Below are 115,343 nucleotides of genomic sequence, written 5' to 3'. Positions count from 1 at the left end.
GATGGGAGTCTGGCAGACGGACATGGCGGGTTCTCTGAGGCAGGTCGAAATCGGCGCGCATTGTAGCGGATTTTGCCAAGGCGCGGGCGTCACCCACAGCCACCCGCCCTGACAAAAGCGGCAGGCCGGCTCGATCGCAGAGGGCTATGATGGAACCACTGCGACACCCTGTCGCTCCAATCCTCACAAGCGCCGTGCATTCTCGGCGCACCTTTCAAGGAGTGTCCCATGCCCTGGTATGCCTGGTTGATATTGTTGGTGGCCATCGGCTCGATCGTCGGTGGCTTGATGGTGCTCAAGCAAAGTGCCCAGAAGCTGCCATTGACCGATGAGCAGCTCAAGAAGGTGCACGAACGCAATGCCGAAATGGATGCAAAGGACGCCCGCAACCGCTGACAGACGTGCAACGTCCTGAGTGCGCCTGCACTTGGGACGCTTTGGATGCAGCACGATGCTTATCCCCTGAAAACATGCATGAGCCTGTGCATAACCTGGGTGCAATGCCCTGCAGGCCACGGCCAGCAAGCGTCTTCATGGTCTGCTCAAAAAACGAGCTGTTTCAAGGGTTTATACACATTCAGCGTGCACCTGCCTGTGGATAAGCTTGGGAGAACAGGCCGCAGGCCAAGCAGCGCAAGGCTTTGCCGGCCTTGATCAATTTATGATCAGTGACTATCGCCACCCCAGCCGGTGCGCGCCGCACCTCTGATTGCCTCGAGCAGCATCGCGAATGCCGGATTGTCGTTGTTCTCGCGCCAGATCAGGTGCAATTCGCTCTGCACGCCCTCGCCCAGATCGATATCGCGAAATACCACATTCTTGAATACCACGCTGGTGGCGCAACGCGGCACCAGGGCAACGCCCATGCCGGCATTGACCAGCGCCAGGATGGTCAGCGACGAACCCAGCCACTGCACGTATTGCGGGGTCACCTGTGCTGAACGCAACATTCCGGTGAGCAATTCATTGAATGGCGGGTAGGCCGAGTGCGAGTACATCAGGAACGGCTGGCCATCCAGATCCTGCACGCGCACCACGCCTGCGTCGGCCAGCGGGTGCCCGGCCGGGGTGGCCAGGACGAAGGGTTCACGCACCAGGCATTCGGTCAGGTAGCCGCTGTCGAGCAACGGTGCGCGCGCGATGCCCAGGTCGATACGCCGAGCCCGCAAGGCCTCGTGTTGCTGGTAGGTGTTCATTTCCGAGAGGTCGATCTTCACCTGCGGCTGCTTGAGCCGCGCCTCGGCGATGACCTTGGGCAGGAATTCGTACACTGCGCTGCCGACGAAGGCGATGTTCACCGAGCCGATATCGCCTTCGGCAAAACGCCGGGCCGACACCGCCGCTTGCTGCGCCCGCTCCAGCAGATTCTGCGCCTCGACGAAAAACGCCCGCCCGGCTGCGGTGAGCGCCACGCTGCGGGTGCTGCGGGTGAACAGTTCCACGCCCAGGTGATGCTCCAGCAATTGGATCTGCCGACTCAAGGGCGGCTGGGTCATGTTGAGACGTTCGGCGGCGCGGCGGAAATTGAGTTCCGTGGCCACCGTGGTAAAGCAGCGGAGCTGACTGAGCTCGAACATTGATTCAACCTCGGTATCAATCAAGTGCCAACTTGAATTGGACTGAAACAATACCCCAAGTTCATGATCGAGCCCTCCAAAAAAAATAACCATCGGAGTCGCCCTTGAACGTTCAATCCGGTGCCATCGACCCCAGCGTGCTCGCCAGCGCGGTGGCCAAGGTCAAACGGCATGTGCTGCCACTGTTCGTCGTGATGTTCATCGTCAATTACATCGACCGAGTGAACATCGGTTTCGTCCGCACTCACATGGAAACCGATCTGGGTATCGGCGCCGCCGCCTACGGCTTGGGTGCGGGGCTGTTCTTCGTTGGCTACGCGCTGTTCGAAGTGCCCTCCAACATGCTCCTGCAACGCTTCGGTGCCCGCGCCTGGCTCACGCGGATCATGTTCACTTGGGGCCTGGTGGCCATGGGCATGGCCTTCGTCCAGGGTGAAACCAGCTTCTACGTCATGCGCTTTCTGCTCGGCGTCACCGAAGCGGGCTTCTATCCCGGCGTGCTCTACTACTTCACCCAGTGGCTGCCGGCCAGCGAGCGCGGCAAAGCCATGGCGATCTTCCTCAGTGGTTCGGCCATCGCCTCGATCATCTCCGGACCCATCACCGGCGCCCTGTTGAGTGTGACCGGGCTGGGCCTGCATGGCTGGCAGTGGATGTTTCTGATCGAGGGCGGCGCTTCGGTGGCGCTGTGCGGGTTCGTCTACTACTGGTTGCAGTCGCACATCCACGAAGCCAAGTGGCTCACCGCCACCGAGCAGACGACCCTGAGCCGCGTCATTGGCGACGAGCAACGTGCCCGTGAAGCCGAGCACGTGGTCAAGCCGTCGATCTTCAAGTTGCTCGCCGACACGCAGATCCTGGTGTTCTGCTTCATCTTCTTTTCGGTGGCCCTGACCATCTACGGCGCCACGTTCTGGCTGCCCAGCATGATCAAGAAGATGGGTAACGTGTCCGACTTCGAAGTGGGCCTGTTCAACTCCATTCCCTGGATCATTTCGATTGCCGCCATGTACGGCTTCGCCGCCCTGGCCGCACGTTTCAAGCATCAGCAGGCGTGGGTGGCGACGACCTTGCTGATCGCGGCCGCAGGCATGTTCATGTCGACCTACGGCGGCCCGGTGTTCGCCTTCGTTGCCATCTGTTTTGCCGCCGTGGGTTTCAAGGCCGCCTCGGCGCTGTTCTGGCCCATCCCGCAAGCCTATCTGGACGCACGCATCGCTGCTGCCGTACTGGCCCTGATCAACTCGGTGGGCAACCTGGGCGGCTTCGTCGCCCCGACCGTGTTCGGTTTTCTGGAAGAGAAGACCGGCTCGATCCAAGGCGGCCTGTATGGCCTGGCCGCCACCTCCGTGCTGGCCGCGATCGTGGTGTTTTTCGCCCGCACCCGACCCCGTGGGCAGAAGCCCGATGACAAGCCGCTGCAACCTGCCGCTGCGCACTGACAAGGAACGCCCCGCCAGGCGGGGCCTGCATCCCGAGGAGAATCCCTGTGAAGATCAAACGCGTAACCGTGACGCCTATCGCTTTCCGCGACCCGCCATTGCTCAATGCCAGCGGTATTCACGAACCCTATGCCTTGCGCTCGATCATCGAGGTGGAGAGTGACAACGGCTATGTCGGGCTGGGCGAAAGCTACGGCGACGCACCGGCGCTGGCCATTCAGATGGCCATCAAGGATCAACTGCCGGGCCTGGACCCGTTCAATCTCAACGGTCTGCGCCAGATCGTCGCCAGCACCGTCGCCCGACACAAGCCCGCCAGCGTGAGCGGCGCAGAGCTGGCCCCTGGCTCCCATGCCAGCAAGGCGGTGACCAACGCCTATTCGGCATTCGAGGTAGCGTTGCTCGACCTTCAGGCGCGTTCGCTGAACCGGCCGCTGGTGGATCTGCTCGGTGGCGCGGTGCGTGACGAAGTGCCGTTCAGTGCCTACCTGTTTTTCAAGTATGCCGAGCACGTCGACTCGCCCTACCCTGCGGACAACTGGGGCGAGGCCTTGAACGAGGAGCAGATCGTCGCCCAGGCCAGGCGCATGATCGAGCAATACGGTTTCAAGAGCATCAAGCTCAAGGCCGGCACCCTTGAACCCGAGCGCGAGGTGGCGTGCATTCTGGCGCTGAAGAAAGCCTTCCCCGACCACCCGCTGCGCATCGACCCCAACGGCAACTGGTCGCTGGAAACGTCGATCCGCATGGCCGAACTGCTCGGCGACAGCCTGCAATACTATGAGGACCCCTGCCCCGGGCTGGACGACATGGCCGAATTGCACAAGCGCACAGGGCTGCCGTTGGCGACCAACATGGTGGTAACCGATTTCGCCGAGTTCCGCCGCAGTGTAGAGCGCAACAGTGTGCAGATCGTGCTCGCCGACCATCATTACTGGGGCGGCCTGCGCGATACCCAGGTATTGGCCAGCATGTGTCACACCTGGGGCCTGGGTGTGTCCATGCACTCGAACTCGCACCTGGGCATCAGCCTGATGGCCATGGCCCATGTGGCGGCGTCGGTGCCGAACCTGGATTACGCCTGTGACACCCACTATCCGTGGCAGGAGCCGGACGAAGAAGTGATCAAGGGCGGCAAGCTGCCGATCGTCGACGGCTGCGTGAAGATCAACAAGACACCGGGGCTGGGGCTGGAACTGGATCGCGACCAGCTGGGCATGCTGCATGAACAGTTCCTGCGCTGCGGGATTCGTTCTCGCGACGATGTGCGGCAGATGACCAGGTACAAGCCAGACTGGAAAGCGGTGAAGCCACGATTTTGAAACCAACCCTGAAGCGGTCATCGGCCACGAACGCACCGCCATAACCCTGACACACCGCGCCGTCTACTTCGCGGCCACTGACCGCTCCCACGGTTTGTCCCGACCCCTGTGGGAGCGGTCATCGGCCGCGAACGGCGCACGCGGAAGGAAGAGACAGCCGGAAATCCGTTTTCCCAGTCCACCCGTATTCGGTTTTCCGAACGACCTACTACTCATCCGCCCTACGCAAACACCAGAATTTCCATGCCCACCAATGACTTGCTCGCAAACCCCGCCCTTGGCACGACTCATGCTCTACACTCTTCAACGAAGCCGGCACCTACCCAGCCGCCGGATTTCGCTGTACCCCGAGGGCCTGCGGGCTCGATAAAAAAAACAAAGTCGAGGATTCATTGATGCGTATCGTTCCAAAACTCCTGAGCGCCGCCATTGCCGCCGCGCTGATCAGTACTCCAGCATTGGCTGCCGAACTCACCGGCACTCTGAAGAAAATCAAGGATTCGGGCACCATCACCCTCGGTCACCGCGACGCATCCATCCCCTTCTCGTACATCGCCGATGCGTCCGGCAAGCCGGTCGGCTACTCGCACGACATCCAGCTCAAGGTGGTCGAGGCCCTGAAAAAGGACCTCGACATGCCCGACCTGAAGGTCAAGTACAACCTGGTTACCTCGCAGACCCGTATTCCTCTGGTGCAGAACGGCACCATCGACCTGGAATGCGGTTCCACCACCAACAACGCCGAACGCGCCCAGCAGGTCGATTTCTCCGTGGGCATCTTCGAGATCGGCACCCGTCTGCTGAGCAAGAAAGATTCGTCCTACAAGGACTTCGACGACCTGAAAGGCAAGAACGTCGTCACCACCGCCGGCACCACCTCCGAGCGCATCCTCAAGTCCATGAACGCCGACAAGCAGATGGGCATGAACATCGTCTCGGCAAAAGACCACGGCGAGTCCTTCCAGATGCTCGAATCGGGCCGCGCCGTCGCCTTCATGATGGACGACGCCCTGCTCGCCGGCGAAATGGCCAAGGCCAAGAAGCCTACCGACTGGGAAGTGACCGGCACGCCGCAGTCCTATGAAATCTACGGCTGCATGGTGCGCAAGGGTGACGAGCCGTTCAAGAAAGCGGTCGACGATGCGATCAAGGCCACCTTCGCCTCTGGCGACATCAACGGCATCTACGACAAGTGGTTCAGTCAGCCGATCCCGCCAAAGGGCCTGAATCTGGGCTTCCCCATGAGCGACGAGCTCAAGGCGCTGATCGCCAACCCCAACGACAAGCCGGCTCCCGACAAGAAGTCGTAAGCACCACCCTGCCTTCACTCGAGCGCCGCCCGGCGTTCGAGTGAAAGCCTGTGCCCGTGAATCAATTTCCGAGGGGTATTCCCCATGAATTACAACTGGGACTGGAGCGTCTTCTTCAAGTCCACTGGCGTCGGCAGCGAGATCTACCTGGATTGGTACATCTCCGGCCTGGGCTGGACCATCGCCATTGCCGTGGTCGCCTGGATCATCGCCCTGCTGCTGGGCTCCGTGCTGGGCGTCATGCGCACCGTACCGAGCCGCTGGGTCTCGGGCATCGCGACCTGCTACGTCGAACTGTTCCGCAACGTGCCGTTGCTGGTGCAGCTGTTCATCTGGTATTTCCTGGTCCCCGACCTGCTGCCCGAAGGCATGCAGGAGTGGTACAAGCAGGACCTCAACCCGACCACCTCGGCATTCCTCAGCGTAGTGGTGTGCCTGGGCCTGTTCACCGCGGCGCGTGTCTGCGAGCAGGTGCGTACCGGTATTCAGGCGCTGCCCCACGGTCAGGAATCGGCCGCCAGGGCAATGGGCTTCCGCCTCCCGCAGATCTACTGGAACGTGCTGTTGCCGCAGGCCTACCGCATCATCATTCCACCGCTTACCTCCGAATTCCTCAACGTGTTCAAGAACTCGTCGGTGGCATCGTTGATCGGCCTGATGGAATTGCTGGCGCAAACCAAGCAGACCGCGGAGTTCTCGGCCAACCTGTTCGAGGCCTTCACCCTGGCCACGCTGATCTACTTCACCCTGAACATGAGCCTGATGTTGTTGATGCGCGTGTTCGAGCGCAGACTCGCCGTGCCTGGGCTGATCTCCCTGGGAGGTAAATGATGGACTTCAGTGGAATCATTCCGGCGTTGCCGGGCATGTGGAACGGCATGGTCATGACCTTGCAGCTGATGGTGCTGGGCGTCATCGGCGGCATTGCCCTGGGCACGGTGCTGGCCTTGATGCGCCTGTCTTCGAACAAGCTGCTGTCGCGCTTCGCCGGTGCCTACGTCAACTACTTCCGCTCCATTCCGTTGCTGCTGGTCATCACCTGGTTCTACCTGGCGGTGCCTTTCGTGCTGCGCTGGATCACCGGCGAAGACACTCCGGTCGGTGCCTTCACCTCGTGCCTCGTGGCGTTCATGATGTTCGAGGCCGCGTACTTCTGTGAAATCGTGCGGGCCGGCGTGCAGTCCATCTCCAAGGGCCAGATGGGTGCCGCGCAAGCGCTGGGCATGAACTACGGTCAGACCATGCGCCTGATCATCCTGCCCCAGGCGTTCCGCAAGATGACCCCGCTGCTGCTGCAGCAGAGCATCATCCTGTTCCAGGACACTTCGTTGGTCTACACCGTGGGCCTGGTGGACTTTCTCAACTCGGCGCGCGCCAGCGGCGACATCATTGGCCGGGCCAACGAATTCCTGATCTTCGCCGGCGTGGTGTACTTCCTCATCAGCTTCAGCGCCTCCCTTCTGGTCAAGCGTCTGCAAAAAAGGTTAGCCGTATGATCTCCATCAAGAATATCAACAAGTGGTATGGCGACTTCCAGGTGCTCACCGATTGCAGCACCGACGTCAAGAAAGGTGAAGTGGTCGTGGTGTGCGGGCCCTCGGGTTCGGGCAAGTCGACCCTGATCAAGTGCGTGAATGCATTGGAGCCTTTCCAGAAAGGCGACATCGTGGTCGACGGCACGTCCATTGCCGATCCCAAGACCAACCTGCCCAAGCTGCGCTCGCGCGTAGGCATGGTGTTCCAGCATTTCGAGCTGTTTCCGCACCTGACCATCACCGAAAACCTGACCATCGCGCAGATCAAGGTGCTGGGGCGCAGCAAGGAAGAAGCCACCAAAAAGGGCCTGCAGTTGCTCGAACGCGTCGGCCTCTCCGCCCACGCCCACAAGCATCCCGGCCAGCTGTCCGGCGGCCAGCAGCAGCGCGTGGCGATTGCCCGCGCCCTGGCCATGGACCCTGTGGTCATGCTGTTCGACGAGCCGACTTCGGCGCTCGACCCGGAAATGGTCAACGAAGTGCTCGACGTGATGGTGCAGCTGGCCCACGAAGGCATGACCATGATGTGCGTGACCCACGAAATGGGCTTTGCCCGCAAGGTGGCCAACCGGGTGATCTTCATGGACCAGGGACAGATCGTCGAAGACTGCCCCAAGGAAGAATTCTTCGGCGATGTCAGCGCGCGGTCCGATCGCGCCCAGCAGTTCCTCGCCAAGATCTTGCAGCACTGATGACCGGCCGTCCTGCGCCCGCCCTGCCGGGCGCAGGACGCTGGCTGCTTGAAGGCGACTGTGATGAAATGCCTGCCCGCCACAAAGCCTGACCTGATCGTGAAGCCCCGCCTGATTCGCCAATTGTTCCTGCCGCCGCTGATCCTGCTGTTGACGCTGGGCCTGGGCTACGTGGGTTTTCTGGTCAGCGAGCACAACAGCATTCGCGCCCTGAGCGAGAACGGCGAACGGCAGCTTGAACTGCACGCGCGCGCCGTCGAAAGCGAGATCACCAAGTACACCTACTTGCCCAGCCTGCTGGAACTCGAAGACAGCGTCTCGACCCTGCTCAACGAGCCCGACGGCGAGCACCGCCAGGCCGTCAACGATTACCTGGAAGGCCTCAATCGTCGCAGCCGCAGCCGCGCCATCTACGTGCTCGACACCACCGGCCGTGTACAGGCCACCAGCAACTGGCGCGATGCCGACAGTTTTCTCGGTGAGGACCTGTCATTCCGCGGTTATTTCCAGGCCGCCATTCGCGGCCAGCCCGGGCGTTTCTACGGCATCGGCAGCACCACCGGCGAGCCCGGCTATTTCCTCGCCCACGGCCTGGAGGAGCACGGCAAGCTGATCGGCGTGGCCGTGATCAAGGTGCGCCTGGAAGCACTGGAAGAGCGCTGGCAGAAGGCTCGCCTGGAGGCCTTCGTCAGCGACGAGAACGGCATCATCATTCTTTCCAGCGATCCGGCGCGGCGCTTGAAGTCGGTGCGCCCGCTGACCCCGGAAATCAAGGAGCGCCTGGCGCGCAGCCTGCAGTACTACTGGTGGCCGCTCAACGAGCTCGAACCGCTCGCCCGCCAGCGCCTGGCCGATGGGGTGGAGTTGCTCACCTTCACCACCCACACCGACAAGCCAGGCAAAGACATCGACGTCACCTACCTGTCGCAGTCGCGGCGCCTGGCCGACACGCCCTGGCGCTTTACCCTGCTGACTTCCATGCAGGATCTGCGGCACGAAGCCATCGTGCAGGGCGTGCTGGTGGCCGTGGCCTTCGCCTTGCTGGCCTTCCTGCTGATTGCCTGGAACGAGCGACGCAAGGTGCTGGCTACCCGCCTTGCCGCGCGTGAAGCGCTGGAACAGGCCAACAGTCATCTGGAGCGGCGCATCGCCGAGCGCACTCAGGACCTGCGCGCCAGCAACGAACGCCTCAAGGGTCAGATCCGCGAACGCCGCCAGGCCGAGGAAACATTGCGCAAGGCCCAGGACGAATTGGTCCAGGCAGGCAAGCTGGCCGCCATCGGCCAGATGTCGACCAGTATCGCCCACGAACTCAATCAACCGCTGGCGGCCTTGCGCACCTTGTCGGGCAATACCGTGCGCTTTCTGGAACGCGGCGCGCTGGACACGGCCAGCACCAACCTGAGCACCATGAACGAGCTGATCGACCGCATGGGGCGCATCACCGCCAGCCTGCGCTCTTTCGCCCGGCGCGGCGACGACAAGGGCCAGGCCAGCCTGAGCAAAGCGCTGGACGGTGCGCTGCAGGTGCTCGCCAGCCGCATCGAGGCCAGTGGCCTGAGCGTGCAGCGCAACTGTAGCGAGATGCAGCTGGCGATCGACCAGACCCGCCTGGAACAGATTCTGGTCAACCTGATCGGCAACGCCCTGGATGCCACCGCCGGCGAACCGCAGCCGACACTCTGGCTGGAGGGGCGCATGGAGGGTGAGCGCTACGCCGTGCAGGTGCGCGACAACGGCCACGGCATCGACGTCGAGACACGCAAGCATCTGTTCGAGCCCTTTTTCACCACCAAGCCCGGCGACCACGGCCTGGGGCTGGGGCTGACCCTGTCCGCCAGCCTGGCGGCGGCCGCCGGTGGCAACCTGGCCGTCGAGCACCCCGCCGACGGTGGCACCACTTTCATTCTCAGCCTGCCGCTCGCGGCAGCGTCGCCCAGCGAGTCGCCATGAACGCCTTGACCGTCCTGATCGTCGAAGACGACCCCCACGTACTGCTCGGCTGCCAGCAGGCGCTGGCGCTGGAAGACATTCCCAGCCAGGGCGTGGCCAGCGCCGAGGCCGCGCTGGCCTGCATCGGCGACGACTTTGCCGGTATCGTGGTCAGCGACATCCGCCTGCCCGGCATGGATGGCCTGGAACTGCTGAGCCAGCTGAAAGCGCGTGACCCCAGCCTGCCCGTGGTGCTGATCACCGGCCACGGCGACATTTCCATGGCCGTGGGGGCCATGCGCAGCGGCGCCTATGACTTCATGGAGAAGCCCTTCTCGCCCGAGCGTCTGGTGGACGTGGTGCGCCGCGCGCTGGAGCGACGCGGCCTGGCGCGCGAGGTCAGTTCGCTGCGCCGGCAATTGGCCGAACGCAGTTCGCTGGAAGGCCGCATCATTGGCCGCTCGCCCGCCATGCACAACCTGCGCGAGCTGATCGCCAACGTCGCCGACACCTCGGCCAACGTGTTGATCGAGGGTGAAACCGGGACCGGCAAGGAACTGGTCGCCCGCTGCCTGCACGATTTCAGCCGGCGCCAACCGCAGCCATTCGTGGCACTCAATTGCGGCGGCCTGCCGGAGCAGCTGTTCGAAAGCGAAATATTCGGCCATGAAGCCAATGCCTTCACCGGCGCCGGCAAGCGCCGCATCGGCAAGATCGAGCATGCCGACCAGGGCACGCTGTTTCTCGACGAAGTGGAAAGCATGCCGATTGCGTTGCAGATCAAGCTGCTGCGGGTATTGCAGGAGCGCACCCTGGAACGCCTGGGGTCGAACCAGAGCATTGCCGTCGACTGTCGCCTGATCGCAGCCACCAAGGCCGATCTGGACGCGTTGAGCCGACAGAACCAGTTTCGCAGCGACCTGTATTACCGCCTCAACGTGGTGACGCTGGAACTGCCGCCGCTGCGCGAGCGCCGTGAAGACATTCTCGAGCTGTTTCAGCATTTCCTGCAGATGGCCGCCCTGCGCTTCGACCGCGAGCCGCCCGAGCTCGATGCACAAACCTTGTCGCGCCTGATGAGCCATGACTGGCCCGGCAACGTCCGCGAGCTGCGCAACGTGGCCGAGCGCTACGCGCTGGGTTTGCCGGCGTTCAAGAAAAACGGTGCAGCGACCGTGGTCAGCCTGGGCTTTTCCGAAGCGGTGGAAGCGTTCGAGCGCAACCTGCTGACCGAAGCCCTGCAGCGCACGGCAGGCAATCTCAGCCAGGCCAGCCTGGAGCTGGGCATGGCCAAGACCACCCTGTTCGACAAGGTCAAGAAATACGGGCTGAACTGAGAGGCCCTCCCCGACACCCAGTCGGCTACAACCCCGCCAACACCCCCTCGCGCTGGCGCTGCTGCGCCAGATACGGCAGGACCGCACCCAGCAGCGGCGCCTTGAACGCTTCCTGGAAACGATGCGCCAACCCCGGTATCAGCCGCAACTGACTGCCTTGGATATGCGCCGCCAGATGCACCCCATGCATCACCGGCAACAGCGGATCGGCCGTGCCATGCACCACCAGAGTCGGCACCCGCAGCCGATTGAGCAACGCCACTCGGCTGGGCTCTGCCAGGATCGCCAGGATCTGCCGCTGCCCCCCTTGCGGATTGAACGCCCGGTCGTATGACATCTGCGCCTGATGCAGCAGTTCGGCACGGTCATCAGCGACGTGCGGGTTGCCCAGCGCCGCCAGCAAATCGGCCTGCTGCTCCAGCGCCACTTCACGGTTCGGTGCACTGCGCTTGGCCAGCAACTGCAGCAACGCCGGGCGCGGCTCGGGCAGGCCCGGCGCACCCGAGCTCGACATGATCAAGGTCAGGCTCTGCACCCGCTGCGGCGCACGATCGGCCAGGTGCTGGGCGATCATTCCGCCCATGCTGGCGCCCAGCACATGGAAACGCTGCACCTGCAGGAAGTCCATCAGCCCCAGTGCGTCGTCGGCCATGTCGGTCAAGCTGTACGGGGCCGACACCGCGAAGCCCAGCTTGTAGCGCAGCACCTCGAATGTCAGGTTGGCCGACGGCGGCGCCTGTGACCAGGTGGACAGGCCCACGTCGCGATTATCGAAGCGAATCACCCGAAAACCCTGCTCACAGAGGGCACTGACCACCTCGTCGGGCCAATCGATCAACTGTCCACCCAGCCCCATCACCAGCAACAGCGCCGGGTCCTGCGGACGTCCGATACTTTGATAGGCCAGGCTGACCTGAGCCAGTGGAGCGTGTTGAAGCGGAACATCGACATCGCAGCGCGCAGCTGCAAAAACCCACTGCCCGCACAGCAGCGCGGCCAGGAACACCCATAGACGCATGACTTACACCAGAACGCAGAACCCCATTGAGGCGCAAGTCTGATGACTTTTCGTACGGCGCGCTGCCACACTTCCATGACCGTTTGATGAACTCCGCCATACGGTATGTCGTTCGATGTCAGGCCAGCCGCTGACGGGCCTGGCGCGCCGCCGCCACCATGTTGACCAATGCCGCTTCGGTTTCGGGCCAGGCACGGGTCTTGAGCCCGCAATCGGGGTTGACCCACAGCCGTTCGGCCGGGATGCGCGCCGCGGCCAAGGTCAACAGGCGCAGCATCTGCTCGGTGTCAGGCACTTGCGGTGAATGGATGTCGTATACCCCCGGACCGATGTCGTTGGGGTAGTCGAAGGCCTCGAACGCCTCCAGCAACTCCATGTCCGAGCGCGAGGTTTCGATAGTGATCACATCGGCATCCATGGCAGCGATGGCCTGGATCACGTCGTTGAACTCGCTGTAGCACATGTGCGTATGAATCTGCGTGGTATCGGCTACGCCACTGGAGCACAGGCGGAACGCCTGCACGGCCCACTCCAGGTAGGCTGGCCATTGCGCTCGGCGCAGTGGCAGCCCCTCGCGAAACGCAGCTTCGTCGATCTGGATGATGCGCACCCCAGCGCGCTCCAGATCCTGCACTTCGTCGCGAACCGCCAGGGCCAACTGCCGGGCCTGGGCTTCGCGAGGCAGGTCTTCGCGGGCGAACGACCACGCCAGCAAGGTCACCGGGCCGGTCAGCATGCCCTTGACCCACTTGGCCGTCTGCCGCTGGGCGTAAGCGATCCAGTCCACGGTCATGGCCTGGTTGCGGCTGATGTCGCCGTAGATGACCGCAGGCTTGACGCAGCGCGAGCCATAGCTCTGCACCCAGCCGAACCGCGTCAGCAGATAGCCGTCCAGTTGCTCGGCGAAGTATTCCACCATGTCGTTGCGCTCGGCCTCGCCGTGCACCAGCACATCCAGGCCCAGGCGCTCCTGGACCTGGATCGCATGGCGAATCTCGCAGTGCATGGCATCGGTGTAGTCGTTGGCCGAGAGCTTGCCGGCCTTGTAGGCCTGGCGGGCCAGACGAATCGACGCGGTTTGCGGGAAGGAACCGATGGTGGTGGTGGGAAACGCCGGCAAGCGCAATTGCGCGCGCTGGACTTCGATGCGCGTGGCGAAGGCCGAAGCGCGCCGGCTGTCGGCAGCCGTGACCGCAGCCAGACGCGCTTGCACGGCAGGCTTGTGAATGCGCGGCGACTGCATCCGGCTGGCCTGCACCGCCTGGCTCTGCGCCAGGGCCTGGCGTACCTGCGCAGCGTCGGGCGTATTCAGCGCCTGGCCAAGTACGGCGATCTCCTCGCACTTCTGCACGGCGAAGGCCAGCCAGCCTTTGATTTCGGCATCGAGCCGGTCCTCGCGGCGCACATCGACCGGGCTGTGCAGCAGCGAGCACGAGCTTGCGACCCACAGGTTGGCACCGAAGCGCTCGCGGGCCTGGTGGAGCGACACCAGCGCCTGCGCCAGATCGCAGCGCCAGACGTTGCGACCGTTGACCACCCCGACCGACAGCACCTTGTAGGTCGGCAGGCGGTCGAGCACCGCAGGCAACTGTTCGGGTGCGCGCACCAGGTCGACGTGCAGGCCGTCCACCGGCAGGCCCACAGCCAGGCCAAGGTTGTCGTCCAGGCCGCCAAAGTAGGTCGCCAGCAGCTTCTTGAGCGGCGAATACTGAAGGATGTGATAAGCGCGCTCGAAGGCGTTCTTCCATTCCTGGGGCAGATCCAGACACAGGATCGGTTCGTCGATCTGCACCCACTCGACGCCCTGCCTGGCCAGGCGCGAGAGGATTTCACCGTACACCGGCAGCAGTCGTTCGAGCAGATCGAGTTTGTCGAAGGGCTGCCCCTTGGTCTTGCCCAGCCACAGGTAGGTGAGCGGCCCGATCAGCACCGGCTTGACCTTGTGCCCCAGGGCAATGGCTTCGTCGACTTCCTCGAACAGTTGTTCCCAGCTGAGCAGGAAGCGCTGGTCGACGCTGAACTCGGGCACCAGATAGTGATAGTTGGTATCGAACCACTTGGTCAGTTCCAGTGCGTGCTGCGTCTGGCCTGCTTCAGCGTTGCAGCAGGTGTTGGCACCGCGGGCCATGGCGAACAGCGTATCGAGCGTGGGCCGGCCGTCGCTGCCCAGGGCCTTGGCGAATCGACCGGGCACCGCGCCGAAGGCCAGCGAATGGGCGAGCATCTGGTCATACCAGGCAAAGTCGCCTACCGGCAGCAGCTCGAGACCGGCCTGCGCCTGCAACTGCCAGTGACGGGCACGCAGCTCGCGTCCTGCAAGGCGCAGCCCCGCTTGGTCGATGTCGCCTTTCCAATACGCTTCGAGCGCCTTCTTGAGTTCGCGGTCGGCGCCGATGCGAGGAAAGCCGAGGGTGTGGGCCAGTGCCATGGGTGAAGCTCCTTGTAAATGATGGCGCCATTGTCGACAACCTGAGCAACATGAGGCAAACTCAATCTTTTCGTGTTGATCACAAGTTCTGCTCATGGAGACCCCGGTGCTCGAAATCCGTCACCTGAAAACCCTGCACGCCCTGCGCGAGGCCGATAGCCTGGTGGAAGCCGCCGAGCGCCTGCACCTGACCCAATCGGCGCTTTCTCATCAGTTCAAGGAGCTGGAAGAGCGCCTGGGCCTGCAGTTGTTCGTGCGCAAGACCAAGCCGATCCGCTTCACCAGTGCCGGACTGCGCCTTCTGCAATTGGCAGATGCCACCCTGCCGCTGCTGCGCGGTGCCGAGCGTGACATCGCCCGGCTGGCCGGCGGCACGGCGGGTCGGTTGCACATGGCCATCGAATGCCACAGCTGCTTCCAATGGCTGATGCCGACCATCGACCAGTTCCGCGATGCCTGGCCGGAAGTGGAACTGGACCTGGCTTCCGGCTTTGCATTCGCACCACTGCCAGCCCTGGCACGTGGCGACCTCGACCTGGTGGTCACCTCGGACCCGCTGGAGCTGCCCGGTATTACCTATGTGCCGCTGTTCACCTACGAAGCCATGCTGGCGGTGGCCAACCAGCACGCGCTGGCAGGCAAGCCTTTCATCGTGCCGGAAGACCTGGCCAGTGAAACACTTATCACCTACCCGGTGGAGCGCGATCGGCTGGACATCTTCACGCGCTTCCTGGAGCCGGCCGATATCGAGCCGGCGCAAGTGCGCACCTCGGAACTGACGGTGATGATGATGCAGTTGGTGGCCAGTGGCCGAGGCGTGTGTGGCATGCCCCACTGGGCGTTGCACGAATACAGTTCACGGGGCTATGTGAAGGCCAAGCGCCTGGGCGACAAAGGCCTGTTCGCAACGCTGTACGCCGCGGTACGCACCGACATGCTCGACGCTCCGTACATGCGTGACTTTCTGCTGACCGCCAAGGACACCTCGTTCTCGACGCTGGACGGTGTCAGCGCGGTCCGCTGAGCGCCTGTTGCAGAAACGCTGCGCAGGACTATTCAGTCCGGCCTATCTAAGTAGCGCCCTGTCCTCCCGTGCAAGGTTCGTAATGTCGAGCGCGATGACTCTACCGGTCATCACCTCGACATCAGGAAACCCGGTCCATGAGCGATGCCAGCAACGCCTTTACCACTCGCCCCCCTGCACAACGCCTCTATTCGCTGCGCCACGATCATCTGCTCCAGGAAGGCTCCCAGCTCTGGGAGCGCGCCCGCATGCGCCTGCAGGCGCTGCTGCAGAACGCCCCACGCGCGACCGATGTCCTTCAGCCTGCGGAGGTCACGGCGCAGACGCGGGAGCAGGCGCTCAAGCAGCGCTGGCTCGACTACTGGAACGGACGGGCAGCGCACACCGCCCTTTCCCGCCGCGCCGTGGCCGAGCAGGCGTTCCTCGACCACATGCAAGCGGCCGCGCGCCTGGCCTACTACCATGCACAACTGACCCACGCGCAACTGCTGCCGCTGCTGACCCTGCTCGAAGGCGGCAGCGAAAGCGAATCGCCGTCGATCTATCTGGAAACCATTGCGCTGCGCACCCGAGAAGGGGTCAAGCACAAAGCAGCAGGCGCACTGGTAGTGACCCCGGACAGCGATGCGCCAGTGATGCAGTTGCTCTACCTGCCATCCTGCGATCCTGCATTGAAGGCTTTTGCCGATCGCCAGGCATTACAGACCTACCTGCTGCAGAACCGCACTCAGGTGTGGCCGCACGCGACGCTGCAAGCCGATGCTGCGGTCAAACTCAGCTATCAACCGGCGCAACTGGCCAGCGCCTGCAAGGAATGGTTGAGCCATTGCCGCACTCGCTACATGCAAGCATCGCTTGCCTTTCTGGCTTGCAGTGGCGAAAACGACACCGCTGCCCAGGGCAAAGCTGCAATCGCGCCGACAAGCGAACCGCCGTTCGCCCGCCTGCCCGCCTTCGACGCGCCCGAACCAACGCCTTCGGCGGACAACTTCGCAGCCTTCGGCAGCCTCGCTGCGGACATTCCCCAAAGCCAGCGTTGGGCCGAGGTCAAGCGCCAGCATCTGGCACTGCTGCAGCTGCTCGGCGATGACCTTCGAGCGGGCAGCGCCAGCCCTGGCTGGGCGCGCTTGAAAACCTTGCTCGCCACCCTCACCGCCACCCAGGAACGCGCAGCCCAGGCCGCAGCGGGGTTGCTGAACGCGGCCAGGCTGGAAGATCTCTACCGTCTGCGCTACCTGCCCAACACCCATTACGCGGCCCTCTATCAGGCCCGTCTGGACGGTCTGCGCGCCGAAGTGGCCGTGCAACAGGCGCTGGGCCTGTTGACCACGGCCCAGGTACAGCTGATGCACGCCGTGTTGTCGCACCCGCAGGCGAGCAAGCGTGATGCCCAGGCCGGTATCGCCTGCGCGATGTCCGTGTCCATGTCGAGCGTGAACGGCACTGGCACCACGACTCATGTACAGGAACTGCATGGGGCGGTGGCGTTCATGCACACTCAGGCCCTGGCAGGCACAGGCTTCGTGCTGGTCTACTGGCCTGGCCTGGGTGGCGGGCTGGAGGCATTCGACTCGCTGGCGCAGCTCAAGCAGTCGCTGTTGCGCCTGAACGATCCTGCAGACACTGTCCGCTTGAATCTGTCGCCGGTTGCCGGCGACATCTTCGACTACGGCCTGCAAGGTCAATTGCATGCGTGCGAGCAGGAGGCCGGCGAGTTCATCGAAAAGCTGCCAGCGGCGACCCATCAGCGGCAACGCCTGGAAGCCTTGCAGCGACTCACCCGCAACACCTCCGAGCGATTGCTGGTTCCCGCTCACGCAGCACGCGACCAAGCCTACGTGCAATTGACCCAGGAAGGGTTCAGTGAAAGCCTGGAAAATGGCCTGCCCGACTGGCTCAAAACGCTGACGACGAATGACCGCCTGCGTCTCAAATCGCTGATCAGCGACTATGTACGTGCAGCACGCGCTTCGAATGCACAACTGGAACGTGACCTGCCTGACCTGGACCATTACGCCGACACGCTGCTGCAGCAGCGGCTGCGTGCCGACTTCAACCTGACCGAAGACGTGGAGGTGGTGGTCGACATTCCCGACCGCCTGGTCCATCGCAAAGTCCCGGTGGCCGGCTCCGGCGCTCCCGGCACCCCTCAGCAAACCGTGGCCACCCCCGGCCCGAAGCGCACGCCATGGCCGCTCGCCAGGCTGGCACAGCACAACATCGATGCCGACATGCTGCAGCGCCTGGGTTTCATGCGCGTGCAAGTGGCCAGTGGCGATACCGAAACAGATCGCGAGGAATGCGCCCGCGTGTCGGCAGGTATCGACCTGAACTATCTGCGGCGAACGATCCGCGAGCTGAATCTGGCGCAGGCATGCGAAGACAAGATTCGCCAGGCGTTCCTCGGCCACGCGGAGCACTCCGCGCATGCCCTCGCCCACCAACGTGAATGCCTGCTCGAACCCATACGGCTGATGCTGCACATGCACAGCGAGTATGCTCGCCACCAAGGCAGTATCAGCCTCTCCGGCCATGCCCTGGCACTGCTCGCCACCGATGCCAGCGACGCCGCGGCGTTCCGCGCGAGCGGGCGTGACGTGCAGTTGCTGCCGGCACGGCTGACGGTCGGCGGCAGCGACACCCACGGCTTGCCCACCACGTTGTCTGGAGTGACCTTCATTCATGATCGCAATGGCGGCCAGACCCTGCTGTATTTGCCCGATGCCCCCGACCATCGCTGCCTGCGCGAATACCCGAGCCTGGAAGAAGCACGCCTGCGGCTGTTCGATCTGACGTTCGACAGCAAGATGGCCGACTATCTCGCCGACCGGGCAATCACTGGCAGCGTTGCCAGCCACAGGGCGCGGATCGAACAGGCCGGCCTGCGCCGGTTCGACAAGTTGATCGGTGTCGGCCGCTCCTGGCCGGCGACGACTTCGCTCGCCAGCCATCTGCTCGACGCCCATATGGGCCGGCTGGTCGAAGCCCAGCGCCGACGAGGTCGCAGCAACGACGCCCTGTACCTGGAACAGGCGGCGCTGGCCCATGGCAACGTGTTCAACTACATCAAGATGGCCATCGGCGTGTTGCCGTTCGTGGGTACCGCAGTGGCCCTGTTCGATGCCTGGACAGCGGCCAATGCGGCGGTCGATGCGCTACGTATCGGTGAACTCGGCGAGTCGCTCAACCAACTCGAAGCGCTGCTCGGCGCGCTGATCGATGCGGCCATCGACATCCTGCCGGGCGCTGTTACCGCGCCCTCCAGCGGCCGCTTGCTCGCCCGCAACCGCCAATGGTCGATGCTGGCGCGGCGTGCAGGCGCACCCGGTCCGACGAAGCCTGCCCCGGCCGGCCTGAGCAACCCGTTCGCCGGCTACCATTACCGCCTACCGCTTGACCTCAGTGGCGTGCAACCCGGCAGCCATGGCCTGTACCAAGGCATCTATCGCCACGCCAAAGGCGATTTCATCCTGCGCGACGGCCTGCCCTACCAGGTCACACGGCACGCCAGCCCGCAGACCTGGCGGCTGCATGGCACCACCAGCAAGACCTACCGGCAGCCCATTGCACTGGACCCGAACGGGCACTGGCAAACCCACGGCGCGCTCTATGGCACGCTGATCAACGATGGCCTGGCGGGCGGCGGTAACGTGCTCGGCTATCTCGGACATCGCGCCGCCGATGGCCTGCAACCGCTCTGGCCCGCAGCGATCCGTGAGCGGCTGCCGCGCTGGCTGGTGGATCGCCAGTATCGCCGCCATTTCGAACTCGCCAGCAGCATCGATCACAAGAGCACGGCATTGCGCGAGCAGATGAATCAGCATGAGGCCCTGATCAGACAGCTAGCCGCCGACCCACGGCAACGAACCCGCGCCGAAGCCGCCTGTGCCAGTGACATCGCAGGGGCCGAGGCGCTGTACCGGCTGTTGCAGGAACACGAGGGCTACGTGTCCCGCGACTTCCTCAAGCGCAATCGCCAGTTCCAGAGCGAAGTGGCCTACATCGTTGCAGGCCGCAGAATCAACCATGCCAATCTGGCCAAGCGTTCGATCACCGAACTCACCGAGACACTCAACCAAACCCGGCCCGCTGGCGAATTGTTCGATCTTCCCATCAGGCAGATGCTTGAACAGCGGCGCACCCGCCTGACTCTGGATCAACAGTTCAACCTCATGGAGCAGCGCCTGCAGCAGGCGCAGGCCTGGGCAGAGAAAGTCACCCTGCGCAGCGACCGTGCGCACCTGCGCGAGGCTTTGGAGGGCATGGCAGAGGTCGACCTGGAGATTGCTCGCGCGTCCAACCTCACTCAACTGGCCCACAAGACCGCAGACACCTCCAACGTGGCGGACATGTTTCATCTGCTCGACACCCAGGCCATGAGAAACCGTTTCCATCATGGCCTGGAAAGTCATTTTCAGTTGCTGGAAACCACATCCGGGCTGCGCGAACGGCAGAATGTGCTGCACAGCTCGCGCCAGATCTACGTCGATTACCGTAATCAGATGAACACTTGGGTGCGCAACCGTCCCGATCGCTTCGAGCCCGATCAGTTCGAACGCATGATCCAGTCGCTGAATCGCTTGATCGAACATGCCGACCGGACGATCCCGCAACTGAGCAACCTGGCGCGGCGCGCAAGACCCGCGGGGCATGCCACGCGTCGGGTGTTCGAGACCCATGAGCATGATTTCTTCATCGGTGACGAAGGCCGGGCAGCGGACGGCGAGCAGATCTTTACCTTGACCGGTTCCGGCGGCAGGCTTGAAACCTATCGCCGTGTCGCGGGCCAGTGGCGCTTGCAGGATGCGCCGTCGGCAAGTTCGCTGCATACACCGTCACGGCCCTTGGCCGAATTGATCACCGAGGGCCAAACCTGGCTGGATGCCACCCCCGCCCACGAGCAGCGGGTGCAGGGCTATGCCATACCCGGCGAGGCGCCTGCCAACCTGGAAGACCTGATGGTCAATCAAGGCCGGCAACTGGAACTGCGCGCCCAACTCATCGAACAACAGGCGCCGACGCACGAACTGGCCCACCGCCTGCGCGCGCGCGCCCAAGAGCTGCGGGCCAAGGGCCGGACGCTGCGGATCAAGCAGGCGATGGGTAGCCAGACCCCGACCGAGGGCTATCTGGACTACCTGGTCGAGCAGCGCCAGGTCGACATCGTCAAAGTAGGGACGCGTACCAACATCGCCACCGCACAGGGTGAGACTGATTTCCTGCAGGAGTACGTCATCCGCGACATCAGTGTCCAGCCAGCCGTGACCCTGTGGTACGCGCACTTTCACTATCGGCGGGAGCGGGCTGCCTTCGAACAGTTCGACAAGGCGCACATCAAGCGCGCCGAGCAACGCACGCTCGGCCTGCGCTGGCAACAGGCCCACGGCAGCGATGCACAGCGCATCTGGCGCGGACCCATCGGCAAGCCGCTGGCGGTAAAGCTCTTCGGGGGATTGCAGGCGTGAACCGCCCGGCATGAACCACGGCGCGACGCCCTCGCTGACGAATGCAATCCGCTGTCGAGGCGCGTCGCTGCAGCTCGCTACATCAGGAACAGCGTGGCCAGACCAAGGAAGATGAAGAACCCGCCGCTGTCGGTGACAGCGGTGATCATCACGCTGGCGCCCATCGCCGGATCGCGTCCGAACCTGGCCAAGGCCATCGGAATCGACACACCCATGAGCGCCGCGAGCAGCAGGTTCAGGGTCATCGCCGCGGTCATCACCACGCCCAGTGACCAGCTGCCATACAGCAGATACGCCACCACCCCGATCACACCGCCCCAGACCAGGCCGTTGACCAGCGCGACGCCCAGCTCCTTGCGCATCAGCCGCTTGGTATTGCCGTTGCCATGGCTGACCTGATCGAGGGCCATGGCCCGCACGATCATAGTGATGGTCTGGTTGCCGGAGTTGCCGCCGATACCGGCCACGATCGGCATCAACGCCGCCAGGGCCACCAGCTTCTCGATCGAGCCTTCGAACAGGCCGATCACCCGCGACGCCATGAATGCGGTGATCAGGTTGATCGCCAGCCACGACCAGCGGTTGCGCAGCGAACGCCATACCGAGGCGAAAATGTCCTCTTCCTCGCGCAGACCGGCGGTGCGCAGCGCTTCGCTTTCGCTTTCTTCACGAATCAGGTCGACCATCACGTCGATGGTCAGGCGGCCGATGAGCTTGCCGTGCTTGTCGACCACCGGCGCGGAAATCAGGTCGTAACGTTCGAACGCCTGCGCCGCTTCGTAGCCGTCTTCATCGGGATGGAAGCTCACGGTGTCGCTGGCCATGATATCGGCCACCTGTTTATCCGGGTCGTTGACCAGCAGGCGCTTGATCGGCAGTACGCCCTTGAGAATGCCGTCGGAGTCGACCACGAACAGTTTGTCGGTGTGGCCCGGCAGCTCCTTGAGACGGCGCAGGTAGCGCAGCACCACTTCCAGGCTGACGTCTTCGCGGATGGTGACCATCTCGAAGTCCATCAGCGCACCGACCTGCTCGTCCTCGTAGCTGAGGGCCGAACGCACGCGCTCGCGCTGCTGGGCGTCGAGGGTTTCCATGAGCTCGTGAACCACGTCGCGCGGCAGCTCGGAAGCCAGGTCGGCGAGCTCGTCGGCGTCCATTTCCTTGGCCGCAGCGAGGATTTCATGGTCATCCATGTCCGCGAGCAGCGTCTCGCGCACCGAGTCGGACACTTCCAGAAGGATATCGCCATCACGCTCGGCCTTGACCAACTGCCAGACCGTCAGACGTTCTTCCAGGGGCAAGGCTTCGAGTATGTAGGCGACGTCGGCGGAGTGAAGATCATCGAGCTTGCGTTGCAACTCGACCAGGTTCTGCCGGTGAACCAGATTCTCGACCAGCTCGTTGTGCTGGCCTTCCTGGCGGTGAGCCAGACTTTCGACGATACGCTGGCGCTGCAACAGGTCGACGACCTGGGCCAGGCGATCCTGCAGGCTTTCTTGCGTTTTTTTTGCTTCTACTTCAGACATAGGCGAACTCCACTCCCAGCAGTGGGCACGCCGGGAGAATCAATCAGTCGATTCTTGATTGGTATACAGCTTCAGTGAGTAACTACTGGGTAAGTCCATGGAAATTTTCCAGAGCCCCGGCGGGGCTGACGGGCGCAATCATACACAACTTGTACGGATTCATAGCGAAAAAAACTGGGTGAAACAACTGCTTGCGTGCGGCGCTGGGCATTTGCGCAGTACGGGGGGTGGGACGACGCATTCGGTAAACAAAGCACAATGCGTGAGAGGACAGTCGTGGCTAGGCTGCAGGTCGACATGAACCGCAACCAAGGACGAACACCGGTGCGCACACCCTCCTTCACGCTTCTGCTGCTGGCTTTGGCAGCCCCTCATTCAGTTAACGCGGCGGTGGTGCAACGCTGCCACGGCCCTCAGGGCCACATCACGTTCACCCACTCGAACTGCCCCGAAACCCAACCCTGGGTCTATCAGCGGGCGCTGAACCCCTCATCCGGTAGAAAACCCATGGCGCGCAAGGCCGCGCCGCGCCCGCTGCCGGTGACCATTGTCGAAGATGGAACGCGCGAGCCCCTGGCAGCGCCATCGAAGTCGCAGCGGTCGGCCACGAAAAAAACCAGCCGCTCGAAGAGCAAGCGAAAACCCAGGTATCTGACCGGGGAGCAGACGCCTCCGCCGAAAAAACTCAAAACGCGGAAAGCAAAAAGCCCGCAATAAATGCGGGCTTTTCACTTGTATGGTGCACTCGACAGGATTCGAACCTGTGACCGCTCGGTTCGTAGCCGAGTACTCTATCCAGCTGAGCTACGAGTGCAGGTGGTATTTGTTGGACCAGGCTACCACTGGTTGAAACAGAAGCTGCAGACATTGCTGAAAACAACTTCTTGATTGGTGCACTCGACAGGATTCGAACCTGTGACCGCTCGGTTCGTAGCCGAGTACTCTATCCAGCTGAGCTACGAGTGCATTTGTTGCCGCGCATTATAGGCCGTCGAATTCTTTTGTAAAGCACTTTTTTTCAGTAATTTCAACAACTTACGAAAAAAGCCAAACTCAACGTACTACGCAAATAATGGCGGAGAACGGGGGATTCGAACCCCCGACACCCTTTTGAGGTGTACTCCCTTAGCAGGGGAGCGCCTTCGGCCACTCGGCCAGCTCTCCGCAACACGGGGCGTATATTAACCAGCTTCTTCCCCGTTTGCAAACATAAAAAACGATAAAAATTAATGGCTTGGTTCGTCGTCCTTCTCTTTCTTGATCCGCAGGTAGATTTCCTCGCGGTGCACGGCCACTTCCTTGGGTGCATTCACCCCGATTCGCACCTGGCCACCTTTCACTCCAAGCACCGTGATGGTGATTTCGCCGTCGCCAATGATCAGGCTTTCCGCGCACCGGCGAGTCAGAATCAGCATACCTTTCTCCTTACGCTTTCATTTCAGGGACAACACAGTCTGCAACAAAGGGCACGAACCCATGGTGGGAAGCCATGGACATAGCCCGAAAACAAAGAAGGGCGCGGTTAGCCGCGCCCTTCTCTCACCGCCTGTCAGTCACCCTGTCGGGCTGCATCAAGTTCGAACGCCGTATGAAGGGCGCGCACGGCAAGCTCCAGGTACTTCTCTTCGATGACCACCGAGACCTTGATCTCGGAGGTGGAGATCATCTGGATATTGATGCTTTCCTTGGCCAGGGCTTCGAACATGCGGCTGGCAACGCCCGCATGCGAGCGCATGCCGACACCGACGATCGACACCTTGGCGATCTTGGCATCGCCGACCACCTGCCGCGCACCGATCTCGCTGGCGGTCTGTTCCAGCACGGCCAGGGCTGCCTGATAGTCGTTGCGGTGCACGGTGAAGGTGAAGTCGGTGGTGTTATCGTGAGAAACATTCTGCACGATCATGTCGACTTCGATGTTGGCCGCGCTGATCGGGCCGAGGATCTTGAAGGCCACGCCGGGGGTGTCTGGCACGCCACGGATGGTCAGCTTGGCCTCATCGCGGTTGAAGGCGATGCCGGAAATGATCGGCTGTTCCATGGATTCCTCTTCATCAATGGTAATGAGGGTGCCCGGACCCTCCTGAAAGCTGTGCAGAACGCGCAGCGGGACGTTGTACTTGCCGGCGAATTCCACTGCGCGGATCTGCAGTACCTTGGAACCCAGACTGGCCATTTCGAGCATTTCCTCGAAGGTGATCTTGTCCAGGCGTCGGGCCTGGGCAACCACGCGAGGGTCGGTGGTGTAGACACCATCGACGTCGGTGTAGATCTGGCACTCGTCGGCCTTCAGCGCAGCCGCCAGGGCGACGCCGGTGGTGTCCGAGCCACCGCGACCCAGAGTGGTGATGTTGCCGCTTTCGTCGACCCCCTGAAAACCTGCCACCACTACCACCCGGCCGGCCTTGAGGTCAGCACGGATCTTCTGGTCGTCGATCTGCAGGATGCGCGCCTTGTTGTGCGCGCTGTCGGTCAGAATGCGCACCTGGTTGCCGGTGTACGACACCGCATCCACGCCGCGCTTGATCAGCGCCATGGCCAACAGCGCGATGGTCACCTGCTCGCCGGTCGAGACGATCACGTCCAGTTCGCGTGGTACCGGCTGGTCGCTGATCTGCTTGGCCAGTGAAATCAGGCGATTGGTCTCGCCACTCATGGCCGAAAGCACGACCACCAGGTCATCGCCGGCATCGTGGAATTTCTTCACCTTGTCGGCAACCTGTTCGATACGTTCGACAGTGCCAACCGAGGTGCCGCCAAATTTCTGTACGATCAAAGCCATTTCAAAGCCGCCTCAGCCCGTGAAGGGCGCCCATTAAATACAACACCGGACTCGCCGTGCACAGCACGAGCCCTGCGAGGGTTGAATCAGATCGCGTGTTCCACGAACGGCACGGCCAGGGCCAGCGCAGCATCCAGGGCGCTGGCATCGACGCCGCCACCCTGGGCCATGTCCGGGCGACCACCGCCCTTGCCACCGACGGCCGTCGCGGCCTGTTTCATCAGGTCGCCGGCCTTGAGCCGGGCCGTCAGCTCCTTGGTCACACCGGACACCAGCACGACCTTGTCGTCGTGCACGCCGCCGAGCAGGATAACGGCCTGGCCCAGTTTGTTCTTCAACTGGTCGACCAGCGCCAGCAGTGCCTTGCCGTCCTGACCGTCGATGCGCGCGGTCAGCACCTTCACGCCCTTGACGTCGATCGCCGAGGCAGAAAGGTCGTCGCCGGCGGCGCTGGCGGCCTTGGCTTGCAACTGCTCCAGCTGCTTTTCCAGGGCGCGGTTGCGTTCGATCACGGCCGAAAGTTTGTCGATCAGGTTGTCGCGGCTGCCCTTGACCAGTTGCGCGGCTTCCTTGAGCTGCTCTTCGGCCTGGTTCAGGTAGTTCAAGGCGGTCGCGCCGGTCACCGCTTCGATGCGGCGCACGCCCGAGGCGACGCCACCTTCGCTGGTGATTTTCAGCAGGCCGATGTCACCGGTGCGCTTGGCGTGGATACCCCCGCACAGCTCCACCGAGAAGTCGCCACCCATGGTCAGTACGCGCACGGTGTCGCCGTACTTCTCGCCGAACAGGGCCATGGCACCCTTCTTGCGCGCCTCGTCGATCGGCATCTCTTCGGTCTGCACCGGGGTGTTCTTGCGGATCTCGGCGTTGACGATGTCTTCCAGGGCCTTGATCTGCTCGGGCTTGATCGACTCGAAGTGGCTGAAGTCGAAGCGCAGGCGCTGGCTGTCGACCAGCGAGCCTTTCTGTTGCACGTGATCGCCCAGCACCTGGCGCAGCGCTGCGTGCAGCAAGTGGGTGGCGGAGTGATTCAGGCCGGTGGCCTGCTGCAGGGTCTGGTCGACCACGGCACTGACTTCGGCACCGATCGCCAGGTCGCTGAGCACGGCCACGCCATGGTGCAGGAAGGCACCGCTGGTCTTGGTGGTGTCGCGCACATCGAAACGCGAACCGCCGGCCAGCAGGTAGCCACGGTCACCCACCTGGCCACCCGACTCGCCGTAGAACGGCGTCTGGTCGAGGATCACTACGCCTTCCTCGCCTTCCTTTAGCACGTCGACCGCGACACCGTCCTTGTACAGCGCGATGACCTTGCCATTGCCGTGGGTGGCGTCGTAGCCCAGGAACACGGTCGGTGCGTCGACCTTGATCAGGCTGTTGTAGTCCATGCCGAACGAGCTGGCGGAACGAGCGCGTTCGCGCTGGGCGTTCATTTCCCGCTCGAAGCCCGCTTCGTCCAGGGTCAGCTCGCGTTCGCGGGCGATATCGCCGGTCAGGTCCATCGGAAAGCCGTAGGTGTCGTACAGCTTGAACACCACATCACCCGGAACCACGCTGCCCTTGAGCTCGGCCAGATCCTGCTCGAGGATCTTCAGGCCCTGCTCCAGGGTCTTGGCGAACTGCTCTTCCTCGGCCTTGAGCACGCGCTCGATGTGCGCCTGCTGGCCCTTGAGTTCGGCGAAGGCATCGCCCATTTCGGCGACCAGCGCGGCCACGATCTGATAGAAGAAGCTGCCCTGGGCGCCCAGCTTGTTGCCGTGACGGCAGGCGCGGCGAATGATGCGGCGCAGCACATAGCCACGGCCTTCGTTGGACGGCAGCACGCCGTCGGCGATCAGGAAGCCGCAGGAACGGATGTGGTCGGCCACGACCTTGAGCGAGGCCTGGCCCTGGTTGGCGCAACCGATGGCACTGGCCGACGCTTCGAGCAGGCTCTGGAACAGGTCGATTTCATAGTTGGAATTGACATGCTGCAGCACCGCGCTGACCCGTTCCAGGCCCATGCCGGTGTCCACCGACGGCGCCGGCAAGGGGTGCAACACCCCATCGGCGGTGCGGTTGAACTGCATGAATACGTTGTTCCAGATCTCGATGTAGCGATCGCCGTCTTCTTCGGGCGAACCGGGCGGGCCGCCCCAGATGTCGGCGCCGTGGTCGTAGAAGATCTCGGTGCAGGGGCCGCAGGGGCCGGTATCGCCCATGGTCCAGAAGTTGTCGGACGCATAGGGGGCGCCCTTGTTGTCGCCGATGCGGACCATGCGCTCGGCCGGTACGCCGATCTCTTTGGTCCAGATATCGTAGGCTTCGTCATCGCTGGCGTAGACCGTGACCCAGAGTTTTTCCTTGGGCAGGTTCAGCCACAGCTCGGACGTCAGGAAGGTCCAGGCGTAGGTGATCGCGTCGCGCTTGAAATAGTCGCCGAAGCTGAAGTTGCCCAGCATCTCGAAGAAGGTGTGGTGGCGGGCGGTATAGCCGACGTTTTCCAGGTCGTTGTGCTTGCCACCGGCACGCACGCACTTCTGGCTGCTCACGGCACGGGTGTAGGCCCGCTTCTCCTGGCCCAGGAAGCAGTCCTTGAACTGGTTCATCCCCGCGTTGGTGAACAGCAGGGTCGGGTCGTTGCCCGGTATCAGGGAGCTGGAGGCGACTCGGGTATGGCCTTGCTCCTCGAAGAAGCGAAGGAAGGCTTCACGGATTTCTGCGCTTTTCATAGGTTCTTCCACGACAGGCTGCGGCCAGAGGCCAGTGCGCACGCCCGGCAGGCGGTGCGACGGCAAAGGGCCGCATTATATAGGCCCTGAGGCCGGGGTACAGTGTGTTTCTACGATTGGCCCACTCAATTGGACAGCAAGACGTTCAGGTGCGAGCGAAATCGGCGAATACGCCAACGACCTGCTCGATCTGCGCCGCATCCACATCCAGATGAGTGACCATGCGCAGGCGTGGCGCAGCAGTCACGGTGACCCCGCGGGTGGCTGCGAACTCCTTGAACGCGCCAGCGCGGTTATCCAGGTGCACATAGACCATGTTGGTCTGCACCGGCTCGACGGTGTAACCCTGGGCCTGCAGCCCCTCGGCCAGGCGAGCGGCATGGGCGTGATCCTCCTCCAGGCGCTGCACCTGGTGATCCAGCGCGTACAAGCCGGCGGCCGCGAGAATTCCGGCCTGACGCATGCCGCCGCCAACCATCTTGCGCAAACGCCGCGCCTTGCCGATGTAAGCCTGGGAACCGCACAGCACCGAACCGACCGGCGCGCCGAGCCCCTTGGACAGGCACACCGAGACCGAATCGAAGTACTGGGTGATTTCACCAGCCGGGACACCCAGCTTGACCGCCGCGTTGTACAGCCGGGCGCCATCGAGGTGCAGTTGCAGCCCATGCTCGCGGGTCATGTCGCGGGCCTGGGCAAGGTAACTCAACGGCAGCACCTTGCCTTGCATGGTGTTTTCCAACGCCAGCAGACGGGTGCGGGCGAAATGAAAATCTTCGGGCTTGATCGCTGCCCTGACCTGATCCAGGTCCAGTGTGCCGTCGGCCTGGAACTCCAGAGGCTGGGGCTGGATGGAGCCGAGCACGGCGGCGCCGCCGCCTTCGTACTTGTAGGTATGGGCCTGCTGGCCGACGATGTATTCCTCGCCACGCTCGCAGTGCGCCATCAGGCCGAGCAGATTGCTCATGGTGCCACTGGGCACGAACAGCCCGGCAGCGAACCCCAGACGTTTCGCCAGTTCAGCTTCGAGGCGGTTGACGGTCGGGTCTTCGCCATAGACATCATCGCCAGTCGGCGCCGCGTGCATGGCCGCCAGCATGGCGGGCGTGGGCTGAGTAACGGTGTCACTGCGCAGGTCGATGATGGACATGATGGCCTCGGGTTCGTGTCAGCTTCTATTACTGCGGATTGCAGGGCCATGAATCAAGTCTTGTCGAAACATTTGCTCACGCGCTGTTCAGCTCGCCCGCAAATATGTTACAAAAGTTGCGTCGCCCACTGGGGTGGCAAACGTTCTCAGGGCGGGGTGCAACTCCCCACCGGCGGTGATGGCGCGCAATGCGTCGAGCCCGCGAGCGCTTGCAAGCCGGCAACGGCCTGCAAGGTCAGCAGACCCGGTGTGATCCCGGGGCCGACGGTCATAGTCCGGATGAAGAGAGAACGGGATTGCGACACCTTCAAAAGGCCAACGCAGGGCCGTGCCATGCGCATGTACCCATAGATCCCCTTCGATCCACATGCCCTGTTTTTTTCTTGAACAGGAGTGAACCGATGCAACCCACTGCAATTGACAGCAAAAGCCACAGCCACGAACGAATCGCGTTCGTCCAGGCTTGCTGGCACAAGGATATTGTCGACCAGAGCCGCAAGGGCTTCGTCGAAGAAATGCGCGTGCTCGGCTATCAGGAAGCCGACATCGATTTCTACGAAGTCGGCGGTGCCTTCGAAATCCCGCTGCATGCCAAGCTGTTGGCCAAAAGCGGGCGCTATGCCGCTGTGGTCGGCGCTGCCCTGGTGGTGGACGGCGGTATCTACCGTCACGAGTTCGTCGCCCAGTCGGTGGTCAGCGCGTTGATGCAGGTTCAGCTGGAAACCGAAGTGCCGGTATTCTCGGTGGTGCTGACCCCGCATCATTTCCACGACGGCGAGCAGCATCACACCTACTTCTTCAATCACTTCCTGCACAAAGGCGCGGAAGCTGCACGCACCGTGGCCGATACCGTGCAGAAAGTACGCGCCCTGCGTCGCCTGCAGCAGCAACAGAAAAGCGCCTGAAGTTCAGCTGTGTGCTGCGCTCTCGGCCAAGGGGCCCGACCGGGCCCCTTGGCCGGTTCGCCGGAAGGCCCGGCATGAGCCCTCACACTCGATACATGTGTAGCACTCCCCGCATTGCCCTTCCCCCTACCCTGCGGCTTCTCTATCGGATACAGGAAGCCTGCCATGCAACATCAGCCCCCTCGGGTGTTCACTCGCCGCACCGAGGAACATGCCCACGAACTCGGCAGTCATTCGCTGCCCTATGCCGATCGGCATGTTCGGATCGACTTCGACGCTGCACCGGCACCACGCCTGCTGATCACCACCACGAGCGCCGATGACCACTTGAGCCTCGATTCCAGCGACGATGCGCTGCTGCTGACGCTCAACCGCCTGCAGTACCGTATCGAACCCATCATCCAACCGCTGACCCTGGTCATCGACACCGATGCCGGCGACGACGTGGTGCGCGCGCAAACACTGCAAGGCAAGACAGAGCTGCGCACCGGGGCGGGCGATGACTTGGTAAAGGTCGGCGCGGGCAACTTTTACATAGACGCTGGCGCAGGCGATGACACCGTCCTGACCCGTGGCAATGGGATGCACACGATCTACGCAGGAGACGGCGACGACACCTGCTTCGGCGGCGAGCAGTTGACCTTCATGGCCGGCGGCGCAGGGGATGATCGCCTGGTGGCGGGCGCAGGCCTGAGCGTCATCAGTCCCGGCCCGGGCGGGGATTCGATATTCCCCGGCTCAGGCAGCAACGTGGTCTACAGCAGTGACGAGGATGACTCGATCCTGCGCCAGGAAGGCACGCTGCGTCTGCATCGTGGCAGCGATCACCGCGCCGGCAATCAAGCCCTGCGCATCGAAGGCAGCGATGGCTTCGTCAAACGGGTAGAAGCCGACCTCGATCTGCTGCGCACCTCGCCCACGGCCCGTTTGCTGCTGGCGGCACTGGATGAAGCAGCCAGCGTCCATGGCACACAGGTGACTGTGCGCTTTACCCATGAACCCAACGGCTATTTCGGCCACCCGCATCTACCGGTGATCAATGGTCAGCGCGCGCCGGCGGGACAATCCGGCGAACTGGTCTACAACCCCGCCTGGCAGCCGCCAGGCAGCTTTCCCGTGGTGGTGCTGTACCACGAGCTGTGCCATGCCTATAACTTCGCCACGGGGTCGACGTTCGGCTTCGATCACGAACGCCAGGTGGTCGGCCTGCCTACCGAGCATCCACCGTTCGATTTCGATGATGACCCGCAGACACCTTCGTTGAATACCAACCCGGATCCGTTCAACGAAAACAGCCTGCGCCGTGAACTGGGCCTGCCGCCGCGCCAGCTCTGAACCCGAGCATCACACCTGCGTCGTCGGCACGATGAGAATGCCGGCGCGCAGGCCATTGGCAACCTTGGGGTTGGGGAAAATGATCCGCGCGCCCTGCTCTTCCACGATCCAGCGCTGTTCGCAGCCGTCCTCGGCCAACAGGTAACCCTGCGCAAGTTCGGTGAAGTTCTCGATGTCATCGTCCAGGTGCAGACGGAAGGCATCCGTGTGCTTGATGACCTCGCGCGATACCGAAAACAGCTCCAGCTGAGCGAGCGGTTGATCCAGGTCCGCCTCGCGGCCTTCAATCAGCTGGCGCAAGCTGACTTCCAGACGCGTCAGATCGACCTCGGCGTTCTGCCCGAACGGCCTGGCCTTGCCCAGTTCCAGGGTGAACGCCTCGGCGTCGAGCTGCTCGTAGGTGAACGCGCTGAACGTGATGGAAGATTTGTTCTGCAGCAACACCGCACGCATGCCTGCCGCCTGCAGGCGCACCAGTTCCTTGCGGGAGTGCTCGCGCCCCTGCTTCCAGGGGTACAGGGCGAACTGCTCGATCCGTGAGCCTCGAATGGCGGTGTGCAGGTCGTAATGCAGGCGTGTGCGTTGCGGCAAGCTGAAGAAGGTCGTGGCCAGGCGCTCCAGTTCGCAGGCACGCAACGCTTCGTTGCCGCTGACCGCAGCGTGCCGGCCGTTGAAGAGGCGGTTGACGTCGCGCTCGATGTAGCGCGCACCCCGGCGCATGGCTTCGGGGTTGCCGAACAGGAACAGGATACGCGCGCGGGGAACCAGCTGGCCCCGGGCGATGGCCTGCAGCAGGCTGTCGAGCAGCTCGATGGGCGCGGTTTCATTGCCGTGCACACCGGCCGACAGCAGCAGGTCGAGGCCGCTGTCCGTCGCCGCCGGCGGACGCACCTCCAGGGCGCCCTCCCCCAGCCAGCGCAGGCATACGCCCTTGGTGGTCAGCTGGATCTTCTGCGTCGGCTCGTGGCCGGCCAGGGTCAGTTCGAGCAGTTTGCCAAGAGCGAGCATGCGGCGGCGTCCCTGAAGGGTGAGGTTTTAGTGGTTGCAGTCAGGACCGTGAACGTGGCCGTCTTCGTCCTCGGCACCGGCGTCGGCCGGCTCCATTTCCAGCTGCAGGCTGACCAGGTTGGTCGCCAGCGGGCGCAGCAACAGGTTGGCGTATTCGGCGTCGCCTTCCTCGACGTCCACACCGATCAGCAACTGGCCGCGGCCGTCGTGCTGGATCCAGACTTCCTTGCCCTGCCAGACCACGCAGAAGCGCGTGCAGGAGGTTTCCAGTTGGGTGCCGTCGGTGTCTTCGAGAATCAAGCGCAGGGCGTCGGACATAGGTGTACCTCGATACTGTTTAGAGTTGGAAAAAAGCAAAGCTCGTGAAATCAGAGCTGAAAAGGATAGACCGAACCCAATTGAAGGATGCGGGTCAGCTCGTCCAATGCCTCGCGGCATTCGATCAGCAGTTGCGGGTCGGCCATGTCGGCCTCGACCAGACGATCGCGGTAGTGGCGTTCGACCCAGTCGTTCAGGGTGTCGTGCAGCGCGGGTGTGAGGATCACGCCTGGGTTGACCGCCGCCAGCTCCTCGGGCTTGAGCGCCACGCGCAGGCGCAGACATGCCGGCCCGCCGCCGTTGCGCATGCTTTGCTTGAGGTCGAACACCTTGACCTCGGCAATGCCTGTGCCCTGCCCGGTCAGGTGTTCCAGGTAGCTCCAGACCCGCGGGTTGGCGCGGCATTCTTCCGGGACCACCAGCAGCATGCTGCCATCGGCACGGGTGAGCAACTGGCTGTTGAACAGGTAGGTGCGCACGGCGTCGTCCACGGAAACGTCGGCGCGCGGCACGCTAATCGCCTGCAACCGACCACCGCGCGCGGCGAGCTTGGTTTGCAGTTCGGCCAGCAAGCGGTCGCTGTCGAGGAAGGCGTCCTGATGATGGAACAACAGCTCGCCGTTGCCGACCGCGATCACATCGTTATGAAACACGCCCTGGTCGATGACCGCCGGATTCTGCTGGGCGAACACCACGCCCTGCTCGCTCAACCCATGCAGCCGAGCCACGGCCTGGGACGCTTCCAGGGTCTGCCGCGCCGGATATTTCTGCGGCGCGGGCAGCCGCGCATCGAAGGCGCTGCGACCGTAGACGAAGAACTCCACGCCAGCTTCGCCATAGTCCCGGCACAGCCGGGTATGGTTGGCAGCGCCCTCGTCGCCGAACTGGGCGACGGCAGGCAGTGCGTCATGGTGGGCGAAATGCGCGGGGTCGGCGAACATCGCCTGCAGTACCCGGCTGGTGGTCGGGTGTTCGATGCTGCGGTGGAATTTGCAGTTGAGGTTCGCCGCGGTGAAATGCACGCGCCCATCAGCCGTGTCCGCGCTGGGGCTGACGGTGGCGGCGTTGGCCACCCACATGCTCGAGGCCGAACAGCTGGCCACCAGCAGCGGCATGGCATCACGCGCGGCCTGGGCGATCACCTCGGCGTCGCTGCCGGCGAAGCCAAGGCGGCGCAATGCTGCCACGTCCGGGCGCTCCTGCGGTGCCAGAACGCCCTGGGTGAACCCCAGTTCCATCAGCGCTTTCATCTTGGCCAGGCCCTGACGCGCCGCTTCGCGCGGATTCGAGCCTTGCTGGCTGTTGCTCTGCGACGCCACGTTGCCGTAGGACAACCCACCGTAGTTGTGGGTAGGCCCCACCAGGCCATCGAAATTCACTTCACAGGGTTTCATCGGTTCGGCTCCGTGGATCTGTTCTTGTACGCAAAGGTGCAACGACCGCCTACAGCGTGATGCCCGGACTCAGGGTCGCCGGCAAACCGAGTGTGGGGGTTTCCAGCGAGGCCACCGGGTAGGCGCAATAGTCGGCGGCGTAGTAGGCACTGGCGCGGTGGTTGCCGGACGCGCCGACGCCGCCGAACGGTGCGCTGCTGGCAGCGCCGGTCAGTTGCTTGTTCCAGTTGACGATGCCCGCTCGGCTGCGCAACCAGAATTCGCGGTAGCGTTGTTCGGAATCCGACAGCAAACCTGCCGCCAGCCCGTATTGGGTGGCGTTGGCCTCGGCGATGGCCGCATCGAAATCCACGTAGCGCACCACTTGCAGCAGCGGGCCGAACAGCTCTTCGTCGCGACGACCGTGAGCCTGGGTGACGTCGAGGATGCCGGGGGTGAGCAAGGCCGCGTCGGCCCGTGGTTGGGTCATGCTCAGCAGGCTGATCGCGCCGCTGTTCAGCAGGTGTTCCTGCGCCTCGAGCAGCGCCTGTGCCGCTTGCAGCGAGATCACCGAACCCATGAACGGCGCCGGCTGGCTGTCGTATTCGCCGACTTCGAGGGTGGCGCAGACCTGCACCAGCCGCTCGAGCAACCGGTCGCCCCACGTCCCGGCGGGTACCAGCAAGCGCCGCGCGCAGGTGCACCGCTGCCCGGCGGAAATGAACGCCGATTGGATAATGGTATAGACCGCGGCATCCAGGTCCTGGACCTGCTCGACCACGAGCGGATTATTTCCACCCATTTCCAACGCGAGGATCTTGCCTGGCTGGCCAGCGAACTGCTGATGCAGCAGATTGCCGGTAGCACTGGAGCCGGTGAAGAACAACCCGTCGAGCCCGGCATTGGCGGCCAGTGCCATGCCAGTGTCGCGGCCGCCCTGCAGCAGGTTGAGCACGCCTGCGGGTAACCCGGCTTCGGCCCAGCAGCGCACGGTCAACTCCGCAACCTTGGGGGTCAGCTCGCTGGGCTTGAACAGCACGCAATTGCCCGCCAACAGTGCAGGCACGATATGGCCGTTGGGCAGATGGCCAGGGAAATTGTACGGACCGAACACCGCCACCACGCCGTGGGGCTTGTGCCGCAGGGCCGCCGTGGCGTCGGCCAGCGGCGCGCTCTTCTCGCCGGTGCGTTCGGCATGGCTCTGGATCGAGATCGCCACCTTGTTGACCATGCTGGTCACTTCGGTGGCTGCTTCCCATAGAGGTTTTCCGGTTTCTTCGCCGATGCACCGCGCCAGCTCATCGGCACAGACCTTGAGTCGCTCGGCGAACGCCTGCAATACGGCAATGCGTGCCGACAACGGCTGGCTCGCCCAGCCGACGAAGGCATGCCGCGCGGCCTGTACGGCCAGGGCCACCTGGTCGGCGCTGGCACTGCGCCCCTGCCAGACCACGGCCTGGCCCACTGGATTGAGCGACGTCAGCAACTCGCCTTCGCCAGGCAGCCATTGGCCGTCGATAAACAGAGTATTCATCAAAGCACCTCGCGCACTGGCGGCGTCATGGGCACTGCGCGCACTTGATCGCCGGCGCTCAGCTGCAGGCGTCGGGCAGTCAAGGGGTCGACCACCAGTGTGCCGGAAGCGAAGCGCGCCGGCGCCGCAGTGATGCGGCACTCTTCGCGTTCGCGGTTGTAGATCAGAAACGGTGGGGCATCGTCGCCGGGGGTGCCGATGGCCAGGACCAGGCTCTTGCTGTCGTGGACCGCGCGGATCTTGCTGGTCTCGCATTCCACCGCCGGGCCGGCGTCGAAGATGTCGACGTAGCCCTGGTAGCTGAAGCCTTCGGCCTTGAGCATGGCCAGGGCAGGCTCGGTGTCCGGGTGGACCTTGCCGATGACCTCGCGCGCAGCCGGGGACAGGAAGCAGCTGTAGAGCGGGAACTTGGGCATCAATTCAGCGATGAAGGCGCGGTTGCCGACACCGGTCAGGTAATCGGCCTGGCTGAATTCCATCTTGAAGAAATGCCGGCCCAGGCTTTCCCAGAACGGCGAGCGTCCGTCGGCATCGGAAATGCCGCGCATCTCGGCGATCACCTTGCGCCCGAACAGGTGCGGAAACTGAGCGATGAACAGCAACCGCGCCTTGGCCAGCAGGCGCCCGTTCAGGCCCTTGCGGTGGCCTTCGCGCAGGAACAGCGAGCACAGTTCCGAATTGCCGGTGAGGTCGTTGGCCAGGAACAGCGTGGGAATCTCGCGATAGATGTTCAACTCCTGCGAGGCGCTCACGGTCAGGCCCACCCGGTAGTTGTACCAAGGCTCGCGTTGGCCCACGGCACCGGCAATGGCGGAAATGCCCACAACCGTGCCGTCATCGTCCTCGAGTACGAACAGGTAATCGGCATCGCCGCGCCCGGCTTCGCCGCGAAAGGTCTTCTCGGCCCAGCCGACCCGGTGCGCCAGGCGTTCTTCGTTGGCGGGCAAGGTGGTCAGGCCGGGGCCGGTGCTGCGGGCCAACTCGATCAGCGCCGGCAGGTCACTGCTGCGTACGGGACGAACGATCATGCTTTCTCCTCGAGCAGGTACCGCGTGGTACCTGCAGAACTCGGCCTGTTCAACCAGGTATCAAACTGCAACCAGACGCACGCTGGCGCCCTCGCCCACACCCAGCGCCTCGGCGGTGGCCAGGTCCAGCCCGACCGGCTTGCCGGGTACCCAGTCAAGCTCCAGCAGCACCGCGCGGTAGTCCTGCAGCAGGCCATTGGAAACCAGATACGGACGGCCAGGGCCGCCGCGCTCATCCGAAGCCGCGACAAGCTTGACCGGCACCACGCGGCTGTGGGCGATCGAGCGAATGCCCGATACCCGTGCATGCAGGGTCGGCCCACCGTCGAAGATGTCGATGTAGTGATCGGTTTCGAAGCCTTCGCGCATCAGAATGTCGAACGTCACCTGCGCGCGCGGGTGAACCTGGCCCATGGCCTCTTGCGCCTGGTCAGGCAGCAAGGGCACGTAGATCGGGTAATGCGGCATCAGTTCGGCGAGAAACGTGCGGCTCTTGATGCCGCACAGGCGTTCGGCCTCGGCATAGTTGAGATCGAAGAAGTTGCGGCCGATCGCGTCCCAGAAAGGTGAGTCGCCGTGTTCGTCGCTGTAGCCGACGATCTCGGTCACCACCGAATCGGCAAAGCGCTCCGGATGGTTGGCCATGAACAGCAGGCGTGCCCGCGAGTTGAGCTCGGCCCAGATACTGCCGACCAGTTCGGGCACCACGTAGAAGCTGGTCAACAGGCTGTTGCCGGTCAGGTCATGGCACTGCGAAAGCACGTGAATCTTGTTGTGGATCTTCAGCTCGCGCGAGGCGTGCACGAAGGTTTCGTTGCGAAAGCTGTAGAAGGGTTCGGAGTAACCCGCGGACGCGACGATCGCCGAACAGCCGACCAGGCGTTGAGTGCTCAGGTCTTCAAGCACGAAGAAATAGCTCTCCTCACCGTTGAAGCTGACTTCGGCGGCAAAGGACGCCTCGGACTTGGCGATCTTGTCGCTCAACCGGCCCGCATCGTCGGGCAGGGACGTGACACCGATGGGGCTGTCGGCAGCCAGGCGCTGAACCTCGGCCAGGTCAGCCATTTGCGCAGGGCGCATTACCAGCATGGTGCCACTCCTTGTCGATTGCAGCGGGTCGATTGCAGAGGCGGCGCAGGCTTGGGGCCAACGCCGCGAACGGGCCGATCAGGCCTGGGTCAGGTGCGCCACGGCGCGTTCGAAGCGGTCCAGGCCTTCGTCGATGTCGGCCTCGTCGATGACCAGGCTCGGGGCGAAACGCACCACGTCCGGGCCGGCCTGCAGAATCATCAGGTCATGCCGTTCGGCTGCGTTGAAGAAGTCCTTGGCACGGCCCTTCCAGGCGTCGCTCAAGGCACAACCGATCAGCAGGCCCAGGCCACGGACCTCGCTGAACACGCCGTAGCGCTGGCCGATCTGCTCCAGGCGCGTCTTGAAGCGCTGGTGCCGCGCCTTGACGCCGGCTCGTACCTCGGGCGTGTTGACCACGTCGAGCACCGCCTCGGCCACGGCGCAGGCCAAGGGGTTGCCGCCATACGTGGTGCCATGTACACCGACTGCGAAGTGTTTGGCCAGGGCATCGGTGGTCAGCATCGCACCGATCGGAAAGCCGCCACCCAGGCTCTTGGCGCTGGAGAGGATGTCAGGGGTAACGCCGTAGTTCATGTAGCTGAACAGCTCGCCACTGCGGCCCATGCCGCTTTGCACTTCGTCGAACACCAGCAGGGCGTTGAACTGGTCGCACAGCGCGCGAGCGCCTTGCAGGTAGGCCGGATCGGCCGGTACCACGCCGCCTTCGCCCTGGACCGGCTCCAGCACCACGGCGCAGGTCTTGTCGGACACGGCCGCTTTCAGCGCTTCGAGGTCGTTGTAGGGGACGTGGCGAATGCCGGTGATCTTCGGACCGAAACCGTCGGAGTACTTCGGCTGGCCACCCACGCTGACGGTGAACAGCGTGCGGCCGTGGAAGCTGTTGATGGCCGAAACGATCTCGTATTTCTCGGGACCGAAATTGTCGTGCGCCACACGCCGGGCCAGCTTGAATGCGGCCTCGTTGGCTTCGGCGCCGGAGTTGCAGAAGAACACCCGGTCGGCAAAGGTGGCGTCGACCAGCTTCCTGGCCAGGCGCAGGGTGGGCTCGTTGGTGAAGACGTTGGACACGTGCCACAGCTTGTTGGCCTGCTCGGTGAGCGCGCCTACCAATGCCGGGTGCGCGTGACCCAGCACATTGACGGCGATGCCACCGGAGAAATCGATGAGCTCGCGACCAGCCTGGTCCCACACCCGGGAACCTGCACCGCGCACGGGAATGAAAGCGGCCGGTGCATAGTTGGGCACCATTACCTGGTCGAAATCGGCACGTTGCACGGGGGCTTGCTCAACGGACATCGGAGTCTCCTGTCAAGGAACGCTCAGCGCAGAATGGGCGAGCGATAGGGGATTGTAAGGACTGGTGCACGCGCGGCATTGCCGCCATGCGACAACTTGTTACAGCGCCAAACCGCCATTCTACGGGGGTTGTCGCGAATGCGACATATAGGGATAGAAAGGCGCTGACGGCTGTGCTGTGTCAGATCGACTGCAGCGCCCATTCGCGGCCGATGACCGCTCCTACAAGCGATCTGGGCATACTCCCGTGGGAGCGGTCCGTGGCCGCGAAAGCCACACCGCGCTTCGCCTGGCACGGCGCATCCCGGAGCGAGGGTCAACCTCGCTCGGCGGGCACCGAAGACAATTCGAACGGGCTGCTGCTGCGGCGCTGGTTGCGATCCTCGCGGGGGGTGGCGCCGAAGAAATTGCGGTAGGCGCTGGAAAAATGCGGCCCCGATGAAAACCCGCACGACAGGCCGATCTGGATGATCGACTTGCTGGTCTGCATCAGCATCTGGCGCGCCTTGTTCAGGCGCAACTCGAGGTAGTACTGGCTGGGTACGCGGTTCAGGTACTGCTTGAAGATGCGCTCCAGCTGGCGCCGCGAAACACACACATGCTGGGCGATCTCGTCGGTGGTCAGCGGCTCTTCGATATTGGCTTCCATCAACAACACCGCCTGGGTCAGCTTCGGATGGCTGGACCCCAGGCGATTCTGCAACGGAATGCGCTGGCGCTCGCCTCCTTCGCGGATACGCTCCACCACCAGCTCTTCGGATACCGCCCCGGCCAGTTCGGCGCCGTGATCGCGGGCCAGTACCGCCAGCAGCAGGTCGAGCACCGACAAGCCCCCGCATGCCGTCATGCGGTCGCGGTCCCAATCGAACAGGTGGCTGGTGGCGATGACCTTGGGAAAGCGCTCGGCGAAATCGTCCTGCCAGCGCCAGTGCACGGCGGCGCGGTAGCCGTCGAGCAGCCCCAACTGCGCCAGCGGATACACCCCCGCCGACAGCCCGCCCACCAGGCAGCCGGCCCGTACCGTCTGCTTGAGCGCAGTGGCCAGCGCCGGCGCCAATGCCGAGGGTGGCTCGTCAGCCAGCAGAAAGAGCTTCTGGCACCCGTCCAGGCGACCGTTCCACGCTTCACCCGGCAACTGCCAGCCGCCCGGAACCGGCGGCTCGGCCTGCAGAAAAAGCAACTCGTAGGTCACGTCCGGGTGCACCTTCTGCGCCACTCGCAGGGCCTCTTCGGCCAGCGCCAGGGTCAGGGCTCGCGTGCTGGGCCAATAGAGGAAACCGATTCGTTGGGCTGTCATCTGATGCGGACCGAAACCTTAAGTATCAAAAACCGAATGGGAAATGGCACTGCGCCAAGCCAGGCATGCTCGACCGGCGCGTACGAAACACCCGGCAAATGTTTCAAGCAAGGATCACTTGAGGCTGCCGGACAAAAACTGCTGCAACCGCTCGGAACGCGGATTGGCCAGCACCTCGCGCGGATCGCCGGTCTCTTCGACCAGGCCCTTGTGCAGGAACACTAACTGGTTCGACACCTCACGGGCGAAACCCATCTCGTGGGTCACGACGACCATGGTGCGCCCTTCCTGAGCCAGCGCCTGCATCACCTTGAGCACGTCACCGACCAGTTCCGGGTCGAGCGCCGAAGTCGGCTCGTCGAACAACATCACCTCGGGTTCCACCGCCAACGCGCGGGCAATGGCCACACGCTGCTGCTCGCCGCCGGACATGTGCCCCGGATAGGCATCCTTGCGATGGGAGACGCCGACCTTGGCCAGATAGTACTCGGCTTTTTCCAGCGCTTGCTTTTTCGATACGCCCAGAACGTGCACGGGCGCTTCGATGACGTTTTCCAGCGCGGTCATGTGCGACCACAGGTTGAAATGCTGGAACACCATCGACAGACGCGAACGCAAGCGCTGCAGCTGCTTGGGGTCGGCCGCCTTGAGCGCCCCATCCTTGCCGGCAACCAGCTTGAGTTCTTCGTCGTTGAGCAGGATCTTGCCCGCGTGGGGCTGTTCGAGCAGGTTGATGCAACGCAGGAACGTGCTCTTGCCCGATCCGCTGGAGCCGATGATGCTGATCACATCGCCCGCCTTCGCCGCCAGCGAGACACCCTTGAGTACCTCGTGCGAGCCATAGCGCTTGTGCAGGTCCTGAACTTGGAGTTTGTACATGATCGGGGGTCTCGCAAATCGGTCAGTCACGGGCCAGCGGCCCGTGGCGAAAAGGTTTTTGCTGCACGCGCTCAGTGCCTGCGCGGTGCCAGGTAGGCCAGCCAGCGGCGCTCGGCCAGCTTGAACAGGCGCACCAGAATGAACGTCAGGCACAGGTAGCACACACCCGCCGTGATGTAGGCTTCGAATGGCAGGTAGTACTGGGCGTTCACCGTACGTGCTGCGCCGGTGATGTCGATCAGGGTCACGATCGAAGCCAGGCTGGTGGTCTGCAGCATCATGATCACTTCGTTGCTGTACTGCGGCAGCGCTCGGCGCAGTGCCGAGGGCAGCAGGATACGCCGGTACATCCCGGCCCTGGACATGCCCATGGCCTTGGCCGCTTCGATCTCGCCCGGTGGCGTGGCACGCAGGCTGCCGGCGATGATCTCGGCGGTGTAGGCACTGGTATTGATGGCGAACGCCAGGCAGGCGCAGAACGTGGCGCTCGACAACCATGGCCAGAGCACACTGTTGCGCACGGCCTCGAACTGGGCCAGACCGTAATAGATCAGAAACAGCTGCACCAGCATGGGCGTGCCACGGATCACGTAGGTATAGAGCCACGCGATGCCGTTGACCAGCGGCTGCCGGGACACCCGCATCAAACCCAGCGGCAGCGCCGCCAGCAGACCGAACAGCAGCGAGATGGCCAGCAGTTTCAAGGTTTCCAGCATGCCGCTCATGTACAGCGGCAAGCTGTCCCAGACCACGTTGTAATCGAAGATCATAGTTCGGCCGCCTTGATGCCCACCGAGTAGCGCTTTTCAATGGCGCGCAGCAACAGCAGCGACACACTGGTGATGACCAGGTACATCGCCGCCACCGCAAGGAAGAAGGTGAACGGCTCGCGAGTGGCGTCCGCCGCCTGCTTGGCCTTGAACATCATGTCCTGCAGGCCGACCACCGAAATCAAGGCCGTGGCCTTGGTCAGCACCAGCCAGTTGTTGGTGACGCCGGGAATCGCCAGGCGAATCATCTGCGGCACCAGCACCCGGAAGAACACCTGCAGGCTGCTCATGCCATAGGCCATGCCGGCTTCTGCCTGGCCCTTGGGAATGGCCATGAACGCCCCGCGAAAGGTTTCCGACAGGTAGGCGCCGAAAATGAAACCCAGGGTGAAGATACCGGCCAGCAGCGGATTGAGGTCGATGTAGTCGTCGTAACCCACCAATGGCGCCACGCGGTTGAGGATGTCCTGGCCGCCGTAGAAGATCAGCAGGATCAACACCAGATCGGGTATGCCACGAATCACCGTGGCGTAGAGATCCCCCAGCCAGGCCAGCCAGCGTACCGGCGACAGGCGCAGTGCCACGCCGAACAGACCCAGCACGATGGCCAGCGCCATGGACGACAAGGCGAGCTGCAGCGTCAGCCAAGCGCCATCGAGAATGACGGCCCCGTAGCCTTTCAACATGTAGAGATCCTCGCCCGGAGAATGAAAAATGGTGCAGACCGCGGTTCCCCGCCGTTTGCACCATCAGTCAGGTGACGCCTGCCGGCTTATTTGCCGTAGATGTCGAAATCGAAGTACTTGTCCTGGATCTTCTTGTATTCGCCATTGGCGCGAATGCCTTCGATGGCTGCGTTGATACGCTCCACGTTGGCCTTGTCGCCCTTGCGCACGGCGATGCCGATACCGTCGCCAAAGTATTTCGGATCGTTGACCGACGGGCCGACGAATGCATAGCCCTTGCCGGCGTCGGTGTTGAGGAAACCGTCCTGCAACAGGGTGGCATCGGCCAGCGTGCCGTCCAGTCGACCGGCCGCCACGTCCAGATAGATCTCGTTCTGCGAGCCGTACGGCATCACTTCGACGCCCAGCGGCTTGAGCACTTCGGTGGCATAACGGTCATGGATGGTGCCGCGCTGCACGCCGATCTTCTTGCCCTTGAGCTCGGCCATGGAGTCGCTCACCTGGGTGCCGGACTTCATGACCAGACGCGCTGGAGTGGCGTAGTACTTGTTGGTGAAATCGACGGATTTCTTGCGGTCGTCGGTAATCGACATCGACGACAGAATGGCGTCGATCTTGCGCACCTTGAGGGCGGGAATGAGGCCGTCGAATTCCTGCTCGACCCACGTGCACTTGACCTTCATCTCGGCGCACAGCGCGTTGCCGATGTCGTAGTCGAAACCGACGATGCTGCCATCCGGCGCCTTGGAAGCGAACGGTGGGTAGGCGGCTTCGATACCGATCTTCAGCGGCTTTTCATCGGCGAACGATGTCGCCGACAGCACGGAAAGTGCCAATGCGCCAAACAGTGCAAGTTTCTTCATTGGGTGAGCTCCAGCGAAAATGGGCAGTATGGGCAAAGTGAGCGCAGGCCCAGAATGCGAAAAATGAGGCTTGACGGGCGACGCCACAGGGTTCGGCGAGTGACCGCATTTTAACGGCACTGTGCCAGTCGATATTTCTTCAATGCGACAAGTAGTTACAGAAGCACCGAGACACCGAGACCCAGGGATTGACAGCCCATGCCGACTATGGATGAGCAGAAAGACGCGCAACCTGTCCATGAAGCAATTAGCGCGCCCATTATTGGCAAAGCCTTTGCGGACGGCAAGCTTGGGGTTGCGGGAGATGATGCGTGTGACGGGCGATGGGGCCTTGGGTGGCACTCGGCGCAACACTGACGTTACCGCGTAACGCCAGTGTTGCCTGGCCAGCCTTATGGGCCTCTTCGCGTCAACTCAGGCCGAAGCGCGGTGCATTTCCTTGTGGGTGTCGATCAGCTGCTGCACCACCCCTGGATCGGCCAGTGTAGAGATATCGCCCAGGGCGTCGTATTCGGACGTGGCGATCTTGCGCAGGATGCGCCGCATGATCTTGCCCGAGCGCGTCTTGGGTAGCCCCGGCGCCCACTGGATCACATCGGGCGAGGCGATGGGGCCGATCTCCTTGCGCACCCAGTTCTTGAGCTCCAGGCGCAGTTCCTCGCTGGTCTGCTCGCCGCCATTGAGCGTGACGTAGACGTAGATGCCCTGCCCCTTGAGGTCATGGGGAACGCCCACCACGGCGGCCTCGGCCACCTTGGGATGGGCAACCATCGCGCTTTCGATCTCGGCCGTGCCCATGCGGTGCCCGGAAACGTTGAGCACGTCATCGACTCGGCCCGTGATCCAGTAGTAGCCGTCTTCGTCGCGACGCGCGCCGTCGCCGGTGAAGTACATGCCGCGAAAGGTCTTGAAATAGGTATCGACGAAACGGTCATGGTCGCCGTAGAGGGTCCGCGACTGACCCGGCCACGAATCGAGGATCACCAGGTTGCCCTCGGCGGCGCCGTCGATCAGGTTGCCCAGGTTGTCCACCAACGCCGGCACCACGCCGAAGAACGGCTTGGTCGCCGAACCGGGCTTGAGGCCGATCGCACCCGGCAGCGGACTGATCAGGATGCCGCCGGTTTCGGTCTGCCACCATGTGTCGACGATCGGGCAGTTCTGCTTGCCGACCGTGTTGTAGTACCAGTTCCAGGCCTCGGGATTGATAGGCTCGCCGACCGAACCCAGCAGGCGCAGGCTCGAACCATCGGCACCCTCGACGGCCTTGGTGCCCTCGGCCATCATCGCGCGGATGGCCGTGGGGGCCGTGTAGAGGATATTGACCTTGTGCTTGTCGATGATCTTCGACACCCGAGTGATGTCCGGGTAATTGGGCACGCCCTCGAACAGCAAGGTGGTGGCGCCATTGGCCAGCGGGCCATAGACGATGTAGCTGTGGCCGGTGATCCAGCCCACGTCCGCCGTGCACCAGTAGACATCCCCAGGCTTGTAGTCGAACACTCGCTCATGGGTCAGCGCGGCGTACACCAGATAACCGCCGGTGGTGTGCAGCACGCCCTTGGGCTTGCCGGTCGAGCCGGAGGTATAGAGGATGAACAGCGCTTCCTCGGCGCCCATTTCCTTCGGCGCGCAGGTGCTCGAGGCCACCTCCAGCAGCGAGTGGTACCAGATGTCGCGATGACGGTTCCACTCGATCTCGCCACCGGTGCGCTTGCACACGATGACCTTCTGCACGCTGCTGGTTTCGGGGTTGGTCAGGGCGCGGTCGACATTGGCCTTGAGCGGGGTCTTGCGGCCACCACGCAGCCCTTCGTCAGCCGTGATTACTACCTTGGACTGGCAGTCGATGATGCGCCCCGCCAGCGCCTCGGGCGAGAAGCCACCGAACACCACGGAATGCACCGCGCCGATGCGGGTACAGGCGAGCATCGCCACCACCGCCTCGGGAATCATCGGCATGTACAGGGTCACCACGTCGCCGCGGTGCACATCCTGGCCGCGCAGGGCGTTGGCGAACTTGCACACCTCGGCGTGCAGCTCGCGGTAGGTGATGTGACGGCTTTCGGAAGGGTCGTCGCCTTCCCAGATGATCGCGACCTGATCGCCACGCTCGGCCAGGTGACGGTCCAGGCAGTTGTAGGAAACGTTGAGGGTACCGTCGGCGAACCACTTGATGTCGACATGGTGGTCGTCGAACGAGGTCTGCTTGACCTTGGTGAAGGGCTTTATCCAATCGAGGCGCTGCGCCTGTTCGCGCCAGAAACCGTCCGGGTTGACCACGGACTGCTGGTACATGGCCTTGTAGGTCGCCTCATCGGTCAGCGTGGACGCCGCCACCTCTGGACGAACGGGATACAGGGAAGCCGCACTCATCTTTGATACCTCGGTTGAGTAGTTGTTGTTTTATACACCTGTTTTAAGGGTATCTGGCCTGTGCAGCCATTCGACGATGGTAGTACCGCTGCTTGTAACGATGCACGCCCAGGCTCGCGGGATTAGTGCAGATTCGAATAAAACTGTTTATCCGAACCGGCTCTGTTTACCTCGGGCAGCCACGCCTAGAATCGATTTCGCCAGCAACGGCACCGCGATCGACGAAGACTGCATCCCCCCACGAAGGCCTGTCGATCGCAACTTTCCCACTCTCAAGTTTCACACGTGACCTCACAAGGGCCGCGTGCACCCTGACGACTGCAAAACAGGAAAACCGACATGAAAGCTTTTTTGATTCTGGCGCTGATCGGCGCGAGCGGCATGGCCCTGGCCGATGAAACCACCACGGCTGCCACCGAAAAAACGACAGTGGAACCTTATGAGTATTCGCAGCACCCCGATATTGCTCACGTGATCTCGACTTCGGCGATTCCCAACGTCTGCGCGGTGGTTCCGGCGCGATTGACCTACGAAGACTCGCAGGGCAAGCGACACATCATGGAATATCAGGTCATGGGCAATGGCTGTTCGAACAGCTGAACCCCTCCCGGCGTCGGGGCTGCGGCCCCGCTGCTGGCCCGCAACCGGGTGACCCCGCCAGCACCCGCATCAGCAAGCACCACCCATCCCGATCTCTCTTTTTGTGCCTCGTGCCTCTATCATGAGCGTCACGTAAGCCTGTCTTTATTTCTCGTGTGCGCCGGACACCCAGCCAGCCTGCCTGTACCTGCGCCCATCACCTGCTTCCGCGACGGATCTGCCCATGCCTCACGCCCAGCGCTCCATGACGGTCACGCTGCAAGTCGTCTCCATCGTCCTGTTCACCTTCATCGGCTACCTGAGCATCGGCATCCCGCTGGCGGTATTGCCGGGCTTCGTCCACAGCGACCTGGGCTACGGCGCGGTCATTGCCGGGCTGGTCATCAGCGTTCAGTACCTGGCCACCCTGCTCAGCCGCCCCCAGGCGAGCAAGATCATCGACAACCTGGGCAGCAAGAAGGCCGTGATCTACGGGTTGGTCGGCTGCGGCATCAGCGGGTTGTTCATGCTGCTGGCCGGCTGGTTGCAAAGCTGGCCGGCACTGAGCCTGGCCAGCCTGCTGGTGGGTCGAGTGTTGCTCGGATCGGCAGAAAGCCTGGTGGGCTCCGGTTCCATTGGCTGGGGAATCGGTCGCGTCGGGGCGGCCAACACTGCCAAGGTCATCTCCTGGAACGGCATTGCCAGCTACGGCGCGCTGGCCATCGGTGCGCCACTGGGTGTGCTGATGGTCAAGCACCTGGGCCTGTGGAGCATGGGCGCAAGCATCATCGTGCTTGCAGGCCTGGGCATCGCCCTGGCCTGGAACAAGCTGCCCGCGCCAGTCGTGGCCGGCGAGCGCCTGCCGTTTCTGCACGTGCTGGGCCGCGTGCTGCCCCACGGTACCGGGCTGGCCCTGGGCGGTATCGGCTTCGGTACCATCGCCACCTTCATTACCCTGTACTACGCCAGCAATGCCTGGGACAACGCGGCGCTGTGCCTGAGCCTGTTCGGTGGCAGCTTTATCCTTGCCCGGCTCTTGTTCGGCAACCTGATCAACCGCCTGGGTGGCTTTCGGGTGGCAATCGTCTGTCTGAGCGTGGAGACCCTGGGCTTGCTGCTGCTGTGGTTGGCGCCCAGCCAGGAGCTGGCCATGGCTGGCGCGGCATTGACCGGGTTCGGATTTTCCCTGGTGTTTCCGGCGCTCGGCGTCGAGGCGGTCAACCTGGTGCCGGCGTCCAGCCGCGGTGCGGCGGTGGGTGCCTACTCACTGTTCATCGACATGTCGCTGGGCATCACCGGGCCGGTGGCGGGCGCCATCGCCGCAGGCTATGGCTTCAGTGCGATCTTCCTGTTCGCCGCCGTGGCTGCGTGCGCCGGCCTGGGCTTGACCTTCTATCTGTACAGGCAGGCGGCCAGCCTGCCACCGCCGGAGGACAAGCTGGTCTAGAACGGCATGATCTAAAGCTGAATGATCTACAGCGGGATGACCTAGAAGTCGATCTTGCCACGCCCGGCCTTGATCGCCCCGCGTTTGGTCTTGCCTTCCAGGCGGCGAGTCTTGGAGCCCAACGTGGGCTTGGTCGGCCGTCGCTTCTTCTCCACCTTGGTGGCCAGCAGGATCAACTCGCGCAGGCGCTGCAGGGCGTCGGCGCGGTTCTGCTCCTGGGTTCGGAACTGCTGCGCCTTGATGACGATGACGCCATCGCCGGTGATCCGGCTGTCGCGCAGCGCCAGCAGGCGCTCCTTGTAGAACGGCGGCAGCGACGAAGCGCCGATGTCGAAGCGCAGGTGCACCGCGCTGGAAACCTTGTTGACGTTCTGCCCACCCGCGCCTTGCGCGCGGATGGCGCTGAGTTCGATTTCAGCGTCGGGCAGATGGACGGCGTTGGAGATTTCCAGCATGCAGCGCTCCGGTCAGGACGAGGGGTTCGACTTGAGGCGATAGCACAAGTACATCCCGCCGATCCACAGAGGAATGGCATACACCGACACGCGGATGCCCGGGATCATCAGCATGATGATCAGGATGAACGCCACGAACGCCAGGCACAGGTAGTTGCCGTACGGATACCACAACGCCTTGAACAACGGCACCTGGCCCTGGCGCTGCAGGTGCTGGCGGAACTTGAGGTGCGAGTAGCTGATCATCGCCCAGTTGATCACCAGGGTCGCCACTACCAGCGACATCAACAGTTCGAGCGCCTGCTGCGGTACGAAGTAGTTCAAGGCCACCGCCACCAGCGTAATCGCCGCCGACACCAGCAGCGCCCGAACCGGCACCCCACGGCCATCCACCTTGGCCAGTGCACGCGGCGCGTCGCCCTGCTCGGCCATGCCCAGCAGCATGCGGCTGTTGCAATAGGTGCCGCTGTTGTACACCGACAGCGCTGCCGTCAATACCACGAAGTTGAGCACGTGCGCGGCCGTGTCGCTGCCCAGCATCGAGAACACCTGGACGAACGGGCTGCCGCTGTAGGCGTCGCCCGACGCGTTCAGGCTGGCCAGCAGGCCATCCCACGGGGTCAGCGACAACAGCACCACCAGCGCGCCAATGTAGAAGATCAGAATGCGGTAGATCACCTGGTTGATGGCTTTGGGAATCACCGTCTTCGGGCTGTCGGCCTCGGCTGCCGTGAAGCCGAGCATTTCCAGGCCACCGAAGGAGAACATGATGATCGCCAGGGCCATGACCAACCCGCCTACACCGTTGGGAAAGAAACCACCGTGCGCCCAGAGGTTGCTGACACTGGCTTGAGGGCCGCCGTCACCGCTGACCAGCAGATAGCTGCCCAGGGCAATCATGCCGACGATCGCCGCGACCTTGATGATGGCGAACCAGAATTCGGTCTCTCCGAACACCTTGACGTTGGTCAGGTTGATAGCATTGATCATCAGGAAGAACACCGCAGCGGAGACCCAGGTGGGTATTTCCGGCCACCAGTAATGCACGTACTTGCCGACGGCGGTCAGCTCGGACATGCCTACCAGGATGTACAGCACCCAGCAGTTCCAGCCGGACAGGAAACCAGGAAAGCGGCCCCAGTAGCTGTGGGCAAAATGACTGAAAGAGCCGGCGACCGGTTCCTCGACGATCATCTCGCCCAGTTGGCGCATGATCAGGAAGGCAATGAAACCGCAAATGGCATAGCCCAGGATCATCGACGGCCCGGCGGACTTGAGTACGCCCGCGGAGCCCAGGAACAGCCCGGTACCGATGGCTCCGCCCAGAGCGATCAATTGGATATGGCGATTCTTCAGCCCACGCTTGAGCTGGTTTGGTTCAGTCATCAGGGAGAAGTCACTTCTTCGACGTTCGAGGTATCAAGAGTGCAATGGTCCGCCGCAGGCAAACCTTGTGGGAGCGGGTCTCTGCCCGCGAAGAGGCCCCCACCGACACCTCACAAAAAAACGCCAACCCTGGAAGGTTGGCGCACGTGGACATCAGTTGTCCTTACTCAGGCTTGGGCTTGCGACGGCCGAAGCCGGGACGCTGACCGGTGCCAGCGGCCGGGCCGCGACGGTTGCCCGACGGCGCGTCGTCCACCAGCTTGATGCCCGGACGCTTTGCCGCGGGCTTGGCACCCGGCTTGCCCGCAGGCCTGGCTGGACGCTTGTTCATGTCCGCCGGACGCTCGGCCACGGCACTGCCACGACCGCTGTCCTTGCGCGCAGCCGGAGCCGAATCACCACGTGGCTGACGGGCTGGACGCTGCTCGCTGGACGGCGCCGAATCGCCGCGTGGCTGGCGAGCCGGGCGTTGATCGGTGGACGGCGCGCCGTCGTGGGCCGGACGCAAGGTGCGTACGCGCTCGCCGCGGCCCATCGGGCGCGAGGATTTGCGCTGCATGCGCTCCAGCTTGTCCTTGGTCTTGGTGGTCATCGACGGCATGGCCACGGCGGTCAGGCCCACTTCGGCACTCAGGGTATCGACTTCGCCCTGTGTCAGCTCGCGCCAACGACCCATCGGCAGGTCGGAATTGAGGAATACCGGGCCGAAGCGCACACGCTTCAGGCGGCTGACCACCAACCCCTGGGACTCCCACAGGCGACGCACTTCGCGGTTGCGGCCTTCCATCACCACGCAGTGGTACCAATGGTTGAAGCCTTCGCCACCCGGTGCCTGCTGGATATCGGTGAAGCGGGCGGGCCCGTCTTCGAGGATCACGCCGTTCTTGAGGCGCAGCAGCATGTCGTCGTCGACTTCGCCGCGTACGCGCACCGCGTACTCACGGTCCATTTCGAACGAGGGGTGCATCAGGCGGTTGGCCAACTCGCCGTCGGTGGTGAACATCAGCAGCCCGGTGGTGTTGATGTCCAGGCGGCCGACGTTGATCCAGCGGCCTTCGCGCGGGCGCGGCAGGCGGTCGAATACGGTCGGGCGGCCTTCGGGGTCGTCGCGGGTGCAGATTTCGCCGTCGGGCTTGTTGTAGATGATCACGCGGCGCACGGTTTCCGAGGCTTCTTCGCGCTTGATCACCTTGCCATCGACGGTAATGGCGTCGTGCAGGTCGACGCGCTGGCCGAGGGTCGCGACCTTGGCGTTGACCTTGATTCGGCCTTCGCTGATCCACGCCTCGACGTCGCGGCGCGAACCCACGCCGATACGGGCCAATACTTTCTGCAGTTTTTCGCCGGCGGGGCCGATTTCCTGGCTGCCGTCTTGCTGATCGAGATCTTTCATCGTAAGCACCTCCCGGTGGGTCGAATTGAATACTGCTCGGCGCAGGCGCGCCGGAGGGCCGCGAATGATACGCGCAACACAGCGCCTGCGCATCAAAGGCTAGCCGATTTTTTCAGGCTTTCTTCTTTTTCCGCTTGGCGGTGCCTTTCATGTCTTTCAGGCGCTGCACCGCCTGTGCGTTCACGTCGCGCCGCTCGTCCTTGTCCATCTTCTTCCAGGCCTTGCACTCAGGCTTGGTGCGGCCACAGGCAATACACGTCTCGTCAGTGAACTTGCAGACGCTGATACAGGGGTTCTTGCTGCTCATGGGACGGGGCACCGGTGCGCGACTGAAGGGATAACGCTCAGACAACGGCCAGCGCCGAATGCGCCATTTTCTTTGAGCGCAGCAGGCTCGAGCCTATCCGGCGGCACTCGTTGAAACCTGTTGAAAACTAACAAGCGACACTGAGGAAACGCTGAACTAAATAATAATTCACACACGTTAAATATGAAAAATCATATTCATACTTCTGCGTGTCGAAGTTCTCAGTATGTGCTTAACTTTTTTTAACCGGGGGTCACGCCCTGCGCTTGCAACACCGGTAATGATTAAAACAACTTATTCATTGAATACGAGGTGCAGCATGAACGCCAAAGACTTGAAGCCGTTTGATTTTTCTACCGTCAAACGAGATCAGAAGAACAGCGTAGGCAGCGTCGCGGACCTGACAGTTGAGTTCAGTCATATCCCTGCCAGATACGCCAGCGAGTTTCCAAACAGACAGGTCGTTTTCAAAGATGTACAGATTTTCGAAACTGCCCGGGGTGTGACTTTTTCAGCGAACTATGTTCCTGATCGTGGCAGTCACTGGGAGTTCATGATAAACACACCCAAGTCCCCAGGCTTCCACACCATTGGCGCTCAAGGATCGGCATACGCCGGGTTGCGTCATGGGGGACACGAGATGCACTTGTTCGATTACGACACCGTCGAGCTGAAAGCCTACTCGCCAGACAGCATCTATCAGGCAAGGCTCGTCAACGCAGGTCAAGCCGGGGAGGATGGTTTCCAACTAAGCCTGGCTTCCAACGTGCAGGAGGACTGAGTCTCGAAAAAATCCAGACACAAAAAAAGCGACCCGAAGGTCGCTTTCTTTGTTTGCTTCGAGGAGTTCAAGGGCCTCGAGGCTTTGTATGGCGCAGCGGACGGGACTCGAACCCGCGACCCCCGGCGTGACAGGCCGGTATTCTAACCGACTGAACTACCGCTGCGTATCGCTCGGACTTGCGTCCGTTTGAAACCTGTTGACCAAGAACTTCGAGGTTCTCGATCGCTGACCCGGCGAACCGAATCAGTGTATAAAATGGCGCAGCGGACGGGACTCGAACCCGCGACCCCCGGCGTGACAGGCCGGTATTCTAACCGACTGAACTACCGCTGCGCAGTGTGTGCTCTCATGCTTCAGCACGTGTTGCTCTTTGTTGCGTTCTCAGCTGCATTCTAACGAAATGGTGGGTGATGACGGGATCGAACCGCCGACCCTCTGCTTGTAAGGCAGATGCTCTCCCGGCTGAGCTAATCACCCTTTGCTTCGCTGAGGCCGCGAAATTTACGCAGGTACCGAACCTAAGTCAATACCCTGTATGAAGTTTTTTTGAAAAAGGTGTTAAATGTCAGAGCTTGTGAAACCTTGCGGGCCTCTTCGCGGGCAGAGCCCGCTCCCACAGGATCCTCAGATGAACTGGGTTTGTGTGGGAGCGAGGCGGTCGGCGAGCCCTCTGCCCGCGAAGAGGCCTTCAGCGCTTACAACGCTGCCAACCCACGCGCCAGATCGGCTTGCAGGTCGCCAACGTCTTCCAGCCCTACCGCCACCCGGATCAAGCTGTCGCGAATCCCTGCCGCTTCGCGCTCGGCCGGCGACAAGCGCCCGTGCGACGTGGTGGCCGGGTGGGTAATGGTGGTCTTGCTGTCGCCCAGATTGGCAGTGATCGAGATCAAGCGAGTCGCATCAATGAAACGCCAGGCGCCCTCCTTGCCTCCCTTGACCTCGAAACTGACCACGGCACCGAAGCCCTTGGTCTGACGCTTGGCCAGCTCATGCTGGGGATGGCTCGGCAGGCCCGAGTAATGCACCTTCTCGATGCCCTCCTGCGCTTCCAGCCACTCGGCCAGCACCTGCGCGCTCGCGCAATGGGCACGCATGCGCAGGTTCAGGGTTTCCAGGCCTTTGAGAAAGATCCAGGCGTTGAACGGGCTCAAGGTAGAGCCAGCGGTGCGCAGGTAGCCCAGCACCTCGTTCATTTCCTTGCTGCGACCGCACACGGCGCCGCCCATGCAACGGCCCTGACCGTCGATGAACTTGGTTGCCGAGTGCACGACGATGTCGGCACCCAGCGCCAGCGGCTGCTGCAGCGCCGGCGTGCTGAAGCAGTTATCGACCACCAGCATGGCGCCCTTGGCCTGGGCCACGGCGCTCAAGGCGGTGATGTCGACCAGCTCGGCCAGCGGGTTGGACGGCGACTCGACGAACAGCAGCTTGGTATTGGCCTTGATGGCCCGCTCCCAGCCGCTGACGTCGGCCAATGGCACGTAGTCCACTTCGATGCCAAAGCGCTTGAAGTACTTCTCGAACAAGCTGATGGTCGAGCCAAACACGCTCTGTGAGACCAATACGTGGTCGCCCGCGCTGCACAGGCTCATGACCACGGCGGTGATCGCCGCCATGCCCGTGGCGAAGCCGACCGCCTGCTCTGCGCCCTCCAGAGCCGCCAGGCGCTCCTCGAAGGAGCGCACGGTGGGGTTGGTGTAGCGCGAGTAGACATTGCCCGGCACTTCACCGGCAAAACGCGCCGCGGCATCGGCCGCAGTACGGAAAACATAGCTGGAAGTGAAGAACAGCGGGTCGCTGTGCTCACCTTCCGGCGTGCGGTGCTGGCCGGCGCGAACCGCCAGGGTGTCGAACGACACCCCTTCGAGATCGCTATCCAGTCGCCCGGCATCCCATTCCTGTGTCATGCCGTCGCTCCCATTCAGTTGTTGTAGAGGTCTATGATCGCGCTGACCGCATGCGACTTGCTCTTGTTGGAGTCGTTGCGCGCCTGCTCGATCTTGTTCAGATAGAACGCGTCGATATCGCCGGTGACGTACTTGCCGTCGAACACCGCGCAATCGAAGTTCTCGATCTTGACCTTGCCACCACCGACCGCGTCGATCAGGTCGGGCAGGTCCTGGTAGATCAGCCAGTCGGCACCGATCAGATCGGCCACTTCCTGGGTGCTGCGATTGTGCGCAATCAACTCATGCGCACTCGGCATGTCGATGCCGTAGACGTTCGGGTAGCGCACGGCTGGAGCAGCCGAGCAGAAATAGACGTTCTTGGCGCCGGCTTCGCGGGCCATCTGGATGATCTGCTTGCAGGTGGTGCCGCGGACGATCGAATCGTCCACCAGCATCACGTTCTTGCCGCGGAACTCCAGCTCGATGGCATTGAGCTTCTGGCGTACCGATTTCTTGCGCGCGGCCTGGCCGGGCATGATGAAGGTACGACCGATGTAGCGATTCTTGACGAAGCCTTCGCGAAATTTCACGCCCAGGTGGTTGGCCAGCTCCAGAGCCGCAGTGCGGCTGGTGTCCGGAATCGGGATGACCACGTCGATGTCGTGTTCGGGGCGTTCGCGCAAAATCTTGTCGGCCAGCTTCTCGCCCATGCGCAGGCGCGCCTTGTACACCGAGATACCGTCGATGATCGAGTCCGGACGCGCCAGATAGACGTGTTCGAAGATGCACGGTGCGTACTGCGGGTTGGGTGCGCACTGACGGGTGTGCAGCTTGCCGTCTTCGGTGATGTACACCGCTTCGCCCGGCGCCAGGTCGCGGATCAGGGTGAAGCCGAGCACGTCAAGGGACACGCTTTCGGAGGCGATCATGTATTCCACGCCTTCGTCGGTGTGGCGCTGGCCGAACACGATCGGACGGATCGCGTGCGGGTCACGGAAACCGACGATGCCGTAGCCGGTGATCATGGCCACCACCGCGTAGCCACCGGTGCAGCGCTTGTGCACGTCGGTCACGGCCGCGAACACGTCTTCCTCGGTGGGCTGCAGCTTGCCGCGCACGGCCAGTTCGTGGGCGAACACGTTGAGCAGCACTTCGGAGTCCGAGCTGGTGTTGACGTGGCGCAGGTCCGACTCGTAGATTTCCTTGGCCAGCTGCTCGACGTTGGTCAGGTTGCCGTTGTGCGCCAGGGTGATGCCATAGGGCGAGTTGACGTAGAACGGCTGGGCCTCGGCCGAGGTCGAGCTGCCCGCCGTGGGATAGCGCACATGGCCAATGCCCATGTGCCCGACCAGCCGCTGCATATGACGCTGCTGGAAAACGTCCCGTACCAGCCCGTTGTCCTTGCGCAGGAACAACTTGCCATCGCTACTGGTAACGATACCGGCAGCATCCTGGCCGCGGTGTTGGAGGACCGTTAGCGCGTCATACAGCGCTTGATTGACGTTCGACTTACCGACGATACCGACGATGCCACACATGCGACGCAACCCCTACTTAATGAATCTGAACTGAGCACCACTCACTGCGCCTTGTTGGCCGGCAAGAGGTGTTCCTTGAACGGAATGTCAGCCGGTGCGCTGATTCCGCTGGCGAGCCACTGGCTGGACATCCCCAGAATGAGGTTTTTCGACCAGTCAGCAACCAAAAGAAATTGCGGCAGGAGACGTGATTCCTGCCACCAGGCATCCTGTTGAACCGGCCCCAGGCTCATCAGCCCGGCAGCCACCACCACCAGCAGGCCACCGCGCGCGGCGCCGAAGACCATGCCCAGAAAGCGGTCGGTGCCCGACAGCCCGGTGACGCGAATGAGCTCGCCGATCAGGTAGTTGACCATGGCGCCGACCAGCAAGGTGGCCACGAACAGCACGGCACATCCGGCGATGACGCGCGCGGATGGGGTCTGGATGTAGTTTTCGAAGTAACCGGCGAGGGAACCGCCGAACAGCCAGGCCACGGCACCTGCGACTATCCACGTAACCAGCGACAGGGCTTCCTTGACGAAGCCGCGTGTCAAGCTGATCAGTGCGGAGATGGCGATGATCGCGATGATCGCCCAGTCAACCCAGGTAAATGCCACAGTGCGGCCTGCATACGGATAAGGCGGCGCATTTTAGCAGAGCGCGGGCGCGGGGGTAAGCAGCGATTGTCGCAGGGTACGCGGCGCCCTTTTCGCAGGCGCTGATCGCCCCCACATTCAACCGCGATCCCCGTAGGAGCGGTCATCGGCCGCGGAGGGAGCGACGGCGGTAGACCCGATCCACCGCGGCGCGCTTTTCGCGGCCGCTGCCCGCTCCCACATTCAACCGCGATCCCTTGTGGGAGCGGTCAGCGGCCGCGAAGGGAGCGACACGGCCTCGCGTCTAACGAAGACTCAGCCGCGCTCGGGTTCGAAACGCACCACGAACCCCTGCAGCTTCTGCTGGCGGTTGATCACGTCACGCAGACGCTCGGCCTCGGCGCGCTCGACCAGCGGGCCGACGAATACCCGGTTCTTGCCATCGGCCGTACGCACGTAGGCGTTGTAGCCCTGCGCGCGCAGGCTCTTCTGCAAGGTGTCGGCACCGGCGCGGTTGGACAGACTGGCCAATTGCACGGACCAGCTGACCGGCAGCCCGTTGGGGTCGATCTTGCTGGCGGTGTCCGTCTTGGCGACCGGTGGCACCTTGGCGGCAGCGATGGGCGCGGAAGGCTGCACCGATTCCACCGGCTTCTTCACAGGTGCGGCAGGCGCTGCAGGCACCGACTGGATCGGCTGGCTAGGCGGGGCAGCCTGTGTCGCGACCTGCGCTGGAACCGGCTCTGTCTCGATGATCTGCGGCTCGGGCACGGCAACTGGCTCGACCTGCACCTGAGGCGCTGCCGGTGCCTGCGGCGCTGCCGGAGCTTGCACCTGAACCTGGCGCACGGCTTGATCCTCCCGCGAAAACAGCATCGGCAGGAAAATCACCGCCAGCGCGATCAGCACCAGGGCGCCGATCATGCGCTGCTTGAACACCTTATTGGGCAATGCCATCCACGTTCTCCCGTTCTACGTTGCCATACATCCATTTCAGGGCCTGGGCGACACAGTGGAACGAGCCGAACACCAGAATCTCGTCACCCTCGCCTGCGGCTTCGCACTGCGCTTCGAGCGCATCGGCGAGGCTGCCATGAGACGTCGTGTCAGCGCCAAGGTTCAGGAGCGCGGCATCGAGCTCGGCGGCCGGACGGCTGCGCGGTGTTTTCAGCGGTGCGACCGCCCAGTGCGCGATGACGGCTGTCAGAGGCTCGACGACCCCGACCAGATCCTTGTCGGCGAGCAGACCAAACACTGCCAGACGCCGGCCCGCCAAGGGCTGACGCGCCAGACGCTCGGCCAGAAAGCGAGCGGCGTGCGGGTTGTGGCCCACGTCCAGCAGGATGTCGACCGACTTGCCGGCGTAACTCACACGATGGCGGTCCAGGCGGCCGGCCACCCGGGTGTGCGCCAGCGCCCAACCCATACGTGCAGCGTCGCGCGGCAGATCGAGCGCCACGTAGGCCTGCAGGGCGAGCGCGGCGTTTTCCAGCGGCAAGCTGGGCAGCGGCAACGACAGCAACTCGACCGGGTAGCCTTCGACATCCACCCCACGCCACGACCAATGATCGCCCTGCGCGGTGAAATCGTAGTCGCGGCCGCGCAGATAGAACGGGCAATCCAGCGCGGCAACCTGCTCGAGCAATGGCTGCGGAGGGTCGATATCGCCACACAGTGCCGGCACGCCAGCGCGCAGGATGCCGGCCTTTTCGAACGCCACCGACTCGCGGGTATCCCCCAGGTACTCGGCATGGTCCAGACCGATGCTGGTGACCACGGCCACGTCTGCATCCACCAGGTTGACCGCGTCGAGTCGACCGCCCAGCCCCACTTCCAGCACCACGGCATCCAGCCCGGCGCGCTGGAACAACCAGAGCGCGGCCAGGGTGCCCATCTCGAAATAGGTCAGGGTAGTGGCGCCGCGTGCGGCCTCAACGGCAGTGAACGCCTCGCACAGCTGGGCATCGGTAGCCTGCTGGCCGTCGATCAGGACCCGTTCGTTGTAGCGCAGCAGATGCGGCGAGGCGTAGACCCCCACTTTCAGATCGCGATCCTGCATCAGGGCCGCGATGAACGCGCAGGTCGAACCCTTGCCGTTGGTGCCGGTCACCGTGACCACACGCTCGGCTGGCTTGCTCAAGCCCAGGCGCTGCGCGACTTCGCGGCAACGGTCCAGGCCCATGTCGATGGCCGAAGGGTGCAGCTGCTCCAGATAGGCGAGCCACTGGCTCAGGCTGCGCTCGGTCATACGTTGGCGGGCGCCGGCGGAACCACGATCGGCTCGATCGGGGCAGCGACGTAGGTAGGCGTCGGCAAGCCCATGAACTGGGCGAGCAGGCTGCCCAGGCGCGGACGCAGTTCCTGGCGCGAAATGATCATGTCGATCGCGCCGTGCTCGATGAGGAATTCGCTGCGCTGGAAGCCTTCCGGAAGTTTTTCGCGCACGGTCTGCTCGATTACCCGTGGGCCGGCAAAACCGATCAGCGCCTTGGGCTCGGCAACGATCACGTCACCCAGCATCGCCAGGCTGGCGGAGACACCACCGTAGACCGGGTCGGTCAGCACCGAGATGAACGGAATGCCTTCTTCGCGCAACCGCGCCAGGACTGCAGAGGTCTTGGCCATCTGCATCAGCGAAATCAGCGCTTCCTGCATGCGTGCGCCACCGGAAGCGGCAAAGCAGATCATCGGGCAACGGTTTTCCAGGGCGTAGTTGGCAGCGCGCACGAAGCGCTCGCCGACGATGGCACCCATGGAACCACCCATGAACGAGAATTCGAAGGCGCTGGCCACCACGGGCATGCCCAGCAAGGTGCCGCTCATGGAAATCAGCGCGTCCTTTTCACCTGTCTGCTTCTGCGCTGCGGTGAGGCGATCCTTGTACTTCTTGCCGTCGCGGAATTTCAGGCGATCGACCGGTTCCAGATCGGCGCCCAGTTCGGCGCGGCCGTCTTCGTCAAGGAAAATGTTCAGGCGCGCACGTGCGCCGATGCGCATGTGGTGGTTGCACTTGGGACAGACGTCGAGGGTCTTCTCCAGCTCCGGACGGTACAGCACTGCTTCGCAGGACGGGCACTTGTGCCACAGGCCTTCGGGCACCGAGCTTTTCTTCACTTCCGATCGCATGATCGAAGGGATCAGCTTGTCTACCAACCAGTTGCTCATGCTTTATTTCTCCAGTACCGGGGACGACTGGCCTGGCCAGGTCCCGCGCATGCTCTTGAGCGTGTTCAGATATGAAACGAATACGTGGGCGAACGTGGCGCAGGCTTCACACCTGGGTGCCGCGCGTTTCGCGAAACGTATGGACGGTGCCGAGCTGCGTGCCGTCACATGCCGCTCCCACGCACCGCCTTGAGGAAAGCGTCGATCTTGCCATGGTCCTTGATGCCTTTGCTCGACTCGACCCCGCCGCTGACATCCACCGCCCAGGGTTTGACCTGAGCGATGGCCTGGGCGACGTTGCCGGCGTGAAGCCCACCTGCCAGCACGATTGGCTTGTCTAGGTGCGCCGGCACCAGCGACCAGTCGAAGGCTTCACCGGTGCCGCCCGGCACGCCGGCCACGTAGGTGTCGAGCAGAATGCCGCTGGCGTTGCGATAGGCCCGGCAGGCCGCCTGCAGATCATCGCCGGCGCGCACGCGCAAGGCCTTGATGTAGGGACGGTGGTAGCCCTCGCATTCTTCCGGCGTTTCGTCGCCATGGAATTGCAGCAGGTCCAGCGGCACGGCGTCGAGGATTTCACCCAGTTCGCACCGACTGGCATTGACGAACAGGCCGGTGGTGGTCACGAACGGCGGCAGCGCGGCGATGATCGCGCGTGCCTGTTGCACGCTCACCGCCCGAGGGCTTTTGGCATAGAACACCAACCCGATCGCATCGGCACCCGCGTGCGCAGCGGCCAAAGCATCCTCTATGCGGGTAATACCGCAGATTTTGCTGCGAACGGCTGACATGTCGGCGAGTACCTCGACTTGACTGGGGAACGGCGGATGTTAGCAAATGCTGTCGGCGACGTCAGCCAGTGTGTCGAACCCGGTCAGGAAGTGCGGGCCGATATAGCGCTCGGGCAGTGGGAACTCATCGCGGTACTCCACTTGTACCAGGTAGAGCCCGAAGGGATGGGCCGTGACCCCGCCGGTACGGCGCACCCGGCTTTGCAACACTTCGGCGGCCCATTCGACCGGACGCTCGCCAGTGCCGATGGTCATCAGCACACCGGCGATGTTGCGCACCATGTGGTGCAGGAAGGCATTGGCGCGCACGTCGATGACGATCATCTTGCCGTGCTGAGTGACCCGCAGGTGATGCAGTTGCTTGATCGGTGACTTGGCCTGGCACTGGCCGGCGCGGAAAGCGCTGAAGTCGTGGGTACCGACCAGGGCCTGGGCGGCAGCCGCCATGCGGGTGACATCCAGCGGACGGTGATTCCAGGTGATTTCCTCGCCCAGATGGGCGGGTCGAATCTGGTCGTTGTAGATGACATAGCGGTAGCGACGGGCGATGGCCTTGAAACGCGCATGAAAGTTGGGCGGCATGATTTTCGCCCAGGTCACGCTGACATCGTGAGGCAGGTTGATGTTGGCGCCCATGACCCAGGCTTTCATGCTGCGTTCGGCCTGGGTATCGAAATGCACCACTTGGCCGCAGGCGTGGACACCCGCGTCGGTGCGGCCAGCGCACATCAGCGAGATGGGCGAGGCGGCGACCTTGCCCAGAGCGTCTTCGAGGGTTTCCTGCACGGTGCGCACGCCGGAGGCCTGGCGCTGCCAGCCCCGGTAGCGCGAACCTTTGTATTCAACGCCCAAGGCAATGCGATAGAAGCCGTCGGCCGCCGATTCGGCGACCGCGTTGTCGATGTTTTGCACGAAGTTGCAGCCTGTTGGTTAAGCGATGGCGGCGATTATACCGGATCATGGAATTGCGGCGCTGCCTTCGCGGGCAGAGCCCGCTCCCACAAAGAGGGCCTCGATGTACAGATGCGGGAGCAGGTTTGGGGGTCGGACGGCGAAGGCCGCACCGCGTTACCGGCTGATGCGCCCAAGCATCTCGCGCGCCTCATCCTGCTGCCCGGTGCTGCCTTCTTTCAGCACTTCGCCCAGAATGTCGCGGGCGCCGTCGTTGTCGCCCATCTCGATGTAGGCACGGGCAAGGTCAAGCTTGGTGCCAGCCTCGTCTCCCCCGTCGAGGTAGTCGAAATCGTCTTCGCCTTCGATTGGCGGGAGGTCTTCAGGCTTGGGTGGCACGGCGAACGGTTCGGCCATGGGTGTGCGGGCAAAACCGTCGGACAGTTTTTCCAGTTCGGCATTGATCTCGTTCAGGCGCGATTCGGGTGCCTGTGGCTGCTCGGTATCATCAGCCAGCGACAGATCGAAATCTTCCGGCAAGGTCGCGTCGTTTTCCTCGGTCGAGTTGCCCGCTGCAGCTTTCTGCTCGGCCAGCAAGGTGTCGAAATCGATGTCACTGCCCGGCGTCGGCGCAGGGTCCAGGGTGTCGTCCAGATTGAGGTCGAAATCGGTGTCGAAGGTGCCGTCCAGCGAATCGGCGGCCCCCGGCTCGTCGTGCAGTAGCTGCTTGACGTAATCGGCGTCCATCTGCGCTGCCGTGGCCGCTGCGCCGGCGGCCGCTGCGGCAACGCCCAGCATGGCAGGGAAACGTGTTTTCAACCGCTCGACGTCCGCATGGTTCTGGCCGGTGGCGATCAACTGCCGTTCCTGGCCGACGAAGCCATCCCGGTCACCCTGCAGGCCATACACTTCCATCAATTTCAAGCGCAGGTCGCTGCGCTTGGGCTCGCGCTCGGTCGCCGCCTCCAACAGTTCGGCGGCGTGGTTGAGGCGGCCGCGGGCAATGCTCTGCTCCACTTCCGCGAACAGCCCTTCGTCGGTGTCGATGCTGGGGCGCAGCGGTGGCGTAGGCAGCACGGTCTGCGCGGGCGCTTCGGCGAAGGTCGCAGGTGCGGCACTGGCCCTGGCGCCTGCTACCGAGGCGGCCACCATGGCCGGGGTCAGGTGCACGGTTGCTGCCGGGCGCTCCAGTCCTTCGAAGCTGTTGGGCGGCAAATCGAGATCCGGGCCGTGATCGGGCTCTTCGGCCAGCGCACGAGCCATGCGCATGTGCTTCTCCGCCTCCTGCTGCGCCTTGCGACGGCGGGCCAGCAACAGCAGCAGCAAGAGCAGCGCCGCAAGAGCACTGGCACCGACCACCATCAGCAGGGTCGAGTTGTCGCTGGGCTGCTCGGCAACTGCGTCATCGGCCGGGTCGCTGGCCGCATTCAGCGGCTCGCCCTGCGGCAAGGCCGGCGTACTGGCGGCCGCGTCGGGATTAACCTGCTCGGTGGCACCGGGTACCGCCGGTGCCGGAACCAGCGCGGCGTTGACCGGGGCATCGGGATCGCCCTCGGCAGGCTCGCCGCTGGCATCCGCAGGGGCCAGCGCTTGCGCCGGCGCCAATGCCTCGGCCGGCACCGGAACATCGGCGCCCGCCGCCTGCATCTTGGCCAGTTGGTCGTTCTTGAGCTGAATCAGTTTCTGCAACTTGTCGAGCTGGCTCTGCAGGTCGGCGTTGCGGCTGCGCAGTTCTTCGTTGTCACGGCGCGTGGAGTCCAGGGCTTCCTGGGTCACGGCGAGCTTCTGGTCGAGTGCCCTGGCATCGCCGGCCGGACCATCGACCTCGCTGGCGCCAGACACCAGGCTGAGGTTGTCTTGCGGCGGCGCGGCGGCCGGCGCCGGAGCACCGTTGCCACGGCGCGTGGCATCGACCTGTTGCGCCCGCGGACCGAGGCGACGACCTTCGCGCCAGGCAGCATTCTGCCGCGCGACTTCGGCCACGGCTGGGCCCGGCGCGGTAGCCGCCGTCTGCTGGGCATCAGGCATGCGCAGCACCTGCCCGGTCTTGAGCCGGTTGATGTTGCCGTCGAGGAACGCATCGGGGTTGAGCGCCTGGATGGCCAGCATGGCTTGCTGGACCGAGCTGCCCTGGCGATTGCGCGCAGCGATCTCCCACAGGGTGTCACGCGAACCCGTGGTGTAGGACGTCTGGTTGGCGCTCGCTGCGGGCCCGCTCAGCGCCGGTTGCGGCGCATTCTGCGCCGCCTGTGCTGCCTGCGGGGCAAACTGCGCGGGATCGAGCAGCATGCTGTAGTCGCGCAGCAGCCGGCCGCTGGGGAAATTGACTTGCACGAGGAACTTCACCAAGGGCGCCGACAAGGCTTGCGTCGAGGTCACGCGGATGACGCTGCGGCCACTGGCGTTGATCACCGGAGTGAAACGCAGGCTGTCGAGGAACGCCTGGCGCTCGACGCCCGCCTTGCTGAATTCCTCGGCCGGGGCCAGCACTGGCTGCACCTCGGCGGCAGTGAGGCCGCGCACATCGAGCAGTTCTATCTCGGCGAGCAGGGGCTGGTTCACCGCGGACCTGAGGGTCAACTCACCCAGCTCCAGGGCGTTGGCGATACCGGAGGACAGCGCCGAAGCGGCAGCCATTGCTAACACCAGTTTGCGAACTTGAACCATGGCCTAATCCTTGTCTGAACATTCCTCGGCAAGCGAGAAGAAGCTTGCGCTGTCGCATGCGAACAGCTGGGCAAAACGGGCGAACTGTCTGCAAATTGTCGGCAAGTATCTTTTAGCCATGACCTTTAATCAACAACTCGGCCACTTGTACCGCATTCAAGGCGGCGCCCTTGCGCACGTTGTCCACCGTGGCCCACAGGCTCAGCGCCTGGGGATCGTCGATACCGGCGCGTACACGGCCTACATACACCACGTCCTGGCCTACCGCATCGCCCACGGCTGTAGGGTAGTCGTCTTCCACCGTTTCGATCCCGGGCGCCGCGGCCAGGGCTTGATTGATGGCCGCAAGGTCCAGCGTCGTGCCGGTCTGCAGCGCGATGCTGTAGCTGTCGCCGAAGAACACCGGCGCCTGCAGGCAGGTCACCGAAATCTTCAGCGTCGGCATGCCAAGCAGCTCGCGCAGTTCGTCGACCAGCCGGCGCTCCAGCGGCACATGGCCCTGCGCGTCCGGCGTACCGACCTGCCCCAGCAGGTTGAAGGCAATCTGGCGGTCGAAGAACTGCGGTTCCAATGGGCGCACATTGAGCAGCTCGGCCGTCTGCCGGGCCAGCTCGCTGACAGCCTCGCGGCCCAGCGCCGAGACGGCCAGGCAGGCGGTCACGTGCACCTGCTGCAGATCCAGCACAGCACGCAAGGGGGCCAGGATCACGGCAAGCGCAGTCGCGGCGGCGCTGGGGCTGGCGACTTGCACGGGCAGTGGCAGATCGCTCAGCACGGCGGCATTGGCTTCCGGGACCACGTTGGGGGCCTGGGACGCCGGCAGGCCGGCCGACAGATCGATGACCGTGCAACCGGCCGCCGTGGCGCGCGCTGCCAAACTGCGCGTCACCGCAGGGCCGGCGGCGAAGAACACCAGCTTGACCAGGCTGAAATCGAACTGATCGACTTCGCGCACGCGCACGTTCTTGCCGCGAAAGGCCACCGAGGCACCGGCCGATTCGCTGCTCGCCAGCAGGTGCAGCGCACCTACCGGGAAATCACGCTCTTCGAGCACCTGCACGAGGGTTTCGCCAACCGTTCCGGTGGCGCCGATCACGGCGATGTCGAAAGTCTGGGGCATGGGCAGGGTCCTCGGGAAATGAACAGGGCGCGCACTTTATCGGTTATCGGCCGCGCTGTCCTGGCAGCAGACAGGCGACGCGGTTTGCCTGAACCACCGCGGTGCGCCCTTCGCGGCCACGGACCGCTCCCACAAGTAACCTCACAACACCCGTGGAAGCGGTCATCGGCCGCGAAGGGAGCGCCGCGGTTTGCCTGAACCACCCCGGCGCGCCCTTCGCGGCCACGGACCGCTCCCACAAGTAACTTCACAACACCCGTGGGAGCGGTCATCGGCCGCGAAGGGAGCGCCGCGATGGCTCAGTCTTTCTTGTCCTTCTTGAAAGCCGCGTCCAGCGCATCGTTGATGGTGCGCAGTACCTTGACTCGCGCCCAGCGCTTGTCGTTGGCCTCGACCAGGGTCCACGGTGCCACTTCGCTGCTGGTGCGATCGACCATGTCCCCTACGGCGTCCCGATAGGCACCCCACTTTTCGCGGTTGCGCCAGTCGTCCTCGGTGATCTTGAAACGCTTGAACGGAATCTGCTCGCGCTCTTTGAACCGCTCCAGCTGGGTCTGTTCATCGATCGCCAGCCAGAACTTGACCAGCACCACGCCGGCATCGGTCAGTTGCTCCTCGAAATCATTGATTTCGCCGTAGGCGCGCATCCAGTCGGCCGGACTGCAAAAGCCTTCGATCCGCTCGACCAGCACACGGCCGTACCAGGAGCGGTCGAACACGGTGAACTTGCCGCGCGCCGGCAATTGCCGCCAGAAACGCCACAGATAGGGCTGGGCGAGTTCGTCCTGGGTGGGCGCGGCAATCGGCACGATGTGGTATTGACGCGGGTCGAGCGCGGCGGCGACACGCTTGATCGCTCCACCCTTGCCCGCCGCATCGTTGCCTTCGAACACCGCCACCAGGGCGTGACGGCGCATGCGCTTGTCGCGCATCAGGCCTGCCAGGCGCGCCTGCTCGGCAATCAGCTGGCGTCCGTAATCGTCCTTCTGCAGATGCCGGCTCAGATCCAGGCTGCCGATCAGGCTGCGTTTGTCGATGCTTTCACCACTGTTCGCCACGACCTTGCGCACTGGCTCGGTGGGCGCCTTCAGGGCAGCCTGCAAACCTTCGAGCAGAATCTGCCCGACCGCCAGGCTGCGATAGTTGGCATCGACACCTTCGATCACATGCCAAGGTGCGTAATCGCGACTGGTGCGCCGCACCACGCGTTCGCCGAAGCGCACGAAACGGTCATAGGTCCTGGACTGCTGCCAGTCCAGCGGGCTGATCCGCCAGCTGTGCAACGGATCGTCACGCAGCGACTTGAGCCGCGCCTTCATCTGATGCTTGGACAGGTGGAACCAGAACTTGAAGATCAACGCACCTTCGTCGCAGAGCATTCGCTCCAACCGCTGCGCGCCGTTGATGGCCTGCTCCAGACGGCCATCCTTGATGTCGCCATGCACCCGATCCTGAATCATCTGGCTGTACCAGTTGCCGAAGAACACGCCCATGCGGCCCTTGGCCGGCAACTGGCGCCAGTAGCGCCAGGCCGGTGGTCGCGCCAGTTCCTCGTCGGTCTTTTCATCGAAGGTGCGCACCTCGATCAGGCGGGGGTCCATCCACTCGTTGAGCAACTTGACCGTCTCGCCCTTGCCCGCCCCTTCCACGCCGTTGATCAACACGATCACCGGGAAACGCGCCTGCTCCTTGAGCTCATACTGGGCCTCGAGCAGCGCTTCGCGCAGGGCAGGCAGACGCGCCTCGTAAGTATCTTTATCGATGGCGTGACCAATCTCGGCAGATTCGAACATGGGGCAGGCATTCCTCTTCGGTTAGCGTGTTCGAGCCCGGGCAGGCTCGGTGGAACTGTACGTATCGCTATTGAAGCCGACCCGCTCGAGCTCGGTTAGTTCGCCCAGTACGGTGCTCTCCGCGTCCTGACGGCGCCGCGCGATGTCGTTGGCCTGGCGCAGATAGTCGCCGCTGCTGCCCGGCTCCTGACGCTCATCGAGGACACTGAGTTCCTCGGCGAACGGAGCCAGACGTCGCTCCAGTGTGCTGGCATGCTGTTCGCGCAGGTAGTCGGTCCAGAAGGGCTGACGAACCATGAACGCGATGAACGGCGACTCGGTTTCGGCTTGCAGCACCTGGGCTTGTGCGGCGTCGTAAATATCCACACCGATGCCTGCCGTGGCCGCATACGCCATGCTCTGCGGCTGGCCGGGCAAGGCCAGGCGACGGGCCAGGTAGGTCCGCAAGGCCATGCGTACTTCTGCCTCGTCGACGCTTACCCCCCGCTCGCGACGCTCGGTGATGATACGCCGGGCGACGGCCTCCAGCCGATCCAGCCGGAACAATCCGCGGGCCAACTCGTACAAGCGCTGGCCACGCTGGCTCCAGGTAGCACCCTGCAGGGCGTGATGCTGCAGCACCTGGACCTCCATATCGCTGAACATGAGCCGCTCTCCGTCCACGCAGGTGTCCAGCCCCTGGGCCATGGCATACAGACGTTGACGCAATTGGCGATGCGCCGACGCCCCGGCAACGACGTTCCACACACGTTGGGTCAGCTCGGCCGCATTGCCGACGAAATCGGGCGTACGGCGCAGGTTGTCGATCAGGTCGATGAAGGCCACAGAGTCTTCTTCGTCGATCAGACCTTGCCAAAGCTGTGCGCGATGGCGACGTTCGACTTCAGTGGCACCCTGCAGCCATACATCGACCGAGGGCCGCCCTACCCGCGTCGGACGAATGTCGTTGGTGCGGTGGGCGAAAAACTGAAAACGCCGCCGTGGTCGAGCGCTTGCAAGCCGCCTGCGGCTGGCGTCATCCAGCCTGTTTCTATCCATGAAGACATCGACATACTGGCCTTGGCTCATGTCATCGAGCACCGATTCGGGAATGTAACGCAGCCGGGTGTTGTAGAGGTTCAAGGTACGCAGCGTCGGCAAACGCGAGGCCCAGTGCGGCCAATGGGGCAATGCCAGGCCCGCCAGGTTGAGCTGCTGAAGACGGTCAAAACCACTGGAAGCGGCGATCGAGCCAAGGTTATTGCCGCTCAAGCTCAACACGCCGAGGTCAGGCAAGCGTCCCAGTCGATCGATCAGTGCCTGGTCAAGGGTGAGGTCGCACAGGGTCAGATCCAGCTCCGTCAGTTGGGTCAATCGGTCGACGGCCTCAGGCAATTGGCCCAGCGCACACTCGCGCAGGGTCAGGCTGCGCAGCTGTGGAAAAATGGCGAGCAGGCGGTTCAGCGCTGTCGCATCCACTGTGCTGCCAGTCAGGTTCAGGTGGGTGACGAAGCTCAGGTCGGCGTTCAGCGCTGGAAAATCGAGCAACGGCGAATAGGTCAGATTGAGGTAGTAATTGTAGCCCTGGGCCGTACGCTCGGCGGGCAGCTGGCGGCGCCAGGCGATGTCCAGGCGCGCCGTGACGTCGGCGCGGTAGTACATCAGGTCGCCACTGCTGGCGCTGTACCGAGCGGGTAGATTGGCCGGGGCCGGTCGACGCGACCAGGCTTCCAGTTGAGCGTGCATCTGCTCACGCTCGTAGGTGAGATTGTCCAACCCCTGCATGATGCCGGCGCGACTCATGCCGGTCTGCTCATAAAGCCCCAACAGCTCGCGGGCGCTTCGTTCGCTGGTACCTGGGTAGATACGGCGAATGCGCGCCACCAACACCCGACGCGACAAGGCAACCTGACCGCGACCGCTCATGGGGTAACCTACCCGCCCGTAGCCGTCGCGCATCGGCGCCCTGAAGCTGTCCGGCGCATGCGCCTGTCCCAGCCAGCGAGCGCAGGCGTCGCGGTGAGCGAAAGCATAGTCACGCACCGTATCGGCCGGCGCGTCATCGCCCAGCACCTGCTTGATGGCCTCCTCCACTTCGACACTGTCCAGCGACTGGGCGCTGTCGAAACACAGCCCTTCGAAGGCGCGATTCAAGCGCTGAGCCTGCTGGTAGTCACGGGCACGCTCGCTCAGCTGCAGAGGAATGCGTCGATTGGTCAGCATTCTCGCTTGCTCGCCGGGCGCAACACCCAGCAGCACCTCCTCGGCTGCAGCGATGCTCAGGGTCGGAAAATCCCGGCAAACGAGCTGGATTGCCGGCCCGCTGCCAAAATGCGTGGCGTCGTAGAGCTGGTCGAAACGCACCTGCGCGGCGTCGTCCACAAGACCGGCGCGCTGTACCTGACGATGCAGGGCAAAGCGTTGCAGCGCATCGATCAGCAAGGCAGTAGGTTGGTCGGCCTGGGCGTAGACCTCGTCCAGCGCAGTCGGCGGCAAGCCGGTGCTGGCCAGCGCCTGATGAATATCCTGCGAGTCCATGCCCGACAGCCGCCAACCCAGATGATCGCGCAGTGTAGCGGCGGCTGGCTCGGGTTGCTGCTCGGCGGCCAGTCGCCAGCCACTGCCGGATTCTTCGATCAATGGCTGGTAGGCGTCTGCGTCGCGCGGATGAATGATGCGCCACTGCTGATGGCGATCATCGAAGCGAAGGTCGTGCAGACGTTCGTCGATGACCACACTGTGACGTGCGTCATCATGATAGAGACAGTCGGTGTCGGGCAGCAGATCGGCAGGCAAAGGCTTGGCCGCGGCGTAATCGTTCAGGTCCGGGTGCCATAGCTGGTGGCGGCCATCGGCGAGGGTCACCGGCAGCAGCTCCGCCAGTTGGGTGTCGGCGGCCACTGCAGGCACGCTGGGCGCGATCCAGCCACGGCCAGCGTGCACCGCACCGGCGAACACCGCCATGGTCGCCAGATTCTCGGCCACGCTCATGGCGTGACCGAAGGCGGCATGGTCGTCACCCTGGCGCCAGTCGTCGACACTACTGAACACTTCCTGCAGCAGCTGGGCGGCGGCACACGTCAGCATGGCTGCGCCAAGCGCCGGAATCACGAACCCGGCGATCTCGAGCAAGGCCGTGCCAGCGTCCAGGTATCGCCGGCGCTCACGCTCCAGCGCAATCGCGTCTTCGTCGACGGTCGGCACCGCCAGCACTCGGGCATCCTGATAGATCCTGAGCACGCGATCGTTGTGCTGCAGCTCGAACAGATCACCGACCACCTGGCGTTTTTCCAGGTGCAAGCGTTGCAGCCAACCACCGGCGGGATTGTCGAGCCGCTGCTGCAGGCGGTGGGTGAACGGCGCGGCGAACTTTTCGCCCACCAGCGAGCAGAAATACCGCTGGAAATCGGCCTGCTGGAGTTTTTCTCCCAACCGTTCGGCGAAGGCCTGGAACGACGGGTACTGCTTGATCGGATGATCCGGCTCGCCCGGCATCAGCACCACGCAGCCGCCATCGGCGCTCGATTCGATCAGTTGCACGCCACACAACGCCACGGCAGCGAAATCGGCGCTGCCCAGCAGACGCAACCAGTGATAGCGAACTGTCTTGCCCGCCCAGGTCGTGGTGGACGCTTCGGCATTCTGCAGCAGCATGCGGTAAACGTCTTGCTCGATATCGCCGCGCAAACGGGCAATGTGGGCCAGCACCGCGAAGTGCGCTCGGTCGTTGCGTGTGAACAGCGCCGCCACCTGTTCGGCCTTGTGCTCGGGTTTGAATACGCTGTCCAGATGATTCTGATACCGCCGGCCCAGGTCCAGGCTGCGGCACATCGAGGCGAATCGCTGCGGATCGAGGCTGATTGCCGGCTTGTCACTGCGGGCACGAAAATCGATGTCCTTACCGGCAGTGACGTACTCGACTCCACCAACCGGCAGCACCATCGAGCCCGGCGGAAATGGCAGGTCCGCCTCGAAGTTCTGCATCGCCGCCACCAGCAGGTTCTGTTCGATGGCGAAGCGATGACTGAAACCCATACCCACGTTGTGCATAGCGCGCACCAGCGAATAACGGCGCGGATCGATGTCGAGGCCAAACTGCTCGCGGACCTCTTTGCCCACCAGGGCGGCGCAGAACTCGGTGACGTCGCGCAACTCGGCCAGCACTGGAGCAAGGGCCAGCTTGGCGGCGTGACTCTCGTTCTGGCTGGCGCTCAATGCCTGGCGCATCGCCGGGCTGGCCTGGGTAAGCCAGGCGGGCAGCTGCTGCGCGACGATGCGCGCATGGCGGCTGTCCCGGGCGTCGTCGGCCTGGCTCATGGGAGGGTAGATCGTGTGCATGGTCGGCTCCTTGCCGAAAGGGGGAGCGTGCACGGTAGCCAGTGCGGCGCGCGCCTGGACGCGTATTAATCACCACCTGGCAAAGGCACTGAGCTGGACTGCGGTGAAGGCGTCGTTGCGCGCGAAGCACGGCCTGCGCGCTACAATGGCGCCTCGCCCATTGCCGACGTCGTCATGAAAACCCCGAGCCTCCTCGCCCAGCTTGACTGGACCGACACCGGTCACCCTCGATCGCGCGCCTTTGGCGATGTGTATTTCGCCGCCGACGGCCTGGCCGAAACCCGCCACGTGCTCATCGAGCAGAACCAGTTGGCCGCACGCTTCGCCGCCCTCGCCGACGACGGTCGCCTGGTGATCGGGGAAACCGGCTTCGGCACCGGGCTGAGCTTTCTCTGCGCCTGGCAGTGCTTCAACGCTTCGGCCGCACCGGGGGCACGCCTGCACTTCGTCAGCGTGGAAAAGTACCCGCTGAGCGCCGCGGACCTGACCCGTGCCCTGGCACTGTGGCCAGAGCTGTCTGCCCATAGCGACGCGCTGCTGAGACAGTATGTGGCCGTGCATGAGGGCTTCCAGCGCCTGGTGTTCGACGGCGGCCGGGTCACTCTGACGCTGCTGATAGGTGATGCGCTGGAGCAGCTCCCGACCCTCGACGGCCAGGTCGATGCGTGGTTTCTGGATGGCTTCGCCCCGGCCTGCAATCCTGACATGTGGACACCCGAGCTGTTCGCCGAACTGGCGCGGCTGGCGGCGCCGGGGTCTACATTGGCGACCTTCACCAGTACCGGCTGGGTGCGGCGCGGCTTGGCGGCCGTCGGATTCAAGATGAAACGAGTGCCGGGCGTCGGCAACAAATGGCATGTGTCACGAGGGGTGTTCGTGGGCGACGCCTCAGTAGCAACACCCGTCGCCAAGCCCTGGTTCGCCCGCCCCGAGCCGCTCACAGGCGAACGTCACGCGCTGGTCATCGGCGCTGGTCTGGCGGGGTGCGCCACCGCGGCCAGCCTGGCAGCACGCGGTTGGCGCGTGTCCCTGCTCGAGCGTCATGCCGAAGTGGCCCAGGAAGCCTCGGGCAATCCCCAGGGCGTGCTGTACCTGAAACTGTCGGCCCACGGCACGGCCCTTTCGCAATTGATCCTGGCCGGCTTCGGCCATACTCGTCGCCTGCTCGAACAACTGCAGCGCGGCCATGACTGGGACGCCTGCGGTGTTCTGCAGCTGGCCTTCGACGACAAGGAAGCACAGCGCCAACAGCAACTGGCCGCTGCATTCCCGCCCGAACTGCTGCACTGCCTGGATCGTCCTCGCGCCGAAGCGCGGGCGGGCGTCGAATTGCCCGGCGGCGGACTGTTCTACCCCGAAGGTGGCTGGGTCCACCCACCGGCGCTGTGCGAACATCTGGCCCGCCACCCACGCATCACCCTGCTGCGCCATCATCACGTGGCCGAACTGCGCTACCGCGACGGCCAATGGCACGCCTTCGACGACGAAACTCCCTTGGCCAGCGCTCCGGTCACCGTGCTGGCCTGCGCCGCGCAAGTCAACGCCTTCGCCCAGACCTGCGCCCTGCCACTCAAGCGCATCCGCGGGCAAATCACTCGCCTGTCGGAGACACCGCGCAGTGCTGCGCTGTCGACCGTGATCTGCGCCGAGGGCTACATCGCCCCCGCCCGTTCGGGCGAACACACGCTGGGCGCCAGCTTCGATTTCCACAGCGATGACCTGACACCCAGCCAGGCCGACAACCTCGACAACCTGGCCCTGCTCGAGGCGATTTCCCCTGACCTTGCCGTGCGTCTGGGCGCCGCACAGCTGCCCGCCGAGCGGTTGCAGGGCCGGGCCGGATTTCGCTGCACCAGCCCGGACTACCTGCCCATCATTGGTCCGGTCGCCGACGCTCGAGCGTTCGCCGAGCGCTTTGCGATCCTGGCCAAGGATGCCCGCCAGGTGCCTGAACAGCCCTGCCCTTGGCTGCCGGGGCTGTACGTCAACAGCGGTCATGGCTCGCGCGGGCTGATCACCGCCCCGCTGTCGGGTGAACTGATTGCCGCCTGGCTGGACAACGAACCGCTGCCGCTGCCGCAGGACGTGGCTTGGGCCTGCCATCCGAATCGCTTCGCGCTGCGGCGCCTGATACGCAACAAAGCTTGAACCTGCCCATGGGCGCGGACTCACAGTCACAGCCCCTCATCGCTGCCAAGGCCTGAGAGCCGCGGCATCACCGTCACGAAGAGCCTGCCCATGCTGGATATCCAGGGTCTGCACAAGACCTACGCCACACCGCAAGGCCCACTGCCGGTGCTGCAGGGCATCGACCTGAAACTGGAGCGTGGCGCCAGTCTGGCCCTGATGGGTGAATCGGGCAGCGGCAAAAGTACCCTGCTGCACCTGGTGGCCGGTCTGGATGTGGCCGACAGCGGTCGAATCGAAGCTGCCGGGCAAGTACTCACGCACATGAGCGAGCGGGAACTGGCACGCTGGCGACGCTGCGACATCGGCCTAATCTTCCAGCAGTTCAACCTGATCGGCAGTCTCAGCGTGGGCGACAATCTGGCCTTTCAGGCCCGTCTGGCCGGCCGCCTGGACCCCGTCTGGCAGCGCGAACTGGCCGAACGCCTGGGCTTGTCGGCACTCCTGCAGCGGTACCCGGAGCAACTGTCCGGCGGGCAACAACAGCGCGTGGCCCTGGGCCGTGCATTGGCTTCGCGTCCGCCGCTGTTGCTGGCCGACGAACCTACCGGCAACCTCGACGAGGCCACCAGCGAGCAAGCGCTGGACTTGATGCTGGAGCTGTTGCAGACCACTGGCAGCACGCTGCTGATGGTCACCCACAGCCCGCTGGTGGCGGCCCGCCTGGAGCGACGCGTGGTGCTGCAGGCCGGGCGCATCGTCACCGGGACGGATCGCTGACGTGGCGGTGCTGTACTGGACCCTGCGCAGCCTGCTCAGCCATTGGCGCCGGCATCCGGTACAGGGCGTGGCGCTGATCACCGGGCTGTGGCTGGCCACCGCGTTGTTCACCGGCGTGCTCGCCTTGAACAGCCAGGCACGACAAAGCTATGCCCTGGCCAGCCAGATGGTCGGTGGTCAGGCCCAGGCGAGCATCGTCGCCCGTGACGGCGCCGACCTTGCGCAATCGACCTTCATCGCATTGCGTCTGCAGGGGTGGCCAGTCTCGCCGGTGCTCGAGGGCCGGATCACACTGCCCGCGCACCCGCAACTGCGCCTGCAAGTGATGGGTATCGAGCCGTTGACCCTGCCAGCCGGCAGCCCCGTAGCCGGCGAGGTACCCAGCAGCGATGATTTGAGCGCGTTCATCGGCACGCCCGGGCGCACCTGGGTGGCGCCGCAGACCTTGCGTGAGCTTGGCGTGGAGGAAGGTGCGCGATTGCTCGCTGGCACCGGCGCGACGCTGCCGCCATTGCAGGCCCGGGCACAGATGGCACCGGGCGTCCTGCTGATGGATATCGGCGCGGCCCAGACGGTGCTGCAGACGCCTGAGCGACTGACCCGTCTGCTGCTGCCCCGAACGTTCGAAGGCGCCTTGCCCGACGCATACACCGATCGCCTGCAAATCAACCGCAGCGATGCCGACGGCGACCTCGCGCGCCTGACCGACAGTTTTCACCTGAACCTGACCGCGCTGGGGCTGCTGGCGTTCGTGGTCGGCCTGTTCATCGTCCACGCCGCCATTGGCCTGGCACTGGAGCAGCGTCGTGCCCTGCTGCGGACCTTGCGCGCCTGCGGGGTGAGTGCCGCCCTTCTGGTGCTGGCCCTGGCCGTGGAGCTGGGCCTGCTGGCGCTGCTCGGCGGGTTGGCCGGCATCGTCAGCGGCTACTGGCTGGCCAGTCTGCTGCTGCCCGACGTTGCGGCCAGCCTGCGCGGCCTTTATGGCGCGGAAGTCGCCGGACAGCTGAACCTGAGCCCGGCCTGGTGGCTGGGCGGTCTGGCATTGAGCCTGGGCGGCGTGTTGCTGGCCGGCGCCGACAGTTTATGGCGTGCCGCACGCCTGCCGCTGCTGGCGTTGTCCGGCGGCGAAGCCTGGCATCAGGCCCATCGCCAATGGCTGCGTCGGCAAGGCATGGTGGCAGCCTGCGCAGCTGTGCTGGCCGTGCTGTTGGCGGTATGGGGCAACGGCCTGGCCACCGGCTTTGCGCTGATGGGCAGCCTGCTGCTGGCGGCAGCGTTGGCCTTGCCGGTGCTGCTCAGCAGTGTCCTCGCCCTGCTCGCCCGGCGCCGCTGGGGCGTGCTGGGCCAGTGGTTCCTGGCCGACTGCCGCCAGCAATTGCCGGGACTGAGCCTGGCCCTCATGGCGTTGCTGCTGGCACTGGCCGCCAACATCGGCGCTGCCAGCATGACCGAGGGGTTTCGACAAACCTTCAGTGGCTGGCTCGAGCAGCGCTTGAGCGCCGAGTTGTACCTGCGGCCACAGCACGCCGAGCAGGCCCAGGCGCTGCAACAGTGGCTGCAACGGCAGAATGACATCGAACAGGTGCTGCCCGGCTGGGAAATGCAGATTCGTCAACAAGGCTGGCCAACCGAACTGGCCGCCGTGATCGACGCGCCGCTGTACCGCGAGCATTGGCCGTTGCTCGAACAGGCCGCCGGCAACCCATGGGACACCCTGTTTTCCACTGACAGCCTGATGCTCAGCGAACAATTGGCGCGTCGCCTGGGAGTGGGCATCGGGGCACGTCTTGCCTTGCCCGCAGCCCAGGGGCGCTGGACCCCGACCGTGGTGGGCATCTATGCCGACTACGGCAACCCCAAGGGCCATATTCTGGTCAGCGCCGCGCAGTTCCAGCAACACTGGCCCGGCACCCCACCCGCCCGCTTTGCCCTGCGCATGGCCGAGGCCGACACCGCTGCCCTGAAAAGCCGAGTGCAGCAAGCGTTTGGTTTGGACGACAGTCACGTGGTGGAACAACGGCAACTCAAGCGCTGGGCCTCACAGGTTTTCGAACGCACGTTCAGCGCCACGGCTGCCCTCAATGCACTGACCCTGGGGGTGGCCGGCGTGGCCCTGTTCATCGGCCTGCTGACCCAGAGCCAGAGTCGCCTTGGTCAACTCGCGCCGCTGTGGGCAATGGGCGTGCCACGGCGCCAGCTGATCCTGCTGAGTGTGGCGCAGACCTTGATCCTGGCTCTGCTGACCCTGATGCTGGCGGTCCCGCTGGGGATTCTGCTGGCATGGTGTCTGGTGGCGGTGATCAACGTGCAGGCCTTCGGCTGGCGCCTGCCCCTGCAGGTGTTCCCATTGCAGATCCTGCAGCTGTGCGGCCTGGCGCTGATCGCGGCGATGCTCGCCTCGGCCTGGCCCATGCTGCGCCTGCAGCGCAGCCAACCCACCGACCTGCTGCGAGTGATGGCCAGTGAGCGCTAAGCTGATCCGGATACTGCTGCTGGCCCTGCTGCTGGCAGCCAGCGGCTGCGAGCCAACCCCGCCCCCTGCCGGTTTTGCCGGGCTCGGTGGCCAGGCCGGTGACTTCGCCCAGGTCACCCCCGGCAAGGTCTTCCAGTTTCCCGCCGACCATGGCGCCCACCCCGACTTCCGCATCGAGTGGTGGTACCTGACCGCCAACCTCGAAGACGATCAAGGGCAACGCTTCGGCGTGCAGTGGACCCTGTTCCGCAGCGCGCTGGCACCGGGCAGCACCGAACCGGGCTGGGATAACCGCAACCTGTGGATCGGCCATGCCGGACTCACCTCCGCGACGGACCACCACAGCGCCCAGACCCTGGCCCGCGGCTGCATCGGCCAAGCCGGTGTGACCGTTTTGCCGTTCAATGCCTGGATCGATGACTGGCACCTGCGCAGCCAACCGGGCGCCGAAAACCCCCTCGCAGCAATGGACGTGCAGGCCCGCGGTGAACATTTTGCCTACCAATTGGCCCTGACCAGCCAGCGCCCTTTGGTACTGCAAGGGGAGCAAGGCTATAGCCGCAAGTCCGATGCGGGACAAGCCTCGTATTATTACAGCCAGCCGTTCTTCACCGCTGCCGGCCAGCTGCAGATCGACGGCAAGCGCTATCAGGTCAAGGGCCGCGCGTGGCTTGACCGGGAATGGAGCAGCCAGCCACTGGCAGCCGACCAGTCCGGTTGGGATTGGTTTTCGCTGCACCTGGACGACGGCCAGCAGTTGATGGTGTTTCGCTTGCGTGGCGCCGGCGGGCAAGACTTTCTCAGCGGCAACTGGATCGACGCCCAGGGGCGCAGCACACCGCTGGCCCCGGGCAGCATCACCCTGCGCCCGTTGCAGGACACCACCGTGGCCGGCCGGCAGGTACCCACGCGCTGGGCCATCGACATCCCCAGCCACGGCTTGCATGTGCAAACCACCGCGTTGAACCCGAAAGCGTGGATGGCGGTGGGCACACCCTACTGGGAGGGCCCGGTGACCCTGACCGGCAGCCACGGCGGCGAAGGTTATCTGGAAATGACCGGATACTGATACACGCACGCGTCTTTGTACAAATATCAAACCAACTTGCGTCATAGCGGTCCTTTTAGAAATATCTCAGGACACTCCACCACGGCATGCCGACCTCCAGCGCTTTTGCCAAACACTGGTTCGCCAGCCGTCAATGGAAGGCCTTCCCTTTCCAGAAGGATGTCTGGGCTGCCGTCAAACGGGGCGAGTCAGGCATGCTTCACGCCAGCACCGGTGCCGGCAAGACCTACGCCGTCTGGTTCGCCGCCCTGCAACGTTTCGCCAAGGCCGGGCCCGTCATCCCCAAAGGCAAGCGCAAGCCGGTCATGGCGCCGCTCACCGTCTTGTGGATCACGCCCATGCGCGCGCTGGCCGCCGATACCCTGCGCGCCCTGCAAGTGCCGGTGGATGAGTTACAGATCGGCTGGAGCCTGGGCTTGCGCACCGGTGACACCAGCAGCAGTGATCGCGCCAAACAAACGCGTCGCCTGCCCTCGGCGCTGGTGACCACGCCGGAAAGCCTGACCCTGCTGCTGGCCCGCGACAAGGCCTGCGAGGAATTGAGCAGCGTGGCCATGGTGGTGGTGGACGAGTGGCACGAACTCATCGGCAACAAACGCGGCGTGCAGTTGCAGCTGGCATTGGCGCGGTTGCGGCAGTGGAACCCGCAGCTCATCGTCTGGGGCATCTCCGCCACCCTGGGTAACCAGGCCCATGCGCAGGAAGTGCTGCTACCCGGTCAGCCGAGTGTCAGTGTGCAAGGTGCGCAGGCAAAGACGATCGAGGTCGACACGCTGTTGCCGGCGGCCATCGAACGCTTTCCCTGGGGTGGGCACATGGGCCTGCGCATGCTCGACCAGGTGGTCGCCGAGGTCGAAAGCAGCAACAGTTGCCTGATATTCACCAACACCCGTGCACAGTCGGAAATCTGGTTCCAGGCCATTCTGGATGCGCGCCCGGACTGGGCGGGCATCATCGCCCTGCACCACAGCTCGCTGTCGCGGGAAGTGCGCGAGTGGGTCGAGCGAGCCCTCAAGCAAGGCCAGCTCAAGGCGGTGGTGTGCACCTCGAGCCTGGACCTGGGGGTGGACTTCCTGCCGGTGGAACGGGTGCTGCAAATCGGCTCGGCGAAGGGCATCGCGCGCTTGATGCAGCGTGCCGGCCGCTCCGGCCATGCACCAGGCAGGGCATCGCGGGTCACCCTGGTACCGACCCACAGCATGGAACTGGTCGAAGCTGCGGCGGCCCACGATGCCGTTGCGCAGCGACGCATCGAGCCGCGCGAATCACCTGACAAACCGTTGGACGTGCTGGTCCAGCATCTGGTGAGCATGGCGCTGGGCGGCGGTTTCCTGCCCGACGCATTGCTGGCCGAAGTGCGCACCACCTGGGCTTACCGCAACCTGACCGACGATGAATGGCAGTGGGCCTTGGCGTTCGTGCGCTACGGTGGCCACTCCTTGACCGCCTACCCCGATTACCGTCGAGTCGAGCCTGACGAACATGGGCTCTGGCGTGTGCCCGACGCCCGCCTGGCGCGTCGTCATCGCATGGGCATCGGCACCATCGTCAGCGATGCCAGCCTGCAGTTGAAGTACTGGAGCAAGGGCGGTGGCGGCCGTTCGCTGGGCAGTGTCGAAGAGGGTTTCATCGCCCGTCTCAAGCCGGGCGACGGCTTTCTGTTCGCCGGGCGCCAGCTGGAGCTGGTGCGGGTCGAGGACATGACCGCCTACGTCAAGCGCAGCACCGCCAAGAAAGCCGCCGTGCCGCGTTGGAATGGCGGACGCATGCCACTGTCCGGCGAGCTGGCCGACGCCCTGGTGGCGAAGCTGGGCGCCGCTGCCCGCGGTGAGTACGCCAGCCCCGAGATGCGCGCCGTGCGCCCGCTGCTGGAAGTACAGCAACAGTGGTCGGCGCTGCCCAGCGAAACCACGTTATTGGCGGAAACGCTGAAGTCGCGCGAAGGCTGGCACCTGTTCATCTACCCCTTCGGCGGTCGCCAGGTGCACCTGGGACTAGGCAGCCTGCTGGCCTGGCGCCTGGCTCAGCGCCAGCCCCTGACCTTTTCCATAGCGGTCAACGACTATGGTCTCGAATTGCTCAGCGCCACCGAAGTGGACTGGGCGACCCAACTGGACCCTGCACTGCTCAGCGCACACAACCTGTTGAGCGATGTACTGGCCAGCCTGAACGCTGGCGAACTGGCCCTGCGGCGCTTTCGAGAGATCGCGCGGATCTCCGGGCTGGTATTCGGCGGCTATCCTGGCTCGCAGAAAAGCACCCGTCAGGTTCAGGCCTCCAGCGGTCTGTTCTTTCAGGTATTCAAGCAATATGACGCGGGCAACCTGCTGCTGACCCAGGCGCAGGAAGAGGTCTTGAAACAGGAACTCGAAGTGCAGCGCCTGGAGCATGTACTGCAACAGATCGCCAGCCGCCGTCTGGATATGCACGCCGTCAAACGCCCGACCCCCCTGGGTTTCCCACTGCTGGTCGAGCGTTTCCGTGAAAGCCTGAGTTCGGAGAAGCTTGCCGACCGTATACGCCGCATGGTCGGCGACCTGGAGAAAGCCGCAGGATGAGTGAGTATTGCAACGTACAATTGGCAGGCGCCGAGCTTTGGCTGCTGGCAGAAAAAGCGGTCTACTGGCCCGAGCACAAGGCGCTGTTGATTGCCGATGCGCACTTCGGCAAGGCGGCAGCCTACCGCAAGCTGGGCCAGCCTGTACCCCGCGGCACCACGGCCAGCAACCTCCAGGTGATAGATCGAATCCTGGAAAAATACCCCACCGAGCACCTCATCTTTCTCGGCGACTTCCTTCATGCACCGGGTTCACATTCGGCTGGCACGCTGGACGCCTTGACCGCCTGGCGTGCGGGCGTCGCAGATTTGCGCATCACCCTTATCCGTGGCAACCACGACAAGCGCGCAGGCGACCCACCTGCCGAACTGCGCTTCGAGGTGGTTACCGAACCCCTTGAAATGGGCCCGTTCTCCCTTCAGCATGAACCTGATCCGCATTCACGCCTGCATGTGCTGGCCGGGCACATTCATCCGGTCTATCGGCTGCATGGGCGCGGGCGCCAGAGCCTGCGCCTGCCTTGTTACCTTTTGCGAGCACAAGTCAGCCTGCTACCAGCATTCGGCGCTTTCACTGGGGGATACAATATGGACAGCGACGCCGACCAGCGTGTGTACGTGGTCGGCGACGGCGGCGTCTGGCAGGTCGCGTAAGCGATCAGACCACAGGCGAGGGCGGTGGCTCGTCCGGGATGGTCGGACTGCCCGGCTCAGTGGGTTGTGGGGTATCGGGATCGGGTTGGCCAGGTACGCCGCCGGCCATGTGGCCGTAGGAATCGGCCAGAAGCGACCAGGCGAGTAGGCCAATCTGGTTGGGCTGCAGCTGAGCCAGTTGAGCACTGATAGTCGGGTCGATTTTCATAGACACTCCTGAGCAATGGCCCGGAATACGGTGGGTAAACCGGGCAAGTCACTCATATGGAGTGGTAAAACGATAACTAGTTCGCCTGGAGGGTTTTCACGCGTCTGGCAGCATCAGGTGCGTGGCAGGGTTACGCCGCGCTGGCCCTGATATTTTCCGCCACGGTCCTTGTAGGACACCTCGCATTCTTCGTCGGACTCCAGGAACAGCATCTGCGCCACCCCTTCATTCGCGTAGATCTTGGCCGGCAGCGTGGTGGTGTTGGAGAACTCCAGGGTTACATGCCCTTCCCATTCAGGCTCCAGCGGCGTGACGTTGACGATGATGCCGCAGCGCGCGTAGGTGCTTTTGCCCAGGCAAATGGTCAGCACGTTGCGTGGAATGCGGAAGTACTCGACCGTGCGCGCCAGGGCAAAGGAGTTGGGCGGAATGATGCAGACGTCGCTCTTGATGTCGACGAAGCTTTTCTCGTCGAAGTTCTTCGGGTCGACGGTGGCCGAATTGATGTTGGTGAACACCTTGAATTCATCGGCGCAGCGCACGTCGTAGCCGTAGCTGGACACCCCGAAGGAAATCACCCGATCTGCGCCCTCGCCGCGCACCTGGCGTTCGACGTAGGGTTCGATCATGCCGTGCTCTTGCGCCATGCGGCGAATCCACTTGTCCGATTTGATGCTCATGGCGGGTGTCCTGAATAGCGAGGTGAATAAAGTTCGAAGGGCATCTTACCGGGCCTCGCGCCGCGGTTCAAAGACTGCCTCGCCCATGGCTCGGCGAACCTGCCGCCGGACTGCGCATCGCCGCCGAGCACTATTTGCAAGAAACCCTGCAAAGACCATTGGCACGTTCCTGAAAAAGGGTTAAGGTGGCGCCACTGTGTTGCTTGTGTCACTGAGAATCTCTACCCGATGTCCAACATCTTCATGAATTTTCCTGCTCTTTGCACTCAGTCTCGGCCAGGGCTTTTCCCGAACCGCAGTTAACTTTGTTCAAGGAGATACACCATGTCCAATCGCCAAACCGGTACCGTCAAGTGGTTCAACGATGAAAAAGGCTTCGGCTTCATCACTCCACAATCCGGTGACGACCTGTTCGTACACTTCAAAGCCATCCAGGCTGACGGCTTCAAAAGCCTGAAAGAAGGCCAGCAGGTCTCTTTCATCGCTACCCGCGGTCAGAAAGGCATGCAAGCTGAAGAAGTTCAAGTCGTATAACTTGAGCTGAACAGCTTCTGAAGAACCCCGCCCTCACCGGCGGGGTTTTTTTATGCCTGCCGTTTGACCTTTTCAGATGCTGGTAACGGCGGGCGCCCTGCGCACCGCCTCTCGCTTGCGTTGACCGTTCAGTCGTCGCTGATGGTAATGCTGGGCATCGCCTGCGCACTGGCTTCCTGCAACACGATCCGCGCACCGACATGCCGCGCCAGCTCCTGGTAGACCATGGCGATCTGGCTCTCTGGCTCGGCCGCCGCCGTTGGCTTGCCACCATCGGCCTGTTCGCGGATCAGCATCGACAACGGCAGCGATGCCAGCAGCTCCACGCCATACTGCGATGCCAGCTTCTCGCCGCCGCCTTCACCGAAAAGATGCTCGGCATGACCGCAGTTGGAGCAGATGTGCACGGCCATGTTCTCGACCACACCGAGCACGGGAATGTGCACCTTGCGGAACATCTCGACACCCTTGCGGGCGTCCAGCAACGCCAGGTCTTGAGGCGTGGTCACGATCACCGCACCCGCCACCGGTACCTTCTGGGCCAGGGTCAGCTGGATGTCGCCAGTGCCCGGCGGCATGTCGATGACCAGATAATCGAGATCGTCCCAGGCAGTCTGGGTGACCAGCTGCAACAGTGCGCCGGAGACCATCGGACCACGCCACACCATCGGAGTGTTGTCATCGGTGAGGAAGGCCATCGACATCACTTGCACACCATGCGCCTGGATAGGCACGAACCATTTCTGATCCTTGACCTTGGGTCGGGTGCCTTCGGCGATGCCGAACATCACGCCCTGGCTGGGGCCATAGATGTCGGCATCGAGAATGCCCACCCGGGCGCCTTCACGAGCCAGGGCCAGGGCCAGGTTGGCGGCAGTGGTGGACTTGCCGACTCCACCCTTGCCCGATGCCACGGCCACTACATTCTTGACGTTGGCAAGGCCCGGAACCTGCGCCTGCGCCTTGTGCGCCTGCACTACACAGTCGATCTGCACATGGGCGCGATCGACCCCTTCTATGTTTTCGATGGCCGTCTGCAGTACCTGGGCCCAACCATTCTTGAACAGGCCGGCGGCATACCCCAACTGCAAGCGTACCTGCACCTGCGCGCCATCGATATCGATGGCCTGCACGCACCCGGCACTGACAGGGTCCTGGTTCATATAGGGGTCGGTGTACTGGCGAAGGACGGCTTCCACCGCTGCACGATTCACGGTGCTCATGGCTACTCCCGATCAAAGACTGAGCAAAACAGGCGGCTATCCTAACGCGTCTGCCCGGACACCGGCAGATTGGATTTGCTCGCCCGCCGGGGCCGGTCTGCGGCTTCGGCGCGCGGCGCCCAGATTATTCAGCATACCTTTGGCCCTGCGCCCCCCAATCCGTTAGAATCAGCGCCTTTTCAAAAGCGGGAGACAGGCAGCATGGCGCAGCAGTATCAACCGGGGCAACGCTGGATCAGCGACAGCGAAGCGGAACTCGGCCTGGGCACCGTCCTGGCCCAGGACGGTCGCTTGCTCACCGTGCTCTACCCGGCCACCGGCGAAACCCGCCAGTACGCATTGCGCAATGCTCCGTTGACGCGCGTGCGCTTTTCTCCCGGCGATGTGATCACTCACTTCGAAGGTTGGAAACTGACCGTGCGCGAGGTCGACGATGCCGACGGCCTGCTGGTCTATCACGGCCTCAATGCACAGAACGAGCAACGCACGCTGCCTGAAACCCAGCTGTCCAACTTCATCCAGTTCCGTTTGGCCAGCGACCGCCTGTTCGCCGGCCAGATCGACCCGCTGCCGTGGTTTTCGCTGCGCTACAACACCCTGGAACACACCAGCAAGCAGTTGCAGTCCTCGCTGTGGGGCCTGGGCGGCGTGCGTGCGCAACCCATCGCGCACCAGCTGCACATCGCCCGCGAAGTCGCCGACCGCATCGCCCCGCGCGTATTGCTGGCCGACGAAGTGGGCCTGGGCAAGACCATCGAAGCCGGCCTGGTGATTCATCGCCAACTGCTCTCCGGGCGAGCCAGCCGCGTGCTGATCCTGGTCCCGGAAAACCTGCAGCACCAATGGCTGGTGGAAATGCGCCGGCGCTTCAACCTGCAGGTGGCCCTGTTCGATGCCGAGCGCTTCATCGAAAGCGATGCCAGCAACCCCTTCGAGGACGCGCAACTGGCGCTGGTCTCGCTGGAATGGCTGACCGAAGATGAAAAGGCCCAGGATGCGTTGTTCGCGGCCGGCTGGGACCTGCTGGTGGTCGACGAGGCCCATCACCTGGTGTGGCACGAGGAGAAGGCCAGCCCGCAGTATTCGCTGGTCGAGCAACTGGCCGAAGTCATCCCCGGCGTTCTGCTGCTCACCGCCACCCCTGAGCAACTGGGCCAGGACAGCCACTTCGCACGCCTGCGCCTGCTCGATCCGAACCGCTTCCACGACCTGGCGGCCTTCCGCGCCGAAAGCGAAAACTATCGCCCGGTCGCCGAAGCCGTGCAGGAACTGCTCGACAAGGGCAGCTTGTCGAGCACCGCGCAACAGACCATCCACGGCCTGCTCGGTACGCAGGGCGACACGCTGGTCGCCGCCGTCAATGCGGGTGACGAAGAAGCCGGCCCACGCCTGATCCGCGAATTGCTCGATCGCCACGGCACCGGGCGCGTATTGTTCCGCAATACCCGCGCCGCCGTGCAGGGCTTCCCCGAACGCAAGCTGCACCCTTACCCACTGCCGTGCCCGGACGCTTACCTGGAGTTGCCGCTGGGCGAACACGCCGAGCTGTACCCGGAAGTCGGTTTCCAGGCCCACGCCGAGGACAGTGATGCCGAGCGCTGGTGGCGCTTCGACCCGCGGGTGGAATGGCTGATCGACACGCTCAAGATGCTCAAGCGCACCAAGGTGCTGGTCATCTGCGCCCACGCCGAAACCGCGATGGACCTGGAAGACGCCTTGCGCGTGCGCTCCGGCACGCTCGCCACGGTGTTCCACGAAGGCATGAGCATCCTGGAGCGGGACCGCGCAGCGGCCTACTTCGCCGACGAAGAATTCGGCGCGCAGGTGCTGATCTGTTCGGAGATCGGCAGTGAGGGGCGCAACTTCCAGTTCGCTCACCATCTGGTGCTGTTCGACCTGCCCGCCCACCCCGACCTGCTCGAGCAGCGCATCGGCCGTCTTGACCGAATCGGCCAGAAGCACATCATCGAGCTGCATGTGCCGTACCTGGAAAACAGTCCGCAGGAGCGTCTGTTCCAGTGGTACCACAACGCGCTCAACGCCTTTCTCAACACCTGCCCTACCGGTAACGCGCTGCAGCACCAATTCGGCCCGCGCCTGCTGCCGATGCTGGAAAACGCCGACGACGGCGAATGGCAAGCGCTGATCGATGAGGCACGCAGCCGCCGCGAGTCACTGGAAAGCGAGCTGCATACCGGGCGTGACCGGCTGCTGGAGCTCAACTCCGGGGGCGACGGCGAAGGTCAGGCCCTGGTGGCTGCCATCGAAGAGCAGGACGATCAATTCGCCCTGCCGATCTACATGGAAACCCTCTTCGACGCCTTCGGCATCGACAGCGAAGACCATTCCGACAATGCGCTGATCCTGCGTCCCAGCGAGAAGATGCTGGATGCCAGCTTTCCGCTCGGCGACGACGAAGGCGTGACCATCACCTACGACCGCGAGCAGGCGTTGTCGCGCGAGGACATGCAGTTCATCACCTGGGAGCACCCCATGGTGCAGGGCGGCATGGATCTGGTACTGGCGGGCTCGATGGGCAACACCGCCGTGGCGCTGATCAAGAACAAGGCGCTCAAGCCCGGCACCGTGCTGCTGGAGCTGCTCTACGTCAGCGAAGTGGTGGCGCCGCGCTCGCTGCAGATGGGGCGTTACCTGCCGCCCGCCGCGCTGCGCTGCCTGCTCGACACCAACGGCAACGACCTGGCCTCGAGGGTGTCGTTCGAAACCCTCAACGACCAGCTCGAAAGCGTCCCCAAGGCCAGCGCCAACAAGTTCATCCAGGCTCAGCGCGATGTGCTTGCACCGCGCATCACCGCCGGCGAAAGCAAGATCGCGCCACGGCATGCCGAACGCGTTGCACAGGCACAGCATCGCCTGGCCGCCGAAACGGAAGAAGAGTTGGCACGGTTGACGGCGCTGCAGGCGGTCAACCCGACCGTGCGCGACAGCGAACTGGTAGCCCTGCGCAAACAGCGTGAAGACGGCCTGGCGATGCTCGACAAGGCCGCACTGCGCCTGGAAGCCATTCGGGTACTGGTAGCCGGCTGACGGTTGCCTTCCCGCGCGGGCCAACGCTGCGCGGGAAGGCGTTACGGATTGACCCTGATTGTTACTGACCGTGTCGCCGACGCGCGCTCGAACACCGGTGTTTATCGTCGAAAGCGATCGGTGCCCGTGCGCCGTCGTGCATCACGCAGTGATCTTGCACCACTGCAGTGCGCAGATCAGCTCGATGCCCGCTCCTGGATCACTACCCACGGCGACACCACCACTGCCCACAGTGTCGGATCGCGTTCGCAGAAATCCAAGGCCCGCGGCGCAGACAGCTTCTCGACCTTTCCATCAGCGAGCCACTGGGCTACCTCGGCGTGCGCGTCTTCGGCCAATGCCTGCCCTACGGTGATCAAATCCAGCGCAGGATCGACCCACAACAGGGCACCCTTGGCAAAGAAGGGCTGCAACGCCTGCCATTCGATAATCGCGGTCTCGCCAAGCAATTTGGCATAGAGGGTGCTAGCGTTTGCAGTCATGGGTTTCACCGTCAGGAAAAAATCGGCGTCATGATAACGGTCCGAGTTGCCTGGAAAAACCCGGTTGCAATATAAAGGGTCGCGTTTTGCCCCGGCAAACCGGCATTTCTCGTCTGGCCCGACACCGGCATGTACTTGAATCTATAACTTTATGTCGATTTAGCGACAACCGATCGCTTTCGCTGCAAACGCCAGCTTTCCAACCGGCAAACCGGCGCTCTACACTGTACCGGTACAGTTGTCGGGTGCAGATTCGGATGTCGTCTGCCATGGCTCGCCGAAGGGGTAAAGCGGTGAGTGTGGCCAAGATTCGGTCCGTCGCCTGTTCGGCCAGGACTATAAAAACTACAACGCAAAAATGGAGCACTAATGAATAAGCAGATTTCCAAACTGTTTGCCGCTCTGGTTCTGGCCGGCGTCGCCAGCCATTCGATGGCAGCCGACACCATCAAGATCGGCATTGCCGGGCCCAAGACCGGCCCGGTCGCCGAATACGGCGTCATGCAGTTCAACGGCGCGAAGATGGCCATCGAGCAGATCAACGCCAAGGGCGGCGTCGACGGCAAGCAACTCGTAGCCGTCGAATACGACGACGCCTGCGATCCCAAGCAGGCCGTTGCGGTGGCCAACAAAGTGGTCAATGACGGCGTCAAGTTCGTCGTAGGTCACCTGTGCTCCAGTTCCGCCCAGCCGGCATCCGATGTCTACGAAGACGAAGGCATCATCATGGTGACCCCGGCGGCCACCAGCCCCGACATCACCGCCAAGGGCAAGAAGCTGGTATTCCGTACCATCGGCCTGGACAGCGCCCAGGGGCCTGCCGCCGGCAACTACATCGCCGATGTGGTCAAACCCAAGATCGTTGCCGTCGTCCACGACAAGCAGCAGTACGGCGAAGGCATTGCCACCGCGGTCAAGACCACGCTTGAAGGCAAGGGCGTGAAAGTCGCCGTGTTCGAAGGCATCAACGCCGGCGACAAGGATTTTTCATCGCTGATCGCCAAGCTCAAGCAAGCCAACGTCGACTTCGTCTACTACGGCGGCTACCACCCCGAGCTGGGTCAGATCCTGCGCCAGTCCAAGGAGAAAGGCCTGAACGCCAAGTTCATGGGTCCTGAAGGCGTAGGCAACGATTCCATCTCGCAGATCGCAGGCGAAGCCTCCGAAGGCCTGCTGGTCACCTTGCCCAAGTCTTTCGACAAGGATCCTGAAAACATCGCGCTGACCAAGGCATTCCAGGACAAGAAGCAAGACCCGAGCGGTCCGTTCGTCTACCCGTCGTACTCGGCCGTGCAAGTGATTGCCGACGGCATCACCGCCGCCAAGAGCGAAGACACCGACAAAGTGGCCGAGGCCATCCACGCCGGTACCTTCAAGACCCCAATGGGTGAACTGAGCTATGACGCCAAGGGCGACCTGAAGAACTTCCAGTTCGTGGTCTACGAGTGGCATTTCGGCAAACCCAAGACCGAAGCCGCCCAGTAAGCCTGGCAACACCCCCACAAAGCCCACTGCATTGCAGTGGGCTTTGTTTTACGAGTGACGGGTACGGCCGGTGCGAACCATCGGCTGGCCCCCTGAAAATCTTGAAACCGTGACCAGCGGTTCACCTGCCCTGCCCGGCAACACTGCGCCAAGGAGAGCGCTCGGGGCATGGCCGGAGAAATGCGAACAGGTTTTTAGGAGCGCGGTAAATGCCTGAATTATTCCATTACATGCAGCAGTTGGTGAATGGCCTGACCATCGGCAGCACCTATGCGTTGATCGCCATCGGCTACACCATGGTGTACGGCATCATCGGCATGATCAACTTCGCCCATGGCGAGGTGTACATGATCGGTTCGTATGTCACCTTCATCGTCCTGGCTGGCCTGGCCATGCTGGGCATCCACAGTCTTCCGGTACTGATGATCGCCGGCTTCGCCGCCGCCATCCTGGTCACCAGTGCCTATGGCTACAGCATCGAACGGGTCGCCTATCGACCGCTGCGCAACAGCAACCGGTTGATCCCGCTGATCTCGGCGATCGGCATGTCGATCTTCCTGCAGAATTCGGTGCAGCTGTCCCAGGGTTCCGGCAACTTCGCCATTCCCAATCTGCTCCCCGGCAGTCTGACCTTCGGTCCGGGTGGTGCCGAGGAAGTACAGATTTCCTACATGCAGATTCTGGTATTCCTGGTCACGCTGGGAGCGATGTACGGCCTGACCCTGTTCATTTCCCGCTCGCGCATGGGGCGTGCCTGCCGCGCCTGCGCCGAGGACATGAAAATGGCCAACCTGCTGGGCATCAACACCAACGCGATCATCGCCCTCACCTTCGTGATCGGCGCGGCACTGGCCGCAGTCGCGGCCGTGCTGTTGAGCATGCAGTATGGCGTGATCAACCCCAGCGCCGGCTTCCTGGTCGGGCTCAAGGCCTTCACCGCAGCCGTATTGGGCGGTATCGGCAGCATTCCAGGGGCCATGCTGGGCGGCCTGGTACTGGGCGTGGCCGAAGCGTTCGGCGCCGATATCTTTGGTGACCAGTACAAGGACGTCGTTTCGTTCGGCCTGCTGGTCCTGGTTCTATTGTTCCGTCCGACCGGCATCCTGGGCCGTCCGGAGGTTGAGAAAGTATGAGCAAGTCTCTTAGATCCGCGCTTTTCAGCTCGGCATTGGTATGGGCCGTGGCCTATCCGGTACTGGGCCTGAAACTGGCCTTCTCCGGCGTCACCCTGGTGGTGCAGAACGCCAGTGCCGGCACCCTGCTGACCATCGCCGGCTGTTCGCTGCTGATGTTCCTGCGGGTGCTGTTCGCCGAGCGCATCGGTGGCCTGCGTCGCGATTCGAGCAAGCCACTGATACCGGCCAAGGCTTCGAATTTCCTCACCCTGCCCAGCACTCAGCGCTGGTTCATCCTGGCCTTGGTGGTACTGGCGTTCATCTGGCCGTTCTTCGGTTCGCGTGGCGCGGTGGACATCGCAACCCTGATCCTGATCTACGTGATGCTCGGCCTGGGCCTGAACATCGTGGTCGGCCTGGCAGGTCTGCTCGACCTGGGTTACGTGGGTTTCTATGCGGTCGGGGCCTACGGCTATGCCCTGCTCTCGCATTATTTCGGCCTGAGCTTCTGGGAATGCCTGCCACTGGCCGGTCTGCTGGCGGCCACGTTCGGTTTCCTCCTGGGCTTCCCGGTGCTGCGCCTGCGTGGTGACTACTTGGCCATCGTGACCTTGGGCTTCGGGGAAATAATCCGGATATTCCTGCGCAACCTCACCGACATCACCGGCGGCCCGAACGGCATCAGCAACATCGAGAAGCCGACTTTTTTCGGCCTCTCGTTCGAGCGTCGCGCCGCCGAAGGCAGCCAGACCTTCTACCAATTCTTCGGCCTGGAATACAGCCCGATCGGCAAGGTCATCTTTCTCTACCTGATCGCCTTGCTGATGGCCCTCGCGGCGCTGTTCGTCATCAACCGCTTGCTGCGCATGCCCATCGGACGAGCCTGGGAGGCATTGCGCGAAGACGAGATCGCCTGCCGCGCGCTGGGCCTCAACCCGACCGTGATCAAGCTCTCCGCGTTCACCCTGGGCGCGGCATTCGCCGGGTTCGCCGGCAGTTTCTTCGCAGCACGGCAAGGCCTGGTCACCCCGGAGTCGTTCACCTTCATCGAGTCGGCGATCATTCTGGCCATCGTCGTGCTGGGTGGCATGGGCTCGCAACTGGGGGTGATCCTCGCCGCCATCGTGATGATCCTGCTGCCTGAATTGATGCGTGAGTTCAGTGACTACCGCATGTTGATGTTCGGCGCCTTGATGGTGCTGATGATGATCTGGCGTCCGCAAGGCTTGCTTCCGATGCAGCGTCCCCACCTGGAGCTGCGCAAATGAGCCAGAACATTCTGCAAGTCACCGACCTGAGCATGCGCTTCGGCGGCCTGCTGGCGGTCAACGGTGTGGCCCTGAGCGTGAAGGAAAAGCAGGTGGTCGCCCTCATCGGCCCCAACGGCGCCGGCAAGACCACGGTGTTCAATTGCCTGACCGGTTTCTACAAGCCCAGCGGCGGTACCATCCTGCTCGATGGCCAGCCGATCCAGGGCCTGCCCGGCCATCAGATCGCTCGCAAGGGGGTGGTGCGCACCTTCCAGAACGTGCGGCTATTCAAGGAAATGACCGCACTGGAAAACCTGCTGATCGCCCAGCATCGGCACTTGAACACCAACTTTTTTGCCGGGTTGTTCAAAACGCCAAACTTCCGCAAAAGCGAAAGGGAGGCAATGGAGTACGCCGAGTATTGGCTGGAAAAGGTCAACCTCAAGGAGTTCGCCAACCGCACCGCAGGGACGCTCGCCTACGGGCAGCAGCGCCGGCTGGAGATTGCCCGCTGCATGATGACCCGGCCGCGCATGCTGATGCTCGACGAGCCTGCAGCCGGTCTCAACCCGCGTGAAACCGACGACCTCAAGGCGCTGATCGGGGTGCTGCGTGAAGAGCACAACGCAACCGTGCTGCTGATCGAGCACGACATGAAACTGGTCATGAGCATTTCCGACCACATCGTCGTGATCAACCAGGGCACACCCTTGGCCGATGGCACGCCGGAGCAGATCCGCGACAATCCTGACGTCATCAAAGCCTACCTGGGGGAAGCGTAAATGCTGCAGTTCGAAAACGTTTCTACCTTCTACGGCAAGATCCAGGCCCTGCACGGGGTCAATGTGGAGGTTCGCCAGGGCGAGATCGTCACCCTGATCGGTGCCAACGGCGCGGGCAAGTCAACCCTGCTGATGACCCTGTGCGGCGCGCCGCGGGCGCACTCGGGCAGCATTCGCTACATGGGCGAAGAGCTGGTGGGCAAGGAGTCAGCGGAAATCATGCGCAAGAGCATTGCCGTGGTGCCCGAAGGTCGCCGGGTGTTCGCGCGCCTGACCGTCGAAGAGAACCTGGCGATGGGCGGGTTCTTCACCGAAAAGGGCGATTTTCAAGAGCAGATGGACAAGGTCCTGGCCTTGTTCCCGCGGCTCAAGGAACGCTTCAGCCAGCGCGGGGGCACCATGTCGGGCGGTGAGCAGCAGATGCTCGCGATCGGCCGTGCACTGATGAGCAAACCCAAGCTGCTGTTGCTCGATGAACCCTCCCTGGGGCTGGCACCGATCATCATTCAGCAGATCTTCGACATCATCGAGCAGTTGCGCCGTGATGGGGTCACGGTGTTCCTGGTCGAGCAGAACGCCAACCAGGCCCTGAAGATCGCCGACCGCGCCTATGTGCTGGAAAACGGCCGGGTAGTCATGCAAGGCAGCGGCGAAACCCTGCTCACCGATCCCAAGGTGCGCGAGGCCTACCTGGGCGGTTGAGTGGGCGGCCAGGCATACCGCAGCGACCCTTTCGCGGGCAGAGCCTGCTCCCACACACAAATACCCGTGGGAGCGGGCTCTGCCCGCGAAGAGGCCAGCACTGCCCACACACAGTTCCCATGCACACGCTTTTCACGGGCCCTGTGCTACCGTGCTCCTCATCGTTCAGGAGACCCACGATGCACCTGCCCCGCTCCCTCGCCATGCTCGCCCTGCTGCCGCTGCTCGCCAGTTGCCAGTCCTTCTTCAACCGCGCTCCAGAGGCCCCTTCCACCGCAGGCCTGACCCGCATGCAAGGCGCCCTGCAGGGCGACAACGGTCGGCTGTTCTTCCAACCCTGTGGTGACCCGCGCCGCTATGCAGTGACCGACAGCAATGGCACCGGTGTACTGCAGGAGGCCTCGCAACTGGCTGGCAATCGCCCTGTGGTGTATGCCGACCTGCGCGGACGTTTCGACGCCAGCACCAACGGCAGTACCGACGGCCAACTGCGCCTGCAGCAGCTGTATCGACTCGATCGCTCGCTGGCCGCCTGCAAGGACCCGGACTTCAAGCTGTCCAGCCTGAGTGCGGGTGGCGAGTCCCCGCGCTGGCAGGTCAGGGTCACCGGCCAGGGCATGATCGTGGATCGCGAAGGTCAGGCTCCCCTGGCCCTGCCCTATGTCGAGGAACAGGTCGGCGGTGGCCGCTTCAACCTGTCCACCGAGGCCAACGGCCAGCGCATCGAGCTGTGGGTGGCACCGCAACGCTGCGTCGATACGCGCAACCAGGGCGTGCAGTTCCTCGCCGCCGAACTGCGCGTCAACGGCGAGGTGCAGCGTGGCTGCGCGACCTTCGGCGGCGCACGCAACCAGTAAGCTGCACCGTCCAGCGTTTTTTACCTGACGACGGGCAGCGCATCGCGTTTATAATGCCGGGTTCTGTTATGCCCCCGGGGCGCGCCCGGATTTTTGGACCTGTCATGCTACGAATCACCGAACTCAAGTTGCCCCTGGACCATTCCGACGACGCCCTGCGCCCTGCCATCGTGCAGCGCCTGGGCATCGCCGACGCCGATCTGCTCGACTTCACCCTGTTCAAGCGCAGCTACGATGCGCGCAAGAAGAACAGCGAACTGCAGTTCATCTACACCGTCGATCTGCAAGTGCGCGACGAAGCCGGCGTGCTCGAGCGTTTTGCCGATGACCACAACGTCAACGTGGCGCCGGATGTCAGCTACAAGGTGGTCGGGCACGCGCCAGGGGACTATGCCCAGCGGCCTCTGGTCGTCGGCTTCGGACCCTGCGGGATCTTCGCCGCCCTGCTGCTGGCGCAGATGGGCTTCAAGCCGATCGTGCTCGAGCGTGGCAAGGAGGTGCGCCAGCGCACCAAGGACACCTGGGGCCTGTGGCGCAAGAACGTGCTGAACGCCGAGTCCAACGTGCAATTCGGCGAGGGCGGCGCCGGCACCTTTTCCGATGGCAAGCTCTACAGCCAGATCAAGGACCCGCAGCATCACGGCCGCAAGGTCCTGCACGAGTTCGTCAAGGCTGGAGCGCCCGAGGAAATCCTCTACGTCAGCAAACCGCACATCGGCACGTTCCGCCTGACTGGCATGGTCGAGAACATGCGCCAGCAGATCATCGCGCTGGGCGGCGAGATCCGTTTCGAGCAGAAAGTCACCGACCTGCTGGTCGATGGCGAGCGCCTGCAGGGTGTGGTTCTGGAAAGCGGTGAGCAGCTGATCTCCAACCATGTGGTCATGGCCCTGGGACACAGCGCTCGGGATACCTTTCGCATGCTGCACGCGCGCAATGTGTTCATGGAAGCCAAACCTTTCTCCATCGGTTTTCGCGTGGAGCACCCGCAGGGCATCATCGACCGCGCCCGCTTGGGTAAGTACGCCGGCCACCCGAAGCTGGGTGCGGCTGACTACAAACTGGTCCACCACGCCAAGAATGGCCGTTCGGTATACAGTTTCTGCATGTGCCCCGGCGGTACCGTGGTCGCGGCCACGTCCGAACCGGGTCGCGTGGTCACCAACGGCATGAGCCAGTATTCGCGCAACGAGCGCAATGCCAACTCAGGCATCGTCGTTGGCATTACCCCGGAACAGGACTATCCCGGCGGCCCGCTGGCCGGCATCGAACTGCAGGAACAGCTCGAGTCCACGGCTTACCTGCTGGGTGGCAGCAACTACCAGGCGCCGGCGCAATTGCTGGGCGATTTCGTTGCCGGCAAGCCGTCCACCGCGCTGGGCAGCGTCGAGCCTTCGTACAAACCGGGGGTGACCCTGGGCGACCTGGCGCTGTCGCTGCCGGCTTTTGCCATCGAAGCGATCCGCGAGGCCTTGCCGGCATTCGAACGCCAGATCAAAGGCTTCTCGATGCATGACGCCGTGCTGACCGGCATCGAGACCCGCACCTCCTCGCCCCTGCGCATCACGCGCGGCGCCGATTACCAGAGCCTGAACCTCAAGGGTCTGTTCCCGGCCGGTGAAGGCGCTGGCTATGCGGGCGGTATCCTTTCCGCCGGCGTGGACGGCGTACGCATCGCCGAAGCGGTGGCGCGGGATATTCTGGGGCTGCACTAACCCTTCGCCACTGCGTATTGGCACTGCCTGGAAAACGCAGGCCACTGACGCCCGAAGCGGGCACAAAAAAACCGGCCCAGGCCGGTTTTTTCGTTACCAGGTTGGCTTAGTGCGAAACGCGGCTGGTGCCGTCCACCGTCATGATGCGTACACGCTCGCCGACGCGGAACACTTCGTTCTCCTGCACGGCCTGAACGTACGCGCGCATGCTGCCGTCGTCCTCGCGCACGGTGATTTCCACGCCCTGGGTGCGGGTAAATCCTTCTTCAGTGGCCGAGCCCAGCAGACCGCCAGCCACGGCGCCGATCACGGCTGCAACGATGCTGCCGCGACCGCCACCGACTGCACTGCCGGCAACACCACCGACCACGGCACCTGCGCCACCGCCGATCGGCGTCTTGGTGCCTTCGATCTTGACCGGACGCAGCGACTCGATGGTGCCCAGGCGCACGGTTTGCACACGGCGCGCCTCGTCGCGCGAGTAGGAGTCGCCCGACAGGTTGGAGGCACATCCGCCCAGCAGCAGGGACATTGTGGTGAAGCAGGCAACTAGCAGAACTGACTTGCGCATTTTGGCAGGACTCCATGGGACTTGTGTACATTAGACGCCGCAGGCCAACGGCTGTCACGACACAGTCTATAAAAATTTACGTCAGAGGGTGCAGACGCGGGCCAGGATGCTCGACCAGCCACTGAACGTCTGGACAACGGCCAGTGGCAAAAGGTCAAGGCAGGGTCAGGGAGCCAGACGCTCGCGAATCCACGAGCCGGCATTCAAGCGATAGTTGAGGCGGTCGTGCAGGCGACTGGGACGCCCTTGCCAGAACTCGACGCGATCAGCCACCAGGCGATAACCACCCCAGTGCGCGGGGCACCCGGGCTCGACACCGCTGAAGCGCTGCTCGGTTGCCTGCAGCAGCGCTTGCAGTTCGCTGCGATCGGCGATGACCTGGCTCTGCGGCGAGGCCCAGGCACCCAGGCGACTGCCCAGAGGACGGACCTGATAGTAGGCGTCGGACTCGGCCGCGCTGATCTTGCTCACCCGCCCTTCTATTCGCACTTGTCGCTCGAGGGTAGGCCAGAAGAAGGTCATGGCCGCAAACGGCCGATCTGCCAGCTGCTGGCCCTTGGCACTGTCGTAGTTGCTGAAAAAGGTGAAACCCTGATCATCCAGGCCCTTGAGCAGCAACACGCGACAATGTGGACGGCCTTCGGCGTCGACGGTAGCCAGCGTCATGGCATTGGCTTCTACCGGTGCCTGCTCGGTATCGACGGCCTCGCCGAACCACTGGCGAAACAGCGCGAAGGGCTCGGACGGTGCCTGCGCCTCGTCCAGCCCATCGCGGGTGTAGCTGCGGCGCATGTCGGCCAGCGCTTGCGTCATGGCAGCGATCCTTGCATCAGTGCGCCTTGGCCTGGTCGTTGCTCACGGCTTTCTTGGCAACGGCCTTCTTGGCCTCGGTTTTCTTGGCCGCCGGTACAGCTTTCTTGGCCACGGCTGGCTTGGCTGCAGTTTTCTTGGCGGCTGTAGCCTTGGCTGGCGCCTTGGCGGCGGGCTTGGCCACTGGTGCAGGTACAGCCTTGACGTCCTGGGTGGCAAGCATTTCAGCGGCGGTGAAGGTCGGCTGGTTGTACTTGGCCAGCAGGGCGAGCATGGTGTTCTGCGGGGTCAGGAGAATCTCCACGCGACGATTGAGCGAGCGACCTTCGACACTGTCGTTGGCGGCACGCGGCATCACCGAACCCATGCCGCGCAGCATCAGGCGGTCACGCTGCAGACCGCTGAGGCGGAAGATCGAAGCGATCGACTGCGCACGCTCCTGGCTCAGTTTCTGGTTCAACGGCCCGGGACCGCTGGTGTCGGCATGCCCCAGGACCAGCACGGCTGTCTTGTGATCGGCGTCGATGGCCTTGGCCACGCGCGTGATCGGGCCGAGGCTGATCGGCAGCAGCATCGACGGCCGATCAGGGTTGAACGAGGAATCGACCGGCGCGGTGATCACCAGCAGGTCTTCGCGGCGTTCGAGCTCGAACTTGCTGTCCTTGATGGCTTCGCGCAGCTTCGGCTCGTAGGCGTCGAGCCAGGCCTGGGTGACCTTGGGGTCGACCTTCGGCACTTCGGCAACCTTGGCCTGGGCCGGCGTGCTGCTGGCACCGAACGGCCACCACCAGCGGCTTTCGCTGTCGGACTTGGAATCGGCTTTCGCCACCTTGTCGGTGATGGCCTGCTCGACTTCCTTGTCAGCCGCCTTGCTGGCGACTGCGTCACGGCCAAATGGCCACCAGGCATGCCCGCCCTGGGCCGAGGAATCCTGGGGAGTTTGAGCACAACCGGTAGCGGCCAGGCACAAGGCAAACGCGATGGATTTATTCGGTGACATGGTGCATTCCACAAGGTGTTGGTAAATACAAACCGGTTTAACAAACCGGCCTAAATTATTGATTGATAGAGTAGAGCAGTCATAGCCCAATGGGCGACCGCTGGTCGATTTGTGATCAATCGCTTCAGAGGCAACTGCGTAGAACGCGCACCAGATGCTGTGCCCGCGGGTCCATCAGTATATAGGGGCCCAGGGTGTTCACGGCAAAACCAAAGGCAACATCATGTTCCGGATCGGCGAAGCCGACCGAGCCCCCTGCCCCGGGGTGACCGAAGGCGCCGGCCCCCAGGCCAAAGGTGGCGTTGGCCACCCTCGGCTGGTCGAGCATGCAGCCCAGGCCGAACCGCGTGGGCGTCATGAGGGTCTTGTCCAGGCCCAGGCTGTGCTCGCGAGTAAGCTCGGCGAGCATGTCGGATTCGAGCAGGCTGCCATCGAGCAGACCGGCGTAGAAACCAGCCAGGCTGCGGGCATTGCCATGCCCGTTCGCTGCAGGCTGCTGCATGCGTCGCCACTCCGGCTTGTTGGTACTGGTCAGCACCGACGGCGGATTGGTGAAGGCGCGCGTGGCCATGGCCGCGGGTTCGCGCATGGTCACCTGCAACAGACGCTGGGCCGCTTCGTCGCCGACATTGCCCTTGCCGCGGGCAATGTGCGCGACGCGGTAGAATTCCTCATCCGCCAGCCCGACGTGGAAATCCAGCCCCAGGGGTTTGGCCACCCGCGCCACGATGGATTCGCCCGGCCCGCGGTTATCGGCCCGCCGCAGCAGTTCACCGACCAGCCAGCCGTAGGTAATGGCCGCATAGCCATGCCCGGTACCCGGTTGCCACCACGGCGTTTCCGCCGCCAGCGCGGCGGTCATCCGTGGCCAGTCGTAGAGTGCTTCGGGCGGCAGCATGTCGCGCAAGGCTGGCAGGCCGGCCTGATGGCAGAGCAGATGGCGCAAGGTGATCGACTGTTTGCCGGCGGCGGCGAATTCCGGCCAGTAGCGGGCCACCGGAGCGTCCAGCGCCAGCTTGCCCTCGGCCACCAGCTGCAGGGCGGTCACGGCGGTGAAGGTCTTGGTGCAGGAGAACAGGTTGAGGATGGTGTCGCTGTGCCAAGCCTGGGCGCCATCCTTGTCGGCGGTACCGGCCCAGAGGTCGACCACCGTCTCACCGCCGACCTGAATGCACAGCGCGGCGCCGCGCTCCTGGGGGTTGTCGAACAATGCCGCGAACGCTTCACGCACGGCCTCGAACTGCAACTCGAAGTGACCTTGTATCTGCACCCTGACTCCCAACGACCACGCCGCGAAAAATGAAGCGCATTGTTTCAGCGATTCAGCGCTTTGTGAACCGCCCTGCATTCGATAATCGTTGCAGCGGGTGCGTACAGGCCGTCAGGAAATCTCGCGACGGAACGGCGGCAACGCGTTGAGGATCGCCTTGCCGTAGCGCTGGGTAACCAGGCGCCGATCGAGCAGCGTGATGGTGCCGCGATCCTGCTCGGTACGCAGCAACCGCCCGCAGGCCTGGATCAGGCGCAGCGAGGCATCGGGCACGGCGATCTCCATGAACGGGTTGCCGCCGCGCGCCTCGATCCATTCGGCCAGCGCCGCTTCGACCGGATCGTCAGGCACTGCAAAGGGGATCTTGGCAATGATCACATGCTCGCAATAGGCACCGGGCAGGTCGACGCCCTCGGCGAAACTGGCGAGACCGAACAGCACGCTGGAATCACCGCCATCGACGCGCGCCTTGTGCTTGTTCAAGGTTTCCTGCTTGGACAGGTTGCCCTGGATGAACACCTGCTTGCGCCAGTCGCGATCCAGGCCATCAAACACGTCCTGCATCTGTTTGCGCGAGGAAAACAGCACCAGGGTGCCTCGATAGCCTTCCACCAGATCCGGCAGGTCGCGGATGATCGCGGCGGTGTGCGCCGCCGCATCGCGGGGGTCGGCTCGCAGGTCGGGTACGCGCAGCACCCCGGCCTGTTCATGGTGAAAGGGGCTGGGCACGATGGCGGTTACCGAGGCTTTGGGAATCCCGGCGCGCATGCGGAACCGGTCGAACTTGCCCAACGCGGTCAGGGTAGCCGACGTCACCAAGGCACCGTAGGCGACGTTCCACAGATTGCGGCGCAGCATTTCCGCCGCCAGGATCGGGCTGGCATTGACCTCGATATCGTACAGCGCACCACCGTCGGCCAGGGTCAGCCAGCGCGCCATGGGCGGACTGTCTTCGGGGTCTTCGGCAGTGAACGCCGTCCACAATTCCCAACTGCCCTGGGCGCGAGCCAGCAAGCTGCCGAACAGCGGGTACCATTCCTCGGCCTGATGGCTGGCGATGCCCACGTTTTTCTCGCCGTCCATGCCTTCCTTGAGCAACTCGCTCAAGCGGGTGAACAGGTCGGTCAGTTTCGAAAAGCCCTTCTTCAGCTCAATGCCCATTTCCCGCATATGCTCGGGCACCACGCCTCCGACGAAGCGATGGCGTGGGCGCTCGCGGCCCTCCATGTCTTCGCCCGGCTTGAAGTCCGCCAGTTGCTCGCAGGCGCTGAACATGAACTGCTGCTGGGTCTTGATCTCACGGGCCAGCTCCGGCACCTGCTCGATCAACCGCCCCAGGTCGCCGGGCAACGGGTGCTGGGCGAGCAGCTTGGTCAGGTTCTTGGCCGTAGTCTCCAGCCAGTCGGCTGTGGAACGCAGCCGGCTGTAGTGAGCGAAATGGCCGATCGCCTTGTCAGGCAGGTGATGGCCCTCATCGAATACATACAGCGTGTCGCGCGGATCGGGCAGAACGGCCCCGCCCCCCAACGCCAGGTCGGCCAGCACCATGTCATGGTTGGTGACGATCACATCAACCTTGCCCATGCCCTCGCGGGCCTTGTAGAAGGTGCACTGGGCAAAGTTCGGGCAGTGGCGGCTGGTGCACTGGCTGTGGTCGGTGGTCAGGCGCGACCATTGCTGATCTTCCAGGGCCACCGGCCAGCTGTCGCGGTCACCGTCCCATTTGTTGCCGGCCAGTTTCTCGATCATGCTGGTGAACAGTTTCTGACTCGCCTCGTCGACCTCGATCTTGAAGCCTTCCTCTTCGAACAGCTGCGCGGTCGCGCTTTGCGCATGTCCTTCCTGCAGCAGCACGTCGAGCTTGGACAGGCACAGGTAGCGCCCGCGGCCTTTGGCCAGCGAGAAGGTGAAGTTCAGCCCGCTGTTGCGCATCAGGTCGGGCAGATCCTTGAACACGATCTGCTCCTGCAGCGCCACCGTGGCTGTGGCAATGACCAGGCGCTTGCCGGCCGCCTTGGCCACCGGAATCGCAGCCAGGCTGTAGGCAACCGTCTTGCCGGTGCCGGTGCCCGCTTCCACGGCCACCACCGCCGGATCGCCCGTACGCCGGCCTTCGTCATCGCACGCGATGTCGCCCAATACCTTGGCGATTTCGGCGATCATCAGGCGCTGGCCATAGCGCGGCTTGAGGCTCTTGGCTTCGAGAAAACGCGTGTAGGCGCCCTGGATCGTGGTTTTGAGTTCGTTACTGATCATCGACTGGTCATGGCGAAAGGCTGGATATATTTTCAGTGGTTCTCATCGGGTCGCTATCATACCCTGCTCGACTTCGATGTGCTGGCTGGAGATACCCATGAGCGCCGACAGCGTGTTTCAAACCTTGCACGGGCTCGCTGCGCTGATGTGGCTGGGCGGCATGCTCGCCAGCTGGAAGATCCTGCGCCGGGCCGGGCTGGCAGTGCCTTCGCAGGCTCAGCGCCTGCAGCGTCTGGTGGATATTTTCCCACGGCTGTTCGGCTGGGTCTGGGCCGCTGTGCTGATTCTTCCGATCAGCGGCGTCGCCCTGCTGCGCCTGCGCTTCACGGGTTTCGAGACGGCGCCGCGTGACGTACAGGTGATGATGGGCCTGTACGTGGTCATGGTCGCGCTGTTCTTGCGTATGCAGGGTCTGCAACTGCCGACGCTGCGCAAGGCCGTAGCGGCCCAGGCGTGGACGGACGGCGCGATTGCCGTGAAGCAGCTGCGTCGCCTGGCGGTGGGTGGCCTGCTGCTGGGCCTGGCGGTCGTGGCGCCGGGCATGGCCAGGCAGTTCTGAACCAACCTGATCAGAAGCGCTGGATGCTCAAGGTGCCTTCGGTGCCCGCCTCGCCTGCTCGTCCCGGCAAGCCCTCGCGACCCGACTTGCCGCCTTCGGCGCGGTACACCACGCAGCCTTTGGATTTTCCTCCGGCGCCCGGACGTCCGGGAACACCGGCAGCGCCGCCCTGGCCGCCGTCGGTGCGCACCTTGATCGCTTCGCTGGCGAAGGTCGCCGGCAGACGCAGGCGTACGTTGGCGCCCGGCGCGCCAGGCAGCCCATCGCCGCCATTGTCGCCGTTGCCACCGCGCCCCGCCGAGCCCCAGGTACAACCGGGCGCCTGGCCATTGCCACCGTCCAGACCCGCATAGCCATCCGCACCCGCGCCGCCGCGCGCGTCGATGTTCACTTCCAGGGCGTCCAGCGATTGCAACTGCACGTCAAGATTGCGCCCAGCACGAGCCGCCTTCTGATGGGTGCCGGGCGCGCCACGGGCGAGAATCTGGCTGCCGCTGCCGAGTTCTGCATGCTGCGCGCGCAGGCGCAACTCCTGCTCGCCCGGCACTATCGCAATGCGCGCCTCATGCCCCAGGCGCAATTGCTCGACACTGAGTTCGGTCAGGTTGGCGGGAACCAGCAAGGTGCCGTAATCCGCCACGTCCAGGCGCTGCAACTGCAGCACGCTGGAGCTGGCCGGCAGGCGCAACAGCGAATGGGGTTCGACGCTGACCGACTCGGCCAATGCCAGCGGCGCAAACAGTACTGCCAACAAACCCAGCTTACGCATGGCTAGCCTCGGTATCGGACGGTGCGGGAATGGACTGGATGTGAAAGATCCCGGCCAGCAGGATCTGGACTCGGTCAAGCCACGGATGGCTGCGCCCGCGCAGGCGCTTGTTGAAAGCGATCGCTTCGATCAAGTGCAGGAAAAGCAAGGTGCCGCCGGCCAGGTTGATCAATGCATGGAACGGTTTGACCATCGGCATGAACAGGTTGAGCAGCACCACCCACCAGAACAGCAAGGTCAGACATTTACCTAGAATCAGAAATCCTTTCATGTGCCCCCCACGGCATCGGCTAGGCGCACATTAACGGCTGGAAGGTAGCGGTGACCAGAGGCCGGCAGGAAAAACCTGCCGGCCCGTACCCATCAATGGCTCAGATGGATTTCCACGCGACGGTTCTTGGCGCGTCCGGCATCGGTGTCGTTGCTGTCGACCGGCTCGCTTTCGCCACGGCCCTCGCTGCTCAGCTTGTCTGCCGCAACGCCTTGACCCAGCAGGAACGAGACGACACTGGCGGCACGTTGCTCGGACAGCTTCTGATTGAAGGCATCGCTGCCGATGCTGTCGGTATGACCGACGATCTTGACCGTGGCCACTTGGGCCGTCTTCATCCGCACTGCCAGGGACGTCAGCTCGGTACGGGCGCTTGAGGTCAGTTCGGCACTGCCGAATTCGAACGGTACATCGCCTGCATCGCTCAAGGTAACGACCTCGGGGATGTCGGCCACTGGCGGCTCAGGCGCCTTGGTCACGGCGGGATAGACCGGCAATGGGCACCCGTTGTGCTTGACGGGTGTATTGGCCGGGGTATCGGGGCAACGATCGCGTCGATCGAATACGCCGTCTTCGTCCTTGTCGCCATCCTGGGCATAGCAGACCAGACCGCTCACCACCGCGCCAGCCAAGCCACCACCAGCGGCCCACGCACCACTTTCGATGGCACCCAGCCCGCCACCGGCCAGGCCGCCCAGCACGCTGCAGACAGGCCAGGTGCGCGAGTTGAGTGGGGATGTCCCTTCAGGGGAGGTGGTACAGCCGCTCAGCACGCCGGCGACCAGCAGAGCGGGAAGTACGGTCCGCGATAGATCTTTCAGCTTCATTCAAGGCTCCTGAGTCGCCGACGGGCGCCGGCAACTGAGAAGTAAAGCGTGCCGCCGGTCGTTGTACAAGGGGACTGGCGGTTGGCGCTAAAGGTTCAACGCTGGATGAGAATCTCGGTACGGCGGTTCATGGCGCGACCGTCCGCGGTGTTGTTGTCGGCGACCGGCTGGGCTTCGCCCACACCCTTGACAGAGACCACGCTGGCACGCGGTACGCCGCTGCCGACCAGGTAGTCAGTCACTGCCTTGGCGCGCTGCTCGGACAACCGCTGGTTATAGGCGTCCTTGCCGACACTGTCGGTATGACCGCTGACGCTCAAGCGCGCCGTAGTCGCTTCGGTCTTCAGGCGGGTGGCGACGGTATCGAGCTGCGCCCGGTCGGCGGCAGTGAGGGTGGCCTTGTCGAATTCGAAATGCACGTTGCGGATGACGATCGTCTCCTCCTTGGACATCGGTGCCGGCTCGGCAGCGACTGGCATCGGCGCCGGAGCAGGCGGCGGGCAACCATTGGCGTCCACCGGCGTGCCCTTGGGAGTGCCCGGGCACTTGTCGCGGCTGTCCGGTACGCCATCACCGTCTTCGTCGCCATCGCCATGTACCCAGCAATAGGCCGCGCCGACACCGGCAGCCGCCGCGCCTACGCCGGCTGCCAGCGACCCGCTTTCGATGGCGCCCAGCGCCGCACCGGTCACGCCGCCCACGGCCGCACACATCGGCCAGTCGGTTTTCTGCAAGCCTGCGCAACCCGTCAACACGCTGCTGACCAATATCAAGGGTAATGCCGTCCGAACTATGCTCATCTAGTTTCTCCTCAGGGAATCGGCAGCAGGGGCCGACGTTCTGGGAGTAAAGACCGTGGTTGGCATATGCGCCAGCAATAAGCCATAGGGCGCGTCATCCATTCAATGCTGGGCCATTGGGTCGGGGCCCTATAATGTGGTGGCCACGACCGAGGAGCTTCAATGACCGACGCAGTATCTTCCCGTACCCCGCAGCAGGCTCTGGCGGCCTTGCTCGAACGTCACGCGCCGCAGCGCCTGCTGCTGATCGGCGCGAGTGCATTCCCCGCCCTGGCGGCGTTCGAGGCTGCGCATCCCGAAACCCGTGTATCCAGAGCCGCGCCCGGCCCCCTGCCCGCGGACCTGGCCGGCCAGCGTTTCGACCTGGCGCTGGCGGTGGATTGCCTGGAGCATCTGAACAAGGCCGAAGGCACGCGCCTGCTGGCCGGTATCCGCAACCTCAATGCGAGCTGCATCGCCGTGCTGGCCGACCCGGTCGCCAGCGGCTGGAGCGACACCGACTTCTACGCCCTGGCCCTGCAGGCCAGCGAACGCTTCGCCCGCGACCACCAGGTGCTCAAGCTGTACACCTATGATGTGCGCGAATACAAACAAGTCCCGGACTGGCTCAACGCCAAGTTCTGGGCCAACCCGGAAAACTTCGGCAAGTATTGGTGGTGATATGAGCGTTTCGATCTGTCCGTGCGCAAGTGGCAACCTGCTGCCGGCCTGTTGTGGTCGCTATCACGAAGGCCAGCCGGCGCCCGATGCGCAGAGCCTGATGCGCTCGCGCTACAGTGCCTACGTGCTGGGCCTGGTGGACTATCTGGTGAACACCACCCTGCACGCCCAGCAGGCCGGCCTGGACCGCCAGGCCATTGCCCAGTGGAGTTCGCAGAGCACCTGGCTGGGCCTGGAGGTGGTCGCGGCGGAAGTCTTCGGCGGCCAGCCGGAACACGCGTTCGTGACCTTCACTGCGCGCTGGCACGACAGCACCGGCGAGCACTGCCATCGCGAGCGGTCGGCGTTCGTGCAGCACGACGGCCGCTGGTATTTCATCGACCCGACCGTCCCGCTCAAGGCCAGCCGCAACGACAGCTGCCCCTGTGCCAGTGGGCAGAAATTCAAGAAGTGTTGCGCAGGCTACATCAGCCAATGATTTTCAGATGGGAAATGTCCGGCACCTGAACGGTTTCCTCGTGCCGCAACTGGCCCATGTCGCTGCCAGCAGGCGCCAGGCTGAACTGCTGCAGGTTCAGCTGCGCCGAGCGCTGTGCGGGTCGTTCATCCTGCAGATCGGCGCCCACCTCGGCGATGGCGAAGTCCGGCGCATCCACAGCCACGAACGCTGCCATGTACGCATCACGCGGCACGACCTCGGCGCGGCGGGCCACGGCCATGGGTTTCTGGCCGAAGTCGCCTGCCGCCGCCGGCGCGGTCATGATGATTTCTTCGATGTCCTGAGCCATTTCGTCGATGCTGGCCACGGCCCCTGCGCGCGCCAGCGCCGCGCGGTATTTTTCCGCCGCCTGGGCGTCGAGGTTGTTCTTGAGGACCAGCCGGCGTCCGGAAAACAGCAGCTCGATTCGCTGGGCGTCGGCCTGGAACAGTTTTGCCAGGTTGCTCTTGACCTGGTCCAGCGCCGCGCCGGGCACGCATTGACCGCTGAAGACGATCTCGTAGAAACGCATGGCAACTCTCCTGGCATGGCACCGTTGCGGGCGGTAGGCGTCCGCACAGATGCCGAAAAGCCAGCACCGTAGCAGTGATTATGGACCACGATGTTTCGGCGCAACAAGCTCGCCCTTGTCATGCCCGCGCGCCTTGTTAGACTCAAGGCAAATCCGGAGGTCCCTGCCATGTCCGCTTGCACTCTCGTTCTGCGCAGCATCGGCTTGCTGTCACTGCTGGGACTCACGGGCTGCGCCACCTGGTTCACCGGCAACTACCAGGATCCTCAGGTGCACTTGGTCAAGGTTGAGGTGGTCAAGGCCAACATGCTGCAACAGCGCCTGATCCTGCGTTTCCGCATCGACAACCCCAACGGCCGCAGCCTGCCAGTGCGCGGCATGAGCTACAGCGTGCGCCTGGAAGACATGCTGCTGACCGAAGGCGACGCCAGCGACTGGTTCAGCGTGGCCGCCAACAGTGGCGAATACTACGAGCTGCCGGTGCGCACCAATCTCTGGCAACATGCGCGCGAGCTGTCACGCCTGCTCAAGCACCCCGAGCGAGGGATCCGCTACGAGTTGCGCGGCGAATTGCGCACCGGGGTGCTGTTCGGCCACGACGTGGTGCTCAACCACACCGGGGTAATCGACGCGCGCGGCTTGTCCGGTCGCTGAGATGTCACAAAGATTTTTCCCGCAGCGCTGCTATTCCGAACCCGGGGTGAGATAATTCCGGCCAATTTCAACTGCGGAGTATTCTCGATGTCCCAGCAACCCCATGTGCACGGCCCTGACTGCAACCATGACCATGACCATGACCATGATCACCATCATGAGCACGACCACGGTCACGTGCATGGCCCGCACTGCAACCACGCCCCACAGGAACCGGTGCGCAATGCACTCAAAGATGTAGGCCGCAACGATCCCTGCCCCTGCGGCAGCGACAAGAAATTCAAGAAGTGCCACGGCGCCTGAGCCGCGGCGATGCCCGAGGGTGCTGCGTGCTGGTAGCCCCTCCCTTGACCCCAAGCCTACCGCTACGCGCTGTGCCCGCGAGCGGCTTGGGCACGAAGAAAATATCCCCCGCCTGACGCTTGCGCGCCGCCCCCGCCCTCTCTAACGTAGCGCCTTTTACGCCAGCCCCCGCAGGAGCTTCGCCATGGCCTCGCCCGCCCGTTTCTTCTTCACGCCCACGTTCGGCTGCGCCGCCGTGGTCACCGGCATGCTCACCCTGACCGGCTGCCAACAATGGCTGGGCGGCTCCGCCGAGCAAAACCTGCCGCCAAGCGTGGGTGTACAGCCGCTCAAGGGCCTGGCGCAGAACGTCTCGGTCAGGCGTAACGGGCTGGGCATGCCGCTTATCGAAAGCAATACCTTCCACGATGCTCTGTTCGCCCAGGGCTACGTGGCCGCCAGCGACCGCATCACCCAGATGGTCCGTCTGCGGCTGCTGGCCCAGGGACGCCTGGCCGAACTGGACGGCGTCGAAGCGCTGGACAGCGACCGCCTGCTGCGCAAGGTCAACCTGAAGAAAAGCGCCGACCAGTTGTATGCCGCCGCGTCACCTCGTCTGAAGCGTTTTTTCGATGTCTATGCACGGGGCGTCAACGCCTACCTGTTTCGCTACCGCGGCAAGCTCCCCGCGCAGTTGGCTGGCTACGCCCCCGAATACTGGAAGGCCGAAGACTCCGCGCTGATGTTTGCGCTGTGGTCGTTCAGCCAGTCGCTCAACCTGCAGGAAGAGCTGGGTTCGCTGGCACTGGCGCAGAAAGTGGGCACCGACAAACTGGCCTGGCTGCTGCCGGTCTATCCGGATGAAACCCTGCCTTTCAGCGAGGCCGACAAGCTCAAGGGCGTGTCGCTGGGCAACTCTCTGACCAGCCTGGCGGGCCTGGCCACGATGAATCGCGAACTCGAGCGGCTTGGCGCGCCAAGCTCCAGCAACTGGGCCATCGCCCCGCAACGCACGCGGGCCGGAAAAAGCCTGTTCGCCAACGATGTTCATGTGGCAACCAGCGTTCCGTCGGCGTGGAGCTTCGTACAGCTGCGCGCGCCACGCTTTCAGGCAGCAGGTGTCGCCCTGGCCGGTATGCCGGGCGTGCTGGCTGGCTTCAATGGTCAAGTCGCCTGGGGCATGGCAGCGGTGATGGGCGACAATCAGGATGTTTTTCTGGAGAAGGTCCGCAGCGAAGGCGGCCGCGTGCTGTATCAGTCCAACGGCAAATGGCAGCCGGCCCGCGTGCGTCAGGAGACCTACCTGGCCAAGGGGCAGCGTCCGCTGCGCGAAGCTGTCTACGAAACCGGTCACGGCCCGCTGCTCAACGACGTCAGCGGCATGCCGGCAAGCGGCGGCTACGGCCTGGCCCTGCAACTGCCGGATCTGACCGACGACAAGAGCCTGGATGCGCTGTTCGATCTGTCGCGCGCCAGCAATGTCGAGAAGGCTTCGGATGCCAGCCGGCAGATACGCGCCGTGGCCACCAACCTGCTGTTCGCCGATGCCAGCAGCATTGGCTGGCAGGTCACCGGCCGCTTTCCCAACCGTCTCGAAGGCAAGGGCATGCTGCCCTCGCCCGGCTGGGACGGTCGACATGACTGGGATGGCCTCGCCGACCCCATGCTTCACCCCTACGACCAGGACCCGCCGCAGGGTTGGCTGGGTACCGCCAACCAGCGCATCGTCCCGCCCGGCTATGGCATCCAGCTGTCCAACGCCTGGTACTACCCCGAGCGCAGCGAGCGCCTGGCCGAACTGGCCGGCAGCGGCAAGCACGACACACGCAGCATGATTGCCATGCAGTCCGATCAGACCACCCCCTTCGCCGCCAAGCTTAAAAAGATGTTGCTTGCGCCCGGCATGGCACAGCCCCTGAAAAGCGCCATCGATGCGCTGCCCGAGGGCGAGCGAACCAAGGCCCGCGAAGCCTACACTCGCCTCATGGCCTTCGATGGCCGCCTCGCCGCGCAATCTGCCGATGCCGCGCTGTACGAGCTGTTCCTGCAGCAGAGCGCGCAGCGCACCTTCCTCGACGAACTAGGCCCACTCGACAGCGCCAGCTGGAAGGCCTTCGTAGCCCAGGGCATGTCTTCCTACTCGGCCCAGGCCGATCATCTGCTGGGTCGTGACGACAGCCCGTTCTGGGACGACCTGAGCACCGCGCAGAAGGAAGACAAGCCGGCCATCCTGGCGCGCAGCCTGGCCGCCGCGGTCAGCGCCGGCGAGGCGCAGCTGGGCAGTGATCGAAGCACTTGGCAGTGGGGGCGTCTGCATCGCACCACCTGGACCGACACGGGCGGGCCCGATGCCGGCGCACCCGTGCTACGCGGCCCGGTTGCCACCGGCGGCGATCACACCACCTTGAACGCTGCGCCCTACCGCTGGGGCGACAGCTTCGACACCGCGTCGATACCGGCGCTGCGCATCGTCGTCGACTTCGCCCAGGCCGAGCCGATGATCGGCCTTGGCAGCAGCGGGCAGTCGGGTAATCCGGCCAGTGCCAACTACACCGACGGCATCGACGCGTGGCTCAAGGGTCAATACGTCAGCTTCCCGATGCAGCCGCAGCATTTCGACAAGGCCTACGGGACCAAGCGACTGACGTTGACGCCGCAGAAATGACCGCGTGATCCGCCACCAAAAACGCAAGAGAGCCCCCGTTACTCGAAACGGGGGCGTGATCACTGCGCCGGATCCTGCCCTATCGGGAAGAACACCCCGCCACTCCACACCCCCAGCCAACCGTCACGCACCACGGCCAGCTCGACCAGCCGATAGAACACGTTGCGATGAATGCGTGCTTCCAGGTTATTGCGCACCAGCACGTAGGGTGAAGGTTCCTGAGTGCACGGGTCGATGTCGACCCGCAGCGGGTGCTGTGCGTCGGCATCGACACCGTCTTCGACATTGCTGATGAAGCGCAGCGACTGCTGCTCGCCTTCCCCCGACACCTGCATGTCGATAGCCACGAACGGTGCGTCATCGACGACGATGCCGACTTTTTCCACCGGCGTCACCAATACGTACTCGTCGCCATCGCGGCGCAGGATCCCGGCGAACAACTTGACCATCGCCGGTCGGCCAATCGGGGTGCCCTGATAGAACCAGGTACCGTCACGGGCAATGCGCATGTCGATGTGCCCGCAGAAATCGGGATTCCACAGGTGCACGGGCGGCAAGCCCTTCTTGGCGGTAGGAATGTGCGCCAGCAAATCGTCGGCCCTGCCCGTCATGCTTGTCTCCTCAGCGGCTTACGCCCAACAAGCTGCGAGCGTAGTCCTCAAGGGGTGGACCAAGCAAATCTTCCGGTTTGTTGTCGCGCATCGTCAACAGCCCGCCACGGCTGCGGATGGTCGCGGTGTCGATGAGATAGCGGGTGCTGGTTTCGATGAGCATGATCTGAATCACGCTGCTGTCGACCCCGAGCCGGTCCAGAGCCTCCTGGTCGGCCCATTCGTCAGCGTTGCCGATACGGTCGTCGGCACGCGCGAAACGGGTGTAGAGCAGGTAATGCGCGCCGGCATTGCGCGCCTCGCCCAAGGCCTGTTCCAGGCCCTGCGGTGCCGGAGCGCGGCGGACCAGGGGAAAGTACTCGACGAACGCTTCGAATGCCTGTTCAGCCACCACGTTGGGCCGCGGGTAGGCGCCGCCGGGCGGCACGAACGCGCCTTGGCCAATGTAGATGAACGAGTCAGGCTGCACGCGCAGGTTGTTGAACCGGCGAGTTTCACTGTGGTTCAACACACCCGCATCGCTCAGGTGATAGCGAGCGCCTTCGCCCAGATCACTGACCTTCATGCAACCGCCCAACGCCAACAGCGCCAGCAGCACGACCAGGTTACGCATGCATCCTCCAGAGCCGGCGACAAGATCCCGGCGATCAGCCACATGATGCAGCTTCTGCGCCAGTTTGCAGGGCTCGGGATGGCTTGAAGGTCAGGCTTCTTTGGGGGCGGGTATTTCCGGATCGCGTTTGCGCTTGTTGCCCATGCGCACGCCGATGTCCATGAGGAACTGGAAAAAGCCCTCCTGATCTTCCAGTACGTTGCTCCAGAACGGCGAGTGATACAGCGCCACGGCGCCATGTACCAGCGCCCAGGCAGCGCAATAGTGGAAATACGGCGGAACGTCTTCCAGCTTGCCCTCGCTGATTCGCCCCTCGATGAGGAACGTCAACCGTTCGAAATTGGAGGCGCGGATCTTGTGCAGTTGCTCGACGAGCTCGGGCACCTGATTGCCCTTGACCACCTTCTCTTCGAGCCGATCGAACAGCCGATAGCGCTGCGGATCGCGCATGCGGAACTCGAAGTAGGCGCGGGACAGGGCTTCCTTGTCTCGATCGATGTCGGCCGAATGCAGCAGCGAGTTCAGGTCGCGCTCGTAGTCGAGCATCAGCCGCAGGTAGATCTCGGCCTTGGATTTGAAGTGTTTGTAGATGGTGCCTTTGCCGATACCCACGGTGTCGGCGATCAGCTCAACCGTAACGCTGTCTTCGCCTTGCTCGAGAAACAGCGCCAGCGCGGTGTCGAGGATTTCCTGCTCGCGGCGGCGAAACTCACGGACCTTACGAGGTTCTTTTTGCATAGGAAGGACTGGATCGAAAGCGGAGGCAGTCATTATGCCTGTATGAGGTCAAAATGCACGGATCATCCGAATTCTCTGGCTTTATGGCGCATATGCCACGCAACCCTGCAATCCGTGCTGAGCAGCGGCGCGCGTATTCCAAATACGTTTAAGAAAACCCCGGCCGGCACTGGCGCCTCGGACCCATTCGACAATACTTGAATTGTCGACGCGACATACTCCCCCAAGTGAAGCGTCGGCAAGGCGTCGATGGACCACGCGCCTGTTGTGACTCCTAATGGTCTTGACCCGGGATTCTCCCCCCAGAGCCCGGGTTTTTTTTGCCCGTGCAGGCTCAAGCCTGGCGACGAACCCGCGCCAGGGGGAACAGCCGGCAGAAATTGTCGGTGGTGCGCTCGGCCAGGCTGTCGAACGTCTCGCCACGGACCGTGGCGATACACTGCGCCACTTCGCGGACGTACTGCGGCAGGTTGGACTTGCCACGGTAGGGAATGGGCGCCAGGTAGGGCGAGTCGGTTTCGACCAGCAGGCGATCGGCAGGCACCTGCCGCGCAACTTCACGCAGGGCATCGGCATTGCGGAAGGTCACGATGCCCGACAGCGAAATGTAGAACCCCAGGTCGAGGGCGGCTTTGGCCATCGCCCAGTCTTCGGTAAAGCAATGCAGCACGCCGGCCTGGGGCAATTGCGCCTCGCGCAACAGGGCCAGGGTATCGGCGCGAGCGCCGCGGGTATGCACGATCACCGGTTTGCCGGTCAGGTTGGCTGCCTGCAGGTGCAGTCGAAACGACTCCTGTTGCAGCTGCGCCGCCTCGGGTTCGTAGTGGTAGTCCAGGCCGGTTTCACCAATCGCCACCACGCATGGCGCATTGAGCTCGGCCATCAGCCAATCCAGCGCGGGCGGCTTGCCGGGAGCGAGGTCGAGGGGATGAATGCCGACCGAGCAATCGACGTCGTCGTAGCGACCGGCCAGGGCCTTGACCGTGGCAGCGTTCTCGGCGCTGACGCCGATGCACAGGAAATGCCCTACACCGCAGGCACGCGCAGCGTCCAAGGCGGTATCCAGGCAGCCGTTGTGTTCGGCAAGGTCGAGGCGATCCAGGTGACAGTGGGAATCTACGAGCATGAGGGTATGGTAACTACATCGTGTGAGTGGGACGGTCGGACTTCAAGGCGCCGGCCAGATAGGTTTCGATCTTGTTGCGCGCAGTATTGTCGCCGTCGTTGAACTGCACGCCCACCCCCGCAGCGCGGTTACCCTGGGCGCCCTTGGGGGTGATCCAGGCAACGCGACCGGCCACGGGAATCTTTTCCGGCTCATCCATCAGGTTGAGCAGCATGAACAGTTCATCGCCCAGCTTGTAGCTCTTGCTGGTTGGAATGAACAAGCCGCCGTTCTTGATGAACGGCATGTAGGCGGCGTACAGGACGGCCTTGTCCTTGATGGTCAGGGACAGAATACCGTTGCGCGGTCCGGGACTGACGGGTTGATTCATTCGTGCTCCGTTACTGATAGTGAATTTTCGCAGCAGCCAAACCGCTTCCGCCTCCGACGCGGCTTGCGCCGTTGCTACAACCGGCGCATCCCTGTAGCAGCGGCGCGAGCCGCGTCCGGTATCACCACGGTACATCAGACAAACCGCAGCCAACATCGGCAGCGTTCGATCACAATGCACCCATCACGTCTGCCCCGGCAAGGCCATCCAGGACACCAGTAGCGCCTCGATGAGCAATACCCGGTTCAGGTTGGCCTTGCCCAGCACCTTCTGGCGCTGCATCAACACCCAATCCTGAATGGCCAGCACTTTACTCTGGGTACTCTTGTCAGCCAGATATTGCAGCACCTTGCGCATGTCACTCAAGCCCAGGCCCTGCTCGTCCGTCGTCAGCCGATAGCGCAGCAACAGGTTCGACCACTCGCAGAACCAGTCGAACAGCAGCAGCAATGGCACGGCGTTCCAGGCTTCGGCCAGCTGGCTGGGCGTCTGCTGCCCTTTGAGCAGCTTCTTCACCCCTTCGACCACCAGCGCCCGCTGCTCGACGATCCCGGCAGCCTGCAACCTCACTGCTGCCAGCGGCGAGCCGGCGGCCAACGCGAGCAGATCGGTGCGCGCAACCTCGTCCACTTGCGGCAGCGCCATGGCCAGCCACTGCAGGCTGACGGCCTGAGTAGGCAACGGGCACGCCTGCTGCACGCAACGACTCTTGACCGTGGGCAGTAGTCGACTGGGCTGATGGCTGACCAACAGCAAGACGGTATTGCCCGAAGGCTCCTCGAGGCTTTTCAGCAGCGCGTTGGCCGCATTGACGTTCATGGCTTCGGCAGGCTCGATGAGCACCACCTTGCGCCCACCCATTTGCGCGGTCTGCACCACGAACGCGACCAGCTCGCGCACCTGGTCGACCTTGATCGCCTTGTCCGCTTCCTCAGGTTCGAGGATGAAATTGTCCGGATGGCTGCCGGCCTGCAGCAACAGACACGACTTGCAGGAACCACAGGCGTGCTGCGCGGCCGGACGCTGGCACAGCAACAGTGCCATCAGGCGCTCGGCGAGGGCACGCTTGCCGATGCCCTGCGGCCCGTGCAGCAGGTAGGCGTGAGCATGCTGGGTCCGCCCGGCCAGTTTCTGCCACAGGTCATCCTGCCAGGGGTAGGCGTCAGCCACGCGGCAAACCTCGCAGCTCGGGCAGCAGCGCGTCCAGCGCCTGCTGGACCTGCGCCAGGCTCTGCCCGGCATCGACCACCCGGTAGCGCGAAGGCGCTGCAGCGGCGCGGGCAAGGTAGGCGCCGCGCACCGCCTCGAAGAACGCCCGGCCTTCCTGTTCGAAACGATCGAGGCGACCCCGCGCGCTGGCACGCGCCAGACCGACTTCCACGGGCAGGTCGAACACCAGCGTCAGGTCCGGGCGCAACGTGCCCTGGACAAAGGTTTCGAGCTGGGCGATGCGTTCCTGGGATAACCCACGGCCGCCGCCCTGATAGGCATAGGTGGCATCTTGTTTTGGAATGGACAGAATTGGAAACAAGAAGATATACTCAGGCTATAAAAAAATGTAAACAAACTTAAAATTGTTTCAAATCAGGGGCTTAGCACGGATGAAGAGAATCATAGGGCTGGCAGCGAAGGCTAGATCAGGCAAGGACACAGCAGCAGCGATATTGCTTCAGCATGCCTGTGTAACCGCGTTCGCCCTCGCAGATCCACTCAAACGGGGATGCCAAATTCTCTTCAATCTCTCAGATGCCCAAGCCTGGGATGATAGCGTAAAGGAGGTTGAGGTTGGGGCATGGGGACTGTCACCGCGTGCATTCTTTCAGCGCATAGGCACTGAATGGATGAGGAGCCACAACGCCAATCACTGGTTGATGCGGGCTGATCGCGAGATCTATAAACCCATTGCCATACACCCACTCTCTTCTGAACAGACCAATCATCCAGAAACCCCTTTTATCTTAGCTGCGAAAGCATTTTTCAACCTAAGCGATGACCAATGTTGGTGCGCTGCCGCCTTCAATAAGATTGATTCATTTTGGCAGATGGCACCAGTTGAAATGGTTAATCTAGTCAAAATGAGAGCGCTTCAAGACTTCCCGGACTTCACAGAGAAGCGAAGCGCGATGCCTCCTCAGGAGGTCAATAATACCGCCTATATTCAAAAACCGAATCTCGACAGCAACGGCAAAGACACAATTATCATCAAGGACATTCGCTTCGAGAATGAGGCTGCGTACATTCGGAGTATAGGGGGTAGCATCTGGCATATTGTGAGAGAGGATGCCCAACCTGTAAATATGCATTCATCGGAATTTGGAATTACGGTCGAAGACGAAGATATCGTCATCCATAACAATGGATCACTTGAAGAGTTAGGCACTCGTTTAAACGAGACGTGGGCATCCCTAATTTCAGATTCAGCCGATAGAGGGTAAGATGGATCATCTCTATAAGCCGAAAGACGCCGTTCATGATGTCGTCATGAGCGCTGACAATCATGAGATGGAATGCCACTATCAAGGCCATTCTTTTTATGACAAGGCAAAAGCTATCTGCCTGGCACTTCACTTAACTTTTATCAAGTACTGCCCAACGAGAAGCAGAGCTACAAACAGCTCACTAAGACGGT

Annotated in this window: 98 protein-coding genes, 6 tRNA genes, 1 pseudogene and 1 riboswitch (2 of these 106 cut by a window edge); of the genes and pseudogenes, 40 read left to right on the top strand and 65 right to left on the bottom strand. The window is 63.4% G+C overall.

The genetic code is table 11. The features are described 5' to 3' along the window. Positions 1-24, bottom strand: the start of a protein-coding gene (gene pyrF / locus IFT98_RS05600; RefSeq protein ID WP_192047692.1) for an orotidine-5'-phosphate decarboxylase. It extends 678 nt beyond the left edge of the window; the window shows 24 of its 702 coding nt (coding positions 1-24); the start codon lies at positions 22-24; its stop codon lies off the left edge, out of view. Positions 25-228: 204 nt separating this feature from the next. Here pyrF and IFT98_RS05595 point away from each other — a divergent pair, with 204 nt between their 5' ends. Continuing rightward, positions 229-396, top strand: a complete 168-nt coding sequence (locus tag IFT98_RS05595; protein WP_084139696.1) for a DUF2897 family protein — start codon at positions 229-231, stop codon at positions 394-396. Between the two features lie 269 nt (positions 397-665). Here IFT98_RS05595 and IFT98_RS05590 read toward each other — a convergent pair whose 3' ends face one another. Further along, positions 666-1,577, bottom strand: a complete 912-nt coding sequence (locus tag IFT98_RS05590) for a LysR substrate-binding domain-containing protein (protein ID WP_192047691.1) — start codon at positions 1,575-1,577, stop codon at positions 666-668. A gap of 137 nt (positions 1,578-1,714) precedes the next feature. Here IFT98_RS05590 and IFT98_RS05585 point away from each other — a divergent pair, with 137 nt between their 5' ends. From IFT98_RS05585 to IFT98_RS05550, 8 genes are all read left to right on the top strand, one after another. After that, the gene (locus IFT98_RS05585) at positions 1,715-3,019 is read left to right on the top strand and encodes an MFS transporter (protein ID WP_185794560.1); all 1,305 of its coding nucleotides are present in this window, start codon (positions 1,715-1,717) and stop codon (positions 3,017-3,019) included. A 47-nt stretch (positions 3,020-3,066) separates the two neighbouring features. Then, complete coding sequence (locus tag IFT98_RS05580) at positions 3,067-4,341, top strand: glucarate dehydratase (protein ID WP_192047690.1); 1,275 nt, start codon at positions 3,067-3,069, stop codon at positions 4,339-4,341. Between the two features lie 395 nt (positions 4,342-4,736). Further along, positions 4,737-5,651, top strand: coding sequence for a glutamate/aspartate ABC transporter substrate-binding protein (locus tag IFT98_RS05575; RefSeq protein WP_122476338.1), 915 nt, complete (start codon positions 4,737-4,739; stop codon positions 5,649-5,651). An 84-nt stretch (positions 5,652-5,735) separates the two neighbouring features. Beyond that, positions 5,736-6,482, top strand: a complete 747-nt coding sequence (locus IFT98_RS05570) for an amino acid ABC transporter permease (protein WP_122476340.1) — start codon at positions 5,736-5,738, stop codon at positions 6,480-6,482. After that, the gene (locus IFT98_RS05565) at positions 6,479-7,147 is read left to right on the top strand and encodes an amino acid ABC transporter permease (RefSeq protein ID WP_163007425.1); all 669 of its coding nucleotides are present in this window, start codon (positions 6,479-6,481) and stop codon (positions 7,145-7,147) included. The genes IFT98_RS05570 and IFT98_RS05565 overlap by 4 nt, the downstream gene beginning before the upstream one ends. Then, a complete protein-coding gene (locus IFT98_RS05560) occupies positions 7,144-7,878 on the top strand; it encodes an amino acid ABC transporter ATP-binding protein (RefSeq protein ID WP_122476344.1) in 735 nt (244 codons plus the stop codon). The genes IFT98_RS05565 and IFT98_RS05560 overlap by 4 nt, the downstream gene beginning before the upstream one ends. Positions 7,879-7,941: 63 nt before the next feature. Further along, on the top strand, positions 7,942-9,831 hold the full coding sequence (locus tag IFT98_RS05555) for a sensor histidine kinase (protein ID WP_192047689.1): 1,890 nt from the start codon (positions 7,942-7,944) through the stop codon (positions 9,829-9,831). Continuing rightward, positions 9,828-11,147 carry a sigma-54-dependent transcriptional regulator gene (locus tag IFT98_RS05550; protein WP_192047688.1) on the top strand — a complete coding sequence of 440 codons (1,320 nt, stop codon included), beginning with the start codon at positions 9,828-9,830 and terminating at the stop codon, positions 11,145-11,147. Before IFT98_RS05555 ends, IFT98_RS05550 begins: the two co-directional genes overlap by 4 nt. A gap of 25 nt (positions 11,148-11,172) precedes the next feature. Here IFT98_RS05550 and IFT98_RS05545 read toward each other — a convergent pair whose 3' ends face one another. After that, entirely contained in the window at positions 11,173-12,165 is a 993-nt protein-coding gene (locus IFT98_RS05545) for an alpha/beta fold hydrolase (RefSeq protein ID WP_192047687.1), read from the bottom strand. 118 nt (positions 12,166-12,283) lie between these two features. Then, positions 12,284-14,593: a 5-methyltetrahydropteroyltriglutamate--homocysteine S-methyltransferase gene (gene metE / locus IFT98_RS05540; RefSeq protein ID WP_192047686.1), complete on the bottom strand. Its 2,310-nt coding sequence runs from the start codon at positions 14,591-14,593 to the stop codon at positions 12,284-12,286. Positions 14,594-14,699: 106 nt separating this feature from the next. On the opposite strand from metE, the gene metR reads away from it, so the two are divergent. Together metR and IFT98_RS05530 are read left to right on the top strand one after the other, a co-directional pair. Then, positions 14,700-15,617, top strand: a complete 918-nt coding sequence (gene metR / locus IFT98_RS05535) for a transcriptional regulator MetR (protein WP_043193202.1) — start codon at positions 14,700-14,702, stop codon at positions 15,615-15,617. A gap of 137 nt (positions 15,618-15,754) precedes the next feature. After that, a complete protein-coding gene (locus tag IFT98_RS05530; protein WP_192047685.1) occupies positions 15,755-21,082 on the top strand; it encodes a dermonecrotic toxin domain-containing protein in 5,328 nt (1,775 codons plus the stop codon). A 77-nt stretch (positions 21,083-21,159) separates the two neighbouring features. On the opposite strand, the gene mgtE is transcribed toward IFT98_RS05530, so the two are convergent. Next, the gene (mgtE, locus tag IFT98_RS05525; RefSeq protein ID WP_122795013.1) at positions 21,160-22,608 is read right to left on the bottom strand and encodes a magnesium transporter; all 1,449 of its coding nucleotides are present in this window, start codon (positions 22,606-22,608) and stop codon (positions 21,160-21,162) included. A 297-nt stretch (positions 22,609-22,905) separates the two neighbouring features. Between mgtE and IFT98_RS05520 the strand changes: the two genes are divergently transcribed. Then, complete coding sequence (locus IFT98_RS05520) at positions 22,906-23,325, top strand: hypothetical protein (RefSeq protein ID WP_192047684.1); 420 nt, start codon at positions 22,906-22,908, stop codon at positions 23,323-23,325. 20 nt (positions 23,326-23,345) lie between these two features. Here the strand turns inward: IFT98_RS05520 and IFT98_RS05515 are convergent. The 7 genes from IFT98_RS05515 to ltaE all read right to left on the bottom strand — a co-directional run bounded on the left by IFT98_RS05515 (position 23,346) and on the right by ltaE (position 29,251). Next, positions 23,346-23,422, bottom strand: a tRNA-Arg gene (locus IFT98_RS05515). Between the two features lie 75 nt (positions 23,423-23,497). Beyond that, positions 23,498-23,574, bottom strand: a tRNA-Arg gene (locus IFT98_RS05510). Positions 23,575-23,681: 107 nt separating this feature from the next. After that, positions 23,682-23,772: transfer RNA gene (locus IFT98_RS05505), tRNA-Ser, on the bottom strand. Positions 23,773-23,834: 62 nt separating this feature from the next. Beyond that, the gene (gene csrA, locus IFT98_RS05500; protein ID WP_122476357.1) at positions 23,835-24,023 is read right to left on the bottom strand and encodes a carbon storage regulator CsrA; all 189 of its coding nucleotides are present in this window, start codon (positions 24,021-24,023) and stop codon (positions 23,835-23,837) included. A gap of 134 nt (positions 24,024-24,157) precedes the next feature. Beyond that, a complete protein-coding gene (locus IFT98_RS05495) occupies positions 24,158-25,390 on the bottom strand; it encodes an aspartate kinase (protein WP_122713929.1) in 1,233 nt (410 codons plus the stop codon). 86 nt (positions 25,391-25,476) lie between these two features. Continuing rightward, positions 25,477-28,101 carry an alanine--tRNA ligase gene (gene alaS / locus IFT98_RS05490; RefSeq protein WP_192047683.1) on the bottom strand — a complete coding sequence of 875 codons (2,625 nt, stop codon included), beginning with the start codon at positions 28,099-28,101 and terminating at the stop codon, positions 25,477-25,479. 145 nt (positions 28,102-28,246) lie between these two features. Beyond that, complete coding sequence (gene ltaE, locus IFT98_RS05485; RefSeq protein ID WP_192047682.1) at positions 28,247-29,251, bottom strand: low-specificity L-threonine aldolase; 1,005 nt, start codon at positions 29,249-29,251, stop codon at positions 28,247-28,249. Positions 29,252-29,389: 138 nt separating this feature from the next. Continuing rightward, positions 29,390-29,547: riboswitch (FMN riboswitch) on the top strand. Positions 29,548-29,652: 105 nt separating this feature from the next. Here ltaE and IFT98_RS05480 point away from each other — a divergent pair. Both IFT98_RS05480 and IFT98_RS05475 read left to right on the top strand, forming a co-directional pair. Next, positions 29,653-30,156 (top strand): 6,7-dimethyl-8-ribityllumazine synthase, encoded by a 504-nt coding sequence (locus IFT98_RS05480; RefSeq protein WP_122795016.1) that lies wholly within the window; start codon positions 29,653-29,655, stop codon positions 30,154-30,156. A 165-nt stretch (positions 30,157-30,321) separates the two neighbouring features. Then, entirely contained in the window at positions 30,322-31,491 is a 1,170-nt protein-coding gene (locus IFT98_RS05475) for a M91 family zinc metallopeptidase (RefSeq protein ID WP_192047681.1), read from the top strand. A 9-nt stretch (positions 31,492-31,500) separates the two neighbouring features. On the opposite strand, the gene astE is transcribed toward IFT98_RS05475, so the two are convergent. The 13 genes from astE to acs form a co-directional block, all read right to left on the bottom strand. Further along, positions 31,501-32,499, bottom strand: coding sequence for a succinylglutamate desuccinylase (astE, locus tag IFT98_RS05470; protein ID WP_192047680.1), 999 nt, complete (start codon positions 32,497-32,499; stop codon positions 31,501-31,503). 27 nt (positions 32,500-32,526) lie between these two features. Beyond that, positions 32,527-32,817, bottom strand: a complete 291-nt coding sequence (locus tag IFT98_RS05465; protein ID WP_122476369.1) for a topoisomerase II — start codon at positions 32,815-32,817, stop codon at positions 32,527-32,529. A gap of 50 nt (positions 32,818-32,867) precedes the next feature. Further along, on the bottom strand, positions 32,868-34,211 hold the full coding sequence (gene astB / locus IFT98_RS05460; protein ID WP_192047679.1) for an N-succinylarginine dihydrolase: 1,344 nt from the start codon (positions 34,209-34,211) through the stop codon (positions 32,868-32,870). Between the two features lie 49 nt (positions 34,212-34,260). Continuing rightward, complete coding sequence (gene astD, locus IFT98_RS05455) at positions 34,261-35,727, bottom strand: succinylglutamate-semialdehyde dehydrogenase (protein WP_192047678.1); 1,467 nt, start codon at positions 35,725-35,727, stop codon at positions 34,261-34,263. Then, positions 35,724-36,752, bottom strand: coding sequence for an arginine N-succinyltransferase (astA, locus tag IFT98_RS05450; protein WP_122476375.1), 1,029 nt, complete (start codon positions 36,750-36,752; stop codon positions 35,724-35,726). Before astA ends, astD begins: the two co-directional genes overlap by 4 nt. A gap of 60 nt (positions 36,753-36,812) precedes the next feature. Then, positions 36,813-37,841, bottom strand: a complete 1,029-nt coding sequence (gene aruF / locus IFT98_RS05445; RefSeq protein ID WP_185794329.1) for an arginine/ornithine succinyltransferase subunit alpha — start codon at positions 37,839-37,841, stop codon at positions 36,813-36,815. Positions 37,842-37,919: 78 nt separating this feature from the next. After that, on the bottom strand, positions 37,920-39,140 hold the full coding sequence (locus IFT98_RS05440; RefSeq protein WP_192047677.1) for an aspartate aminotransferase family protein: 1,221 nt from the start codon (positions 39,138-39,140) through the stop codon (positions 37,920-37,922). Positions 39,141-39,456: 316 nt separating this feature from the next. Continuing rightward, entirely contained in the window at positions 39,457-40,437 is a 981-nt protein-coding gene (gene argR / locus IFT98_RS05435) for a transcriptional regulator ArgR (protein WP_192047676.1), read from the bottom strand. A gap of 114 nt (positions 40,438-40,551) precedes the next feature. Next, positions 40,552-41,316 (bottom strand): ABC transporter ATP-binding protein, encoded by a 765-nt coding sequence (locus tag IFT98_RS05430; protein ID WP_122476383.1) that lies wholly within the window; start codon positions 41,314-41,316, stop codon positions 40,552-40,554. Positions 41,317-41,387: 71 nt separating this feature from the next. After that, positions 41,388-42,086 carry an ABC transporter permease gene (locus IFT98_RS05425; RefSeq protein WP_192047675.1) on the bottom strand — a complete coding sequence of 233 codons (699 nt, stop codon included), beginning with the start codon at positions 42,084-42,086 and terminating at the stop codon, positions 41,388-41,390. Next, complete coding sequence (locus IFT98_RS05420) at positions 42,083-42,772, bottom strand: ABC transporter permease (RefSeq protein ID WP_122476387.1); 690 nt, start codon at positions 42,770-42,772, stop codon at positions 42,083-42,085. The genes IFT98_RS05425 and IFT98_RS05420 overlap by 4 nt, the downstream gene beginning before the upstream one ends. Before the next feature lie 86 nt (positions 42,773-42,858). Next, a complete protein-coding gene (locus IFT98_RS05415) occupies positions 42,859-43,635 on the bottom strand; it encodes an ABC transporter substrate-binding protein (protein ID WP_122713943.1) in 777 nt (258 codons plus the stop codon). Between the two features lie 414 nt (positions 43,636-44,049). Beyond that, positions 44,050-46,011, bottom strand: a complete 1,962-nt coding sequence (gene acs, locus IFT98_RS05410) for an acetate--CoA ligase (protein ID WP_122795023.1) — start codon at positions 46,009-46,011, stop codon at positions 44,050-44,052. Positions 46,012-46,350: 339 nt separating this feature from the next. Between acs and IFT98_RS05405 the strand changes: the two genes are divergently transcribed. Both IFT98_RS05405 and IFT98_RS05400 read left to right on the top strand, forming a co-directional pair. Next, a complete protein-coding gene (locus tag IFT98_RS05405) occupies positions 46,351-46,611 on the top strand; it encodes a DUF2790 domain-containing protein (protein WP_122476393.1) in 261 nt (86 codons plus the stop codon). A gap of 223 nt (positions 46,612-46,834) precedes the next feature. After that, on the top strand, positions 46,835-48,037 hold the full coding sequence (locus IFT98_RS05400; RefSeq protein ID WP_192047674.1) for an MFS transporter: 1,203 nt from the start codon (positions 46,835-46,837) through the stop codon (positions 48,035-48,037). Positions 48,038-48,078: 41 nt separating this feature from the next. On the opposite strand, the gene arfB is transcribed toward IFT98_RS05400, so the two are convergent. The 4 genes from arfB to IFT98_RS05380 all read right to left on the bottom strand — a co-directional run bounded on the left by arfB (position 48,079) and on the right by IFT98_RS05380 (position 51,578). Beyond that, the gene (gene arfB / locus IFT98_RS05395) at positions 48,079-48,492 is read right to left on the bottom strand and encodes an alternative ribosome rescue aminoacyl-tRNA hydrolase ArfB (protein ID WP_192047673.1); all 414 of its coding nucleotides are present in this window, start codon (positions 48,490-48,492) and stop codon (positions 48,079-48,081) included. A 12-nt stretch (positions 48,493-48,504) separates the two neighbouring features. Further along, entirely contained in the window at positions 48,505-49,878 is a 1,374-nt protein-coding gene (locus IFT98_RS05390) for an amino acid permease (RefSeq protein WP_122713948.1), read from the bottom strand. Positions 49,879-50,041: 163 nt separating this feature from the next. Then, positions 50,042-51,271: a 23S rRNA pseudouridine(2605) synthase RluB gene (gene rluB, locus IFT98_RS05385; protein ID WP_122800928.1), complete on the bottom strand. Its 1,230-nt coding sequence runs from the start codon at positions 51,269-51,271 to the stop codon at positions 50,042-50,044. A gap of 112 nt (positions 51,272-51,383) precedes the next feature. Further along, complete coding sequence (locus IFT98_RS05380; protein WP_122476402.1) at positions 51,384-51,578, bottom strand: DUF1289 domain-containing protein; 195 nt, start codon at positions 51,576-51,578, stop codon at positions 51,384-51,386. Between the two features lie 319 nt (positions 51,579-51,897). Here IFT98_RS05380 and IFT98_RS05375 point away from each other — a divergent pair, with 319 nt between their 5' ends. Further along, positions 51,898-52,359: a hypothetical protein gene (locus IFT98_RS05375; protein ID WP_192047672.1), complete on the top strand. Its 462-nt coding sequence runs from the start codon at positions 51,898-51,900 to the stop codon at positions 52,357-52,359. A gap of 89 nt (positions 52,360-52,448) precedes the next feature. Here IFT98_RS05375 and IFT98_RS05370 read toward each other — a convergent pair. From IFT98_RS05370 to IFT98_RS05300, 15 genes are all read right to left on the bottom strand, one after another. Then, positions 52,449-52,525, bottom strand: a tRNA-Asp gene (locus IFT98_RS05370). 93 nt (positions 52,526-52,618) lie between these two features. Next, a tRNA-Asp gene (locus IFT98_RS05365) sits at positions 52,619-52,695 on the bottom strand. A gap of 68 nt (positions 52,696-52,763) precedes the next feature. Further along, positions 52,764-52,839, bottom strand: a tRNA-Val gene (locus tag IFT98_RS05360). Positions 52,840-53,057: 218 nt separating this feature from the next. Beyond that, entirely contained in the window at positions 53,058-54,269 is a 1,212-nt protein-coding gene (locus IFT98_RS05355) for an O-succinylhomoserine sulfhydrylase (RefSeq protein WP_192047671.1), read from the bottom strand. A gap of 14 nt (positions 54,270-54,283) precedes the next feature. Further along, positions 54,284-55,789, bottom strand: coding sequence for an amidophosphoribosyltransferase (gene purF / locus IFT98_RS05350; protein WP_122476407.1), 1,506 nt, complete (start codon positions 55,787-55,789; stop codon positions 54,284-54,286). A 41-nt stretch (positions 55,790-55,830) separates the two neighbouring features. Beyond that, positions 55,831-56,388 carry a CvpA family protein gene (locus IFT98_RS05345; protein ID WP_122795031.1) on the bottom strand — a complete coding sequence of 186 codons (558 nt, stop codon included), beginning with the start codon at positions 56,386-56,388 and terminating at the stop codon, positions 55,831-55,833. A gap of 294 nt (positions 56,389-56,682) precedes the next feature. Then, complete coding sequence (locus IFT98_RS05340) at positions 56,683-57,324, bottom strand: SPOR domain-containing protein (protein WP_192047670.1); 642 nt, start codon at positions 57,322-57,324, stop codon at positions 56,683-56,685. Then, complete coding sequence (gene folC, locus IFT98_RS05335) at positions 57,308-58,615, bottom strand: bifunctional tetrahydrofolate synthase/dihydrofolate synthase (protein WP_192047669.1); 1,308 nt, start codon at positions 58,613-58,615, stop codon at positions 57,308-57,310. Before folC ends, IFT98_RS05340 begins: the two co-directional genes overlap by 17 nt. Beyond that, positions 58,612-59,532: an acetyl-CoA carboxylase, carboxyltransferase subunit beta gene (gene accD, locus IFT98_RS05330; RefSeq protein WP_122476414.1), complete on the bottom strand. Its 921-nt coding sequence runs from the start codon at positions 59,530-59,532 to the stop codon at positions 58,612-58,614. The genes folC and accD overlap by 4 nt, the downstream gene beginning before the upstream one ends. 164 nt (positions 59,533-59,696) lie before the next feature. Further along, positions 59,697-60,323 carry a phosphoribosylanthranilate isomerase gene (locus tag IFT98_RS05325; RefSeq protein ID WP_192047668.1) on the bottom strand — a complete coding sequence of 209 codons (627 nt, stop codon included), beginning with the start codon at positions 60,321-60,323 and terminating at the stop codon, positions 59,697-59,699. Between the two features lie 39 nt (positions 60,324-60,362). Beyond that, positions 60,363-61,235 carry a tRNA pseudouridine(38-40) synthase TruA gene (truA, locus tag IFT98_RS05320; RefSeq protein ID WP_192047667.1) on the bottom strand — a complete coding sequence of 291 codons (873 nt, stop codon included), beginning with the start codon at positions 61,233-61,235 and terminating at the stop codon, positions 60,363-60,365. A 156-nt stretch (positions 61,236-61,391) separates the two neighbouring features. Then, complete coding sequence (locus IFT98_RS05315; protein WP_192047666.1) at positions 61,392-63,881, bottom strand: FimV family protein; 2,490 nt, start codon at positions 63,879-63,881, stop codon at positions 61,392-61,394. Between the two features lie 112 nt (positions 63,882-63,993). After that, positions 63,994-65,001: an aspartate-semialdehyde dehydrogenase gene (locus tag IFT98_RS05310; RefSeq protein WP_192047665.1), complete on the bottom strand. Its 1,008-nt coding sequence runs from the start codon at positions 64,999-65,001 to the stop codon at positions 63,994-63,996. 299 nt (positions 65,002-65,300) lie between these two features. After that, the gene (gene pap, locus IFT98_RS05305) at positions 65,301-66,794 is read right to left on the bottom strand and encodes a polyphosphate:AMP phosphotransferase (RefSeq protein ID WP_192047664.1); all 1,494 of its coding nucleotides are present in this window, start codon (positions 66,792-66,794) and stop codon (positions 65,301-65,303) included. Positions 66,795-66,815: 21 nt separating this feature from the next. After that, positions 66,816-71,111 carry an NEL-type E3 ubiquitin ligase domain-containing protein gene (locus tag IFT98_RS05300; RefSeq protein WP_192047663.1) on the bottom strand — a complete coding sequence of 1,432 codons (4,296 nt, stop codon included), beginning with the start codon at positions 71,109-71,111 and terminating at the stop codon, positions 66,816-66,818. 174 nt (positions 71,112-71,285) lie between these two features. Between IFT98_RS05300 and mnmC the strand changes: the two genes are divergently transcribed. The 6 genes from mnmC to pdeM all read left to right on the top strand — a co-directional run bounded on the left by mnmC (position 71,286) and on the right by pdeM (position 80,771). After that, positions 71,286-73,259, top strand: a complete 1,974-nt coding sequence (gene mnmC / locus IFT98_RS05295) for a bifunctional tRNA (5-methylaminomethyl-2-thiouridine)(34)-methyltransferase MnmD/FAD-dependent 5-carboxymethylaminomethyl-2-thiouridine(34) oxidoreductase MnmC (RefSeq protein ID WP_192047662.1) — start codon at positions 71,286-71,288, stop codon at positions 73,257-73,259. A gap of 90 nt (positions 73,260-73,349) precedes the next feature. Continuing rightward, the gene (locus IFT98_RS05290) at positions 73,350-74,018 is read left to right on the top strand and encodes an ABC transporter ATP-binding protein (protein WP_192047661.1); all 669 of its coding nucleotides are present in this window, start codon (positions 73,350-73,352) and stop codon (positions 74,016-74,018) included. Position 74,019: 1 nt separating this feature from the next. Then, positions 74,020-76,491 carry an FtsX-like permease family protein gene (locus IFT98_RS05285; protein WP_192047660.1) on the top strand — a complete coding sequence of 824 codons (2,472 nt, stop codon included), beginning with the start codon at positions 74,020-74,022 and terminating at the stop codon, positions 76,489-76,491. A gap of 4 nt (positions 76,492-76,495) precedes the next feature. Further along, positions 76,496-77,560 carry a lipocalin-like domain-containing protein gene (locus IFT98_RS05280; RefSeq protein ID WP_192047901.1) on the top strand — a complete coding sequence of 355 codons (1,065 nt, stop codon included), beginning with the start codon at positions 76,496-76,498 and terminating at the stop codon, positions 77,558-77,560. Positions 77,561-77,646: 86 nt separating this feature from the next. Next, positions 77,647-80,118 (top strand): ligase-associated DNA damage response DEXH box helicase, encoded by a 2,472-nt coding sequence (locus IFT98_RS05275; protein WP_192047659.1) that lies wholly within the window; start codon positions 77,647-77,649, stop codon positions 80,116-80,118. Further along, entirely contained in the window at positions 80,115-80,771 is a 657-nt protein-coding gene (gene pdeM, locus IFT98_RS05270) for a ligase-associated DNA damage response endonuclease PdeM (RefSeq protein WP_192047658.1), read from the top strand. The genes IFT98_RS05275 and pdeM overlap by 4 nt, the downstream gene beginning before the upstream one ends. 4 nt (positions 80,772-80,775) lie before the next feature. Here pdeM and IFT98_RS05265 read toward each other — a convergent pair whose 3' ends face one another. Both IFT98_RS05265 and dcd read right to left on the bottom strand, forming a co-directional pair. Beyond that, the gene (locus tag IFT98_RS05265) at positions 80,776-80,979 is read right to left on the bottom strand and encodes a hypothetical protein (RefSeq protein WP_122795046.1); all 204 of its coding nucleotides are present in this window, start codon (positions 80,977-80,979) and stop codon (positions 80,776-80,778) included. Positions 80,980-81,092: 113 nt separating this feature from the next. After that, the gene (gene dcd / locus IFT98_RS05260; RefSeq protein WP_043185284.1) at positions 81,093-81,659 is read right to left on the bottom strand and encodes a dCTP deaminase; all 567 of its coding nucleotides are present in this window, start codon (positions 81,657-81,659) and stop codon (positions 81,093-81,095) included. 324 nt (positions 81,660-81,983) lie between these two features. On the opposite strand from dcd, the gene IFT98_RS05255 reads away from it, so the two are divergent. Then, complete coding sequence (locus tag IFT98_RS05255; RefSeq protein WP_049862192.1) at positions 81,984-82,193, top strand: cold-shock protein; 210 nt, start codon at positions 81,984-81,986, stop codon at positions 82,191-82,193. A gap of 128 nt (positions 82,194-82,321) precedes the next feature. On the opposite strand, the gene apbC is transcribed toward IFT98_RS05255, so the two are convergent. Beyond that, a complete protein-coding gene (gene apbC, locus IFT98_RS05250) occupies positions 82,322-83,416 on the bottom strand; it encodes an iron-sulfur cluster carrier protein ApbC (RefSeq protein ID WP_192047657.1) in 1,095 nt (364 codons plus the stop codon). A gap of 201 nt (positions 83,417-83,617) precedes the next feature. Here apbC and rapA point away from each other — a divergent pair, with 201 nt between their 5' ends. After that, positions 83,618-86,464, top strand: a complete 2,847-nt coding sequence (gene rapA / locus IFT98_RS05245; RefSeq protein ID WP_192047656.1) for an RNA polymerase-associated protein RapA — start codon at positions 83,618-83,620, stop codon at positions 86,462-86,464. A gap of 176 nt (positions 86,465-86,640) precedes the next feature. On the opposite strand, the gene IFT98_RS05240 is transcribed toward rapA, so the two are convergent. Continuing rightward, on the bottom strand, positions 86,641-86,946 hold the full coding sequence (locus IFT98_RS05240) for a DUF2288 domain-containing protein (RefSeq protein WP_192047655.1): 306 nt from the start codon (positions 86,944-86,946) through the stop codon (positions 86,641-86,643). Positions 86,947-87,315: 369 nt separating this feature from the next. On the opposite strand from IFT98_RS05240, the gene IFT98_RS05235 reads away from it, so the two are divergent. The 7 genes from IFT98_RS05235 to IFT98_RS05205 all read left to right on the top strand — a co-directional run bounded on the left by IFT98_RS05235 (position 87,316) and on the right by IFT98_RS05205 (position 94,852). Next, entirely contained in the window at positions 87,316-88,431 is a 1,116-nt protein-coding gene (locus IFT98_RS05235) for a branched-chain amino acid ABC transporter substrate-binding protein (RefSeq protein ID WP_122795051.1), read from the top strand. Positions 88,432-88,640: 209 nt separating this feature from the next. Next, positions 88,641-89,564, top strand: coding sequence for a high-affinity branched-chain amino acid ABC transporter permease LivH (livH, locus tag IFT98_RS05230; RefSeq protein ID WP_122476443.1), 924 nt, complete (start codon positions 88,641-88,643; stop codon positions 89,562-89,564). Further along, a complete protein-coding gene (locus IFT98_RS05225; protein ID WP_192047654.1) occupies positions 89,561-90,814 on the top strand; it encodes a high-affinity branched-chain amino acid ABC transporter permease LivM in 1,254 nt (417 codons plus the stop codon). The genes livH and IFT98_RS05225 overlap by 4 nt, the downstream gene beginning before the upstream one ends. After that, positions 90,811-91,578 (top strand): high-affinity branched-chain amino acid ABC transporter ATP-binding protein LivG, encoded by a 768-nt coding sequence (livG, locus tag IFT98_RS05220; RefSeq protein ID WP_192047653.1) that lies wholly within the window; start codon positions 90,811-90,813, stop codon positions 91,576-91,578. The genes IFT98_RS05225 and livG overlap by 4 nt, the downstream gene beginning before the upstream one ends. Next, positions 91,579-92,280, top strand: a complete 702-nt coding sequence (locus IFT98_RS05215; protein ID WP_122795054.1) for an ABC transporter ATP-binding protein — start codon at positions 91,579-91,581, stop codon at positions 92,278-92,280. A 179-nt stretch (positions 92,281-92,459) separates the two neighbouring features. Next, on the top strand, positions 92,460-93,137 hold the full coding sequence (locus tag IFT98_RS05210; protein ID WP_192047652.1) for a hypothetical protein: 678 nt from the start codon (positions 92,460-92,462) through the stop codon (positions 93,135-93,137). A 104-nt stretch (positions 93,138-93,241) separates the two neighbouring features. Continuing rightward, positions 93,242-94,852 (top strand): NAD(P)/FAD-dependent oxidoreductase, encoded by a 1,611-nt coding sequence (locus tag IFT98_RS05205; protein WP_192047651.1) that lies wholly within the window; start codon positions 93,242-93,244, stop codon positions 94,850-94,852. Positions 94,853-94,958: 106 nt separating this feature from the next. Here IFT98_RS05205 and IFT98_RS05200 read toward each other — a convergent pair whose 3' ends face one another. From IFT98_RS05200 to dinG, 5 genes are all read right to left on the bottom strand, one after another. Further along, the gene (locus IFT98_RS05200) at positions 94,959-95,423 is read right to left on the bottom strand and encodes a glycine zipper 2TM domain-containing protein (protein WP_192047650.1); all 465 of its coding nucleotides are present in this window, start codon (positions 95,421-95,423) and stop codon (positions 94,959-94,961) included. 165 nt (positions 95,424-95,588) lie between these two features. Then, positions 95,589-96,236 carry a pyridoxamine 5'-phosphate oxidase gene (gene pdxH, locus IFT98_RS05195; protein WP_192047649.1) on the bottom strand — a complete coding sequence of 216 codons (648 nt, stop codon included), beginning with the start codon at positions 96,234-96,236 and terminating at the stop codon, positions 95,589-95,591. Between the two features lie 16 nt (positions 96,237-96,252). Continuing rightward, positions 96,253-97,233, bottom strand: a complete 981-nt coding sequence (locus IFT98_RS05190) for an OmpA family protein (RefSeq protein WP_192047648.1) — start codon at positions 97,231-97,233, stop codon at positions 96,253-96,255. 124 nt (positions 97,234-97,357) lie between these two features. Next, on the bottom strand, positions 97,358-98,503 hold the full coding sequence (locus IFT98_RS05185; RefSeq protein WP_192047647.1) for a serine hydrolase: 1,146 nt from the start codon (positions 98,501-98,503) through the stop codon (positions 97,358-97,360). A 111-nt stretch (positions 98,504-98,614) separates the two neighbouring features. Continuing rightward, positions 98,615-100,759: an ATP-dependent DNA helicase DinG gene (gene dinG, locus IFT98_RS05180; RefSeq protein ID WP_192047646.1), complete on the bottom strand. Its 2,145-nt coding sequence runs from the start codon at positions 100,757-100,759 to the stop codon at positions 98,615-98,617. A gap of 97 nt (positions 100,760-100,856) precedes the next feature. Here dinG and IFT98_RS05175 point away from each other — a divergent pair, with 97 nt between their 5' ends. Continuing rightward, positions 100,857-101,318, top strand: coding sequence for a DUF2269 family protein (locus tag IFT98_RS05175; RefSeq protein WP_192047645.1), 462 nt, complete (start codon positions 100,857-100,859; stop codon positions 101,316-101,318). Between the two features lie 10 nt (positions 101,319-101,328). On the opposite strand, the gene IFT98_RS05170 is transcribed toward IFT98_RS05175, so the two are convergent. From IFT98_RS05170 to IFT98_RS05155, 4 genes are all read right to left on the bottom strand, one after another. Next, positions 101,329-102,087: a collagen-like protein gene (locus tag IFT98_RS05170; RefSeq protein WP_192047644.1), complete on the bottom strand. Its 759-nt coding sequence runs from the start codon at positions 102,085-102,087 to the stop codon at positions 101,329-101,331. Further along, complete coding sequence (locus IFT98_RS05165; RefSeq protein WP_122476462.1) at positions 102,080-102,358, bottom strand: DUF1145 domain-containing protein; 279 nt, start codon at positions 102,356-102,358, stop codon at positions 102,080-102,082. The genes IFT98_RS05170 and IFT98_RS05165 overlap by 8 nt, the downstream gene beginning before the upstream one ends. A 92-nt stretch (positions 102,359-102,450) precedes the next feature. Then, on the bottom strand, positions 102,451-103,179 hold the full coding sequence (locus IFT98_RS05160) for an OmpA family protein (protein ID WP_244650893.1): 729 nt from the start codon (positions 103,177-103,179) through the stop codon (positions 102,451-102,453). Positions 103,180-103,280: 101 nt separating this feature from the next. Further along, positions 103,281-103,985 (bottom strand): OmpA family protein, encoded by a 705-nt coding sequence (locus IFT98_RS05155; protein ID WP_192047642.1) that lies wholly within the window; start codon positions 103,983-103,985, stop codon positions 103,281-103,283. Positions 103,986-104,147: 162 nt separating this feature from the next. Between IFT98_RS05155 and IFT98_RS05150 the strand changes: the two genes are divergently transcribed. Both IFT98_RS05150 and IFT98_RS05145 read left to right on the top strand, forming a co-directional pair. Beyond that, positions 104,148-104,645, top strand: a complete 498-nt coding sequence (locus IFT98_RS05150; protein ID WP_192047641.1) for a DUF6231 family protein — start codon at positions 104,148-104,150, stop codon at positions 104,643-104,645. A gap of 1 nt (position 104,646) precedes the next feature. Then, entirely contained in the window at positions 104,647-105,123 is a 477-nt protein-coding gene (locus IFT98_RS05145; protein ID WP_122713984.1) for a YchJ family protein, read from the top strand. Here IFT98_RS05145 and IFT98_RS05140 read toward each other — a convergent pair. Then, positions 105,113-105,655: a hypothetical protein gene (locus IFT98_RS05140; RefSeq protein ID WP_192047640.1), complete on the bottom strand. Its 543-nt coding sequence runs from the start codon at positions 105,653-105,655 to the stop codon at positions 105,113-105,115. The two genes, IFT98_RS05145 and IFT98_RS05140, sit on opposite strands and share 11 nt — an antisense overlap. Before the next feature lie 168 nt (positions 105,656-105,823). Here IFT98_RS05140 and IFT98_RS05135 point away from each other — a divergent pair, with 168 nt between their 5' ends. The 3 genes from IFT98_RS05135 to IFT98_RS05125 all read left to right on the top strand — a co-directional run bounded on the left by IFT98_RS05135 (position 105,824) and on the right by IFT98_RS05125 (position 109,256). Continuing rightward, positions 105,824-106,309: an LEA type 2 family protein gene (locus IFT98_RS05135; protein ID WP_192047639.1), complete on the top strand. Its 486-nt coding sequence runs from the start codon at positions 105,824-105,826 to the stop codon at positions 106,307-106,309. A gap of 87 nt (positions 106,310-106,396) precedes the next feature. Continuing rightward, positions 106,397-106,612, top strand: a complete 216-nt coding sequence (locus IFT98_RS05130; RefSeq protein ID WP_192047638.1) for an SEC-C metal-binding domain-containing protein — start codon at positions 106,397-106,399, stop codon at positions 106,610-106,612. A 184-nt stretch (positions 106,613-106,796) separates the two neighbouring features. Continuing rightward, complete coding sequence (locus IFT98_RS05125) at positions 106,797-109,256, top strand: penicillin acylase family protein (RefSeq protein WP_192047637.1); 2,460 nt, start codon at positions 106,797-106,799, stop codon at positions 109,254-109,256. A gap of 59 nt (positions 109,257-109,315) precedes the next feature. Here IFT98_RS05125 and IFT98_RS05120 read toward each other — a convergent pair whose 3' ends face one another. The 7 genes and pseudogenes from IFT98_RS05120 to IFT98_RS05090 form a co-directional block, all read right to left on the bottom strand. Continuing rightward, positions 109,316-109,867 carry a DUF1285 domain-containing protein gene (locus IFT98_RS05120; RefSeq protein WP_122795068.1) on the bottom strand — a complete coding sequence of 184 codons (552 nt, stop codon included), beginning with the start codon at positions 109,865-109,867 and terminating at the stop codon, positions 109,316-109,318. Between the two features lie 10 nt (positions 109,868-109,877). Next, complete coding sequence (locus IFT98_RS05115) at positions 109,878-110,480, bottom strand: DUF4823 domain-containing protein (RefSeq protein ID WP_192047636.1); 603 nt, start codon at positions 110,478-110,480, stop codon at positions 109,878-109,880. Between the two features lie 90 nt (positions 110,481-110,570). Further along, the gene (locus IFT98_RS05110; protein WP_122795070.1) at positions 110,571-111,218 is read right to left on the bottom strand and encodes a TetR/AcrR family transcriptional regulator; all 648 of its coding nucleotides are present in this window, start codon (positions 111,216-111,218) and stop codon (positions 110,571-110,573) included. Between the two features lie 334 nt (positions 111,219-111,552). After that, complete coding sequence (locus tag IFT98_RS05105) at positions 111,553-112,344, bottom strand: TatD family hydrolase (RefSeq protein WP_192047635.1); 792 nt, start codon at positions 112,342-112,344, stop codon at positions 111,553-111,555. Between the two features lie 13 nt (positions 112,345-112,357). Beyond that, complete coding sequence (locus tag IFT98_RS05100) at positions 112,358-112,714, bottom strand: PilZ domain-containing protein (RefSeq protein ID WP_043185228.1); 357 nt, start codon at positions 112,712-112,714, stop codon at positions 112,358-112,360. 183 nt (positions 112,715-112,897) lie between these two features. Then, a complete protein-coding gene (locus IFT98_RS05095; protein WP_192047634.1) occupies positions 112,898-113,884 on the bottom strand; it encodes a DNA polymerase III subunit delta' in 987 nt (328 codons plus the stop codon). Beyond that, positions 113,877-114,215, bottom strand: a pseudogene (locus tag IFT98_RS05090) (dTMP kinase); the annotation flags it as partial. The gene IFT98_RS05095 and the pseudogene IFT98_RS05090, both read right to left, overlap by 8 nt. A 100-nt stretch (positions 114,216-114,315) precedes the next feature. Between IFT98_RS05090 and IFT98_RS05085 the strand changes: the two are divergent. Beyond that, complete coding sequence (locus tag IFT98_RS05085) at positions 114,316-115,149, top strand: deoxynucleotide monophosphate kinase family protein (protein WP_192047633.1); 834 nt, start codon at positions 114,316-114,318, stop codon at positions 115,147-115,149. A 1-nt stretch (position 115,150) separates the two neighbouring features. Then, on the top strand, positions 115,151-115,343 hold the 5' end (the start) of the coding sequence (locus tag IFT98_RS05080; protein ID WP_192047632.1) for a hypothetical protein. It continues 2,024 nt past the right edge of the window; only the first 193 of its 2,217 coding nucleotides appear in the window; the start codon lies at positions 115,151-115,153; its stop codon lies off the right edge, out of view.

The organism is Pseudomonas sp. CFBP 8770, assembly GCF_014841705.1.
In the GTDB taxonomy this organism is placed as follows: Bacteria; Pseudomonadota; Gammaproteobacteria; order Pseudomonadales; family Pseudomonadaceae; genus Aquipseudomonas.
Note: the sequence above shows the minus strand (reverse complement) of the source record. Positions and strands in the feature narration are given on the sequence as shown.

Excerpts from the sequence above, each read along its gene's own strand:
- livG (WP_192047653.1), top strand. The coding sequence starts at position 90,811 with ATGAGCCAGAACATTCTGCAAGTCACCGACCTGAGCATGCGCTTCGGC.
- IFT98_RS05315 (WP_192047666.1), bottom strand. The coding sequence starts at position 63,881 with ATGGTTCAAGTTCGCAAACTGGTGTTAGCAATGGCTGCCGCTTCGGCG.
- livH (WP_122476443.1), top strand. The coding sequence starts at position 88,641 with ATGCCTGAATTATTCCATTACATGCAGCAGTTGGTGAATGGCCTGACC.
- dinG (WP_192047646.1), bottom strand. The coding sequence starts at position 100,759 with ATGATCAGTAACGAACTCAAAACCACGATCCAGGGCGCCTACACGCGT.
- IFT98_RS05110 (WP_122795070.1), bottom strand. The coding sequence starts at position 111,218 with ATGCAAAAAGAACCTCGTAAGGTCCGTGAGTTTCGCCGCCGCGAGCAG.
- IFT98_RS05190 (WP_192047648.1), bottom strand. The coding sequence starts at position 97,233 with ATGTCACCGAATAAATCCATCGCGTTTGCCTTGTGCCTGGCCGCTACC.
- IFT98_RS05565 (WP_163007425.1), top strand. The coding sequence starts at position 6,479 with ATGATGGACTTCAGTGGAATCATTCCGGCGTTGCCGGGCATGTGGAAC.
- metE (WP_192047686.1), bottom strand. The coding sequence starts at position 14,593 with ATGGCACTGGCCCACACCCTCGGCTTTCCTCGCATCGGCGCCGACCGC.
- IFT98_RS05480 (WP_122795016.1), top strand. The coding sequence starts at position 29,653 with ATGCAACCCACTGCAATTGACAGCAAAAGCCACAGCCACGAACGAATC.
- pdeM (WP_192047658.1), top strand. The coding sequence starts at position 80,115 with ATGAGTGAGTATTGCAACGTACAATTGGCAGGCGCCGAGCTTTGGCTG.
- mgtE (WP_122795013.1), bottom strand. The coding sequence starts at position 22,608 with ATGTCTGAAGTAGAAGCAAAAAAAACGCAAGAAAGCCTGCAGGATCGC.
- IFT98_RS05575 (WP_122476338.1), top strand. The coding sequence starts at position 4,737 with ATGCGTATCGTTCCAAAACTCCTGAGCGCCGCCATTGCCGCCGCGCTG.
- IFT98_RS05415 (WP_122713943.1), bottom strand. The coding sequence starts at position 43,635 with ATGAAGAAACTTGCACTGTTTGGCGCATTGGCACTTTCCGTGCTGTCG.
- IFT98_RS05430 (WP_122476383.1), bottom strand. The coding sequence starts at position 41,316 with ATGTACAAACTCCAAGTTCAGGACCTGCACAAGCGCTATGGCTCGCAC.
- IFT98_RS05205 (WP_192047651.1), top strand. The coding sequence starts at position 93,242 with ATGCTACGAATCACCGAACTCAAGTTGCCCCTGGACCATTCCGACGAC.
- IFT98_RS05475 (WP_192047681.1), top strand. The coding sequence starts at position 30,322 with ATGCAACATCAGCCCCCTCGGGTGTTCACTCGCCGCACCGAGGAACAT.
- IFT98_RS05420 (WP_122476387.1), bottom strand. The coding sequence starts at position 42,772 with ATGTTGAAAGGCTACGGGGCCGTCATTCTCGATGGCGCTTGGCTGACG.
- IFT98_RS05255 (WP_049862192.1), top strand. The coding sequence starts at position 81,984 with ATGTCCAATCGCCAAACCGGTACCGTCAAGTGGTTCAACGATGAAAAA.
- IFT98_RS05380 (WP_122476402.1), bottom strand. The coding sequence starts at position 51,578 with ATGAGCAGCAAGAACCCCTGTATCAGCGTCTGCAAGTTCACTGACGAG.
- IFT98_RS05100 (WP_043185228.1), bottom strand. The coding sequence starts at position 112,714 with ATGAATCAACCCGTCAGTCCCGGACCGCGCAACGGTATTCTGTCCCTG.
- rluB (WP_122800928.1), bottom strand. The coding sequence starts at position 51,271 with ATGAAAGATCTCGATCAGCAAGACGGCAGCCAGGAAATCGGCCCCGCC.
- IFT98_RS05085 (WP_192047633.1), top strand. The coding sequence starts at position 114,316 with ATGAAGAGAATCATAGGGCTGGCAGCGAAGGCTAGATCAGGCAAGGAC.
- IFT98_RS05105 (WP_192047635.1), bottom strand. The coding sequence starts at position 112,344 with ATGCTCGTAGATTCCCACTGTCACCTGGATCGCCTCGACCTTGCCGAA.
- argR (WP_192047676.1), bottom strand. The coding sequence starts at position 40,437 with ATGACAGCCCAACGAATCGGTTTCCTCTATTGGCCCAGCACGCGAGCC.
- folC (WP_192047669.1), bottom strand. The coding sequence starts at position 58,615 with ATGACCGAGCGCAGCCTGAGCCAGTGGCTCGCCTATCTGGAGCAGCTG.
- IFT98_RS05560 (WP_122476344.1), top strand. The coding sequence starts at position 7,144 with ATGATCTCCATCAAGAATATCAACAAGTGGTATGGCGACTTCCAGGTG.
- IFT98_RS05300 (WP_192047663.1), bottom strand. The coding sequence starts at position 71,111 with ATGCACACGATCTACCCTCCCATGAGCCAGGCCGACGACGCCCGGGAC.
- IFT98_RS05530 (WP_192047685.1), top strand. The coding sequence starts at position 15,755 with ATGAGCGATGCCAGCAACGCCTTTACCACTCGCCCCCCTGCACAACGC.
- IFT98_RS05570 (WP_122476340.1), top strand. The coding sequence starts at position 5,736 with ATGAATTACAACTGGGACTGGAGCGTCTTCTTCAAGTCCACTGGCGTC.
- IFT98_RS05145 (WP_122713984.1), top strand. The coding sequence starts at position 104,647 with ATGAGCGTTTCGATCTGTCCGTGCGCAAGTGGCAACCTGCTGCCGGCC.
- astE (WP_192047680.1), bottom strand. The coding sequence starts at position 32,499 with ATGCTCGCTCTTGGCAAACTGCTCGAACTGACCCTGGCCGGCCACGAG.
- IFT98_RS05120 (WP_122795068.1), bottom strand. The coding sequence starts at position 109,867 with ATGACGGGCAGGGCCGACGATTTGCTGGCGCACATTCCTACCGCCAAG.
- IFT98_RS05140 (WP_192047640.1), bottom strand. The coding sequence starts at position 105,655 with ATGCGTTTCTACGAGATCGTCTTCAGCGGTCAATGCGTGCCCGGCGCG.
- IFT98_RS05215 (WP_122795054.1), top strand. The coding sequence starts at position 91,579 with ATGCTGCAGTTCGAAAACGTTTCTACCTTCTACGGCAAGATCCAGGCC.
- IFT98_RS05340 (WP_192047670.1), bottom strand. The coding sequence starts at position 57,324 with ATGGCATTGCCCAATAAGGTGTTCAAGCAGCGCATGATCGGCGCCCTG.
- IFT98_RS05115 (WP_192047636.1), bottom strand. The coding sequence starts at position 110,480 with ATGCGTAACCTGGTCGTGCTGCTGGCGCTGTTGGCGTTGGGCGGTTGC.
- IFT98_RS05225 (WP_192047654.1), top strand. The coding sequence starts at position 89,561 with ATGAGCAAGTCTCTTAGATCCGCGCTTTTCAGCTCGGCATTGGTATGG.
- mnmC (WP_192047662.1), top strand. The coding sequence starts at position 71,286 with ATGAAAACCCCGAGCCTCCTCGCCCAGCTTGACTGGACCGACACCGGT.
- IFT98_RS05265 (WP_122795046.1), bottom strand. The coding sequence starts at position 80,979 with ATGAAAATCGACCCGACTATCAGTGCTCAACTGGCTCAGCTGCAGCCC.
- IFT98_RS05235 (WP_122795051.1), top strand. The coding sequence starts at position 87,316 with ATGAATAAGCAGATTTCCAAACTGTTTGCCGCTCTGGTTCTGGCCGGC.
- IFT98_RS05550 (WP_192047688.1), top strand. The coding sequence starts at position 9,828 with ATGAACGCCTTGACCGTCCTGATCGTCGAAGACGACCCCCACGTACTG.
- dcd (WP_043185284.1), bottom strand. The coding sequence starts at position 81,659 with ATGAGCATCAAATCGGACAAGTGGATTCGCCGCATGGCGCAAGAGCAC.
- IFT98_RS05210 (WP_192047652.1), top strand. The coding sequence starts at position 92,460 with ATGCACCTGCCCCGCTCCCTCGCCATGCTCGCCCTGCTGCCGCTGCTC.
- IFT98_RS05520 (WP_192047684.1), top strand. The coding sequence starts at position 22,906 with ATGAACCGCAACCAAGGACGAACACCGGTGCGCACACCCTCCTTCACG.
- IFT98_RS05325 (WP_192047668.1), bottom strand. The coding sequence starts at position 60,323 with ATGTCAGCCGTTCGCAGCAAAATCTGCGGTATTACCCGCATAGAGGAT.
- acs (WP_122795023.1), bottom strand. The coding sequence starts at position 46,011 with ATGAGTGCGGCTTCCCTGTATCCCGTTCGTCCAGAGGTGGCGGCGTCC.
- pap (WP_192047664.1), bottom strand. The coding sequence starts at position 66,794 with ATGTTCGAATCTGCCGAGATTGGTCACGCCATCGATAAAGATACTTAC.
- IFT98_RS05390 (WP_122713948.1), bottom strand. The coding sequence starts at position 49,878 with ATGACTGAACCAAACCAGCTCAAGCGTGGGCTGAAGAATCGCCATATC.
- ltaE (WP_192047682.1), bottom strand. The coding sequence starts at position 29,251 with ATGTCCATCATCGACCTGCGCAGTGACACCGTTACTCAGCCCACGCCC.
- IFT98_RS05310 (WP_192047665.1), bottom strand. The coding sequence starts at position 65,001 with ATGCCCCAGACTTTCGACATCGCCGTGATCGGCGCCACCGGAACGGTT.
- IFT98_RS05425 (WP_192047675.1), bottom strand. The coding sequence starts at position 42,086 with ATGATCTTCGATTACAACGTGGTCTGGGACAGCTTGCCGCTGTACATG.
- IFT98_RS05130 (WP_192047638.1), top strand. The coding sequence starts at position 106,397 with ATGTCCCAGCAACCCCATGTGCACGGCCCTGACTGCAACCATGACCAT.
- IFT98_RS05290 (WP_192047661.1), top strand. The coding sequence starts at position 73,350 with ATGCTGGATATCCAGGGTCTGCACAAGACCTACGCCACACCGCAAGGC.
- astB (WP_192047679.1), bottom strand. The coding sequence starts at position 34,211 with ATGAAACCCTGTGAAGTGAATTTCGATGGCCTGGTGGGGCCTACCCAC.
- IFT98_RS05200 (WP_192047650.1), bottom strand. The coding sequence starts at position 95,423 with ATGCGCAAGTCAGTTCTGCTAGTTGCCTGCTTCACCACAATGTCCCTG.
- IFT98_RS05275 (WP_192047659.1), top strand. The coding sequence starts at position 77,647 with ATGCCGACCTCCAGCGCTTTTGCCAAACACTGGTTCGCCAGCCGTCAA.
- IFT98_RS05150 (WP_192047641.1), top strand. The coding sequence starts at position 104,148 with ATGACCGACGCAGTATCTTCCCGTACCCCGCAGCAGGCTCTGGCGGCC.
- IFT98_RS05405 (WP_122476393.1), top strand. The coding sequence starts at position 46,351 with ATGAAAGCTTTTTTGATTCTGGCGCTGATCGGCGCGAGCGGCATGGCC.
- IFT98_RS05465 (WP_122476369.1), bottom strand. The coding sequence starts at position 32,817 with ATGTCCGACGCCCTGCGCTTGATTCTCGAAGACACCGACGGCACCCAA.
- IFT98_RS05165 (WP_122476462.1), bottom strand. The coding sequence starts at position 102,358 with ATGAAAGGATTTCTGATTCTAGGTAAATGTCTGACCTTGCTGTTCTGG.
- IFT98_RS05355 (WP_192047671.1), bottom strand. The coding sequence starts at position 54,269 with ATGACACAGGAATGGGATGCCGGGCGACTGGATAGCGATCTCGAAGGG.
- IFT98_RS05440 (WP_192047677.1), bottom strand. The coding sequence starts at position 39,140 with ATGTCCGTTGAGCAAGCCCCCGTGCAACGTGCCGATTTCGACCAGGTA.
- IFT98_RS05495 (WP_122713929.1), bottom strand. The coding sequence starts at position 25,390 with ATGGCTTTGATCGTACAGAAATTTGGCGGCACCTCGGTTGGCACTGTC.
- purF (WP_122476407.1), bottom strand. The coding sequence starts at position 55,789 with ATGTGTGGCATCGTCGGTATCGTCGGTAAGTCGAACGTCAATCAAGCG.
- IFT98_RS05375 (WP_192047672.1), top strand. The coding sequence starts at position 51,898 with ATGAACGCCAAAGACTTGAAGCCGTTTGATTTTTCTACCGTCAAACGA.
- IFT98_RS05125 (WP_192047637.1), top strand. The coding sequence starts at position 106,797 with ATGGCCTCGCCCGCCCGTTTCTTCTTCACGCCCACGTTCGGCTGCGCC.
- aruF (WP_185794329.1), bottom strand. The coding sequence starts at position 37,841 with ATGCTGGTAATGCGCCCTGCGCAAATGGCTGACCTGGCCGAGGTTCAG.
- IFT98_RS05170 (WP_192047644.1), bottom strand. The coding sequence starts at position 102,087 with ATGCGTAAGCTGGGTTTGTTGGCAGTACTGTTTGCGCCGCTGGCATTG.
- alaS (WP_192047683.1), bottom strand. The coding sequence starts at position 28,101 with ATGAAAAGCGCAGAAATCCGTGAAGCCTTCCTTCGCTTCTTCGAGGAG.
- IFT98_RS05555 (WP_192047689.1), top strand. The coding sequence starts at position 7,942 with ATGAAATGCCTGCCCGCCACAAAGCCTGACCTGATCGTGAAGCCCCGC.
- pdxH (WP_192047649.1), bottom strand. The coding sequence starts at position 96,236 with ATGACGCAAGCGCTGGCCGACATGCGCCGCAGCTACACCCGCGATGGG.
- IFT98_RS05590 (WP_192047691.1), bottom strand. The coding sequence starts at position 1,577 with ATGTTCGAGCTCAGTCAGCTCCGCTGCTTTACCACGGTGGCCACGGAA.
- rapA (WP_192047656.1), top strand. The coding sequence starts at position 83,618 with ATGGCGCAGCAGTATCAACCGGGGCAACGCTGGATCAGCGACAGCGAA.
- astA (WP_122476375.1), bottom strand. The coding sequence starts at position 36,752 with ATGATCGTTCGTCCCGTACGCAGCAGTGACCTGCCGGCGCTGATCGAG.
- IFT98_RS05545 (WP_192047687.1), bottom strand. The coding sequence starts at position 12,165 with ATGCGTCTATGGGTGTTCCTGGCCGCGCTGCTGTGCGGGCAGTGGGTT.
- IFT98_RS05155 (WP_192047642.1), bottom strand. The coding sequence starts at position 103,985 with ATGAGCATAGTTCGGACGGCATTACCCTTGATATTGGTCAGCAGCGTG.
- csrA (WP_122476357.1), bottom strand. The coding sequence starts at position 24,023 with ATGCTGATTCTGACTCGCCGGTGCGCGGAAAGCCTGATCATTGGCGAC.
- IFT98_RS05400 (WP_192047674.1), top strand. The coding sequence starts at position 46,835 with ATGCCTCACGCCCAGCGCTCCATGACGGTCACGCTGCAAGTCGTCTCC.
- arfB (WP_192047673.1), bottom strand. The coding sequence starts at position 48,492 with ATGCTGGAAATCTCCAACGCCGTCCATCTGCCCGACGCTGAAATCGAA.
- apbC (WP_192047657.1), bottom strand. The coding sequence starts at position 83,416 with ATGAGCACCGTGAATCGTGCAGCGGTGGAAGCCGTCCTTCGCCAGTAC.
- IFT98_RS05595 (WP_084139696.1), top strand. The coding sequence starts at position 229 with ATGCCCTGGTATGCCTGGTTGATATTGTTGGTGGCCATCGGCTCGATC.
- IFT98_RS05135 (WP_192047639.1), top strand. The coding sequence starts at position 105,824 with ATGTCCGCTTGCACTCTCGTTCTGCGCAGCATCGGCTTGCTGTCACTG.
- IFT98_RS05175 (WP_192047645.1), top strand. The coding sequence starts at position 100,857 with ATGAGCGCCGACAGCGTGTTTCAAACCTTGCACGGGCTCGCTGCGCTG.
- accD (WP_122476414.1), bottom strand. The coding sequence starts at position 59,532 with ATGAGCAACTGGTTGGTAGACAAGCTGATCCCTTCGATCATGCGATCG.
- IFT98_RS05240 (WP_192047655.1), bottom strand. The coding sequence starts at position 86,946 with ATGACTGCAAACGCTAGCACCCTCTATGCCAAATTGCTTGGCGAGACC.